The organism is Dyella telluris (assembly GCF_014297575.1).
Lineage (GTDB): Bacteria > Pseudomonadota > Gammaproteobacteria > Xanthomonadales > Rhodanobacteraceae > Dyella > Dyella telluris.
On record NZ_CP060412.1, the window covers coordinates 2,340,579 to 2,455,921 of the forward strand.

General features: G+C 64.8%; 91 protein-coding genes, 2 tRNA genes and 3 rRNA genes (2 of these 96 cut by a window edge). 46 read left to right on the top strand and 50 right to left on the bottom strand.

The genetic code is table 11. From position 1 onward, the window contains the following. The 5 genes from speA to H8F01_RS10540 all read left to right on the top strand — a co-directional run. Nucleotides 1–962 carry the 3' portion of a biosynthetic arginine decarboxylase gene (gene speA, locus H8F01_RS10520; RefSeq protein ID WP_187058971.1) on the top strand. Its footprint begins 928 nt before the window's first position, so the window shows 962 of its 1,890 coding nt (coding positions 929–1,890); its start codon lies beyond the left edge, outside the window; it ends in the stop codon at nucleotides 960–962. A gap of 207 nt (nucleotides 963–1,169) precedes the next feature. Continuing rightward, nucleotides 1,170–1,955: a 3-hydroxybutyrate dehydrogenase gene (locus tag H8F01_RS10525; protein ID WP_187058972.1), complete on the top strand. Its 786-nt coding sequence runs from the start codon at nucleotides 1,170–1,172 to the stop codon at nucleotides 1,953–1,955. 12 nt (nucleotides 1,956–1,967) lie between these two features. Beyond that, nucleotides 1,968–3,146, top strand: a complete 1,179-nt coding sequence (locus H8F01_RS10530; RefSeq protein WP_238481215.1) for a patatin-like phospholipase family protein — start codon at nucleotides 1,968–1,970, stop codon at nucleotides 3,144–3,146. A 16-nt stretch (nucleotides 3,147–3,162) separates the two neighbouring features. Next, nucleotides 3,163–4,023: an NAD(P)-dependent oxidoreductase gene (locus H8F01_RS10535; protein ID WP_187058973.1), complete on the top strand. Its 861-nt coding sequence runs from the start codon at nucleotides 3,163–3,165 to the stop codon at nucleotides 4,021–4,023. A gap of 472 nt (nucleotides 4,024–4,495) precedes the next feature. Continuing rightward, nucleotides 4,496–5,746, top strand: coding sequence for an MFS transporter (locus H8F01_RS10540; RefSeq protein ID WP_187058974.1), 1,251 nt, complete (start codon nucleotides 4,496–4,498; stop codon nucleotides 5,744–5,746). A gap of 121 nt (nucleotides 5,747–5,867) precedes the next feature. Here H8F01_RS10540 and H8F01_RS10545 read toward each other — a convergent pair whose 3' ends face one another. The 4 genes from H8F01_RS10545 to H8F01_RS10560 form a co-directional block, all read right to left on the bottom strand. Then, entirely contained in the window at nucleotides 5,868–6,632 is a 765-nt protein-coding gene (locus H8F01_RS10545) for an SPOR domain-containing protein (protein WP_187058975.1), read from the bottom strand. Continuing rightward, entirely contained in the window at nucleotides 6,633–8,324 is a 1,692-nt protein-coding gene (gene argS / locus H8F01_RS10550) for an arginine--tRNA ligase (RefSeq protein ID WP_187058976.1), read from the bottom strand. A 485-nt stretch (nucleotides 8,325–8,809) separates the two neighbouring features. Then, nucleotides 8,810–9,481 carry a RadC family protein gene (gene radC, locus H8F01_RS10555; protein ID WP_187058977.1) on the bottom strand — a complete coding sequence of 224 codons (672 nt, stop codon included), beginning with the start codon at nucleotides 9,479–9,481 and terminating at the stop codon, nucleotides 8,810–8,812. An 81-nt stretch (nucleotides 9,482–9,562) separates the two neighbouring features. After that, nucleotides 9,563–10,465: a LysR family transcriptional regulator gene (locus H8F01_RS10560; RefSeq protein WP_187058978.1), complete on the bottom strand. Its 903-nt coding sequence runs from the start codon at nucleotides 10,463–10,465 to the stop codon at nucleotides 9,563–9,565. A 114-nt stretch (nucleotides 10,466–10,579) separates the two neighbouring features. On the opposite strand from H8F01_RS10560, the gene H8F01_RS10565 reads away from it, so the two are divergent. The 5 genes from H8F01_RS10565 (at nucleotide 10,580) to H8F01_RS21865 (ending at nucleotide 16,400) form a co-directional block, all read left to right on the top strand. Beyond that, nucleotides 10,580–11,320: an SDR family oxidoreductase gene (locus H8F01_RS10565; protein ID WP_187058979.1), complete on the top strand. Its 741-nt coding sequence runs from the start codon at nucleotides 10,580–10,582 to the stop codon at nucleotides 11,318–11,320. Between the two features lie 31 nt (nucleotides 11,321–11,351). Next, nucleotides 11,352–12,251 carry an SDR family oxidoreductase gene (locus tag H8F01_RS10570; RefSeq protein WP_187058980.1) on the top strand — a complete coding sequence of 300 codons (900 nt, stop codon included), beginning with the start codon at nucleotides 11,352–11,354 and terminating at the stop codon, nucleotides 12,249–12,251. Nucleotides 12,252–12,352: 101 nt separating this feature from the next. Continuing rightward, nucleotides 12,353–13,558, top strand: coding sequence for a bifunctional phosphopantothenoylcysteine decarboxylase/phosphopantothenate--cysteine ligase CoaBC (gene coaBC, locus H8F01_RS10575; RefSeq protein WP_187058981.1), 1,206 nt, complete (start codon nucleotides 12,353–12,355; stop codon nucleotides 13,556–13,558). Further along, nucleotides 13,555–14,010 (top strand): dUTP diphosphatase, encoded by a 456-nt coding sequence (dut, locus tag H8F01_RS10580; protein WP_187058982.1) that lies wholly within the window; start codon nucleotides 13,555–13,557, stop codon nucleotides 14,008–14,010. Before coaBC ends, dut begins: the two co-directional genes overlap by 4 nt. 68 nt (nucleotides 14,011–14,078) lie before the next feature. Continuing rightward, complete coding sequence (locus H8F01_RS21865; protein ID WP_187058983.1) at nucleotides 14,079–16,400, top strand: phosphomannomutase/phosphoglucomutase; 2,322 nt, start codon at nucleotides 14,079–14,081, stop codon at nucleotides 16,398–16,400. A gap of 67 nt (nucleotides 16,401–16,467) precedes the next feature. On the opposite strand, the gene H8F01_RS10590 is transcribed toward H8F01_RS21865, so the two are convergent. The 3 genes from H8F01_RS10590 to H8F01_RS10600 all read right to left on the bottom strand — a co-directional run bounded on the left by H8F01_RS10590 (nucleotide 16,468) and on the right by H8F01_RS10600 (nucleotide 18,364). Continuing rightward, nucleotides 16,468–17,118 (bottom strand): DUF4124 domain-containing protein, encoded by a 651-nt coding sequence (locus H8F01_RS10590; protein WP_187058984.1) that lies wholly within the window; start codon nucleotides 17,116–17,118, stop codon nucleotides 16,468–16,470. Between the two features lie 111 nt (nucleotides 17,119–17,229). After that, a complete protein-coding gene (pyrE, locus tag H8F01_RS10595; RefSeq protein WP_187058985.1) occupies nucleotides 17,230–17,877 on the bottom strand; it encodes an orotate phosphoribosyltransferase in 648 nt (215 codons plus the stop codon). Nucleotides 17,878–17,899: 22 nt separating this feature from the next. After that, nucleotides 17,900–18,364: a GNAT family N-acetyltransferase gene (locus tag H8F01_RS10600; RefSeq protein ID WP_187058986.1), complete on the bottom strand. Its 465-nt coding sequence runs from the start codon at nucleotides 18,362–18,364 to the stop codon at nucleotides 17,900–17,902. 87 nt (nucleotides 18,365–18,451) lie between these two features. On the opposite strand from H8F01_RS10600, the gene H8F01_RS10605 reads away from it, so the two are divergent. From H8F01_RS10605 to H8F01_RS10615, 3 genes are all read left to right on the top strand, one after another. Then, the gene (locus tag H8F01_RS10605) at nucleotides 18,452–19,222 is read left to right on the top strand and encodes an exodeoxyribonuclease III (RefSeq protein WP_187058987.1); all 771 of its coding nucleotides are present in this window, start codon (nucleotides 18,452–18,454) and stop codon (nucleotides 19,220–19,222) included. Beyond that, nucleotides 19,212–20,522 (top strand): AmpG family muropeptide MFS transporter, encoded by a 1,311-nt coding sequence (locus H8F01_RS10610; RefSeq protein ID WP_425490101.1) that lies wholly within the window; start codon nucleotides 19,212–19,214, stop codon nucleotides 20,520–20,522. Before H8F01_RS10605 ends, H8F01_RS10610 begins: the two co-directional genes overlap by 11 nt. A 98-nt stretch (nucleotides 20,523–20,620) precedes the next feature. Then, nucleotides 20,621–20,926: a hypothetical protein gene (locus H8F01_RS10615; protein WP_187058988.1), complete on the top strand. Its 306-nt coding sequence runs from the start codon at nucleotides 20,621–20,623 to the stop codon at nucleotides 20,924–20,926. Here H8F01_RS10615 and H8F01_RS10620 read toward each other — a convergent pair whose 3' ends face one another. Beyond that, entirely contained in the window at nucleotides 20,927–22,045 is a 1,119-nt protein-coding gene (locus H8F01_RS10620; protein ID WP_187058989.1) for an anhydro-N-acetylmuramic acid kinase, read from the bottom strand. 6 nt (nucleotides 22,046–22,051) lie between these two features. Continuing rightward, on the bottom strand, nucleotides 22,052–23,491 hold the full coding sequence (locus H8F01_RS10625) for an OapA family protein (RefSeq protein WP_187058990.1): 1,440 nt from the start codon (nucleotides 23,489–23,491) through the stop codon (nucleotides 22,052–22,054). 183 nt (nucleotides 23,492–23,674) lie between these two features. On the opposite strand from H8F01_RS10625, the gene tyrS reads away from it, so the two are divergent. The 8 genes from tyrS to H8F01_RS10665 all read left to right on the top strand — a co-directional run bounded on the left by tyrS (nucleotide 23,675) and on the right by H8F01_RS10665 (nucleotide 31,710). Then, nucleotides 23,675–24,886, top strand: coding sequence for a tyrosine--tRNA ligase (gene tyrS, locus H8F01_RS10630; protein ID WP_187058991.1), 1,212 nt, complete (start codon nucleotides 23,675–23,677; stop codon nucleotides 24,884–24,886). Between the two features lie 457 nt (nucleotides 24,887–25,343). After that, nucleotides 25,344–26,887: ribosomal RNA gene (locus H8F01_RS10635) — 16S ribosomal RNA — on the top strand. Between the two features lie 98 nt (nucleotides 26,888–26,985). Then, nucleotides 26,986–27,062 (top strand) — tRNA-Ile (locus tag H8F01_RS10640). Between the two features lie 45 nt (nucleotides 27,063–27,107). Continuing rightward, nucleotides 27,108–27,183, top strand: a tRNA-Ala gene (locus tag H8F01_RS10645). A 222-nt stretch (nucleotides 27,184–27,405) separates the two neighbouring features. Further along, a 23S ribosomal RNA gene (locus H8F01_RS10650) occupies nucleotides 27,406–30,277 on the top strand. A gap of 126 nt (nucleotides 30,278–30,403) precedes the next feature. After that, nucleotides 30,404–30,516: ribosomal RNA gene (gene rrf, locus H8F01_RS10655) — 5S ribosomal RNA — on the top strand. Together the 16S, 23S and 5S rRNA genes with 2 tRNA genes alongside form the textbook arrangement of a ribosomal RNA operon. Nucleotides 30,517–30,693: 177 nt before the next feature. After that, the gene (locus tag H8F01_RS10660) at nucleotides 30,694–31,377 is read left to right on the top strand and encodes a rhomboid family intramembrane serine protease (protein ID WP_187058992.1); all 684 of its coding nucleotides are present in this window, start codon (nucleotides 30,694–30,696) and stop codon (nucleotides 31,375–31,377) included. Between the two features lie 9 nt (nucleotides 31,378–31,386). Beyond that, the gene (locus H8F01_RS10665) at nucleotides 31,387–31,710 is read left to right on the top strand and encodes a DUF1820 family protein (RefSeq protein WP_187058993.1); all 324 of its coding nucleotides are present in this window, start codon (nucleotides 31,387–31,389) and stop codon (nucleotides 31,708–31,710) included. A gap of 5 nt (nucleotides 31,711–31,715) precedes the next feature. Here H8F01_RS10665 and H8F01_RS10670 read toward each other — a convergent pair whose 3' ends face one another. The 3 genes from H8F01_RS10670 to tfpB all read right to left on the bottom strand — a co-directional run bounded on the left by H8F01_RS10670 (nucleotide 31,716) and on the right by tfpB (nucleotide 35,468). After that, nucleotides 31,716–32,837: an RMD1 family protein gene (locus H8F01_RS10670; protein ID WP_238481216.1), complete on the bottom strand. Its 1,122-nt coding sequence runs from the start codon at nucleotides 32,835–32,837 to the stop codon at nucleotides 31,716–31,718. Nucleotides 32,838–32,898: 61 nt separating this feature from the next. Further along, entirely contained in the window at nucleotides 32,899–33,621 is a 723-nt protein-coding gene (locus H8F01_RS10675) for a glutamine amidotransferase (protein ID WP_187058994.1), read from the bottom strand. Nucleotides 33,622–33,659: 38 nt separating this feature from the next. Further along, nucleotides 33,660–35,468 carry a type IV pilus assembly ATPase TfpB gene (tfpB, locus tag H8F01_RS10680; RefSeq protein ID WP_187058995.1) on the bottom strand — a complete coding sequence of 603 codons (1,809 nt, stop codon included), beginning with the start codon at nucleotides 35,466–35,468 and terminating at the stop codon, nucleotides 33,660–33,662. Nucleotides 35,469–35,563: 95 nt separating this feature from the next. Between tfpB and glyQ the strand changes: the two genes are divergently transcribed. Together glyQ and glyS are read left to right on the top strand one after the other, a co-directional pair. Then, nucleotides 35,564–36,475, top strand: a complete 912-nt coding sequence (glyQ, locus tag H8F01_RS10685) for a glycine--tRNA ligase subunit alpha (protein WP_187058996.1) — start codon at nucleotides 35,564–35,566, stop codon at nucleotides 36,473–36,475. Then, nucleotides 36,472–38,622 (top strand): glycine--tRNA ligase subunit beta, encoded by a 2,151-nt coding sequence (gene glyS / locus H8F01_RS10690; RefSeq protein ID WP_187058997.1) that lies wholly within the window; start codon nucleotides 36,472–36,474, stop codon nucleotides 38,620–38,622. Before glyQ ends, glyS begins: the two co-directional genes overlap by 4 nt. Before the next feature lie 75 nt (nucleotides 38,623–38,697). On the opposite strand, the gene H8F01_RS10695 is transcribed toward glyS, so the two are convergent. Then, nucleotides 38,698–39,267 (bottom strand): helix-turn-helix domain-containing protein, encoded by a 570-nt coding sequence (locus H8F01_RS10695; protein WP_187058998.1) that lies wholly within the window; start codon nucleotides 39,265–39,267, stop codon nucleotides 38,698–38,700. A gap of 326 nt (nucleotides 39,268–39,593) precedes the next feature. On the opposite strand from H8F01_RS10695, the gene H8F01_RS10700 reads away from it, so the two are divergent. Together H8F01_RS10700 and H8F01_RS10705 are read left to right on the top strand one after the other, a co-directional pair. Beyond that, nucleotides 39,594–42,479: a TonB-dependent receptor plug domain-containing protein gene (locus H8F01_RS10700; protein ID WP_187058999.1), complete on the top strand. Its 2,886-nt coding sequence runs from the start codon at nucleotides 39,594–39,596 to the stop codon at nucleotides 42,477–42,479. Between the two features lie 221 nt (nucleotides 42,480–42,700). After that, nucleotides 42,701–43,546, top strand: a complete 846-nt coding sequence (locus H8F01_RS10705) for a DUF1481 domain-containing protein (protein ID WP_187059000.1) — start codon at nucleotides 42,701–42,703, stop codon at nucleotides 43,544–43,546. 540 nt (nucleotides 43,547–44,086) lie between these two features. On the opposite strand, the gene H8F01_RS10710 is transcribed toward H8F01_RS10705, so the two are convergent. The 6 genes from H8F01_RS10710 to mnmG form a co-directional block, all read right to left on the bottom strand. Beyond that, nucleotides 44,087–44,266, bottom strand: a complete 180-nt coding sequence (locus H8F01_RS10710) for a hypothetical protein (protein WP_187059001.1) — start codon at nucleotides 44,264–44,266, stop codon at nucleotides 44,087–44,089. A gap of 96 nt (nucleotides 44,267–44,362) precedes the next feature. Next, entirely contained in the window at nucleotides 44,363–46,390 is a 2,028-nt protein-coding gene (locus H8F01_RS10715) for an autotransporter outer membrane beta-barrel domain-containing protein (protein ID WP_187059002.1), read from the bottom strand. A 212-nt stretch (nucleotides 46,391–46,602) separates the two neighbouring features. Further along, the gene (locus H8F01_RS10720) at nucleotides 46,603–48,951 is read right to left on the bottom strand and encodes a Tex family protein (protein WP_187059003.1); all 2,349 of its coding nucleotides are present in this window, start codon (nucleotides 48,949–48,951) and stop codon (nucleotides 46,603–46,605) included. An 89-nt stretch (nucleotides 48,952–49,040) separates the two neighbouring features. Next, nucleotides 49,041–49,790 (bottom strand): winged helix-turn-helix domain-containing protein, encoded by a 750-nt coding sequence (locus H8F01_RS10725; RefSeq protein WP_187059004.1) that lies wholly within the window; start codon nucleotides 49,788–49,790, stop codon nucleotides 49,041–49,043. Nucleotides 49,791–50,024: 234 nt separating this feature from the next. After that, complete coding sequence (locus H8F01_RS10730) at nucleotides 50,025–50,813, bottom strand: RDD family protein (protein ID WP_187059005.1); 789 nt, start codon at nucleotides 50,811–50,813, stop codon at nucleotides 50,025–50,027. Between the two features lie 77 nt (nucleotides 50,814–50,890). Next, nucleotides 50,891–52,768 carry a tRNA uridine-5-carboxymethylaminomethyl(34) synthesis enzyme MnmG gene (gene mnmG, locus H8F01_RS10735; protein WP_187059006.1) on the bottom strand — a complete coding sequence of 626 codons (1,878 nt, stop codon included), beginning with the start codon at nucleotides 52,766–52,768 and terminating at the stop codon, nucleotides 50,891–50,893. A gap of 573 nt (nucleotides 52,769–53,341) precedes the next feature. Between mnmG and H8F01_RS10740 the strand changes: the two genes are divergently transcribed. Continuing rightward, on the top strand, nucleotides 53,342–53,515 hold the full coding sequence (locus H8F01_RS10740; RefSeq protein WP_238481217.1) for a hypothetical protein: 174 nt from the start codon (nucleotides 53,342–53,344) through the stop codon (nucleotides 53,513–53,515). A gap of 168 nt (nucleotides 53,516–53,683) precedes the next feature. On the opposite strand, the gene pepN is transcribed toward H8F01_RS10740, so the two are convergent. Beyond that, nucleotides 53,684–56,341, bottom strand: a complete 2,658-nt coding sequence (gene pepN / locus H8F01_RS10745; RefSeq protein ID WP_187059008.1) for an aminopeptidase N — start codon at nucleotides 56,339–56,341, stop codon at nucleotides 53,684–53,686. Nucleotides 56,342–56,410: 69 nt separating this feature from the next. Between pepN and H8F01_RS10750 the strand changes: the two genes are divergently transcribed. Both H8F01_RS10750 and H8F01_RS10755 read left to right on the top strand, forming a co-directional pair. Further along, nucleotides 56,411–57,415: an aldose 1-epimerase gene (locus H8F01_RS10750; protein ID WP_187059009.1), complete on the top strand. Its 1,005-nt coding sequence runs from the start codon at nucleotides 56,411–56,413 to the stop codon at nucleotides 57,413–57,415. Further along, nucleotides 57,412–58,377, top strand: coding sequence for a pyridoxal-phosphate dependent enzyme (locus tag H8F01_RS10755; protein ID WP_187059010.1), 966 nt, complete (start codon nucleotides 57,412–57,414; stop codon nucleotides 58,375–58,377). The genes H8F01_RS10750 and H8F01_RS10755 overlap by 4 nt, the downstream gene beginning before the upstream one ends. Nucleotides 58,378–59,676: 1,299 nt before the next feature. On the opposite strand, the gene H8F01_RS10760 is transcribed toward H8F01_RS10755, so the two are convergent. Beyond that, complete coding sequence (locus H8F01_RS10760) at nucleotides 59,677–60,573, bottom strand: DMT family transporter (protein WP_187059011.1); 897 nt, start codon at nucleotides 60,571–60,573, stop codon at nucleotides 59,677–59,679. Between the two features lie 170 nt (nucleotides 60,574–60,743). Here H8F01_RS10760 and H8F01_RS10765 point away from each other — a divergent pair, with 170 nt between their 5' ends. Continuing rightward, nucleotides 60,744–61,316, top strand: coding sequence for a DNA-3-methyladenine glycosylase I (locus H8F01_RS10765; RefSeq protein ID WP_187059012.1), 573 nt, complete (start codon nucleotides 60,744–60,746; stop codon nucleotides 61,314–61,316). A gap of 54 nt (nucleotides 61,317–61,370) precedes the next feature. Here the strand turns inward: H8F01_RS10765 and H8F01_RS10770 are convergent, their stop codons facing one another. The 6 genes from H8F01_RS10770 to bioB form a co-directional block, all read right to left on the bottom strand. After that, nucleotides 61,371–61,904 carry a hypothetical protein gene (locus H8F01_RS10770; RefSeq protein ID WP_187059013.1) on the bottom strand — a complete coding sequence of 178 codons (534 nt, stop codon included), beginning with the start codon at nucleotides 61,902–61,904 and terminating at the stop codon, nucleotides 61,371–61,373. Nucleotides 61,905–62,052: 148 nt separating this feature from the next. Next, the gene (gene bioC, locus H8F01_RS10775; protein ID WP_187059014.1) at nucleotides 62,053–62,934 is read right to left on the bottom strand and encodes a malonyl-ACP O-methyltransferase BioC; all 882 of its coding nucleotides are present in this window, start codon (nucleotides 62,932–62,934) and stop codon (nucleotides 62,053–62,055) included. Then, on the bottom strand, nucleotides 62,931–63,701 hold the full coding sequence (gene bioH / locus H8F01_RS10780; RefSeq protein WP_187059015.1) for a pimeloyl-ACP methyl ester esterase BioH: 771 nt from the start codon (nucleotides 63,699–63,701) through the stop codon (nucleotides 62,931–62,933). The genes bioC and bioH overlap by 4 nt, the downstream gene beginning before the upstream one ends. Beyond that, on the bottom strand, nucleotides 63,698–64,564 hold the full coding sequence (locus H8F01_RS10785; RefSeq protein WP_187059016.1) for a sulfurtransferase: 867 nt from the start codon (nucleotides 64,562–64,564) through the stop codon (nucleotides 63,698–63,700). Before H8F01_RS10785 ends, bioH begins: the two co-directional genes overlap by 4 nt. A gap of 29 nt (nucleotides 64,565–64,593) precedes the next feature. Then, nucleotides 64,594–65,772, bottom strand: a complete 1,179-nt coding sequence (bioF, locus tag H8F01_RS10790) for an 8-amino-7-oxononanoate synthase (RefSeq protein WP_187059017.1) — start codon at nucleotides 65,770–65,772, stop codon at nucleotides 64,594–64,596. Nucleotides 65,773–65,933: 161 nt separating this feature from the next. Beyond that, nucleotides 65,934–66,938: a biotin synthase BioB gene (bioB, locus tag H8F01_RS10795; RefSeq protein WP_187059018.1), complete on the bottom strand. Its 1,005-nt coding sequence runs from the start codon at nucleotides 66,936–66,938 to the stop codon at nucleotides 65,934–65,936. A gap of 145 nt (nucleotides 66,939–67,083) precedes the next feature. Here bioB and H8F01_RS10800 point away from each other — a divergent pair, with 145 nt between their 5' ends. The 3 genes from H8F01_RS10800 (at nucleotide 67,084) to H8F01_RS10810 (ending at nucleotide 68,513) form a co-directional block, all read left to right on the top strand. Then, nucleotides 67,084–67,290 (top strand): hypothetical protein, encoded by a 207-nt coding sequence (locus H8F01_RS10800; RefSeq protein WP_187059019.1) that lies wholly within the window; start codon nucleotides 67,084–67,086, stop codon nucleotides 67,288–67,290. Between the two features lie 12 nt (nucleotides 67,291–67,302). Beyond that, nucleotides 67,303–68,025 carry a ComF family protein gene (locus H8F01_RS10805; protein WP_187059020.1) on the top strand — a complete coding sequence of 241 codons (723 nt, stop codon included), beginning with the start codon at nucleotides 67,303–67,305 and terminating at the stop codon, nucleotides 68,023–68,025. 140 nt (nucleotides 68,026–68,165) lie between these two features. Continuing rightward, on the top strand, nucleotides 68,166–68,513 hold the full coding sequence (locus tag H8F01_RS10810; protein ID WP_187059021.1) for a carboxymuconolactone decarboxylase family protein: 348 nt from the start codon (nucleotides 68,166–68,168) through the stop codon (nucleotides 68,511–68,513). Here H8F01_RS10810 and H8F01_RS10815 read toward each other — a convergent pair. Then, nucleotides 68,492–69,337: a DoxX family protein gene (locus H8F01_RS10815; RefSeq protein ID WP_187059022.1), complete on the bottom strand. Its 846-nt coding sequence runs from the start codon at nucleotides 69,335–69,337 to the stop codon at nucleotides 68,492–68,494. The genes H8F01_RS10810 and H8F01_RS10815 overlap by 22 nt on opposite strands. Before the next feature lie 208 nt (nucleotides 69,338–69,545). On the opposite strand from H8F01_RS10815, the gene H8F01_RS10820 reads away from it, so the two are divergent. Beyond that, on the top strand, nucleotides 69,546–69,962 hold the full coding sequence (locus H8F01_RS10820; RefSeq protein WP_187059023.1) for a hypothetical protein: 417 nt from the start codon (nucleotides 69,546–69,548) through the stop codon (nucleotides 69,960–69,962). 1,005 nt (nucleotides 69,963–70,967) lie between these two features. On the opposite strand, the gene H8F01_RS10825 is transcribed toward H8F01_RS10820, so the two are convergent. From H8F01_RS10825 to ubiA, 4 genes are all read right to left on the bottom strand, one after another. Next, nucleotides 70,968–72,233: an RNA polymerase sigma factor gene (locus tag H8F01_RS10825; RefSeq protein WP_187059024.1), complete on the bottom strand. Its 1,266-nt coding sequence runs from the start codon at nucleotides 72,231–72,233 to the stop codon at nucleotides 70,968–70,970. Nucleotides 72,234–72,285: 52 nt separating this feature from the next. Beyond that, nucleotides 72,286–72,708, bottom strand: coding sequence for a VOC family protein (locus H8F01_RS10830; protein ID WP_187059025.1), 423 nt, complete (start codon nucleotides 72,706–72,708; stop codon nucleotides 72,286–72,288). 18 nt (nucleotides 72,709–72,726) lie between these two features. Then, nucleotides 72,727–73,155, bottom strand: a complete 429-nt coding sequence (locus tag H8F01_RS10835) for a YciI family protein (RefSeq protein WP_187059026.1) — start codon at nucleotides 73,153–73,155, stop codon at nucleotides 72,727–72,729. Nucleotides 73,156–73,379: 224 nt separating this feature from the next. Next, nucleotides 73,380–74,405 (bottom strand): 4-hydroxybenzoate octaprenyltransferase, encoded by a 1,026-nt coding sequence (gene ubiA, locus H8F01_RS10840; RefSeq protein WP_238481218.1) that lies wholly within the window; start codon nucleotides 74,403–74,405, stop codon nucleotides 73,380–73,382. A gap of 125 nt (nucleotides 74,406–74,530) precedes the next feature. Between ubiA and H8F01_RS10845 the strand changes: the two genes are divergently transcribed. After that, nucleotides 74,531–74,893: a VOC family protein gene (locus H8F01_RS10845; protein WP_187059027.1), complete on the top strand. Its 363-nt coding sequence runs from the start codon at nucleotides 74,531–74,533 to the stop codon at nucleotides 74,891–74,893. A 489-nt stretch (nucleotides 74,894–75,382) separates the two neighbouring features. Here H8F01_RS10845 and ilvA read toward each other — a convergent pair whose 3' ends face one another. From ilvA to H8F01_RS10900, 11 genes are all read right to left on the bottom strand, one after another. Then, the gene (ilvA, locus tag H8F01_RS10850) at nucleotides 75,383–76,945 is read right to left on the bottom strand and encodes a threonine ammonia-lyase, biosynthetic (protein WP_187059028.1); all 1,563 of its coding nucleotides are present in this window, start codon (nucleotides 76,943–76,945) and stop codon (nucleotides 75,383–75,385) included. Beyond that, nucleotides 76,942–77,184 (bottom strand): acetolactate synthase small subunit, encoded by a 243-nt coding sequence (ilvN, locus tag H8F01_RS10855; protein WP_187059029.1) that lies wholly within the window; start codon nucleotides 77,182–77,184, stop codon nucleotides 76,942–76,944. The genes ilvA and ilvN overlap by 4 nt, the downstream gene beginning before the upstream one ends. Nucleotides 77,185–77,331: 147 nt before the next feature. Next, nucleotides 77,332–79,212, bottom strand: coding sequence for a biosynthetic-type acetolactate synthase large subunit (ilvB, locus tag H8F01_RS10860; protein ID WP_238481251.1), 1,881 nt, complete (start codon nucleotides 79,210–79,212; stop codon nucleotides 77,332–77,334). A gap of 276 nt (nucleotides 79,213–79,488) precedes the next feature. Then, nucleotides 79,489–80,508, bottom strand: a complete 1,020-nt coding sequence (gene ilvC / locus H8F01_RS10865; RefSeq protein WP_187059030.1) for a ketol-acid reductoisomerase — start codon at nucleotides 80,506–80,508, stop codon at nucleotides 79,489–79,491. Beyond that, on the bottom strand, nucleotides 80,505–82,229 hold the full coding sequence (gene ilvD / locus H8F01_RS10870) for a dihydroxy-acid dehydratase (protein ID WP_187059031.1): 1,725 nt from the start codon (nucleotides 82,227–82,229) through the stop codon (nucleotides 80,505–80,507). The genes ilvC and ilvD overlap by 4 nt, the downstream gene beginning before the upstream one ends. A 30-nt stretch (nucleotides 82,230–82,259) precedes the next feature. After that, complete coding sequence (leuB, locus tag H8F01_RS10875) at nucleotides 82,260–83,357, bottom strand: 3-isopropylmalate dehydrogenase (RefSeq protein ID WP_187059032.1); 1,098 nt, start codon at nucleotides 83,355–83,357, stop codon at nucleotides 82,260–82,262. Then, a complete protein-coding gene (gene leuD / locus H8F01_RS10880) occupies nucleotides 83,354–83,938 on the bottom strand; it encodes a 3-isopropylmalate dehydratase small subunit (RefSeq protein ID WP_187059033.1) in 585 nt (194 codons plus the stop codon). Before leuD ends, leuB begins: the two co-directional genes overlap by 4 nt. Next, nucleotides 83,935–85,344 (bottom strand): 3-isopropylmalate dehydratase large subunit, encoded by a 1,410-nt coding sequence (gene leuC, locus H8F01_RS10885; protein ID WP_187059034.1) that lies wholly within the window; start codon nucleotides 85,342–85,344, stop codon nucleotides 83,935–83,937. Before leuC ends, leuD begins: the two co-directional genes overlap by 4 nt. Beyond that, nucleotides 85,344–86,282, bottom strand: a complete 939-nt coding sequence (locus tag H8F01_RS10890) for a branched-chain amino acid transaminase (RefSeq protein ID WP_187059035.1) — start codon at nucleotides 86,280–86,282, stop codon at nucleotides 85,344–85,346. Before H8F01_RS10890 ends, leuC begins: the two co-directional genes overlap by 1 nt. 17 nt (nucleotides 86,283–86,299) lie before the next feature. Beyond that, nucleotides 86,300–87,889, bottom strand: coding sequence for a 2-isopropylmalate synthase (locus tag H8F01_RS10895; RefSeq protein WP_187059245.1), 1,590 nt, complete (start codon nucleotides 87,887–87,889; stop codon nucleotides 86,300–86,302). A gap of 395 nt (nucleotides 87,890–88,284) precedes the next feature. Further along, nucleotides 88,285–88,911 carry a TetR/AcrR family transcriptional regulator gene (locus H8F01_RS10900; protein WP_338017297.1) on the bottom strand — a complete coding sequence of 209 codons (627 nt, stop codon included), beginning with the start codon at nucleotides 88,909–88,911 and terminating at the stop codon, nucleotides 88,285–88,287. A gap of 122 nt (nucleotides 88,912–89,033) precedes the next feature. Between H8F01_RS10900 and H8F01_RS10905 the strand changes: the two genes are divergently transcribed. The 10 genes from H8F01_RS10905 (at nucleotide 89,034) to H8F01_RS10950 (ending at nucleotide 103,838) form a co-directional block, all read left to right on the top strand. Then, a complete protein-coding gene (locus H8F01_RS10905) occupies nucleotides 89,034–89,603 on the top strand; it encodes a hydrolase (RefSeq protein WP_187059037.1) in 570 nt (189 codons plus the stop codon). Between the two features lie 56 nt (nucleotides 89,604–89,659). Beyond that, nucleotides 89,660–90,448: a carboxylesterase family protein gene (locus H8F01_RS10910; protein WP_238481220.1), complete on the top strand. Its 789-nt coding sequence runs from the start codon at nucleotides 89,660–89,662 to the stop codon at nucleotides 90,446–90,448. 247 nt (nucleotides 90,449–90,695) lie between these two features. After that, entirely contained in the window at nucleotides 90,696–91,697 is a 1,002-nt protein-coding gene (locus tag H8F01_RS10915) for a LacI family DNA-binding transcriptional regulator (RefSeq protein ID WP_187059038.1), read from the top strand. Nucleotides 91,698–91,787: 90 nt separating this feature from the next. Further along, nucleotides 91,788–94,814 (top strand): TonB-dependent receptor, encoded by a 3,027-nt coding sequence (locus H8F01_RS10920; RefSeq protein WP_484489043.1) that lies wholly within the window; start codon nucleotides 91,788–91,790, stop codon nucleotides 94,812–94,814. A gap of 299 nt (nucleotides 94,815–95,113) precedes the next feature. Continuing rightward, nucleotides 95,114–96,208, top strand: a complete 1,095-nt coding sequence (locus H8F01_RS10925; RefSeq protein WP_187059040.1) for a LacI family DNA-binding transcriptional regulator — start codon at nucleotides 95,114–95,116, stop codon at nucleotides 96,206–96,208. A 30-nt stretch (nucleotides 96,209–96,238) separates the two neighbouring features. Further along, on the top strand, nucleotides 96,239–99,262 hold the full coding sequence (locus H8F01_RS10930; protein WP_238481222.1) for a TonB-dependent receptor: 3,024 nt from the start codon (nucleotides 96,239–96,241) through the stop codon (nucleotides 99,260–99,262). A gap of 120 nt (nucleotides 99,263–99,382) precedes the next feature. Further along, nucleotides 99,383–100,843, top strand: a complete 1,461-nt coding sequence (locus tag H8F01_RS10935) for a glucoamylase family protein (RefSeq protein ID WP_187059041.1) — start codon at nucleotides 99,383–99,385, stop codon at nucleotides 100,841–100,843. Nucleotides 100,844–100,846: 3 nt separating this feature from the next. Continuing rightward, nucleotides 100,847–102,145, top strand: coding sequence for a sugar ABC transporter substrate-binding protein (locus H8F01_RS10940; protein ID WP_187059042.1), 1,299 nt, complete (start codon nucleotides 100,847–100,849; stop codon nucleotides 102,143–102,145). After that, nucleotides 102,142–103,020, top strand: coding sequence for a carbohydrate ABC transporter permease (locus H8F01_RS10945; RefSeq protein WP_187059043.1), 879 nt, complete (start codon nucleotides 102,142–102,144; stop codon nucleotides 103,018–103,020). The genes H8F01_RS10940 and H8F01_RS10945 overlap by 4 nt, the downstream gene beginning before the upstream one ends. Then, nucleotides 103,017–103,838 (top strand): carbohydrate ABC transporter permease, encoded by an 822-nt coding sequence (locus H8F01_RS10950; RefSeq protein ID WP_187059044.1) that lies wholly within the window; start codon nucleotides 103,017–103,019, stop codon nucleotides 103,836–103,838. The genes H8F01_RS10945 and H8F01_RS10950 overlap by 4 nt, the downstream gene beginning before the upstream one ends. An 8-nt stretch (nucleotides 103,839–103,846) precedes the next feature. On the opposite strand, the gene H8F01_RS10955 is transcribed toward H8F01_RS10950, so the two are convergent. Beyond that, a complete protein-coding gene (locus H8F01_RS10955; RefSeq protein ID WP_187059045.1) occupies nucleotides 103,847–104,938 on the bottom strand; it encodes an ABC transporter ATP-binding protein in 1,092 nt (363 codons plus the stop codon). Nucleotides 104,939–105,084: 146 nt separating this feature from the next. On the opposite strand from H8F01_RS10955, the gene H8F01_RS10960 reads away from it, so the two are divergent. Next, nucleotides 105,085–106,437 carry a GH1 family beta-glucosidase gene (locus H8F01_RS10960; protein WP_187059046.1) on the top strand — a complete coding sequence of 451 codons (1,353 nt, stop codon included), beginning with the start codon at nucleotides 105,085–105,087 and terminating at the stop codon, nucleotides 106,435–106,437. 229 nt (nucleotides 106,438–106,666) lie between these two features. On the opposite strand, the gene thrC is transcribed toward H8F01_RS10960, so the two are convergent. The 5 genes from thrC to H8F01_RS10985 all read right to left on the bottom strand — a co-directional run bounded on the left by thrC (nucleotide 106,667) and on the right by H8F01_RS10985 (nucleotide 112,571). Beyond that, nucleotides 106,667–108,001, bottom strand: a complete 1,335-nt coding sequence (gene thrC, locus H8F01_RS10965; protein ID WP_187059047.1) for a threonine synthase — start codon at nucleotides 107,999–108,001, stop codon at nucleotides 106,667–106,669. Next, nucleotides 107,998–108,975, bottom strand: a complete 978-nt coding sequence (locus H8F01_RS10970) for a homoserine kinase (protein WP_187059048.1) — start codon at nucleotides 108,973–108,975, stop codon at nucleotides 107,998–108,000. Before H8F01_RS10970 ends, thrC begins: the two co-directional genes overlap by 4 nt. Further along, nucleotides 108,975–110,069: a homoserine dehydrogenase family protein gene (locus tag H8F01_RS10975; RefSeq protein ID WP_187059248.1), complete on the bottom strand. Its 1,095-nt coding sequence runs from the start codon at nucleotides 110,067–110,069 to the stop codon at nucleotides 108,975–108,977. Before H8F01_RS10975 ends, H8F01_RS10970 begins: the two co-directional genes overlap by 1 nt. A gap of 149 nt (nucleotides 110,070–110,218) precedes the next feature. Beyond that, nucleotides 110,219–110,368: a hypothetical protein gene (locus H8F01_RS10980; protein ID WP_187059049.1), complete on the bottom strand. Its 150-nt coding sequence runs from the start codon at nucleotides 110,366–110,368 to the stop codon at nucleotides 110,219–110,221. A gap of 211 nt (nucleotides 110,369–110,579) precedes the next feature. Further along, the gene (locus H8F01_RS10985; protein WP_187059050.1) at nucleotides 110,580–112,571 is read right to left on the bottom strand and encodes a bifunctional 2',3'-cyclic-nucleotide 2'-phosphodiesterase/3'-nucleotidase; all 1,992 of its coding nucleotides are present in this window, start codon (nucleotides 112,569–112,571) and stop codon (nucleotides 110,580–110,582) included. A gap of 278 nt (nucleotides 112,572–112,849) precedes the next feature. Between H8F01_RS10985 and H8F01_RS10990 the strand changes: the two genes are divergently transcribed. After that, entirely contained in the window at nucleotides 112,850–114,493 is a 1,644-nt protein-coding gene (locus H8F01_RS10990; protein WP_338017298.1) for an LTA synthase family protein, read from the top strand. A 242-nt stretch (nucleotides 114,494–114,735) separates the two neighbouring features. Here the strand turns inward: H8F01_RS10990 and nagA are convergent, their stop codons facing one another. Then, on the bottom strand, nucleotides 114,736–115,343 hold the 3' portion of the coding sequence (gene nagA / locus H8F01_RS10995; protein ID WP_187059052.1) for an N-acetylglucosamine-6-phosphate deacetylase. The gene runs 547 nt beyond the window's last position; 608 of the gene's 1,155 nt are visible here — the last part of the coding sequence; the start codon falls outside the window, past its right edge — the gene reads right to left on this strand; it ends in the stop codon at nucleotides 114,736–114,738.

Sequence of the window (115,343 nt, forward strand, 5' to 3'; positions counted from 1 at the left end):
CCGCCACCATCGTGCAGTCGCTGGCCGAAGCCGTGGCCGAGGCGAACCTGCCCGCGCCGCACATCATCACCGAAGCCGGCCGCGCCATGACCGCCCACCACGCCGTGATGGTGGTGAACGTGACGGAAGTGGAAGAAGTGCCCGAGGGCAATATCCCGTCCGCGCACGAGCACGAGCCCGCCGTGCTGCGCCGCCTGCGCGAGACGTGGGCAGAGCTCGACGCGCGCCCGGCGCTGGAGCTGTTCCACGAAGCGCAGCATCACCTTGCCGAAGGCCAGGCGCTGTACGCATTGGGCCAGCTGAGCCTGGAAGACCGCGCGCGGCTGGACGACATGTACTACGCCATCGCCAACGCGGTGCGCATGCGCCTGCTGCCGGCCGAGCGCTCGCATCGCCAGGCCATGGACGAGCTGGACGAGAAGCTGGTCGACAAGTACTTCGTCAACTTCTCCGTGTTTGAATCCGTGCCGGATATCTGGGCTATCGACCAGATCTTCCCGATTGCGCCGATTGCACGCCTCAACGAGGAGCCGACGCGCCGCGGCGTTATCGTGGACCTCACCTGCGATTCCGACGGCCGCATCGACGACTACGTGGATGCTGAAGGCGTGGACGTGAGCCTGCCGCTGCATGCCCTGAAAGAAGACGAGAGCTACCGCCTCGGCATCTTCATGGTGGGCGCATACCAGGAGACGTTGGGCGACATCCACAACCTGTTCGGCGACACCGACGCGGTGAATGTGCGTGTGCAGGGCGATTCGTATGTTTTCGCGCACAAGCGCCGCGGCGACACCACCGACCTGATGCTCGACTATGTGGGCTACGACCTCGACGCCCTGCGCCGCAGCTACCGCGAGCGCATCGCGGCGGCCGGCGTGGAAGGCGAAGCGGCGGAGCAGCTGTTCGTCACGTTGAATGATGGGTTGACGGGCTATACCTATCTTTCGGAAGGCGCGCACTGAGCCACACGCCAACGGTGCCTTTCCTACCGTCATCCCTGCGAAAGCAGGAATGACGATGTAGGAGAGGCCGTGCTCGAGTTGTCCATTCGTCGCATGGATGCGCGCCCACGAGCTGTGCCAGCCTGTGCCTTCCCCAGCGGGCAGGTGGTGCAGCCCACAACCTGATTCCGTTTCTGCTTTCCCCGTTCCCCATCGACAGGAGTGGTTATGGCAAGTCTCGACGGCAAGGTGGCACTCATCACTGGCGCAGCCAGCGGCCTGGGCAAGGCAATCGCCGAGCTTTATGCGAAGAACGGCGCGGCAGTCGCCATCGCCGACATCAACCAGCAGGCCGCCGACGCGGCCGCGGCCGAGATCAATGCGGCAGGCGGCAAGGCCATCGGCATCGCCATGGACGTGACGGATGAAAACGCCGTCAACGCGGGCACTGACAAGGTGGTCGCCCAGTTTGGCCACCTGGACATCCTGATCTCCAACGCCGGCATCCAGATCATTAACCCGATCGACCAGTTCTCGTATGCGGACTGGAAGAAGATGCTGGCCATCCATCTCGACGGTGGCTTCCTCACCACCCGCGCCGCGCTCAAGCACATGTACAAGGATGATCGCGGCGGCATCGTCATCTACATGGGTTCGGTGCATTCGCACGAGGCGTCCAAACTCAAGTCGGCTTATGTCGCCGCCAAGCACGGCCTGCTGGGCCTGGCGCGCACGCTGGCGAAGGAAGGTGCGGCCCACAACGTGCGCTCGCACGTGATCTGCCCGGGCTTCGTGCGCACGCCGCTGGTGGAAAAGCAGATTCCCGAGCAGGCCAAGGAGCTGGGCATCAGCGAGGCCGAGGTGATCAAGAACGTGATGCTGAAGGACACGGTGGATGGTGTATTCACCACGGTCGACGACATCGCGCAGACCGCGCTGTATCTCGCCGGCTTCCCGTCGGCGGCGCTTACCGGCCAGTCGATCGTGGTCAGCCACGGCTGGTACATGCAGTAAGGGCGGCCTGTGATGGATGCTGCCAAACAGATGCCGTCCGCCGAGGAACTGGCCAGGGCGGTAAAGCGTGACTACAAAACCGTCGCCCTGGTCCTCCAGGGCGGTGGTGCGCTGGGTGCGTACCAGGCCGGCGTGTTCGAGGCGCTGAACAACGCCGGTATCCACCCGCACTGGATCGCCGGCATTTCCATCGGTGCGCTCAACGCCGCCGTCATCGCCGGCAACCCGCCCAAACACCGCGTGGAACGCCTGCGCGAATTCTGGCAGACCATCACGCGGGAACCGCTGTTTCCCGTGTGGCCCACCCCGCCGCTCGATCCGGGGGCGTGGGAGCTGCCGTGGCAGAACGGCCTCAGCGGGTGGGCCGCGTGGCGTGCTCTGGTCGAAGGCCAGCCCGGCTTCTTCACGCCGCGGCCGTTTCCGCTGTGGCCATGGCGTGCATCGCCGACATCCGCCAGCTGGTACGACACCTCGCCGCTGAAGACCACGCTGGAACGCCTGGTCGATTTTGACCGCATCAACCACAAGACCGCGATGCGCGTGTCCGTGGGTGCGGTGAACATCCGCACCGGCAATTTCGCCTACTTCGACAACACCGAGGGCGAGCTGCGGGTGGAGCACTTCATGGCATCGGGTGCGTTGCCGCCGGGATTCCCGGCGGTCGAGATCGACGGCGAGTTCTACTGGGATGGCGGCATGGTTTCCAACACGCCGCTGTACCAGGTGCTCACCGATGCGTCATGCCGCGATTCGCTGATCTTCCAGGTGGACCTGTGGAGCGCCCGTGGCGAGGTGCCGCGCGACCTGGCGGAGGTGACGTCGCGCGCCAAGGACATCCAGTACTCCAGCCGCACGCGCCTGATTACCGAATACATGGCGCAACGCCAGCGCCGGCAGCGCATACTCCACGACCTGATGGCGCTGGTGCCGGAAGACCAGCGCAAGCAGCGCGCGTATCGGCAGGCCGAAGTGTTTGCCAACAGCGCACTGGTGAACCTCTTCCACCTGATTTACCGCAACAAGCCGTACGAAGGGCACTACAAGGACTACGAGTTCAGCGTCGACAGCATGCGCCAGCACTGGAGCAGCGGCATGGAGGACATGCTGTGCACGCTTCGGGAACCGCAGTGGTTTGCCAAGCCGACGCCGGAACACCCCTTCGTGACGCACGACGTCCATTGTGAAGATTGACCCTCCAGGAAACTCCATGACCATCAAGGCAGCATTTATCGGACTCGGCGCCATGGGCACGCCCATGGCCGGCCACCTCAAGACCCATGGCCTTCTCCACGCCGTTGCCAGCCGCACGCAGTCCAATGCGGATGCCGTGGCGAAGGAACTCGGCGTCGCTGCACCGTCGCTGGCGGACATCGCATCGCAGTGCGACGTGATCGCGCTATGCGTCACCGCCGATGCCGACGTGCTCAGCACGGTCGATGCGCTGGCACCGCACCTGAAGAAGGGTGCCATCGTGGTCGATCACTCCACCGTTGCGCCCGATACCGCCAAGCAGGCGGCAGCGAAGCTGGCGACGGTCGGCGCGCAGTTCCTCGACGCGCCGGTGTCCGGCGGCGTGGAAGGTGCGAAGAACGGCAAGTTGTCGGTGATGGTCGGTGGTGACGCCGAGGTACTCGAACGCGCGCGCCCGCTGCTCGAAGCCTATGCGCTGCGCGTCACCCACCTGGGCGGCGTGGGCTCCGGCCAGGCCACCAAGGCGGTGAACCAGGTGCTGGTGGCCGGCATTGCGCAGGGCGTGTGCGAAGGCCTGGCTCTCGCCGAAGCACTGGGCCTGGACCCGGAACGCCTGCTGCCCACGCTGGGCGCGGGTGCGGCCGGCAACTGGTTCCTCGAAAAGCGCGGCGCCACCATGCTGCGCAACGAGTTCAGCGTCGGCTTCAAACTCGGCCTGCTGCACAAGGACCTAGGCATCGTGCGCCGCATCGCCGAAAGCGCCGGCACCAACCGCAGCGTGATCGAGCGTTCGCTCGCCGACTATGCAGAGCTGATGAGCCAGGGCTACGGCGACGACGATATCTCGGGCCTGATCCGGCTGAAGCGGAAGGGCTGACCGGAGCGTTGCGATGCATGCATGGCAACGCGTGTTGCGCCATGCATGTGGGTAAAGGATGCGGCAAACGAAGGATAGGAGGCCAATGAAGGGAAAGTCGATCTGCGACCCATTGAACCAGTCCGCCGAATGTAACGCTGGCCTTCAGTCACCGCCGGGGCTAGATGCAGACCAGGCGGCGATGAAGTGTTCAAGCAGGCGATGATGTCTTGCCTCCGAAAGTCATCCGGCAGGTGAAATGAGTTGTCGCCGCCATTGAAGTGGAAAAGAAGAGCCGCGCATTGCGCGGCTTTTTTGTTTCCGAACAGGTTGATTGATCATGTTGGGCTGATTCCTATAGCTCGTGAGAAAACACCGGCACGTATTTTCGCTGAGGCTGACTGGGACATCGGCTGCAATCCAATCAACATCTCGCTGATCCTTCGGTATCTTCGGAAACGCCGTATTCAGCGAACGACATGGCCGTCGGTAGATGGCGAGCTATGGCTCCTGTCTGATGCAGGACGTAGGAGAGACTTTGAACTTTCAGCGAATGGAAGCGGCGTCCGCCTTCTATCTGTTTCTTGGTACGACGTTCACAGCGGCGGGATATGGGGCGACATTCCTTTTCTCGCTCTATTTTCGTCTGCATGGCGCCGGCGACCTGGATACGAGCCACGCGCTTCTCGCCGCATTGCTGGGGACCTTCGTTGGCGTTCCTGTCGTGGGATGGTGGTCTGGAAGAATTGATGCACCGCGATTGGTGGCGGCCGCCGCTTTCATTATGGCGAGCGGTTACGCCATATTTTCGGTCACTCCGATTGATATGTTTCCAAGTACTCGCTTCGGAGGCTTCCTTATCGGTTTGGGTTGGGGGATGTTCTATGTCGGGGCACCGATCGCCTTGTCCGAGCGCGTCCAGGACGTTGACCGTGGCGCGTGGTTCACAAAGTTCAGCGCCTTTCAGATGGCCGGGATCTGCGGTGGCCCTGCAGTTTTGGGAGCACTGGTTGATTCCGGGGTGGTTGATACGAATGTGGCGTTCGTTGGCGTGATCGTGGCGGTACTGATTGCGTCTGTGTTCTTTTGCCTGTTTTCGGCGCGCAATCCGATTCCCAGGGATCAGCCTAGGACAAGTCGCTGGGTCAGAGAAATTGCTTATCTCAGGACGAGCGAAGCGATCAGGCCGATTGTCATGTGCGGCCTTGGTGGATGTGTCTTCTCAGGAATCATGGCGTTTCAGGTCGCTATGACCAGCGGTACTGAAGCGAGACCTAGTCTGTTTTTTCTGATTTTTGCAGCGACGGCCATACTTGCGCGCATCACGCTGGTGGTGCCGCTGACGAGGGCACCTCAGGTGCCCATTGTCACGGCGTTGCTCGGCATCATGACTACCGGAGTGCTCTTCCTCTTTGGCGTTCCCTACTCCGCAGCCTTCCATGTACTGGCAGCCATCCTGACTGGCTTTGGGTATGGACTCGCCTATCCCGTGATACAGACCTGGGCGGTCAATAAGTCAGAGCCACGTCATCGTCACGCCGCGTTGTGTTGGTTTGTTTTGGCGTACTTCGTGGGGATCTTCGGGTTTCCAGTGATTGGCGGCTGGATTCTCAGCCGGTTCGGGCTAACTAGTCTGCTGCTTAGCATCGCGATCATTGCCGCTACTGAGTGTGCAGTTTCCGCGTCCGCGTTGGGGCCGGGCGCGGCATCTGACAAGCTCGCTGGACGACGAACCGAAGGCTGAAGTCCTTCCGTCCGCCGGCGCCCAGATTTGGTGAGACCACCAAGGGAATTTTGTGATGGGAGCAAAGAAAAAGGCCGTGTCTTTCGACACGGCCTTTTTCATGCAACGTTGGAAAGGCGCCTTAGCGGCCTTCCTTCAGCGCAATGGCATTGATGCCGGCAGACGACAGGCGCTGCTTGGCCGATTCCAGTTCGGTGGCCGAGTGGAACGGGCCCAGGCGCACGCGGTTGTAGGTCTGGCCGTTGACGTTCACGGGCGATACGTTGGCCACGAAACCCTGCATGGCGAGCTTTGCCTTCAGCGTTTCGGCATCGGACGGGCTGGGGAAGGCGCCCACCTGCAGCAGGTAACCGTTGCCCGCGGGAGCTGCAGCGGTGGCGTTGGCGGGAGCCGGCGTGGGCGCGGCGTGCACGGCCGATTCGGGCGCGGGCGTGATGGCTTCGGACACGGCTGCCGGCGCCTGCTTCTGCGCTGCCGCCTGGGCCTGCTGCTGGGCAGCGGCCTGCGCAGCCTGCTGGGACGCCTGCTGCTTCTGCTGCTGCTCGGCCTTGGCCTGCGCACTGATCACGGCGTCGGGAATGCGCACTTCCTTCTCCGACAGCACGGAGTAGAAGTCGTACTGCGGCTTCTTCGCTGCAGGCGTGCCGTTGTCGGTGCCGGAGGTCGATTCATTGCCGGCGGCGCCTGCGTCGCTGCCGCGCTGCGCGGTGGCCTGCGCGTTGGGCTGCGGGCCTTCGTTGGGCTGCGGCGCCATCGGCAAGTGTCCGCGCATGGCAAACATCAGCACCGCGCCGATCAGAATGCCGATGACGGCCCAGCCCCAGCCCGGCATGCCGCCGCTGGAGTTGCGGACGGCCTGTCGACCTTTGCCCTTGCGTGCTGCCATTTACATCTTCTCCGGGGCACTGAGTCCCAGCAAATCCAGACCGTTGCGGATGACCTGACGCGTGGCGAGCACCAGCGTGATGCGCGCGTTGCGCAGCTCGGCGTCGTCCACGATCCACTTGTGCTCGTGATAGTAGCTGTGAAGGGCGCCCGCGAGTTCGCGCAGATATTGCGCGATCAGGTGAGGTTCCAGATTGGCCGCGGCGGCTTCCAGCACTTCGGGGTAGCGCGACAGCTCGGTGAACAGGGCCTGTTCATGCTCGGTGTCCAGGCGTGCGAGCTGGGCGACGCCGGCCTTCGTATCCACCGCCGGCAGGCCGCGCTCGGCCAGTTCGTCCAGCACGCGGCACACGCGGGCGTGGGCGTACTGGATGTAATAGACCGGGTTGTCGTTGCTCTGCGAGCGCGCCAGGTCGATGTCGAACACCAGCTGGGAATCGGCCTTGCGGGCGATCAGGAAGTAGCGGGTCGCGTCGCGGCCGGCTTCTTCGATCAGGTCGCGCAGGGTGAGGTAGCTGCCGGCGCGCTTGGAGAGCTTCACCTCTTCGCCGCCACGCATCACCGTCACCATCTGGTACAGCACGTAGTTCGGGTAACCCTTCGGAATGCCTTCGTCCAGCGCCTGCAGGCCGGCCTTCACGCGGGCCAGCGAGCCGTGGTGATCGGAGCCGAGCACGGTCACCGCGTTGACGTAGCCGCGCTGCCACTTGGTCATGTGGTAGGCCACGTCGGGCACGAAATAGGTGTAGGTGCCGTCGGACTTGCGCATCACGCGGTCCTTGTCGTCACCGTAGTCGGTGCTGCGCAGCCACAGCGCGCCGCCTTCCTCGTAGGTGTGGCCGTGGGCAACCAGTTTGCCGACGGTTTCTTCCACCTTGCCCTGGGTGTAGAGCGAGGACTCGAGGTAATACACGTCGAAACCGACGCCGAAGGCGGCCAGGTCCAGGTTCTGCTCGCGGCGCAGGTAGGCCACGGCGAAATGGCGGATGGCGTCCAGGTCGTCGACGTTCTTCGCGCCGGTGACCACGTGGCCTTCCACGTCGACGCTGTCGCCGTTGAGGTAAGCCTGTGCCACGTCGGCGATGTAGTCGCCGCGGTAGCCGTCTTCCGGCCAGCCGGCGTCGTTGGGCGTGATGCCGCGCGCACGGGCCTGGGTGGAGATGGCCAGGTTGTGGATCTGCACGCCGGCGTCGTTGTAGTAGAACTCGCGCTTCACGGCCCAGCCGGCAGCGTCGAGCACGCGGGCGATGCAGTCGCCCAGCACGGCATTGCGGCCGTGCCCCACGTGCAGCGGGCCGGTGGGGTTGGCGGAGACGAACTCCACGCCAGCTACCACGCCCTTGCCGCTGGTGCTGCGGCCGTAGGCGTTGCCGTTGGCCAGCACCTGGCCCACTTCCGCGTGGTAGGCGGCCGGGGCGAGGAAGAAGTTGATGAAACCCGGACCCGCGATCTCGACCTTGCCCACCAGTGCGTTGGCGGGCAGGGCGGCGACCAGCTTCTCGGCCAGTTCGCGCGGTTTGGCGCGGGCCGGCTTGGCCAGCAGCATCGCGGCATTGGCGGCAAAGTCACCGTGCTCACGGCTGCGCGTTCGCTCGATGACGAAGTTGGGCACTTCGAGGTCGGCAGGCAGGGTGGCGTCATTCTGCAGGGTACGAATGGCCTGCAGCAGCAGTTCGCGCAGCTGTTCTTTCACGGTAAGGGTCTGACGGATATGGAACCCTTGATCTTATCAGACGAAGGCCCGTCCGGCCGGGCGACTTACGGTGCGGGCGCGTGCTGCGATGCGGTGGGGAAGTCTGTGGATAACTCTGTGGGGAATATCACCGGCCTCACCGATAGTCGTATGAAATTCCCGGTGGAAATCACAGTGTCATGAAAAATATCAAATTGAATCAATCGATTGCATGGCACACATGAGGGCGGCAAGAGATTGTGAACGGAAATGGCCGTCTCAGGCCGAATGTGCATAAGTTGCGGAACGGTACGCGGCTTGGGTGTCCGGCGGTTTTGACGCGGTGCTCGTCATGCCCTTGTCATGCGGCACCGCCACACTGAGCTCCGTCCCCCAGGCACCTCCCCGCCGACGGGGACAGGAGAACGCCGTAACTCTCCTCTCTCCCCACAAGACGGCCATACGGCGCGGACTCTCCCCCCGCGCCGTTGTTTTTTTTGGGGGGTCTAGACCAGCCCCAGCGCCGCCATCGAGACCGGGTCGCCCCGGCCGATCACCAGGTGGTCCAGCACCCGCACCCCGATCAGTTGCAGCGCATCCTTCAGTTCCCGCGTGATGGCGTGATCGGCGGCGCTGGGTTCGGCCACGCCGGACGGGTGGTTATGGGCCAGGATCACGGCAGAGGCGTTGTGGCGCAGGCAGGCCCGGACCACTTCGCGGGGATGGACGCTGGCGCTGTCGATCGTGCCGCGGAAAAGTTCCTCAAAAGCCAGCACCCGGTGGCGATTGTCCAGGAACAGGCAGCCAAAAACTTCATAGGGAAGGTGTCGGAGCTGCGCCCGCAGGTAGTGGCCGCTGTCGCGGGGATTGCCCAGCGTGGGTGATTCCTTGAGCTGCTCGCCCAGCGTCCGCCTCGCCAGCTCCAGCGCTGCGACAAGGCGGGCGCGCTTGGCCGGGCCAATACCACGCAGCCGCACGGTGCCGCCGGGGTCGGCCAGCAGGTTGCCCAGGCCGCCGCTTTTGCCGAGCAGCTCTCGGCCCAGCGCGATGGCGTCCTTGCCGGCGACGCCGCTACCCAGCAGGACGGCGATGAGTTCGGCATCGGACAGCGCGGCGCAGCCACGGGCCAGCAGTTTTTCACGGGGTCGCTCGCCCTCGGGCCATTCACGGATGCTCATGCCAGCGAGCGTGCCGGCCACGTCGCCGGGCGGCCAGCGGTGCGCGTCCGCCCCTGCGTCGGCCTTTGAGCCGATGAGGCGTCAGGCCATCGCCGGCACCCGGGCGGCGAACTCGGCGCTGAGCCAATCAATGAACACCCGCACGCGCGGTGACAGCTGCCGGTTCTGCGGATACAGCACGTAGACCGGTGACGGCGTGGGCGGAAAGCGGGCCAGCACCGGCACCAGCGTGCCGCGGGCAAGGTCCTCCTGCACGCGGTAGCTGGGAACCTGGATCAGCCCGAGACCGAGGCGCGCGGTGGCGATGTACATCTCCGCGCCCGCCACGCTGACCGCATGCGGCAGCAACACTTCGCGCAGCGCGCCGTCCTGCTGGAATTCCAGCGGCAACGCGCTGCCGGTGGCCGATGAGACGAAGGCCACCATGCGGTGCCCGTCCAGGTCGTCGGGTGACGCAGGGTTGCCGTGTCGCTCCAGATAGGCAGGACTGGCATAGGTGCCTTCCTCCAGCAGGGCAATCTGCCGTCCGATCATGCTGCTGTCGGTGGGTTTGCCCACGCGCAGCACGCAGTCCACGCCTTCGCGGACCAGGTCAACGTAACGGTCGCCTTCGCCGATGCGCAGCTGGATCCCGGGGTGGCGGGCCAGGAAGTCCGGCAACCCCGGCAACATGAAGTGCCGCGCCAGCACACTGTGCACATCCACCCGCAGCAGGCCGCTGGGGTGGGCACCCGTGAAGGCGGCTTCGGCTTCCTCGATCTCGGCCAGGATGCTCAGGCAACGCTGGTAATAGGCCTCGCCATCCAGGGTGGGCCGCACCTGCCGGGTGGTGCGTTCGAGCAGCCGCACGCCGAGCCGGGCTTCGAGGCGTTTGACCACTTCGGTGACGGTAGAGCGGGGCAGGTCCAGATCCTGCGCGGCCATCGTGAAGCTGCGCCGCTCCACGATGCGGGCGAACAGGTGCATGGCGTCGACCTTGTCCATTTGTTCGCTTTATCCGAATGATGATGGCGGATTTGAGCAGATTATCCGTCAAGGCGAAAAGAACATCCTAGCTCCACGCCGACACCCGGTCGGCCCTTCCCGAGGATGCTCCCCATGTCTGCTCACGCTTCCCAAGTCGCCATCGTCACTGGCGCTTCCCGTGGCATCGGCGCCGCCGTGGCCGAACGCCTGGCCCGCGATGGCTTCACCGTGGTGATCAACTACGCCGGTGATGCCGCCTCCGCCGAGGCGCTGGCCCGCAAGATCGAAAGCGAGGGCGGCCGCGCCCTGACCGCCCAGGCCGACGTGGCCGACCCGGCCGCCGTTCGCCGCATGTTCGACGCGGCGGAAACCGCGTTCGGCGGTGTCGACGTACTGGTCAACAACGCCGGCATCATGCAGCTGGCGCCGATCAGCGACACCGATGACGACCTGTTCGATCGCACCATCGCGATCAACCTCAAAGGCACCTTCAACACCTTGCGCGAAGCGGGCAAGCGCCTGCGCAACGGGGGCCGCATCGTCAATTTCTCCACCAGCGTGGTGGGGCTGAACTTCCCGACCTACGGCGTCTACGTGGCCACCAAGGCCGCGGTGGAATCGATGACGCACATCCTCTCCAAGGAACTGCGCGGCCGCGCCATCACGGTGAACGCCGTGGCACCGGGCCCGACCGCCACCGACCTGTTCCTCAAGGGCAAGACGCCTGAGCAGGTCGAGCAGCTCGGCAAGCTGGCGCCGCTGGAACGCCTGGGCACGCCTGCGGATATCGCCAGCGTCGTGGCCTTCCTGGTGGGCCCGGACGGCGGTTGGGTGAACGGCCAGGTGCTGCGCGCCAACGGCGGCGTGATCTGAGTTTCCTTCCTCATTGCCTGGAGAACGCATCATGAAGAACGTCATCGTCATCACCGGCGCATCCAGTGGCTTCGGCCTGATGAGCGCCCGTGCCCTGGCCCATGCCGGCCACATCGTCTATGCCGGCATGCGCGAAACCCACGGCCGTAACGCATCGCGCGTGGCGGAGTTGCAGCAGTACGCGAAGGAGTTCGACGTGGACCTGCGCGCCATCGAGATGGATGTGGCCTCGCAGTCCTCGGTGGATGCCGCCATCGCGCAGATCGTCCAGGCACACCAGCGCCTCGACGTGGTGATCCACAACGCCGGTCACATGGCCTACGGCCCGGCCGAAGCGTTCACGCCGGAGCAGTTTGCCCAGCTCTACGACACCAACGTGCTGAGCACGCAACGGGTGAACCGGGCGGCGCTGCCGCACCTGCGCAGGCAGGGCAAAGGCCTGGTGGTGTGGGTGTCCTCCAGCAGCGTGCGCGGCGGTACGCCGCCCTATCTCGCACCGTATTTCGCCGCCAAGGCCGGCATGGATTCGCTGGCGGTGAGCTACGCGGGCGAGCTGGCACGCTGGGGTATCGAAACCTCCATCGTCGTGCCGGGCGCATTCACCCAGGGCACCAATCATTTCGCCCATGCCGGCGCGCCAGCTGACGAGGCCGTGGGCAAGGCTTATGCGGATGGCCCCACCGGCGATTTCGGTGAGGTGGCGTTCAAGGGGCTCGCCTCACTGGAGCCCGCCGACGCGGATCCCGAGTCGGTAGCCCGGGCCATTGTGGAGGTGGTGGCCAAGCCGTTCGGCCAGCGCCCGTTCCGCGTGCACGTGGACCCGTCAGAAGACGGCGCGGAAATCGTCAACGGCGTGGCTGACCGCGTGCGCGCGGAACTGCTGCGGCGCATCGGTCTGGGGGACATCCTGCACCCCCGCTCGATCGGCTGATCACGGGGCGGGCGGCCGTGTGCCGCCCGCTTCCGTTTCACCGAGTGGACCGAATGATTCCGGTAAGCTACCGGGCCAAACGGTAGTCAGGCCCAAACACCATGAGTCTTGCCCAACGCCGCATCCTGCTGGGCGTGTCCGGCGGCATCGCTGCCTACAAATCCTGCGAGCTGGTTCGTCGCCTGCGCGACCTCGGTGCCGAGGTGCGCGTGGTGATGACCGAGAACGCCGCGCATTTCGTCAGCGCGACCACGTTCCAGGCCTTGTCCGGCCAGCCCGTGCGAAGCAGCCTGTGGGACGCCGAGGCCGAGGCGGCCATGGGTCACATCGAGCTGGCGCGCTGGGCCGAGCGCATCCTCATTGCACCGGCCAGTGCCGACCTCATCGCCCGCCTTGCCCACGGCATGGCCAACGACCTGCTCACCACCGTCTGCCTGGCCAGCGCCGCGCCGCTCTACGTGGCGCCGGCCATGAACCAGCAGATGTGGGCGCATCCGGCGGTGCAGGCCAATGTGGAGTTGCTGCGCCAGCGCGGCGTGCACCTGCTGGGCCCGGCGTCGGGCGACCAGGCCTGTCGCGACATCGGCTCGGGCCGCATGCTCGAACCGCTGGAGCTGCGCGAAGCCATCGTGGCCTCGTTCGGAGCGCAGGTACTACGCGGACTCAAAGTCGTCGTCAGTGCGGGACCGACCTATGAAGACATCGACCCGGTGCGTTTCATCGGCAACCGCAGCTCGGGCCGCATGGGCTTTGCCGTGGCCGAAGCTGCTGCGCAGGTGGGCGCCGAGGTGACGCTGGTGGCCGGCCCGGTCAGCATGGCCACGCCGCCGGGCATTGCGCGCCGCGTCGACGTGCGCAGCGCCGCGCAGATGCGCGACGCGGTGATGGCTGCGTCCAACGGTGCGGACATCTATATCGCCGCCGCTGCCGTGGGCGATTACCGCCCCGCGGAAGTGGCCGGCCACAAGCTCAAGAAGCAGGACGGCGCGCCGCTGGAGCTGCGCCTCACCGAGAATCCGGACATCCTGGCCACGCTGGCTGCGCAAACCGTGCGCCCCTTCTTGGTCGGCTTCGCCGCGGAAACGCATGATGTGGAGCGCTATGCGCAGGACAAACTCAAGCGCAAGGGACTGGACATGATTGCCGCCAACCAGGTGGGCGGTGGCCTCGGCTTCGAGGCTGCCGACAACGCGCTCACCCTGTATGGCCCCGAGGGGGCCATCGATCTGCCGCGCGCGTCGAAGACGGAACTGGCGCGCCAGCTGGTGGCCAGGGTGGCGGAGCGTTATCGGGCGGTGCGCGGATGATTGATGTTGAACTGAAGATTCTCGATCCCCGCCTGGGTGATTCGATTCCCCTACCGCAAGCAGCCACCGTCGGCAGTGCCGGCATGGATCTGCGCGCGGCGATTGATGCGCCGCTGACCCTGCAGCCGGGCGAGAGCGTGCTGGTGCCCAGTGGCATGGCCATCCATATTGGCGATCCGGGCTGGTGCGCGTTGATCGTGCCGCGCTCGGGCCTGGGCCATAAGCATGGCCTGGTGATGGGCAACCTGGTGGGTGTGATCGATGCCGATTACCAGGGGCCGCTGATGATTTCGTGCTGGAACCGCGGTACGCAGCCTTACACCATCGCCGTGGGTGATCGCATCGCCCAGCTGCTGCTGGTGCCGGTGGCGCAGGCGCGGTTGAAGGTCGTGCAGGAGTTCGCGCCGTCGCAGAGGGGCGAGGGTGGGTTCGGTTCGACCGGCGTCAACTGAGTGATCATGAGCAGCGGGCAGGACTGTCCGCACGTATAACGACCAGACAGCCTGCGTGGGGACAGGGCATGGCGAAGATCTTCAACATGGGCAGCCGGGGCGAGGCCTCGTTCGATCGGCAGGCACTGCTGTGGTTTGCGGCAGGCACCCTGCTGGTGCTCGTCGGCCTGTTCTGCCTCTGGCAGACCTGGCAGATCGCGGACGAGCGCAATGCCATCGAGCGCGTGCACCTGGCGCAAAGGCAGGCCGCCGAGGCCATTGCGGCGGAGATCGCCAGCGAACGTGGCCACGTGGAGGCGGCGGTGCACTCGCTGAGTGCCGAGAGCGTCGTTGCCGATCCCGCCGCCGCTGCCAACGAACTGCGACCGCTTATTCCCGCCGCGCTGATGGTGGAGGTTTACAGCGGCAGCCTGGATGAAGTGCTGCATGCCAATTACCGCGTCTTTGGTTATGGCAAGGCGGCACAGCTGCTGGCCGCGCAGTCGGCTGATGGCAAGCCACTTGCCCAGACCGTGCCGGACGGCAAGGGCGCGCGCGTGCTCTCGATCGTCGTGCCCGTGGGGCCTGCCGCGCATCCGCAGGCGTGGGTATGGACGACGCTGCCGTTCTCCCCGGTGCAGGAGCGTTTTGAGTCCGTCTCGGCGTCCGGCGGCAGGCTGGAACTTCGGCAGGGTGATGATCGCGGTGATCTGCGCCTGCTTGCATCGGGCAACACGTCCGCCGAACGCGAATCCAATGGTTTGGCCGTTGGCGGCAGCACATTCAGCATTCTTGCGGCACTACCGCCGGCGTTCATCGTGCTGCCACGCGTATGGCCACTGACGGCCCTGATCGGTTTGCTGGCGCTGGGGGCCGGCGTGTACCTGATCTGGACGCGTCGTCGCCTGGGTAGCGCGGGCAGCGTTCCGGATGTCGACGAACCTGTCTTTTCCGAACTGCTCGAGGCACCGCCCGAACCCGTGGCGTCGCCGGCGCCCGCGCGCATGGCGCCACCCAAGCCCGCGCCTGCCACGATCGATCCCACGATCTTCCGCGCTTACGACGTGCGCGGCGTGGTGGGCAAATCGCTGACCCGCGAGGTGGCGCAGCAACTGGGGCAGGCCATCGGCTCAGTCATGCGCGAACAGGGGTTGCGCGAAATCGTGGTCGGCCGCGATGGCCGCCTGTCCGGCCCGGAGCTGGCGGGTGCGTTGTCCGATGGTTTGCGCGAGGCCGGCGTGGACGTGATCGATCTCGGCGCCGTGCCCACCCCGGTCGTCTATTACGCGGCCTACCGCTTCAATACCGGTTGCGGCGTGGCGGTGACCGGCAGCCACAATCCGCCCGATTACAACGGCTTCAAGATCGTGGTGGGAGGCGAAACCCTCGCCGAAGGGGCCATCCAGGATCTCTACCAGCGCATCGTCACCGATCGCCTGGAGAAGGGCGGCCGGGGCAACCTTCGCCATATCGATGTGCTGCCGGACTATATCGAGCGCATCACCTCGGATGTGCAGGCCGAACGCCGCCTCAAGGTGGTGGTCGACTGCGGCAACGGCATCCCGGGCGTGGTCGCGCCGCAGGTGCTGGAAGGCATCGGTTGCGAAGTCATTCCGCTTTATTGCGATGTCGACGGCACGTTCCCGAACCATCATCCTGATCCGTCCGATCCGCATAACCTGGAAGACCTGATCTTCGCGGTGAGGCAGACCGGCGCCGATCTGGGCGTGGCTTTTGATGGTGACGGCGATCGCCTGGGCGTGGTGACCAAAGAAGGCGAGATCATCTTCCCGGACCGCACGCTGATGCTGTTCGCGCGCGACGTGCTGTCGCGCCAGCCAGGTGCCACCATTCTTTTCGACGTGAAATGCACCGGCCACCTGAAGGGCGAAATCCTCGATGCCGGCGGCAGCCCGCTGATGTGGCGCACGGGGCACTCGCTGATGAAGGCGAAGATGCGCGAGACGGGCGCAGAGCTTGCCGGCGAGATGAGCGGCCACTTCTTCTTCAAGGAGCGCTGGTACGGCTTCGACGACGGCATCTATGCCGGCGCGCGCCTGATGGAAATTCTTGCCGGCGACCTGGAAGAGCGCACGCCCGAAGAGATCTTCGCCACCTGCCCCAAGGGTGTTTCCACGCCCGAGCTCAAGGTGGAGATGGCCGAGGGCGCGCACTACCGCTTCATGGACGCATTCCGCCAGAAGGCGAGCTTTGGCGACGCCACGCTCACCACCATCGATGGCGTGCGCGCGGACTGGTCGGACGGCTGGGGCCTCGTGCGTGCTTCCAACACCACGCCCGTGCTGGTGTTGCGTTTCGATGCCGACAACGACGCGGCGCTGGCGCGCATCAAGAAGGTGTTTCGCGAGCAGCTGCTGGCGGTGGATCCGTCGCTCAAGCTGCCGTTCTAAGCAGCACGCGTTCGCACAAAAAAGCCCCGGTCCAGCCGGGGCTTTTTTCTTGCAGTGGCCGTTGGGCTTACTGGCCCTGGCGCTCCTTGTCCTGCGCCACCTTCAGTGCGCGGTAGTGCTCCAGATCCCGTGCGTTCTTCTGCACCATGCCGTCGCGTGTGGTTTGCTGGTGTTCCAGGGTATCGCGCTGGTGAGCCACCACGTCGCGCTGCTGGGCGATGCTGTCATTCAGGAACTTCGGGATCGGTTGCTTGGCGCGTTCCAGATCGCCGGCGCGTGTAAGCAGGTCGGTCAGGGCCTTTTCCTGGATACGCAGGTTGTTGCGCGTCGTGGCGATCTGCTGATCCTGGTTGTCCAGGCTCTCCTGCTGCGATTTCTTGTAATCGGCTTCGGTCGGGTAGGCACTCATCATCTGCCTGTCCTCACGCGCGCGCTGCTCGGCCTGCCGGTCGTTGGTGGCCTTCTCTGTCGCGGCCTTCTCCGCGGCAGCCCGTTCTTCCGGAGTCAGCTGGCGGTCCACGTGCTGAACCACGATGCCGCGGTCGCTCACCACGTCGTAGCCGTATTTGAGCGCATCGGACGTCAGGCTGTCGCTGTAATGCGGCAGGCCCGCGGCATCCTTCCAGCGGTAGCGGTAGTGTGAAACGCCGTCCTTCGACTGGGCGTGCAGGCCGGCTGTCAACGCAAGCATTGCGATGACGAAAAGACTTCTACGCATGAACATTCCCCCTTGTGGGCGGAAAGTATAGCCGGCGACACCGTGACACCCGCCACGTCGGCACGGTGTCACGGTCGGGGTGGCGGGCGGCTTCGCCAACACCATCACGAATCAGGCGTTGACGCCGTAGCGTTCGCGGTAGGCCAGCAGTCGGGCATGTTCGGTGGCCAGCTCCGGCCGCTCGCCCGCATAGGCCAGCACGTCGTTCAGGCCGGTGATGGCAATCACCGGGATACCAAACTCGGCAGTGACTTCCTGCGCGGCGGAAAGCTCACCCTGGCCGCGCTCTTGCCGGTCCAGCGCGATCAGCACGCCGGCCGGCGTGGCGCCCTGGGCGCGGATCAGTGCCAGCGACTCGCGCACGGCGGTGCCGGCGGTCATCACGTCGTCCACGATCAGCACGCGGCCCTTCAGTGGGGCGCCTACCAGCACGCCGCCTTCGCCGTGATCCTTGGCTTCCTTCCGGTTGTAGGCCCAGGGCAGGTCGCGATCGTGCTGGTCGGCCAGCGAGATGGCCGTGGCGGCGGCCAGGGCGATGCCTTTGTAGGCCGGGCCGAACAGCATGTCGACTTCGATGCCCGAGTTCACCACGGACGCGGCATAGGACCGGCCCAGCTGGGCCAGTGCCGCGCCGGAGTCGATGCGGCCCATGTTGAAGAAATACGGGCTCTGGCGGCCGGACTTCAGCGTGAAGTCGCCAAAACGCAGCACGTCGCGCTGCAGGGTGAGTTCGATGAAATCGCGCTGGTAATCGTGCACGGCAGGCTTCTCTTGATCGGATTCAGGCGGGAAGGGCGCACACCATGACGTGCTGCGGCCCGGACCGGCCGCCATGGTACAGCCCACCGGTCTCCCGGAAGCCGGCGCGACGATAAAGCGCCTGGGCCGCCGTGTTGCGGACGTTCACGGTAAGGACCATGGCCTGCACGGCCGGCCGCCGCTGCGCGACGTCGCGCATGAGGGCAATCAGGGCCAGTGTGCCCAGGCCCTGGCCTTGCCAGCGCGAGTCGATGAAGAACGAGCGCAATCCGACCGTGGTGTGGTCGAAGGGCATGTCCGCGATGGTGCGGGCGTGTTGTTCCAGCCGATAGAAGCCAATCGGTTCGCCATCCCGCAGGATGGCCATGGCCTCGCTGCCTTCGCATGCCTCGGCATCAGCCAGTGACGCGTCGATACGGCCCACGAAGGCGTATTGCTCGTCGCTCACGCCCAGCGCGAGCAGGGCAGGGCGAAGCAGTGCATTCACGGGCACGACCTGAACATCGGGTGCGGGAGAGCCGGTCCTCATGGTTGCTATGATGGCCCATTCTTCGAAAGCCAGGGCCTCCCTGACATGCGCATCATCAGTCTCAATGCCAACGGCATTCGCTCGGCCGGCACCAAGGGTGTGTTCGAGTGGCTGCGTCACCAGAAGGCCGACGTGGTCTGCCTGCAGGAAACCAAGGCACAGGAAGATCAGCTCACCGACGCCATGTTCCGCCCCGATGGCCACCACTGCTTTTACCGCGACGCGACCAGCAAGAAGGGGTACAGCGGCGTGGCCATCTATGCCAAGCGCGAGCCCGACGAGGTGCGGACTGAACTGGGCTGGGATGCGTTTGACAATGAGGGGCGCTATATCGAGGCGCGCTTCGGCAACCTCAGCGTGGTGTCGCTGTACGTACCCTCCGGTTCCTCCGGCGAGGAGCGCCAGCAGTTCAAGTTCGAGGTGATGGACTGGATCGCGCCGATCTTCGCCAAGTGGATGAAGAGCGGCCGCGATTACGTGCTGTGCGGTGACTGGAACATCGTGCGCAGCGAGCTGGACATCAAGAACTGGAAGTCCAACCAGAAGAACTCCGGCTGCCTGCCCGAAGAACGCAGCTGGCTCAATGACCTGGTCGACAAGCATGGCTGGGTCGACAGCTACCGCACGCTGCACCCCAAGGGCCAGGACTACACCTGGTGGTCCAACCGCGGCAATGCCCGCGCCAACGACGTGGGTTGGCGTATTGACTACCAGATCGTCACGCCTGCGCTGGGTGAGCGCCTGAAGCGTTGCGCCGTCTATCGCGACGAGCGCTTCTCAGACCACGCGCCGTTTACGGTCGACTATGCCGACTGAGCGGGGCGCAGCGGCGACGCGTAAGCCCTCTGTCTGGCGTTCGTTTACCGAGCCGGCAGCGTGGACGTTGTGCCTGCTGGGGTTTTCCTCCGGACTGCCCTTCCTGCTGGTGTCCGTCACGCTGTCGCTGTGGCTCAAGGAAAACGGCATCGCGCTGAAAAGCGTCACGATGATCGCCAGCGCGGGCATGACCTACGCGCTCAAGTTCCTGTGGGCGCCGCTGCTTGATCATTGGCGGTTGCCGCTGTTCACACGGCTGGGACTGCGGCGTGGCTGGTTATTGTTTGCGCAGCTGGGCGTGCTTTGCGGCCTGCTGCTGATGGCGTCGTTCACCCCGCATCAACTGCAGCCGTTTGTGCTGGCCACGTTGCTGGTGGCGTTCATGGGGGCCACGCAGGACATCGCCATCGACGCTTATCGCATCGAAATCGCGCCACCTTCCGCCCAGGGCGCCCTGGTGGCGACCTACGCACTCGGCTATCGCCTGGGCCTGCTGGTCGCCGGTGCCGTGGCGCTGATTCTGGCCGACCACATTCCCTGGTCCTGGATTTATGTCGCGATGGCGGCGGCGATGGTGGTGCCGATCATCACGACCTTCCTGATGGACGAGCCGGCGATTGCCCGGTCCGCGCCGCCGGGCTGGCTGATGACCATGCGCGAAGGCGTGATCGATCCGTTCACGGATTTCTTCCGCCGTTACGGCTGGACCATCGCGGGGCTGACGCTGCTGTTCATTCTGTTGTTCAAGCTGCCTGAGCAGTCCATCGGCACCATCTTCAACCCCTTCATGCGCGACATGGGTTTCAGCAAGACCGAGATCGGCGCCGTGACGAAGATCTACGGCGTCTGGATCGGCATTGCCGGCGCGTTTGTCGGTGGTGCGGCGGTGGCGCGGTGGGGGGCATGGCGAACGCTCGGATGCGCCATCGTGCTGGGGGCCTGCAGCAATCTGCTCTATGTGCTCTTGCTGGGCCATCCGGGCGATCTGGCCATGCTGACGTTGGCCATTTCGGGCCAGAACTTCGCCGAAGGCTTGCTGGGACCGCCGACCGTGGCTTTCCTTTCGCTGCTGGTGAATCGCCAGCACACGGCCACGCAGTACGCCCTGCTGAGCTCCATGGTGAACCTGCCGGGCAAGGTGCTGGGATTCTTCGCCGGTGGCCTGGTTGCCGTGATCGGTTATGGCGGTTACTTCGCCGTGACCGTGCTCTCGATGATTCCTTCGATGCTTCTGTTCGCGATCCTGTGGCCGCGATTCAGCCGTGAGCGGCCGGAAGCCAACGCCGTCCCGGCGGACTGAAGGGCCGCGTAAATCAGCCAAGCGGTCGATACACTCGCCCATGGCCCTGTGACAAGATGTGTACCACAGGGGGCTTATGACCATGGGAGGGAGTGTCCGTGCCGGACCTCGTCATACGCCATATCGACAATCTCATGGCCGAACGCATCAAGGCGTTGGCCAAGGATCGGCAGTGGTCGATCAATGACGTGGTGCTGCACGCGTTGCGCCACGGCCTTGGCATGGCCTCGTCGAACGTCTTTGCCGAAACCATGCTCGACCCGGGTGACCTGACCACCTTGGGTGGCCAGTGGGACGCCAAAGAGAAAGCCGCATTCCAGGAAGCCGTGCAGGCGCTTTCCCGGGCACCGGCCGCGGCGCTGGCCCTGGGCAGCAACGTGCTGCTGGGTGACGAAGGCCCCTGATCAGCGCGGCGCGGGGTAGAGCGCACCCAACACGCGCGGCCCGCGCGCGCCGGTAACCGCCGGCAGGTTGCCGGGCAGCCCCAACAGCCGCTGGCGTGCCAGCCACGCAAACGCCACGGCCTCCAGATAATCCGGATCCACGCCATGCGCCGCGGTGCTCGCCAGCGCGCGAGTGCCCAGCCGTTCGCCGAGTCGTGCCATCAACACGGCGTTGTGCACGCCACCGCCACAGGCCAGCACGTCGACAGCGGACGGTGCATGGCGGTCGATGGCATCGGCAATGCTGCGCGCGGAAAGCTCCAGCAAGGTGGCCTGCACGTCGGCGGGCGATAGTCCCGCGACACCGGGATGGTGCTCGAGCCAGGCGAGGTGAAAATGCTCGCGGCCGGTGCTCTTGGGCGGCGGCAGTTCGAAATACGGGTCGGCCAGCAGCGCGTCGAGCAGCGTCTCGTCCACGCGGCCCGAGGCGGCGAACGCGCCGTTGGCATCGTAGGCCGCGCCGCGATGGCGCAGGTGCCACGCATCCATCAGCCCGTTGGCCGGGCCAGTGTCGAAACCGAACACCTTGCCCGCCGGATCCAGCACCGTGATGTTGGCGATGCCGCCCAGGTTGAGCACCACGCGCACGGCGTCCCCGCGACCCAGCAGCATGGCGTGCACGGCAGGCAGCAGCGGCGCGCCCTGGCCGCCGGCGGCCACATCGGCGCGGCGGAAGTCGGCCACCACGTCGATGCCGCAACGCTCGGCGATCACCGAGGGGTCGCCCACCTGCAGGGTGAATGGAAACTCGCCCGACGGGCGGTGGCGCAGGGTTTGTCCGTGCGAGCCAATGGCGCGCACCGATGCAGCCAGGGCCGGGTTGCGCGCGAGCAGCTGTTGCGAGGCGTCCGCGAAACATTGGCCGATGGCCACGTCCAGGCGTCCGTAGGCATCCAGATCCAGTCGCGTCTCGTCCTGCGCCACGGCAAGAATGCGTGCGCGCAGGTCATCCGGCCAGGGATGCGTAAGGGCATCGACCAGTTGCGGCGTGTTGTTTTCAAAGCGGACCAGCGCGGCATCGATGCCGTCGGCGCTGGTGCCCGAGATCAGGCCAAGGTAAAGCGCCGAAGCGTCGTCCACGGGGAATCAGTCGTCGTTGCGTTTGGTGCCGCTGGCCTTGGCCAGCTTGATGTTGGCGTCCAGCGCCTTCAACCGGGCCAGCTGCGGCTGCACCACCTGGGCCTTGAACTTGGCCAGCTGGACGCCGGGCAGGGGTTCGGGCTTGGGCAGGGTGACCTTCTGCGGATCGCGCTGCACGTTGTTGACGCGGAATTCGTAGTGAAGATGCGGGCCGGTGGCCAGGCCCGTCATGCCGACGTAGCCGATCACGCTGCCCTGGCTCACGTGCTGGCCGACCTTTTCCGGGCCGAACTTCGACATGTGGCCGTAGGCCGTGCTGATGCTGCCGTTGTGCTGGATGATCACGAAGTTGCCGTAGCCGTTCATCCAGCCTTTGAACTTGATCGTGCCATCACCCGCCGCGTGGATCGGCGTGCCGGTCGGCGCGGCGTAGTCCACGCCCTGGTGGGCGCGCATCAGGCCGAGGATGGGGTGCATGCGTGCCGCGCTGAACTGCGAGGAGATGCGGGTGAAGTCCACCGGAATGCGCAGGAACGACTTCTGGATCGGGCGGCCGTCCTCGCTGAACCAGCCGTAGCTGCCGTCGTCCTTCTTGAAGCGGTACGCGGTATAGCGCTCGCCGTCGTTGACGAACTCCGCCGCCACGATGTCGCCCTCGTGCAGATAGGCGCCGTCGCGGTACACGTCGTCGTAGACCACGGTGAAGCTGTCGCCCTCGCGCAGGTCCTGCACGAAGTCGATGTCGTATTTGAAGAGGTCGGCCAGCTTGAGCACCATCTGGGTGCTCATGCCCGCCTTGGAGCCGGCGGCGAACAGCGAGCTGTCGATGGTGCCGTGGGCCACGTGTTCGCGGCGTTCCACTTCGCGCGCATCCGCGGTGACCGTGGCCTTGTCGCCGTCGAAGCGCATGGTGGTGCGGTTGGACTCGTCCTTGTCGAAGCGGATGCCCTTGAGGCTGCCGTCGCTGTCCAGCAGGAAATCAAACTCCTGGCCGGGACTGATATGGTGCAGTGCCTTGGCATCGCCGGACTGATCCACCACATGCTGTACGTCGGTCAGGCTGAGGCCCTGGCTCTGGAACAGGTCCGACAGGGTCTGGCCCGGCTGCACCTGCACGATGTGCCAGTCTTCGACGGTCGGGCCCTGCGCGACTTCCGGGGCGACCTTGGGCAATTCCAGCGGCAGCACGGCGTGGGCGGTGGACACGGAGTCCGGTCGCATCGCGCTCGCCCAGGCGGGAATCAGGAAGCCGGAAACGGCCGTAATAAGGAGAGCGGTGCCGGCGAGGATCCAGCGCTCGCGGTGCCAGCGGATAGGCTCGGCCTCTCCATGACAACCGAAGGACCAGTGGGCACAGCGCTCATAAAAGTGAGAGTGGCGTTGCTGCGCCTTGCGACGCATAGCCAGTTTTCGCGCAGAACGCGCGGCCTCGTTTCTCTCACCCATGCCCGGTGTACCCCAGGTACCAAAATTCTAATTGCCGCGTACCATAGCGGCCCTGTGTAAAGGGCGTCAACGCCTTTTCCATCAATGGGTTGCGATAATTTTTTGGTTAACGCACACTTAACGGAACCGGGCCGGAAACCGTGATTTCCGGCGCAGTCCAGACAACGAAAATTTGAGGAATCCATGAACGAGCTTGAGCAGGCGCTGGCCACCATCGCGCGCGGCGCCGACGAAATCATCAAGCAGGAAGAGCTGGCGGCACGCCTCAAGCTCGGTCGTCCGCTGCGCATCAAGGCCGGTTTCGACCCGACCGCGCCGGACCTGCACCTGGGCCACACGGTGCTGCTCAACAAGATGCGCCAGTTCCAGGATCTGGGGCACCAGGTGATTTTCCTCATTGGCGACTTCACCGGCATGATCGGCGACCCGACCGGCAAGAACGTCACGCGCAAGCCGCTTTCCCGGGAAGACGTGCTGGCCAATGCCGAGACCTACGCCGAGCAGGTCTATAAGGTGCTGGACAAGGAGCGCACCGAGCTGCGCTTCAATTCCGAGTGGTTCGGCCAGATGACAGCCGCCGACATGATCAAGCTGGCGGCCCAGCACACCGTGGCCCGCATGCTGGAGCGCGACGACTTCTCCAAGCGCTTCGCCGGGCAGCAGCCCATCGCCATCCACGAATTCCTCTATCCGCTGGTGCAGGGCTACGACTCCGTCGCGCTCAAGTGCGACGTGGAGCTCGGCGGCACCGACCAGAAGTTCAACCTGCTGATGGGCCGCGCCCTGCAGGAGCACCACGGCCAGCCGCCGCAGATCGTGCTGACCATGCCCCTGCTCGAGGGCCTGGATGGCGTCAACAAGATGTCCAAGTCACTGGGCAACTACATTGGTATCAATGAGCCGGCCATCGACATCGTCACCAAGACGTTGAAGATCGGCGACGACCTCATGTGGCGCTGGTTTGAGCTGCTCAGCTTCGAAACCTCGATGGCCGACATCGCACATATGAAAGAAGAGGTGGCCAGCGGCGTGCTCAACCCGCGCGACGCCAAGCTCAAGCTGGCCCGCGAACTGGCCACGCGTTTCCATGATGCGGCAGCGGCAGAGCAGGCGATCGCCGGTTGGCACGCCGTCGTGCGTGGCGAAGGCGACACCAGCCTGTTGCCGCTTACTGAAATTGCAGTGCCCGCCGAAGGCCTGCGTCTGCCTGCACTTCTTACTGCAGCAGGACTCACACCTAGTAATGGCGAAGCGAACCGCAAGCTCAAGGAACGCGCAGTGCGCATCGATGCTGAAGTCGTCGAAGACGCACAACGCGTGTTTACCCCGGGTTTTGAGGGGGTTTTGCAGATCGGCAAGCGCAACTTCGCACGCGTGTTGTTGACGCTCGCATGAGTTGATCGCGATGACGCAACGTCATCGCGATGCATCGAACAACTAAGTTTCGCGTGAGAACAACGCTTTACGCGAAACATGAAAAATAATTTCAAAAAATGCTTGTCAAAGGTGGGGGGGCTACCTATTATTCGCCTCCCGCCGCTGGCATCGCCCTCCGGACGGCAACAACGACAGCAAAAAGATTTCGCTGAAGGTGTTGACGGACAGGAAAAACGATGTAAGATGAGCGGCTCACTCGGAACGAAATGTTCCAGCGCTGAAACGGAAACGGTCAGCAAGTGATTGAGATCTTTGACAGTGTGCGCAGGTGACTTGTGTGGGCGCCTTGCGGTGGATGACTGAATGTCAAACATATGCAAGCGCCTAACCAAGAGAATCAAGTTTAAACGCTTGACGTTTTACGGTTAGGGTTAACGCTTCAGAAAGATAGATCAGCTTCGGTTGATCGAAAACTTAAGTGAAGAGTTTGATCCTGGCTCAGATTGAACGCTGGCGGCATGCCTAACACATGCAAGTCGAACGGCAGCACAGTAGAGCTTGCTCTATGGGTGGCGAGTGGCGGACGGGTGAGTAATGCATCGGGATCTACCCAAACGTGGGGGATAACGTAGGGAAACTTACGCTAATACCGCATACGTCTTACGAGAGAAAGCAGGGGACCTTCGGGCCTTGCGCGGTTGGACGAACCGATGTGCGATTAGCTAGTTGGTAGGGTAATGGCCTACCAAGGCGACGATCGCTAGCTGGTCTGAGAGGATGATCAGCCACACTGGAACTGAGACACGGTCCAGACTCCTACGGGAGGCAGCAGTGGGAATATTGGACAATGGGCGCAAGCCTGATCCAGCAATGCCGCGTGTGTGAAGAAGGCCTTCGGGTTGTAAAGCACTTTTATCAGGAGCGAAATACTACCGGCTAATATCCGGTGGGGCTGACGGTACCTGAGGAATAAGCACCGGCTAACTTCGTGCCAGCAGCCGCGGTAATACGAAGGGTGCAAGCGTTAATCGGAATTACTGGGCGTAAAGCGTGCGTAGGCGGTGACTTAAGTCTGTTGTGAAATCCCCGGGCTCAACCTGGGAATGGCAATGGATACTGGGTCGCTAGAGTGTGATAGAGGATGGTGGAATTCCCGGTGTAGCGGTGAAATGCGTAGAGATCGGGAGGAACATCAGTGGCGAAGGCGGCCATCTGGATCAACACTGACGCTGAGGCACGAAAGCGTGGGGAGCAAACAGGATTAGATACCCTGGTAGTCCACGCCCTAAACGATGCGAACTGGATGTTGGTCTCAACTCGGAGATCAGTGTCGAAGCTAACGCGTTAAGTTCGCCGCCTGGGGAGTACGGTCGCAAGACTGAAACTCAAAGGAATTGACGGGGGCCCGCACAAGCGGTGGAGTATGTGGTTTAATTCGATGCAACGCGAAGAACCTTACCTGGCCTTGACATGTCTGGAATCCTGCAGAGATGCGGGAGTGCCTTCGGGAATCAGAACACAGGTGCTGCATGGCTGTCGTCAGCTCGTGTCGTGAGATGTTGGGTTAAGTCCCGCAACGAGCGCAACCCTTGTCCTTAGTTGCCAGCACGTAATGGTGGGAACTCTAAGGAGACTGCCGGTGACAAACCGGAGGAAGGTGGGGATGACGTCAAGTCATCATGGCCCTTACGGCCAGGGCTACACACGTACTACAATGGTCGGTACAGAGGGTTGCAATACCGCGAGGTGGAGCCAATCCCAGAAAGCCGATCCCAGTCCGGATTGGAGTCTGCAACTCGACTCCATGAAGTCGGAATCGCTAGTAATCGCAGATCAGCTATGCTGCGGTGAATACGTTCCCGGGCCTTGTACACACCGCCCGTCACACCATGGGAGTGAGTTGCTCCAGAAGCCGTTAGTCTAACCGCAAGGGGGACGACGACCACGGAGTGGTTCATGACTGGGGTGAAGTCGTAACAAGGTAGCCGTATCGGAAGGTGCGGCTGGATCACCTCCTTTCGAGAACGACATCTTCATTCCCGCAAGACGTCCACACAAGACACCTGCACATCCTACGCATGCCACAGGGCATGCTGGCCGAAAAGGCCGAGCTTTATGGGTCTGTAGCTCAGGTGGTTAGAGCGCACCCCTGATAAGGGTGAGGCCGGTGGTTCGAGTCCTCCCAGACCCACCACTTAGGCAACGCCTCATTGAACGGTGACGTTTGATGGAAGCACCTGGGGCCATAGCTCAGCTGGGAGAGCACCTGCTTTGCAAGCAGGGGGTCGTCAGTTCGATCCTGACTGGCTCCACCACTTTACGGATGTGTAGCGCACACATAGATTATTTTGAAACAACCCGGCATTGTGGCCGACGTTGTGTTCTTTGAAAAAATGTAAACGAGTGACAAGCGTTTTGGTTCGAAACCGAACCGAGATGTGTCGTTGAGGCAATTAAGCGAACGCGTTGTTTGGACATCGATTCGTATCACCTCGTAAGTGATGCGGTATCGGCCCCGAGGCGACTTGGGGTTATATGGTCAAGCGACCAAGCGTATACGGTGGATGCCTTGGCAGTCAGAGGCGATGAAGGACGTGGCAGCCTGCGAAAAGTGTCGGGGAGCTGGCAACAAGCTTTGATCCGGCAATGTCCGAATGGAAACCCACTCCGCAAGGAGTACTGCAAGATGAATACATAGTCTTGCAGGGCGAACCCGGGGAACTGAAATATCTAAGTACCCGGAGGAAAAGAAATCAACCGAGATTCCGTCAGTAGCGACGAGCGAACGCGGACTAGCCCAAAAGTCTCTAGTGTTTTAGCCGAACGGTTTGGAAAGGCCGGCCATAGCGGGTGATAGCCCCGTAGGCGAAAGGGCATTAGAGATGAAATTGAGTAAGGCGGGGCACGAGAAACCCTGTCTGAACATGGGGGGACCATCCTCCAAGGCTAAATACTCCTGACTGACCGATAGCGAACAAGTACCGTGAGGGAAAGGCGAAAAGAACCCCGGAGAGGGGTGAAATAGACCCTGAAACCGTATACGTACAAGCAGTGGAAGCCCGCAAGGGTGACTGCGTACCTTTGTATAATGGGTCAGCGACTTACTGTCAGTGGCAAGCTTAACCGTATAGGGGAGGCGAAGGGAAACCGAGTCTGAATAGGGCGCATAGTCTCTGGCAGTAGACCCGAAACCGAGTGATCTATCCTTGGCCAGGTTGAAGGTGCGGTAACACGCACTGGAGGACCGAACCCACATCTGTTGCAATAGATGGGGATGAGCTGAGGATAGGAGTGAAAGGCTAAACAAACTCGGAGATAGCTGGTTCTCCTCGAAAGCTATTTAGGTAGCGCCTCGTATGAATCTTCCTGGGGGTAGAGCACTGTTATGGCTAGCGGGCCATCGCGGCTTAGTAAACCATGGCAAACTCCGAATACCAGGACAGAATGTACGGGAGACACACGGCGGTGCTAACGTCCGTCGTGAAAAGGGAAACAACCCAGACCCGCAGCTAAGGTCCCAAAGTTATAGCTAAGTGGAAAACGATGTGGAAAGGCATAGACAGCCAGGAGGTTGGCTTAGAAGCAGCCACCCTTTAAAGAAAGCGTAATAGCTCACTGGTCGAGTCGGTCTGCGCGGAAGATTTAACGGGGCTAAGCTATACACCGAAGCTCGGGGTGCACACTTTGTGTGCGCGGTAGAGGAGCGTTCCGTAAGCCTGTGAAGGTGAGTTGAGAAGCTTGCTGGAGGTATCGGAAGTGCGAATGCTGACATGAGTAACGATAATGGGGGTGAAAAGCCCCCACGCCGAAAGCCCAAGGTTTCCTCGCGCAACGTTCATCGGCGCAGGGTGAGTCGGCCCCTAAGGCGAGGCAGAAATGCGTAGTCGATGGGAAGCTGGTTAATATTCCAGCACTTGTCTGTAGTGCGATGTGGGGACGGAGAAAGTTAGGTCTACCGGGCGTTGGTTGTCCCGGGGAAAGGCGGTAGGCATGAGGGTTAGGCAAATCCGGCCCTCTTTATGCCGAGCACCGAGACGAGTCCTATTGGACGAAGTGACTGATACTACGCTTCCAGGAAAAGCCACTAAGCTTCAGCTACAGAGAAACCGTACCGTAAACCGACACTGGTAGGCAGGGTGAGAATCCCAAGGCGCTTGAGAGAACTCGGGTGAAGGAACTAGGCAAAATGGCACCGTAACTTCGGGAGAAGGTGCGCCCTCCGGCGTGGTCACGTGCGTGACTGAGCGCTAGAGGGTCGCAGTAACCTGGCCGCTGCGACTGTTTATCAAAAACACAGCACTCTGCAAACACGAAAGTGGACGTATAGGGTGTGACGCCTGCCCGGTGCTGGAAGGTTAATTGATGGGGTCAGCCGCAAGGCGAAGCTCTTGATCGAAGCCCCAGTAAACGGCGGCCGTAACTATAACGGTCCTAAGGTAGCGAAATTCCTTGTCGGGTAAGTTCCGACCTGCACGAATGGCGTAACGACAGCGGCGCTGTCTCCACCCGAGACTCAGTGAAATTGAAATCGCTGTGAAGATGCAGCGTTCCCGCGGCAAGACGGAAAGACCCGTGAACCTTTACTACAGCTTCACACTGAACGTTGAGTTCTTCTGTGTAGGATAGGTGGGAGGCTATGAAACCGAGACGCTAGTTTCGGTGGAGCCATCCTTGAAATACCACCCTGAAGTGCTTGACGTTCTAACCTAGGTCCGTTATCCGGATCAGGGACCGTGTGTGGTGGGTAGTTTGACTGGGGCGGTCTCCTCCCAAAGAGTAACGGAGGAGCACGAAGGTACGCTCAGCGCGGTCGGACATCGCGCACTGTGTGCAAAGGCATAAGCGTGCTTGACTGCGAGATCGACGGATCAAGCAGGTACGAAAGTAGGTCTTAGTGATCCGGTGGTTCTGTATGGAAGGGCCATCGCTCAACGGATAAAAGGTACTCCGGGGATAACAGGCTGATACCGCCCAAGAGTTCATATCGACGGCGGTGTTTGGCACCTCGATGTCGGCTCATCACATCCTGGGGCTGTAGCCGGTCCCAAGGGTATGGCTGTTCGCCATTTAAAGTGGTACGCGAGCTGGGTTCAGAACGTCGTGAGACAGTTCGGTCCCTATCTGTCGTGGGCGTTGGAGATTTGAGAGGGGCTGCTCCTAGTACGAGAGGACCGGAGTGGACGTTCCGCTGGTGTTCGGGTTGTCATGCCCATGGCATTGCCCGGTAGCTACGAACGGAAGCGATAACCGCTGAAAGCATCTAAGCGGGAAGCGCGCCTCAAGATGAGATCTCCCGAGACTTCGAGTCTCCTTAAGGCACCATCAAGACTAGGTGGTTGATAGGCACGGTGTGGAAGTGCAGCAATGCATTGAGCTTACGTGTACTAATGAGCCGTGAGGCTTGACCATATAACCCCAAGACGCTTCGTGAGCATTGCTCAACGAACCATCTCGGACGAATTCGCCCAAATCGCTTGTCACTCGTTTACACCCTCTGCGGAACTGGCGCATCAACTGCGCTGTTCCCACCCTTTCCCTGGCGGCTATAGCGCTGTGGTCCCACCCGATCCCATCCCGAACTCGGAAGTGAAACGCAGCTGCGCCGATGGTAGTGTGAATCCTCATGCAAGAGTAGGTCACCGCCAGGGGCTTTATCCCTCAAACGCCTTCCCATCCGGGAAGGCGTTTGTCTTTGCGCGAAAGGAAAGTTGGCGTGATTCCGCGCACGCGGTTGCGCTGCAAAAGGGAATTCTCCGCGCTGTTCCGGCCGGCCTTATCGCCTATCATGCTCAGTCCATCCTGCCTGCATGTCGCGGAGCGCTGCTGTGTTTGTCCATGTCGAAACTCACCGTCGCCGACACGTGCAGTGGGCCACCGTGCTCCTGGTGGTGTTGTGCGTGATCAGTTTCGTCGGCCTGGCGTTGATGCCTGGCCCGCAGCGCATGTCCATGTGGCTCGAATGGGGCACGGTGCCGGCGAATATCTTCGATCCGAAGGCGCCGCTGCTGCCGCAATTGCATGATCCTTCGCTGCTCAGGCTGTTCACCGCGCTGTTCATCCACCTGGCGTGGCTGCATTTGCTTGGCAACCTGCTCTTCCTGGTGATTTTCGGGCTACCCGCGGAACGGGCGCTGGGTTCGTTGCGGTTCCTGCTGCTTTTCGTCATTGGCGGCATGGTCGCCAATCTGGTCGGCGCGTTGTCGCTGGCCGGCGTCCGGTCGCCGATCATCGGCTGCAGTGGCGCTGTTTCCGCGGTACTTGGCACTTATATCGCGCTGTTTCCTCGCGCCCGACTGGGCCTGGTGCTACCGCTGGGGTTCTATCTGGAATTCGTTCGCGTGCCGGCGTTCCTGCTGATCGGCATCTGGGTGCTGCTGCAACTGCTCTTCAGCTACGTCGGCCCGAGTTACGGTGCGGTGGTCTGGTGGACGCACATTGCCGGCTTCCTGTTTGGCGTGGCGTTTGCCCTGTTTTCCCGGGATGCCATTGCCCGGCGCCTGCGCGGCTAAAATGGCGCCATGCGCACCAAGAAACTCTACAAAGTGACCTTTCTGCACCTGGGCAAGTGCTACGAGCTCTATGCCCGGCACGTTGCGTCCAGCAGTCTCTGGGGCTTTACCGAAGTCGGTGAACTGGTCTTCGAGCCGGTGGGTGAGGGTTTGCTGGTCGACCCCACCGAAGAGAAGCTGCGCGACGAGTTCAAGGACACGCGGGTGCTTCATCTGCCCATGCAGTCGGTCGTGCGTATCGAAGAAGTGGAGAACAAGGGCGCCCTGGTGATTCGCGATGCAAGCGATGGCCAGAAGATCACGCCCTTCCCCATGCCGCCGCGTGGCCGCTGAGCCGCCTAAACGTGGCGGAATATCGCGATCACGATCTCCAGCACGATCAGTACGATGATCGCCAGCTCCAGCAGTTCGCCGCGCTTGCCTGACGCTTCCTCGTAGAGCGCCGCGTAGCTGTCCCGGATGATGGCCAGTTTGCGATCCACCGCCTTGCTGACGTGCGGCACGCGAAACAGCTCCAGCGCCGCGGCGTACACGCGCGCCAGGTACACGTCTTCGGTCACCTGCAGTGCGTTGTCCACCTTCTCGGTGATCTCGGTGACCTCGGCCACCAAGGTATACAGATGGCGGGCGAGGTCCGCGTAGCGTCGCGCCGCCAGCGGGTTGGCGACATGGTGTGTTGCCTCCACCAGGTCGTACATGCGCGGCAGCTCGGCATCGAGCAGTTCGTCGTAGTAGCGCAGCTCAAGCAGCTGGGCATTGGCGACTTCCAGCACGTCGACCACATCCGAGTCGTCGCGCGGCTCAACGATGAATGCGCGATCCCAGGTAAGCACGGCAAGATCGTCGGTGTAGTAGGAAAAGCGTTGCCGAAGGAGTTCCTGCCGGGCCTGTTCCGACAGTGGACGCGATTCGCCGGCCAGCATGGGCACCAGGTCGAGATCATCGTGCAGCGTTGCCGTGCTGGTGACGCCATCGAGTGAGTGCACCAGCCCCAGCAGGTAGTCCTCATGCAACGGTGCCTGGCTGGGACGCAGCAACGCAGGACGCATGATGCCGGTGATCTGCACCACCATCCGGTTCCAGACGTCCGTGCCTGAGGCAATACCAAGTGCGGCATCCACGGCATTCACGCGGGCACTGAAATCCATCCACGTCAGGTCATTGGCCGGCACGCTGATGGAAAAGGCCGCCACGCCAAATTCGTACAGCCTGGCTAGCGCCGTAGCCTGCAAGGTCTGCCCGGCGATTTCCACGTCCAGGGGACCCAGCGTGAGTTCCACCGGCGGCACGCCAAACGTCATCGCCTTCGGTGATGCCGTCATCAATCGGCTGCGCGCCGCGGCCGTGCGTGCCTGTCGTGCCCACAGGGATTCCGCGGCGGTCAGGTCGATGGCATCGGCAATATCGACCAGCCGCATCGCGATGACCGATGCCCGGTGTACATGCGGTTGGCTCGCCATGGTGTCTGCCTTTGCCCTCATGCCCATGAGGTGATTCTAGACAGCCGCCGTGACAGCCGTGTCAGCCGGCGGCGAGTCCGTGATGGCGGGAGAACTGCCGGAACAGCCGTCGCGCCAGCGGGGTCGGTGCCACCTGCCGGAAGGCGTGGTGGGGATCGAACCCTTCGCGTTTCATGTCGTTCTGCTTGCGATGGATGTACGCGCGCATCACGTCGGCATTGAATTCAGGATGGAACTGCGCACTCATCGCATTCTTGCCGTAACGCACCAGATGGTTCGGGTCGCGATCGGAGCTCACCAGCACCGTGGTGCCTTTGGGCAGCTCAAGCACGCTCTGCTCGTGCGTGGCGTGGGCACGGAACGTGGCAGGCAAGGCGCCGGCCACGGCGTCGCCCTTGGCCGCATCGAGCACGTTCAGCGTCACCGTGCCGATCTCACGGCCACCGGGCAGATAGTCCACGCGACCACCCAGGGCGTGGGCCATCAGCTGATGGCCGTAGCACACGCCGAACATGGGCAATTCCAGATCCATCGCATCGCGGATCCATCCCGCAGTGCGCTCGCTCCACGGTGCACGCTCGGTGACCATGGCCGCGGAACCGGTGATCAGCGCGCCGGCCACGTCGTTCGGCGACGGAAGCGTTTCGCCTCTTTCTACGTCAACGACGCGAATGCGCTCGGGCGAGAGCTGGGCACCAAGACGGAACCAATGAGGAAAATCACCATGCCGCGCGCGAATGGGATCGGGGGCGCGACCGGTGCGGATGATCAGGACAGGCTTCATGCGTGACGATGAATGATGGGATGGACAATCAGACACCGTCAGACGGCGCCATGTTCAATCGGAGGAATAACAGTGAGCACTTCCTTCACCGTGGTGACGCCGCGCGCCACCTGCGCCGCCGCGGAAATGCGCAGCGGCTGCATACCTTCGGCAAGCGCGGCGTGACCGAAATGGCCAAGGTCCAGCTGCGCCGAGATCAGGCTGCGCAGGCGCGACGTAAGAGGCAGCATTTCATAGATGCCAGTGCGTCCCATGAAGCCGGTATTGCGGCATTCAAGGCAGCCTACCGGCCTGAATACCTTGGCGGGCACCGCCACCGACCAGCCGTGCGTCAGCGCCGTCCATTCGTGCGGCTCCTGATCGGTTTCTTCCTTGCAGTGCGGGCATAGCGTGCGTACCAGTCGTTGCGCGACCACGCCGGTCAGCGTGGACTGGATCAGGTAATGCGGCACGCCAAGATCGAGCAGTCGGGTGATGGCGCTGGGTGCATCGTTGGTATGCAGCGTGGACAGCACCAGATGGCCGGTCAGCGACGCCTGCACGGCCATCTGCGCCGTTTCCAGGTCGCGGATTTCGCCCACCATGATGATGTCCGGATCCTGGCGCAGCAGCGTGCGCACGCCCATGGCGAAATCCAGGTCGATGGCGGGCTGCACCTGCATCTGGTTGAACTCGGGGCTGACCATTTCGATCGGGTCTTCCACCGTGCATACGTTGAGCTCGGGCGTCGCCAGGTGCTTCAGCGTCGAGTAAAGCGTGGTGGTCTTGCCCGAACCGGTGGGGCCCGTCACCAGCACGATGCCGTGCGGGCGCTCCACCATCGTGCGCCAGATGGTGTCTTCGTCGGCCGAGAAGCCCAGCTGCGAAAAATCCTTGGCGACGATGTCCGGATCGAAGATACGCATCACCACCTTCTCGCCGAACGCCGTGGGCATGGTGGAGATACGCAGTTCCACCTCTCGCCCGGCAGAAGAACGCGTCTTGATGCGGCCATCCTGCGGGCGACGCTTCTCGGCCACGTCCATGCGCGAAAGAATCTTGATGCGCGCGGTAACGGCCGTCATCACCGGCGGCGGCAGCTCGAACACCTTGTGCATCACGCCGTCGATGCGAAAGCGCATCAGGCCCGCGTCGCGACGCGGCTCCAGGTGGATGTCCGAGGCGCGCTGTTCGAAGGCGTACTGCAGCAGCCAGTCCACGATGTGCACGACGTGGCGGTCGTCCGCACCGACTTCGCCGCTCTTGCCCAGTTCCAGCAACTGCTCGAAATTGAGGATGCCCGAAGGCGTGCCCTGGCCCTTGGCGTCCTGCGCCAGCTGGATCGAACGCTGCACGCCATAGAACTCGGCCAGGTACCGGTTGATGTCGATCGGGTTGGACACCACCCGCTTCACATCGCGGCGGATCATGTGCGACAGATCCGCGGCCCAGCTGCTGTCGAAGGGCTCGCAGGAGGCAAAGGTCACTTCGCCCGGCGCTACCGCCACCGGCAGGATGCGATGGCGCTCGGCGTAGGCGCGGCTGACCACCTGGGTCACCGCGGCCACGTTGATCTTCATCGGGTCGATCTTCAGGTACGGCAACTGGGCATGGCGGGCCAGCCACTCGGTCAGCGCCTCCAGGCTCAGCGGCCGGCCGGGTTCACGCTGGTTGGGCAGCTTGGCATTGGCCACCAGCACCAATGGGTGCAGCTCCACCGTGCTGCGCCCGCTGCGCGAGCCCATGCGGACCTGCTTGGCGTCCTCGGCCAGCAGGTAGCCGTCGACCACCAGCGTGGCCAGCATGTCATCCAGCACCAGTCGGTTGTGCCGCCCGAGCAGGGACACGGATTGCGGTGATGCGGCCATGCGGTGATCTCTCCGGTAGGCTTTCTTCGCCGGAATCCAGCGAAGAAAGCGGTCCGGGCTATACTAACGCGCTTTATCCAAGCCCACGGGAAGCCATGTCCGCGCGCACCTTCCAGGATGTGATCCAGACCCTCAACCGCTACTGGGCGGCCCAGGGTTGTGTCTTGCTGCAGCCCCTCGATACCGAGGTTGGCGCCGGCACCTTCCACCCCGCCACTTTCCTGCGTTCGCTCGGTCCCGAGCCGTGGGCTGCGGCCTATGTGCAGCCCTCGCGCCGTCCCACCGACGGCCGCTACGGCGAAAACCCCAACCGCCTGCAGCATTACTACCAGTACCAGGTGGTGATGAAGCCCAACCCGGACAACATCCTGGACCTGTACATCGGTTCGCTGAAGGAACTGGGCCTGGACCCGCTGGTGCACGACCTGCGCTTTGTCGAGGACAACTGGGAATCGCCCACGCTGGGCGCCTGGGGCCTGGGCTGGGAAGTCTGGCTCAACGGCATGGAGGTGACGCAGTTCACCTACTTCCAGCAGGCCGGCGGCCTGGAATGCCGTCCCGTGACCGGTGAGATCACCTATGGCCTGGAACGCCTGGCCATGTACCTGCAGAACGTGGACAACGTCTACGACCTGGTGTGGACCGAAGGCCCGCACGGCAAGGTCACCTACGGCGACGTCTTCCACCAGAACGAAGTGGAACAGAGCACCTACAACTTCGAGCACGCCAACGTGCCCGAATTGCTGCGCTGGTTCGACGTATGCGAAGGCGAAGCCAACAAGCTGATCGCCGCCAACCTGCCGCTGCCTGCTTACGAACAGGTCATGAAGGCCAGCCACACCTTCAACCTGCTCGACGCGCGCCGCGCCATCAGCGTGACCGAACGCCAGCGCTACATCCTGCGCGTGCGCACGCTGGCCCGCGCGGTGGCCGAAACCTATGTCGCGCAACGCGAGAAGCTCGGTTTTCCGGGCCTGAAGAAGAACGTGAAGGAGCAGGCCGCATGAGCGCCGCCACCAAGCCGCTGTTGATCGAGCTGGGCACCGAAGAACTGCCGCCCAAGGCGCTGGACGAACTGGCCGCTGCGTTCCTGCGTGGCATCTGCGACGGACTGGCCAAGCGCGGCGTCGATGCCGCCCTGGATGAAGCGAAGCAGTACGCCTCGCCGCGTCGTTTGGCCGTCCATATCCCGTCGGTGGCAGTGAACCAGCCGGAGCAGAGTGTGGAGCGTCGCGGCCCCGCGGTGAATGCCGCGCTGGACGCGAATGGCCAGCCGGGCAAGGCCCTGCAAGGCTTTGCGCAGTCCTGTGGCGTGACGGTGGAGCAGCTGGAAAAGCTCGAAACCGACAAGGGGTCGTGGTTCGTGTTCCGCGCCGTGAAGCCGGGTCAGCCGGTGGCCGCGCTGCTGCCGGAGATCATCGACGAAGCGCTCAAGGGCCTGCCGATTCCCAAGCCGATGCGCTGGGGTGATCACGATTACACCTTCGTGCGCCCGGCCCACTGGCTGGTGATCCTGCATGGTTCGGACATCATCGACGGCTCCGTGCTTGGCCTGACCAGCGGCCGCAAGTCGCGCGGTCATCGCTTCATGCACACGCAGCCGGTGCACGTGTCCGACGCCGATATCTGGCTCGACTCCATGCGCGCCGCCAAGGTGCTGGCCGACCCGGCCGAACGTCGCCAGAAGATCCGTGACGAAGTGGCCCGCGCCGCCAAGGAAACCGGCGGCGTGCCGCAGCTGGATGACGCGCTGCTGGATGAAATCGCCAACCTCACCGAATGGCCGGTGGCCATTGCCTGCACGTTCGAACGCGAGTTCCTCGCGGTGCCGCCGGAAGCGCTGGTCACCACCATGGAGACCAACCAGAAATTCGTGCCGGTGTTCGACGCCGAAGGCAAACTCACCGAGCACTTCATCGGCATTGCCAACATCGAGAGCAAGCAGCCCTCGGAGATCCGCAAGGGCTACGAGCGCGTGATCCGTCCGCGTTTCGCCGACGCCAAGTTCTTCTGGGACGAAGACCTCAAGACGCCGCTGGCCGGTTACCAGGACCAGCTGAAGAACGTCACCTACCAGCAGGCGCTGGGCAGCCTGTGGGACAAGACGGTGCGTGCGGCCGAGCTGGCGCGCATCATCGCCGGTCGCGTCGGTGTGGACGCCGGCGCCGCCACGCGCGCGGCCGCACTCAGCAAGTGCGACCTGCTCACCCGCATGGTCGGCGAGTTCCCGGAACTGCAGGGCGTGATGGGCCGTTACTACGCCTCGCACCATGGCGAAGCGAAGGACGTGGCCGACGCGCTGGACAGCTACTACCAGCCGCGCTTTGCCGGTGATGCGATCGCTGCTGGCCCGGTGGGCCAGGTGCTTGCCGTGGCCGACCGCTTCGACACGTTGGCCGGCATCTTTGCCGTCGGCATGAAGCCCAGCGGCAACAAGGATCCGTTCGCGCTGCGTCGCGCCGCCCTCGGCCTGGCCCGCACGCTGGTCGAAGGTGGCCTGGAGCTGGACCTGCGTGGCAGCTTCGTCGAAGCGCTGGAACTGCTGCCGGAAGCCGCGCTTGCTGCCGGCCTCAAGCCGGGCAAGGACGGCAAGGCGCCGGTGCTGGATGCCGGTAAGCGTCGCGCCGCGCTGGCCGACGAACTGGTCGATTTCGTGCTGGATCGCCTGCGCGGCTACTACGCCGAAAAGGGCTTTGGCACCGAGCAGTTCGAAGCCGTGCTGGCCGTGTCGCCGGACAGCCTGGTCGATTTCGACCGTCGTCTGCGCGCGGTGAGCGAGTTCGGCCGTCGTCCGGAAGCCCTCAGCCTGGCCGCCGCCAACAAGCGCGTGGCCAACATCCTGCGCAAGCAGGCCGAAGAGGAAGGTGCGGCCCCGCTGGGTACCACGGTGGATCCGACCCACTTCGAGGCCGATGCGGAACGTGCCCTGCACGCCGCGCTGGATGCGGCACGCGCCGATACGCAGGCGCCGCTGCAGGCCGGCGATTATGCGGCGGTGCTGACGCGCCTCGCACAGCTGCAGGCACCGGTCGATGCCTTCTTCGACGGCGTGCTGGTGAATGCCGAAAACCCTGCCGTGCGCGCCAACCGCCTGGCCCTGCTGGGACAGCTGAAGGCTCAGTTCGGCGCCATTGCCGATATCGCCCGCCTCTAAGGCAGGCCATCGCCCAACAAAAAACGGCAGCCAGTTGGCTGCCGTTTTTTTATGCCGGTTATCCGATCAGGCGACTCAGGCCACGACCTGGCGGCCGCGCTTCACGCGTTCGTGCAGGCGCTGGTTGAACGAGACCATGGCCGTGGCGTCCACGTCGGTGCCGCCCGGACCCAGGATTTCGTACAGGTCCGCCAGCATGTCGGCGTTGTCGGCCAGGGTCAGGCGGCTCTCGGCCAGGTCGAGTTCCGACTGCAGGATGCGCAGCGCCGTGTTCAGGCGGTTCGGATCCATCGCCATGCCGCTGGCATGCAAGGTATCCGCCGCGGTGCGCAGCTTGGAGCGATGACGGTTGGCCGAGGCTTCCGCGTTCGGCAGATCTTCGCCCGAGGCCATGGCGTCGGTGACCTGGATCTGGCCTTCGCCCGCCACCAGCCACACCAGCGAAATGCCCAGGGTCTTGGCCAGCGTGACGCAACGCGCACGCGAGGGGTCGGTGTTGCCATCGCGCCAGCTGCGCACGACGCCTTCGGAGAACCCGCACATACGTGCGATCTCGGTGACGCTGCCCACCCGCTGGATCAGCACCTTGATGCGATCGGCAAAGGTAGAAGCGGTCTCGTTGGTCGAAATTTTCTGCATGTTCATCGCATTTCCCTGGCGGATGGCGACTTGTGAGTGGGAGCGTGGCCCGAAAAACCGAATGTCAGCGTGAAGCAAGCGTTATGAAAACGTTGACACTCGTAAGAATCTTCCCATAAGGTCGTAAGTTCTTGGTAGTCGTAGCCCTCGAACAGCAACTTCTACCGAGACCAAGAACGCAACGGTTGCGAATTGGTAATCACGAATCCGCCGGCTTGTTCAGCTGGCAGACAGCAAGTTCCGGGGTGCAACGCCTTTGGAACCTGCCACTTGCAAGGCAAGGCGGTTTTTTTGCGTCGGCGGGGGCCGGCGTTTTTACTGGGGAGAAAAACATGCAGTACCGCAAGAAAGTTGACAACAAACTTACGGTCGCCGTGCGTCTGGCGTTGGCCGTAGGTACCTTCGCGGCGATGTCGCCGGCTTTTGCCCAGGACGCGTCCTCGGCCAGCCAGAACGACGCCAAGAAGCTCGAGGCCGTCACCGTGACCGGCTCGCGTATCCCGCGCGTGGATGTGGAAACCGCCCAGCCGGTGGTCACCATCGACCGCAAGCAGATCGAAAACCAGGGTTTCACCTCGGTTGCCGACATCCTGCAGAACCTCACCGAAGTGGGCACCCCGCCGATCAGCCGCGCCAACGCGCTGTCCTCGGGTGAAGACGTGGGTGGCTACTACGTCGACCTGCGCAACCTCGGTGCCAACCGCACCCTGATCCTGATCAACGGCAAGCGCCTGGGCGCCAACACCTCCGGCCTGCAGGACCTTGGCCAGATCCCGGTGTCCGTGATCGACCGCATCGAAGTGCTGAAGGACGGCGGTTCGTCCATCTACGGTTCGGACGCCATCGCCGGCGTGGTCAACGTGATCACCCGCAGCAACTTCACCGGCGCCGAAGCCAACGCCTATGTGGGCGAGTACGACCAGGGCGACGGCAAGAACCAGAGCTACGACTTCACCATCGGTACCGCCAATGACCGCGGTTCGATCATGGCCAGCGCGCAGTACCAGAAGGACGATCCGGTCTGGGCGAAGGACCGCGATTTCAGCGCGTATCCCTCGGGCCCGTATCACCAGACCGCCAGCTGGAGCGCCGTCACCCAGAACGGTTCGTTCAGCGGCCCCTGCGGCCCGGGCGGCGCCAAGGCCACCTGTACGCTCACGCCGGGCACCGACCCGCGCAACATCGCCAACTACCAGCCGCTCACCTCGGATCGCTATGCAAACGCGAACCAGGAGATGACGCTGCAGACCGGCACCGAGCGCACCTCGCTGTTCGTGGCCGGCAAGTACAACCTTGAAGAGAACATCGCCTTCAAGACGGACTTCCTCTACAACAAGCGCTCGACGTTCCAGCAGATCGCCGGTTATCCGTACCAGTCGGCCAACTGGAATCCGAAGACCCCGCTCTCCGGTCAGAGCTATTTCAACCCGCTGGGCACGGACCTGCAGTTCGCCCGTCGCGGCTGGGAAGTTCCGCGCACCACCACCAGTGACCTGGAAACCTATCGCTGGACGGCCGGTTTTGAGGGCTACTTCGAGGTTGGCGGTCACACCTGGAACTGGGACGTTGGCGCGATGACCAATCGCAACAATATGCTCAAGACCGGACACGGTGACTTCAACCTGGTCAACGCTGCCAAGGCGTTGGGCCCGTCGTACATGGGCTCGGATGGCAAGGTGCACTGCGGTACCGCCGCCAACCCGACCAGCGGCACCTGCGTGCCGTGGAACCCGCTGCTGCCGTACGGCCAGGCCGGCGCCGGCTCGCTGTCCGATCCGGACCTGCAGTCGTTCCTGTTCCCCGAATTCCATGACACCGGCAAGACCACGACCGTCGACTACACCGCCAACATCGCGGGTACGGTGCCGGGCCTGCCGGCCGGTGAAATCGGCATTGCCGCCGGTGTGGAGCATCGCCAGGAAGACGGCCGTTTCGTGCCGGACGCCTTCAACCAGGCGGGCCTGAGCTCCGGCCTGGCGGCCACCACCACCAAGGGCAAGTACTCGGTGAACGAGGCTTACCTTGAGTTTGACGTGCCGCTGCTGAAGGACATGACGATGGCGCGCGAGCTGTCGATCGACGTGGCCACGCGCTACTCCGATTACGACAACTTCGGCAACACCACCAACAGCAAGGCCAGCCTGAAGTGGAAGCCGATCGACGACCTGCTCGTCCGCGGCAGCTGGGCGCAGGGCTTCCGCGCGCCGACCATCTCCGACCTCTACGGCGGCATCGGCAGCAGCTTCGAGTCGTACACCGATCCTTGCGATGCCGGTCATGGCGCCTCGCACGGCAACCCGGCCGTGGCTGCCCGTTGTACCGGCGGCTTCGGTGGCCAGCCGGCTGTGGCGGCGAACTACCAGCAGCTCGGCCAGGCACTGGTGCCCTGCAAGACCTATCCCTGCCAGACCAACTACCAGTTCATCACGGGCTCCAACCCGAACCTGACGCCTGAAACCGCCACCACCCGTACGCTGGGCCTGATCTACAGCCCGCACTACCTGGAAGGCTTCGACGTCTCGCTCGACTGGTACAAGATCGACATCAAGAACGTGATTGCGTCGGACGCCGTGCAGGACATCCTGGACGACTGCTATGTGGGTGGCATTGCTTCGCGCTGCGCCAACTTCACGCGTGATCCGGCCACCGGTGTGATCACCAACATGAACTACGGCCTGACCAACAAGGGCTGGCAGAAGACCGCCGGTTACGACTTCGGCGTGAACTACCGCTTCACCGTGGCCTCGATCGGCCAGTTCGCCGCGCGCTGGAATACGACCTACGTCGACTACCTGAACGTCAAGGCTGACGACAACCCGTCGACCATCGTGCAGCCGCTCACCGGCTACGGTGGCAACTTCCGCACGCGCTCGAACCTGTCGCTGGACTTCACGCGCGGCCTGTTCGGCATGACCTGGACGATGCGTTACTACTCCGGCATGACCGAGCGCTGCTCGTGGGCCGATGAGTGCAACGATCCGAACCACATCGATCCGTTCAACGGCGCGCAGGCGCAGCGTCACACCGGTTCCACCACGTTCAACGACGTGCAGTTCCGCTGGACGCTGCCGTGGAAGGGCATCATCTCGGTGGGCGCCAACAACGTGTTCGACAAGCAGGGCCCCATCATGTACTCGAAGCCGAACAGCTCCTTCGTGTACTACGGCGGCTTCGACATCGGCCGCTTCTACTACCTGAAGTACTCGCAGCGCTTCTAAGCAACACCGCTGCAAAACGCGAAGGGCGGCCCTCCTGGGCCGCCCTTTTTGTTCACGGGCCGTTTAGGCGGCTATTCGCTGCGGCATACGCAAGCGCATGGAGCCAACTTTTACAAGGCCTTACCTTTGGGCTATGCTGATAACTTCCCCCGTGTAGAGTCGAGGCGTGTTGGGCGCCTGTTGGTTCTCGCGCTAGCCCTGACAATCGATAGAGGTTTCCCATGCGCCGTCTTGTTTGGTCGCTGATGTCAGTCGCTGCTCTGGCTCTCGCCGGCTGTGGCAATTCTTCCCAGTCGCCCGAGGGTGGCAACGCCGCCCAGGCACCGGCTGCGGCCAACCAGGTCACCGGTCAGGTCACCCTGCCCGAGGGCAGCAGCGTGTCCGCTACGGCCAAGCTGGACCTCACCCTGATCGACGTGAGCCAGGCGGACAGCAAGCCGCTGGCGACCAAGACCGTCGAGCCGGCCAACACCCTGCCGGTCTCCTTCGAGCTCCCGTTCAACGCCAGCGACGTCAATCCGCAGGGCATGTACGTGCTGCAGGCGACGCTGACCGATGGTGATCGCGCCTATAAGCCGCACCTGCAGACCCCCGTGCTCAACGGCAAGCCCTCCACCGGCCTGACCGTGCAGCTGTTCCCGGAACAGACCCCGGGCGAGAAGGAGCTGGCTGCCTTCACCTCCGTGCAGAAGCAGATCGGCGGCATGAAGATCAGCAACGGCACCAAGCTGGAAGACAAGGTCTCCCGCGGCTGGCAGGTGTTCCGCGAAGCCGGTGAAGTGAAGTTCATCCGCGAAGACGTCGACTACGGCGACAAGGGCTTCACCAGCACCGATTACGCCTACAAGGACGGCAAGCCGTGGGTGGTCGTGCAGCAGAAGAAGGCCAGCCGTGAAGGCAAGGCGTCCTCGACCGAGCGCGCTGCCTGGACGGCGGATGGCAACCTGGTGCTGAAGACCAACGAGCAGGGCGGCAAGAGCTCGCCGCTGGCCGATGACGAAGCAGCCAGCCTGCAGAAGCAGGCACAGAGCATCCTGAACCTGGCAACGGGCGGCAAGGGCAAGTAAGCCCTCGCGGTTTCAAGGTTCCGAGAAAGCCGTCCATGAAAGTGGGCGGCTTTTTTCTTGCCTGTGATTTGGGCGTATGGACGTCCAAACGCCAGGCTTGGCGACGGCCTGCTCCCTCTCCCCGTCGGGGAGAGGGTTGGGGTGAGGGGCCAATCTAGCCTCAACTTCCGCCCTCCCTCACCGTCCTTCCTGCGAACCCCGAAAAGGGGGCAAGGGCAGGAGGCGCTCTTCAACCGCCGAAGGGCGGGTCATCCGGTGACTTTGCTTTCGGCCTCAAGCGTCCCCGCGACCTGGCCGCCTGCGCGGCGGGCGTTTCGACCTCCTGCCGGAGGCCGGGTCACTTTTCTTTGCTTGCCCAAAGAAAAGTAACCCAAAGAAAGGGCACCCCCGTCGCATCGCCGGCCGATAAAGCCGGCCGGTTCGTGAGGGGCGGCCGGGCTTTTCGACAGGACATCCATGTCCTGTCGAAAAGGGATCGGCCTCCTTGCCGATCCCCCTGCGGGCCTGATCGTCCGCCCCTCACCGACGCTCTAGGGGGCTTCAAAAGCCAAAGCCGAAGCCAAAGCCGAAGCCAAAGCCAAAGCCAAAGCCAAAGCCAAAGCCAAAGCCAAAGCCAAAGCCGAAGCCGAAGCCGAAGCCGAAGCCGAAGCGCGGAGTGCGGAGTGCGGAGTGCGGAGTGCGGAGTGCGGAGCCGACGGCACTGGCCGTTGTATCGCGCATCGCGTGGCGTGATTGGCGAGCGGGTCCAAGGAATGTCACCCAACAAAAAAGCCGCCCGCTTGCGCGGACGGCTTTTCTGCGAAACCAGCGCAACCCTTAGAAGGCGTACTTCATGCCCAGGTTGAGGCTGTTGTACTTCTGGCTGCTGTCGCCGAAGCGGCCGCTGTAGCCGAACCAGCCGCTCAGGGCCTGGGTGAACTGGGCGCTCACGCCCACGTCACCGGTGCCCCAGCTCTTGTCAGGCGAGAAGCCGGTGAGGGCGAAGGAGCCCTGCATGCCGTTGAGGCCGGCGGTGACTTCGCGGGCATCGGCCTTGCTGTCGTAGTTCCAGGCCAGTTCGGCGTACGGCGACAGCATGGTGTTGCCGGCCTGCCAGTGACCTTCCAGGCGCCAGCCGAGGGTGGAGATCTGCGCGTCGCGCTGCTGGCTGCCGAACCACATGGCGGTGCTGTCGCTGCTGCTTTCGCTGTAGCTGTTGACCTTGATGCTCTGCCACTCGACCGTGGCGAACGGGCCGGTGCGCAGGGCGCTCATGTCGAACCAGTAACCGCCGGTGATGCCGCCGCCCACGTGGTTGCCGTCCGCCTTGGCGTTCTCGGTGCGCAGCAAGCTGCCGAGCTGGATCTTGCGCTCGATGTCCGAGAAGTTGTCCTGGCCGAAGTCGACGTAGCCGCCAACGTAGCCGCCTCCCTGGTGCCACATCAGGTAACCCAGGCCCGACACGTCCTGCAGCTTGTAGCCGCCGCCGCCGGAGAAGTCGGCGTTGTGCTGGCCCACGTTCATGGCCACGCCGCCCGACCAGCTCTCGTTGAAGCGCACGTCGGCACCGAAGGTCAGGTTGACGTTGTCGCTGGTGGTGCGCGGCGAGCTGGCGCTGCTGTCGAAGCGCTGGTCGCCGTAGTCCACGTTTGCCCACACGCGCGTGTCGCTACCCTGGCCGTCGGCCAGCATCTGGTTGCGCACGGCGCGGTTCTGGGCCTGGATCGAAGCCAGCGGGGCTTCGGCGAGCAGCGAGGCGTAGCCCGGTGCGTTGAGGATAGAGACCACGTACTGGCCCAGCATCACGTCAGCCGCGGTGGTCGGGTGCACGCCATCGGCGAACAGGTAGGTCTGGTTGGTGCCAGCCGCGTAGGTGTAAGGCGCGCCCGAGCCTGCGGGGCCGCACTGCACCGAGCTGGAGCCCACGCCGCAGGCTTCGTTCGTGACGTTGGTGAAGCCAAAGGCGCCCGGATTGGCGATGGCTTCATTGAGCAGGCTGTAGGTGTCGACCGGGATGATGCCCTTGCCGAGCGTGCCCAGGCCGGCATTGAGCGTGCCGTTGAATGCCAGGCTCAGGCTGGTCAGTGCGGCCGCAGCGGTGGCGCCCTGCTCGGTGGCCGAGGGGGTCAGGCCGATGTTGGGCAGGTTGAACACCAGAATGTTCTTGACGCCTGCCGCCTGCAGCTGGCCGACCAGCTTCACTTCCTGCTGGGCGGCGGCAACGATGGATGCAGCCGCCTGGTCGGCCGTCATGAAGCCGGACACGCCGGCCGCCGCCAGCACAGCCTGGCTCACCTGCGCCGTCACCTGCTGGGTGATGGCCGGGGTCATCGCGGCGATCTGGGCCGGGGTATACAGGCCCGACGCCGAGAGCTGGGCCACCGTGCTGGCCACGTTCTGCTGGATCAGCTGCTGGGCTGTGGCGCCCGCGCCCGCCGCAGTAGCGGCGTAGAAGATGTCATTGGCACCACCCCACATGGAGTAAAGCGCCTTGCTGTCGAACCTGCCGCCGGCGAGGTAGGCATTCACCTGGGTGGTGATGGTCGGCACGGCCGACGGCGTACCCGGCGAATTGGTGAGCACACCGGCGCCGCCCCAGGCGTAGTCGGTGCCGCCCGCCAGCGAGGCGGACAGGTTGTAGCCGTAGTACTTGGCCACGTTCTGCACGGTCACCGCGCCCGGGTTGGTGGTGAATTCCCACGGCGGCTGGATGGCCGGGTTGGTGGCCAGGGAGATGTTGCCGGCATCGCTGAGGCTGTCGCCGAACACGACGACGCTGTCGAACTTGGAGCTGGCGGCGAACGCCGGGGAGCTGATCAGCAGTGCGGCGGCGATGGCGCCTGCGATGGTGCGGGTACGGAACATGTCGGTAACACTCCTTGAACCGGGCGGGTCTTTGTTATCACAACGTTACGGTAATGCATGCCCATACGTCAGCGCATGCTGCGCTGCACAGGAAAATGCTTATGGGGCACCCCAATGAATGGTGGGAGCGCACCCTGTGCGCGACCGGCCTGCCGGGTGATCCGGGCAGGGCGGTCGCGCACAGGGTGCGCTCCCACTGGTAAGGCGCTGGCTTAGCGCTTCAGCGCCTTGGAGAAGGCGTCGGCAAACGCGCTATTGGACGGTGCCGGTGCCTGCTTGGGCGCACCGCCACCCGGACGCGGGCCACGGTTGTCCCGCTGGCCGCCACGGGCATCGTTGCCGCCGGCGGCCGGTCGCGCACCGCGGGCCTGCTGCTGGCCCGGTTCGTCATCCAGGCGCATGGACAGGCCGATGCGCTGGCGCGGCAGGTCGACCTCCATCACCTTCACCTTGACGATATCGCCCGCCTTCACCGCGTCGCGCGGATCCTTCACGAAGGTGTGCGAGAGCGCCGAGACGTGCACCAGGCCGTCCTGGTGCACGCCGATATCCACGAACGCACCGAAGGCCGCCACGTTGGTCACGCGGCCTTCCAGCACCATGCCGGGGCGCAGGTCCTTCACGTCTTCCACGCCTTCGGCAAAGCTCGGTGCGGTGAACTCCGGACGCGGATCGCGGCCGGGCTTCTCCAGCTCCTTGAGGATGTCGCGCACGGTCGGCACACCGAAGGTCTCGTCGGTGTACTGCTCGGCCTTGAGGCCGCGCAGAAAGCTGATGTCGCCGATGATGGAACGCACCTCGCGACCGCACTGGGCAATGATGCGCTCGACCACCGGATAGGCTTCCGGATGCACCGCGCTCATGTCGAGCGGATTGTCGCCGTTGGGCACGCGCAAGAAGCCCGCGCACTGCTCGAATGCCTTGTCACCCAGGCGCGGCACCTTCAGCAGTGCCTTGCGATTGGCGAACGGACCATTGGCATCGCGGTGCTTCACCACGTTTTCGGCCACGCTGGCGGAAAGACCTGCCACGCGCGTGAGCAGTGCGGCGGAAGCCGTGTTCACGTCCACGCCCACGGCGTTCACGCAGTCTTCGACCTTCGCATCCAGCGCGCGCGCCAGCTTCACCTGGTTCACGTCGTGCTGGTACTGGCCCACGCCGATCGCCTTGGGCTCGATCTTCACCAGCTCGGCGAGCGGATCCTGCAGGCGGCGCGCGATGGACACCGCGCCGCGCAGGCTCACGTCCAGATCCGGAAATTCCTTGGCCGCCGTTTCCGACGCCGAGTACACCGACGCGCCCGCTTCGCTCACCACGATCTTGGAGAGCTTGTGGTCCGGATGCGACTTGGCCAGGCCCTTGATCAGCTCGCCGGCCAGCTTGTCGGTTTCGCGCGACGCGGTGCCGTTGCCGATCGCGATCAGGTCCACGCCGTGCTTCTGGCACAGGCGTGCCAGCGCAGCCAGCGATTCGTTCCACTGGCGGCGCGGCTCATGCGGATAAACCGTGTCGGTGGCGAGCAGCTTGCCGGTGGCGTCGACCACGGCCACCTTCACGCCGGTGCGGATGCCCGGGTCCAGGCCCATCACGCTCTTGGCACCGGCAGGCGCGGCGAGCATGAGGTCCTTGAGGTTGTCGCCGAATACGCGGATCGCCTCGTCCTCGGCGCCTTCGCGCACGCGGCCGAACAGATCCAGCGTGAGATGCAGGTGCAGCTTCACGCGCCAGGTCAGGCGCACGGTTTCGCGCAGCCATGCGTCGGCGGCGCGGCCGCGATCGACGATGCCCGCATGCGCGGCCACGCGGCCCTCGCCTTCGATGTGGCCCTGTTCCATGTCCAGCGCAGGCGCCAGATCCAGCTCGATCACGCCTTCGTTGCGTGCGCGCATCAGCGCGAGCAGGCGATGCGACGGGATCTTGCCGATGGGTTCCACATGGTCGAAGTAGTCGCGGAACTTCGCGCCTTCGTTCTCCTTGCCCTCGACCACTTTGGCGCGAATCTGGCCCTTGTCCCATAGCCAATCGCGCAGCTCGCCGAGCAGGCCGGCATTTTCGGCGATGCTTTCCATCAGGATTGCGCGGGCGCCGTCAAGTGCGGCGCGCACATCGGCCACGCCCTTCTCGGCATCGACAAAGGATTCGGCCAGGGCTTCCGGCGACTGTGTGGGATCGTCGCGCAGGCTGGTGGCCAGCGGCTCCAGGCCGGCTTCACGCGCAATCTGCGCCTTGGTGCGACGCTTGGGCTTGTACGGCAGGTACAAGTCTTCCAGGCGCGCCTTGGTGTCGGCGGAGAGGATGTCGCCCTTCAGCGCATCGGTCATCTTGCCCTGCTCGTCGATGCTGGCGAGGATCGCGCTGCGGCGCTCTTCCAGCTCGCGCAGGTAGCGCAGGCGTTCTTCCAGCAGGCGCAGCTGCGTGTCGTCGAGACCGCCGGTGACTTCCTTGCGGTAGCGCGCGATGAACGGCACGGTGGCGCCGCCGTCGAGAAGGTCCACCGCGGAGCGGACCTGTTCGGGCTTGGCGGCGATGTCCTGGGCAATACGTTGTTCGATGCTGAGCATGAGGCTGAAACGATTCCTGAGCTTTCGACAAGACGACGGATCGCCGTGGACCCATCGGGCCGTCGATCATAGCAAGTCGGTGCGCGCGTCTACGCGCGCGCGACGGGGGCCTGTTCAGGGCGAAGCGTCAGGTAGCCGGCCGCGCGCGGTCCGGCGGGGGCATCGTCGTGATCGCCCGGCATGCCGGTGGCGAGCCGGTGCGTGCGCGCATGGCGGTGCAGATAAATCGGGCGCAAGTCCTGCTCGTGGGCCACCGGCATCACGGCCAGCGCTGGCTGGGGCGTCACATGCTGCTCGGAGGTGTGCCCGTTGGGTGTGTGCCAAAGGCTCACGGCGGCCAGCACCGCAACGATCACTGCCAGAGTGATGGCCGCGGCCACCCAGCGCCGCGGTGGCTCGCTGGATGGTGCCGGCGGCAGCATCGGCAGAGGCGGAGCCGGGGCGAGATCGTCGTTGCTGGCGATGTCGGGCAACGGCTCGTTGGCGGGTGCCGTCGCCGAAGGCGAGCGGTGTACATCACCAATGAAGCGATAGCCCAGGCTGTGCACCGTGGCGATGTACCGCGGCTGCGAGACGTTATCTCCCAACGCGTGCCGCAGTTGCGAGATCACACGAGTGAGCACACCGGGAGTGACGTGCCTGTGCCCCCATGCGGCATCAAGCAACGCATCCTTGCCAACGACCTCACCAGCTTGTTGCAGCAGGACTACCAGTACCGCGTAAGCCTTGGGTTCGACGGAAACCGTCTCGCCTGCACGCTCGAGGCGATGGGCACGCGGTTCGACGAGGATGTCGTCGCAGTGGTAGATCCAGCCGCAGTCGGGATGGGACTGGGCCATGACCTTGTCTGGTTCGCGGCCCCCTGTTCGACAAGCATGCGCTTCTTGCGCGCCTGCGAGCATCCGCCATAGGTCATAATTTGAGGGTTTTTTGCGCTGAAAAGCGCTGCACGCACCGTGCATGTCGACGAGATGCAACGCATGCGTGAACGCGGTGTGCGGGTGACGTCAGTGTCGCCGCCTGCTGGCGGCGGATCTCACCGTCGATGCATCGGAGTGATGCATCGATGAAACTCACGCGTTGAACGAACCGTTGTCGTGGCCCGTGCGCGGCGTGCGCGATGCAACGTCCTTGGCGCGACCGTTGAGCACCAGCGTCTGCGCCATCAGGTCGTGAAGACCTTGCTTGCGCCGCGTCCACGCCACCATCAGGAAACCGATGCACAGCGTGAAGGCGCTGACGATCTTGGCGAAGTAGCGACCGGTGGCGCGCATGAAGTTGATGCGCTTGCCGTCCATGTCGGTCACGCGGATGCCCAATGCGAGCTTGCCCACGGTGCCCTGCCATGCAGAACTCTCGCACAGTGCGAAATACAGCCACGACACCAGCGTCTGCGCGATAAGCGCGGGCCATAGCGCGTGGAGGTAGGCATCCATGGCCGCCAGCGCGAGTTGCGGATCCTCGCCCGCGGCAAGCTTCGCCTGCATGTAGGCTTCAGCGGCCTTGGTCGCGCCCAGCATGCTGCTCAGTATCGTGTTCGGAATCCACAGCACGAACGCATCGATGATGTAGGCCGCCACGCGCTTCCAGAAGCCGGCGTAGTCGTCCAGTGCAGCCACGGCGCTACCGTTGGTTGCGTCCGGCACATCGACGCTCGGAGGCACCGGCGGCGCCGCAGAGAATGCAGGCGGCTCGGCGGAACGTTCGTCGGGGAACATGGTGGAGAGCGGCGCCCAGTCCGCCATGCCTTCGTACCAGCCGAGATCGTCAGGACTGACCTGGCCGCTGCGCAGCCATTGGCGTACATCCACTTCCTTGTACGGGCCGTGCCGTTCGCCGTCCCTACCGATCCAGACTTCCATGGTGTACTCCGAGATCAATCGTCAGGCCCGCATGATGCCATGCGGGCGAGTTTCCTTGGTGTTGCGCGAGGCCTGGGTCAGGCGGCGTCGCGGCGCTTCAGGTGCACCAGCAGCAGCGAAATCGCCGCCGGCGTGACACCGCTGATGCGGGCCGCCTGGCCGATGGTTTCCGGCAACGTGCGCTTGAGCTTGAGCAACACTTCGGCCGAAAGGCCGCGCACCTTGTCGTAGTCGAAGCTGGTGGGAATGGCTGTCAGCTCGTGGCGACGCTGGCGCTCGATCTCCTCGCGCTGGCGCTCGAGGTAGCCGGCGTACTTGGTCTGCACTTCCACCTGGGCAGCCACGTCGACGTTGTCCACGGCCGGTCCGATGCCTTCCACCGCCGTCAGGGTGGCGTAATCGAGTTCGGGGCGACGAAGCAGGTCCAGCGCATTCGTCTCGCGACTCAGTGTGATGCCGAGCTGCTGCGCGATGGAGGCACCCAGCGCATTCGCCGGCGCGGCCCAGATGGTGCCCAGGCGCTGCGTTTCCAGCGCCACGGCATCGCGCTTGGTGCGCAGCGCGTCGTAGCGCGCCTGCGGCACCACGCCCAGGCGATGGCCGGTTTCGGTCAGGCGCAGGTCCGCATTGTCTTCGCGCAGATACAGGCGATATTCCGCGCGCGAAGTGAACATGCGGTAGGGCTCGATGGTGCCGTTGCTGGTGAGGTCATCGATCAGCACGCCGATGTAGGCTTCGTCGCGACGTGGATACCACGGCGATTCGCCCTTCACTGCCAGCGCAGCGTTGAGGCCGGCGACCAGGCCCTGTGCGCCGGCTTCTTCGTAGCCGGTGGTGCCGTTGATCTGCCCGGCGAAGTACAGGCCCGGGATGGTCTTCGTTTCCAGCCACGGATGCAGGCCGCGCGGATCGAAATAGTCGTACTCGATGGCGTAGCCCGGGCGCGTGATGTGCGCTTTCTCAAAGCCCTTGATTGAATGCACCAGCGCCAGCTGCACGTCGTAGGGCAGGGAAGTGGAAATGCCGTTCGGATAAACCTCGAACGTATCCAGACCTTCCGGCTCGATGAAGATCTGGTGCGAGTTCTTCTCGGCGAAGCGCACCACCTTGTCCTCGATGGACGGACAGTAGCGCGGGCCCACGCCTTCGATCTGGCCGCTGTACAAGGGCGAGCGGTCCAGCGAGCTGCGGATCAGCTCGTGCGTGTGCTCGCTGGTATGGGTGATCCAGCAGCTCACCTGGCGCGGATGCTCGCTGCGCGAGCCCAGGTAGGAGAACACCGGCGCCGGATCGTCGCCAGGCTGTTCTTCCAGGCCGGTGAAATCAATGCTGCGCAGGTCGATGCGCGGAGGCGTGCCGGTTTTCAGGCGATCGGCCGCCACCGGCAGTTCGCGCAGCTTCTGGGCGAGCGTGCTGGCGGGCGGGTCGCCCGCGCGGCCGCCGGCGTACTGGGCCGGGCCGATATGGATCTTGCCGGCCAGGAAGGTGCCGGCGGTCAGTACCACTGCCCGGGCGCGGAAGGACAGGCCCATCTGCGTCACCACGCCGGTCACGCGGCCGCCTTCCAGGATCAGGTCGTCCACCGCCTGCTGGAACAGCTCCAGGTTCGGCTGGGTTTCCACCATGCGACGGATGGCTGCCTTATAGAGCGAGCGGTCGGCCTGGCAGCGCGTGGCACGCACCGCCGGGCCCTTGGAGGCGTTCAGGGTGCGCCACTGGATGCCGGCGAGATCCGCCGCATGCGCCATGGCGCCGCCCAGGGCGTCGATTTCCTTGACCAGATGGCCCTTGCCGATGCCGCCGATGGCCGGGTTGCAGCTCATCTGGCCAATCGTCTCGATGTTGTGGCTCAGCAGCAGCGTGCGCGCACCCGTACGGGCCGCGGCGAGCGCAGCCTCGGTGCCGGCATGGCCGCCGCCGACCACGATGACGTCGTAGTTAACTGGATGAAACATGGAAGAAATTGACCCTGACGCGCAGGTTTGGACCTAACTGGACGCATATGGTACCGCCGTTACGGCGCCCCTGCCGTTGGCACGCTTCCTGCTTTAACCTGAGTGCACTTTCCACGGGCAGAAGCTGCGCTTAGTTGCGCGCCGAGATCGAACGACAGGGGTTCGATCGCGTGCCGGGGAGAGGAAGCAAGAAGGCGCCCCTCGGGGCGCCTTCGCCTTTTCTGAGCCTTGAACAGCTTTCAAGCGCTCTGGATAAGATCTGGCGCCCGGCGGTCTCAGGAACAGGGGGAATCCAGGATGACCGTGTTGCCGGGCGCCAGAAACCGAAAATGGATCACTGGCTGCAGCGTTGTGGCTGCGCGTTGACGTGGATATTCACGCCTGCAGCGTGAACGTGGAGTGACTAAAACGCCCGTTTGTGCCGTGACTTGGCACCTCGTGACGTACAGCGTCATTCTGTGATCCAGCGCCATTCTGAATGTGATGATCATCACATCGGTGGCATGCCCGTTGCATTGCCCTCCATGCCGAAAAGAGGCGATAGCTTTTGGGGTGAGGGTCATGGAACTGAGCATGGATTTGCAGCCGGTTTTTCCGCACCACGATCTGTTGATCGAGCTGGGCCGGGTCGAGATGGCCATCGATTATCTGGACGAACGCAGCGAGAACGAACGCCAGGCCTTGCGCCCGCGACTGCTCTCGCGAATGGATCGACTGCGCGACGAACTGGCGCGTCTGGTGGTTTAAGCGTCGCCGCCACGGCGACGGGCGTGAGCGGGTGTACGGAAGATCGTGCACCTGTGTTTTGGAAAGTACGGCCTCATCAAGGCGTCATCCTCTCGCTGAAACACATTACGCCCGGGTGCCCCGTCCAAGGACGGGCCGCACTCGGGCGTTTCTTTAGGCGTGTTTGCCTCAGCCGTGCCGCATGCTGCGCACGATCTCGCCGAGGTTGCGCGACAAATTCGGCTGCGCAACCAGCCAATCGATCACCGCGAGCGCAGCGGCGTGGCGGGTGGGTTCCAGTCGCTGCCAGCCATTGAATGCCGTGGCCAGTCGCGCAGCGATTTGCGGATTGATCGCATCGAGTTGCTGCAGGCATTGGCCAAGCAGGCGGTAGCCGCTGCCATCCACGCGATGGAAACCATCGGGATTGCCGCGCGCCCATGCGCCGAACAGTGCGTTGACGCGGTTAGGGTTCTTCAGCGTGAACGCGGCATCCTGCGCCAGCAACTGCACGCGCTCAAGCACGACATCGCCGGGCAGCTGCGTCTGCACCGAGAACCATTTGTCCATCGCCAGCGGGTTGTCGGCATAGCGCTCGCGGAAATGCAGCAGCGCGGCAGGTGCCTGCGGTGCGTTTCCGCGCACCAGCACGGACAGCGCGGCAAGCCGGTCGGTCATGCTGGGCGCGTTGTCGTACTGCAGCGTGGCCAGTACGTGCGCGCCCCACGGATCGATGGCCGCGATCAGGTCCAGCACGCGTCGCTTGAGCCGGCGACGCGCCTGGCTCACCGCATCCAGTTCCCGGTTGGTATGCGCGGCCAGTGCTTCGTAGCGTTGCTGCAGCGCTTCACGGCCGATGCGCAGCGCCAGATGCTCCTGCAGCTTCAGGCGCAGTGCGTGCACGTGCGAAGGGTCCACCATGCGTTCGCGTTCGGCCAGTTCGATCTCGCCAGGCGGCGTGAGCAGGTCGGCCAGCAGCGCATCGTCGATGCCGGTTTCGCCGAACAGGGCGGCCAGCGCGCCGCACCACGCATCGAGTGCCTGGGTGGCATTGCCGTCACGCAGATTGTCAAAGGCGCGCGCCGCCAGTTGCTGGCCGGCTTCCCAGCGATTGAAGCCGTCGACGTCGTGTCGCAGCAGCAAGGCCAGTTCATCGGGCGAATAATCGCATTCCAGGATCACCGGTGCGGAGAACCCGCGCAGCAGCGACGGCACCGGTGCGGACGGTACCTGCTGGAAAACGAATGTCTGTTCCGCGGCATCCAGCACCACCACGCGCTCGGTCGCGCCGGATGCCTCGGCATCGTCGCCCACCAGGTGCAGCGGCAGCATGTGGCCGTCGCGGTCGAACAGGGCCAGCTTCACCGGAATCGGCAGTGCCTGCTTGCCCGGCTGGTTGGGCGTGGCCGCCGTGTACTGCGACAACGTGAGCGTGTAGCTGCGCTGCGCCGCGTTGTACTGACCGCGCGCGCTCAGTCGCGGCGTGCCTGCCTGTGCATACCAGGCCAGGTACGGCATCAGGTTGATGCCGTTGGCTTCACCCAGCGCGCCAAGAAAATCTTCCAGCGTGGCCGCGTGTCCGTCGTTGCGCGAGAAGTACAAGTCCATGCCGCGACGGAAGCCTTCGCGACCCAGCCGTCCCGCCACCATGCGCACGAGCTCCGAGCCCTTCTCGTAAACGGTGGCGGTGTAGAAGTTGTTGATCTCGGCGTACTGAGCCGGACGCACCGGGTGCGCCAGCGGGCCGGCATCTTCCGGGAACTGCGCGCGGCGCAGCAGGGCCACGTCCTCGATGCGCTTGAGCGATGCAGAGTTCATGTCCGCCGAGAACTGCTGCTCACGGAATACGGTAAGGCCTTCCTTCAGGGACAGCTGGAACCAGTCGCGGCACGTCACGCGGTTGCCGCTCCAGTTGTGGAAGTACTCGTGTGCCACCACGGCTTCCACCGCGCGGTACTCGTCGTCGGTGCTCGAATCCGGATCGGCCAGCAGATACTTCGCGTTGAAGATGTTGAGGCCCTTGTTCTCCATCGCGCCCATGTTGAAGTCGTGGGTGGCGACGACATGGAACACGTCCAGGTCGTACTCGCGGCCGTAGGTTTGCTCATCCCAGCGCATGGAGCGTTCCAGCGCGTCCATGGCGTAGCCGCATTGACCGATCGCGTCGGGCTCGGCCCAGATCACCAGCGCCACCTTGCGGCCGCTGCCGGTGATGTAATCGTGCTCGATCTTCTGCAGCCGTCCTGCCACCAGCGCGAACAGATAACCCGGCTTGGGATGAGGATCGACAAAACGCGCCCAGTGACGCCCACCCTCCAGCTCGCCGCTGCCATCCGGATTGCCACCGGCCAGCAGCACCGGGAAGCGCTCGCGATCGGCGCGCAGCGTCACCGTATAGCTGGCCAGCACGTCCGGACGGTCCGGGAAAAAGGTGATGTGGCGGAAGCCTTCGGCCTCGCACTGCGTCAGCAGGAAGCCGGCCTCGCGTGAACCGGACAGGTACAGGCCTTCCAGCGCGGTATTCGCCGCCGGCAGCACGCGCACACGCGTCTCCAGCACGCTGTCGTCGCGCACGCCGTCCACTTCCAGCACGTTGTCCGCATAGCGCCAGGCACCCTCGGCCAACGGCTGGCCGTCCAGCGTGATCGAGAGCAGCTCCAGCCCCTCGCCATCCAGGCGCAGCGGCAACCGTTGTGCCGGGTCGCGCTGCAGCTGCAGGCGCGAGGTGACCTCGGTGCTGTCGATGCCCAGATCGAAAGCCAGCTCGATCGTCGTCACGCGCCAGGCCGGCGGACGGTAGTCGCTGAGCCGGATCAGGGGGGAAGAGGTGTCGTTGCGAAGGGTCATGGTCCGGCCGGAACTACGGAAACAGGTGAGTCAGGCTAACATGCGGGCCTTTCCCTGCAGGACAAGGCAATGGCAGAGTTTCTTGCGGAACGCGGACAGCTTGGCGAGCACGGCATTGTGGTGCTGACCGATACGGCGCGAGGCCGGTGCGTACGCATCGCGCGACGCGGTGCCACCCTGGTCAGCCTGGAAGTGCCCACCCCGCAAGGGGTCAGGGACGTCGCCGACGGCTATCGCGACGCCGGTGAGCTCGATACCCGCCCCAGCTCGCGCTTCGCCATCATGGTGCCCTTCGCCAACCGCATTGCCGACGCCCGCTATACCTTCGACAACGAACCGTACGACCTGCAGCCGGGCATCGAAGGCAGCTCGCGCGCCGCGCGCCACGGCTTCGTGCGCGGTGTCGAATTCGACGTGACGGAACTTGTCGCCGATGACCAGAGCGCACGCGTCACCTTCGCCACGAAGGCAATCCGGCCCGGCGCGCATGCCGGATATCCGTTTGCCATCGACCTGGACGTCACCTACGTTCTCGATGCCAGCGGCATCACGCTGGAAGCCGTCATGCGCAACGTGGGTGACCACGCTGCACCGTGCTTCTTTGGCTGGCACCCGTACTTCCGTCTATCGGACTCACCGATCGAGGGATGGGAGCTGCAGATTCCCGCCGACTCCGTGGTGCGCACCGACGAAGGCTTTATTCCCATTGCCGGCGAAGGCGCCCTTGCCCCGCTGGAGCTGGCGCCGGAGCTGGATTTCCGCCAGATGCAGCCGATCGGGCCGCGTGAACTCAATCATGCGTACGCCGACCTTCGCGTGGATACCGATGGGCGCGCCCGCACGCGCCTGCGCGATCCCGACTCCGGCCTGACCCTGGCCATGTGGCAAACCTCCGGCGTGATGCTCGCCTTCACCGCCGATACCGTGACGCGCGACGTGCGCCGCTCGGTGGCGCTGGAGCCGATGGAAAGCTGGGCTGATGCCTTCAATCGCCCCGATTGTGCGGATGCCATCCGTCTCGAGCCCGGTGCCGAGCGGCGATATACCTGTGGCGTGGAGATCGAAAGCCCATGAGCACCACCTTCAATCGCGCCGCATTGCCCACCTTTGCGCAGGTGCAGGAAGCTGCCGCACGCATCTCACCGTATGCCGTCGTCACGCCAGTACTTCGCAGTGCCGTGCTCAACGCGCTCACGGGCGCAGACCTCCATTTCAAGTGCGAGAACCTGCAGCGCGGCGGCGCGTTCAAGTTCCGCGGTGCCTGCAACGCCGTGTGGTCGATGGACGATGAGCAGGCCGCACGTGGCGTGGTCACGCATTCTTCCGGCAATCACGGCAACGCCCTGGCCATGGCCGCGGCGACGCGTGGCATTCCCGCCCACGTGATCGTGCCGGAGGGCGCCGTGCGCACCAAGCTGCTCGCCATCGAACGCGCCGGCGCCATCCTGCATCGCTGCGAGGCAACGCAGGCGGCACGCGAGGCCAAGGCCGATGAAGTCCAGCGCGCCACCGGCGCGGAGTTGGTGCACCCGTTCTCCGATACCCGCGTGATGGCCGGGCAGGGCACGGCAGCGCTGGAACTGCTGGAGCAGACCGGCGGCGTCGATATCGTGGTGACACCAATCGGCGGTGGCGGGTTGATCGCAGGCACCAGCATCGCCGTGCATGGCGTGGCACCGCAGCTGCTTATCCATGGCGCCGAACCGATCGGTGCGGACGATGCCGCGCGCTCGCTGGCGGCTGGCGCACGCGTGGGGCCGTTCGTGCCGGACACCATCTGTGATGGATTGCGCACCCTGATCGGCGAGACGAACTTTAATGCGTTGCGCTTGCATCGCGTCGAGGTGACCACGGTGAGCGATGAGGAAGTCATCGTGGCGATGAAGTTGCTGTGGAATGAGTTGAAGATCGTGGTGGAGACGTCGAGTGCCACGGTGCTGGCGGCGGTGTTGAAGCGGCCGGAGCGGTTTGCGGGGAAAAGGGTTGGGTTGGTGCTTAGTGGGGGGAATGTGGATATCGAGGCGTTGCCCTGGTGATTCGCGCTTTGCTCTCTCTGTCCAATAGGGAGAGGGTTGGAGACTTGCCTCACCGCTGCATGCTTTAGCCGTCATCCCGGCGCAGGCCGGGATCCATAGCCACGGTGGTCTGTTACTACCCCACCGCTTCATTCTTTTGACCGTCATTCCCGCGAATGCGGGAATCCAGTGCCTTTGCTCTCGGCCTTCGGTGCTCACGCAGGCGCCAGGTTGCCGCTTACGCCGCGGAGGCGTTTCGACCTCCTGCCGGAGGCCGAGTCACTTTTCTTTTGCTGGCCCAAAAGAAAAGTAACCCAAAGAAAATGGCCTTAAAAGCTGGCAGCATTCCGGTGAGATAAGCCCGAACGGCTGAGGAACGTTGTTGCTTGGCAACCTCCGCCTCTACACAGCGGATACCTCGATGCGCTTCGCAACGCGCCGAAGCGCAGAGGACTTAACGCGGAGCGTCGTGCCTCACGAGGCACATCCTTCCTTGCCACTCGGGTGTTCACGTTGAACATCCCCTGTCGCTCGTCCTCTCCCGTTCGGGAGAGGACTGGGGTGAGCACTGAGGCGAGAAAGAAACGGGCTTCACACGGTGCGAGACACCCCCTGTAGGAGCGCACCTTGTGCGCGACCGCAGCGTCATGTCGATACCGCTCCGTCAGGTGGTCGCGCACAGGGTGCGCTCCTACAGACAAGCCAAGCCGGCACGCGATATGCCATTGCAGCGCGATGCGATGTGCAGCACAGCTGCACGAGCCGTCGGTTCGATGCTTTTGATCTACCGACCCGTTGAGCGGCGGTGAGGGGCGGACGACAGGCCCGCAGGGGGATCGGCAAGGATGCCGATCCCTTTTCGACAGGACAGGGACGTCCTGTCGAAAAGCCCGGCCGACCCTCACGGACTGGCCGGCTCTATCGGCCAGCGCCGCGATGGGGTGCCCCTTTCTTTTGGTTACTTTTCTTTGGGCAAGCAAAGAAAAGTAACCCGGCCTCCGGCAGGAGGTCGGAAGCCCGCGGCAGGCGAGCCAGATCGCGATATCAATAGAACCCGAAGGCCCAAAGCAAAGTCACTGGACCCCTGCCTACGCAGGGGTGACGGCCAAAGAATGAAGCGGTGAGGCGAGCACCCGCACCCTTTGAGAGGGCTTTACAGGAGTGACGAGTGGAAGAGGCGGGAAGAGATTTGCGTACCGACATCACTTGGAAACACGCCTACCTTACCGAGTCCACCGTCGAGTCGCCGGCCATCCCGACCACATCAACAGACCAGCCCGAGCCGCCGGATTCACAACCCACAGCACCGGCGCGCGAACCTCAACCGGCCTTCGCCCGCCCAGCCCGCGATCCAATCCCACTCACCGCTACCAACCCCGCCAGGATAAACACGATACCCACCAGCTCCATCGCCGTGGGCTGCTCATGCAGGATCACCCACGCCAGCAGCACGCTCACCACGGGCACGCCAAGGCTGGCGACACTGGCCACGGCGGTGGGCAGGCGATGCAGCACGATCAGCCACAAGCCCCAGGCGATGCTGGAGGCCATGACCACGCTGTAGGCAAGGCCGCCGATGAATCCCCAGCTCCAGTCGATCTGGCGTTGCGGCACGCATAGGGCGATCACCACCAGCGCGAGGGCGCCGAACAACATCTGCCAGGCGGTCAGGTTGAGTGGCTTGGGGGCGTGGCGCAGGAATACCCGCTTGCTCAGCACGGTGCCCATGGCCCATGCGCCGCCGGCACCAATCGCAAGCAAAGTGCTGCCGACATTGCCCAGCCCGTGCCAGGGTTCGATGATGCACACCAGCCCGATGGCAGCCAGGCCCAGGCCAAGCCAGCGGCGAGGCGTCAGTCGCTCATCCAGGATCAGCCAGGCCAGCAACACGGCCCAGAAGGGCATGGTGTAGGCCAGTAGCGCCACGCGGCCGGCGCCGCCATTCACCAGTGCCCACTGGCCCAGCCCCTGGAACGCGGTGGTCTGGCACAGGCCAATGCCGATGGTGGGCAGGAGCGGCGGTGGGCGCAGCGGCTGGCGAAGCACCACCAGCGCGCCGAACAGCACGAGCGCACCGAGTACGTAACGGATCGCCGCGAAGTCGAACGGCCCCGCGTGCGTGAGTACCTGTTTCATCACCACCCAGCTGTAGGCCCAGATCAGGATGGTGATCAGCAGCGCTGCCGTGGCGTCGCGCGATGAGTGGGTCGTGTTCATGGGGCCCGGGCGTAGTGGATGGGATGCGTGCGGCGGCGCTGCCCTTGTTCCGCACCCATGGGTGGGATAGCGTCGTGGCCTTCCAGAAAACTTGCAAGACAATCCGGCGCGCGATCATCGCTTTGGCACCGCGATCGCCCTTGATTCCCATGCCCGAGAAGGACGTCGTGATGGCATCGAAGAACCCCAAGCAGCGTTGCCCCTGGGGCAACAGCGCTGACATGCACGACTACCACGACACCGAGTGGGGCACGCCGCTGCACGATGACCGGATGCTGTTCGAGTTCCTGTGTCTGGAAGGTGCCCAGGCCGGTTTGTCATGGCGCACCATCCTGCTCAAGCGCGAGCACTACCGGCGCGTGTTCCACGACTTCGACATTGCCCGCGTCGCCGCCATGAAAGATCGCGAGCTGGAGAAAGCCTTGCTCGATCCGGGCATCGTGCGCAATCGCCTCAAGGTCTACTCCACACGCGACAACGGCATCGCCGCGCTCAAGGTCATCGACGAGTTCGGCAGCCTGGATCGTTACCTGTGGTCCTTCGTCGACGGCAAGCCCATCCGCAATAAGTGGACGGGACAGGGCGACGTGCCGGCAAGCACGCCGGTGTCCGACCGTATGAGCAAGGACCTCAAGAAGCGCGGCTTCCGCTTCGTCGGCACCACCATCTGCTACGCCTTCATGCAGGCAACCGGCATGGTCAATGACCACACGGTGAGCTGCTTCCGCTACAAACAGGTCTGACGTTTCGACGGGGAGGCCAGAGGCTTCCCCGTCGATATGCGCCAGCGGCGCCGCTCAGTTCATCAGTTCCTTGAAGCGCGGATCGGACACAGCCTTCTTGATCAGGTCCTGCACGGCGGGGCCAAGTGCCTGGGCCGTCTGGTTGCATGCGGTGATGGCGTCGAAGCCGCTCTTGAAGTCGTACTTGTTCTCCACGGAAAGCGACTTGCCGTTGTTGGAGTTCAGCGTCAACGAAAGATCCCACCAGCCGCTGGTGAGGCCGGCGCTGGACGAAAAGGCGATCTTGTCCATGCGACCGGTAAGCACGGCATTGCTCTCGCCGTAGACGCCGGCGAGCTTGAACTCATCGTTGAAGGCTTTCTGTACGAACTGCGGAATGGTCGCGCCGTCGGAGGCCTTGATCGGTCCCATCAGGCGGCAGTTGGCGTCGTACGTGGCCGGTGCTTCCAGCGAGGCCACCTGCAGGGTCTTGCCCTGGTAATTCTTGAGAATCATGTCGTTGTCGACGGACACCGAATAGCGCGCGGGCGTCATCGTCGAGCAGCCGGACACGACAAGCATCATGCCCAGAAGGGCAAGCCGATTCATCTTCACGTTTTTCCCCTGTTTCAGTGTGATGCCGTGATGCGGCCCCCCCAGGGTCCGCCACGGCATGGCCGCGGAACGTATCCGCGGCGCGGGACACTTTAGCCAAGGGGCATCCGGAAGCGAATGTCCCTTTTGGCAGATACCGGCGTCAGCGCCGGCGCGATCCGCGCAGGCTGTCGATGGAAAAGCTCGCCATCTCGCCGCCACCCGCCAAGCGGCGCGACTGTCCCGGCGGCGGACCCCAGGCATGCGCCGTCACCACTTCCCATGTCGCGGGAATGCGGCCGTCCACGCGCATCGCGTCGTAGGCTGCGAGCATGCGGCGATAGTGCTGCTTACCCAGCAGATGCCGTTCGCGTTCGCGATCCGCATTGGTCGCTCCCAGCCCCTGCAGTTCCTTGAGCAGCATGCGCGGTTCGCTGTAGGTGAGCGTGTAGCGATCCACGTCCAGCACGGGGTCGCGCAGGCCGGCGCTGATCATCGCGTCGCCCAGATCATGCATGTCCAGGAAGCGGCTCACGTGCGGCTGCTGGTCGGCTTCGGCCCAGGCGGCGCGCAGTTCCTTCAGCGTGTCGGGGCCGAAGGTGGAGTACACCAGCAGGCCGCCGGGCTTGAGCACGCGCACGCATTCACCGAACAGGGCCGGCAAGTCGTCGATCCACTGGAAGCAGAGGTTCGAGTGCAGAACGTCCACGCTATGGTCGGGCAGGGGCAGCGAGGTGGCTTCGGCGCACACGCGCTGGAACGGCTTCAGCCAGCTGATGTTCTTCTTGGCGGTGCGCAGCATGGGCAAGGCCATGTCCATCGCGATCACCTGTGCCTTGGGATAACGCTTGCGCAGCAACGCCGTGCCGCGCCCAGTACCCGCGCCCACGTCGACCACGCGCTCGGGAGTTTCCAGATAGAAGCCAAGGCGATCGAGCAGCAGGGTCTGCACTTCGCGCTGAAGCGCATCGTGCTGTTCATAGGTATGCGCGGCGCGGCCGAAGTTGCGGCGCACCTGCTGGCGGTCGAAATGCGAGTCGGTCATCGGAAGCTGTCCAGCACGGGTGCCAGCGCGTTAGCGACATCACCCGCGTAACCAAAGAACGGCGCGTGGCCGGCGTGCGCGATTTCCGCGTAGCTGCCGCGCGACTGTTCGGCCGACCATGCCATGGCGGCCGGCGGCACGATGCGGTCGCGATGGCCCACGATCCACGCGCTGGGCACGGCGAGGTTGGCGAGCCCGGCGCGGCGGTCGGCGGTTTCGAGGATGCGGATGCCTTCCTGCAGCACGCGCAGGTTTGGCTCGCCACGCTGGAAGATCAGGTTGCGCAGATGGCGTACCTCGGCCATCGGGTCGCGGCTGCCCATGGCTTCCAGCGCAATGAAGCGCTCCAGCGTGCCGTGGTAGTCGGTTTCCAGGTCGGTGGCGAGCTGGCGTACCAGCTTGGGATCGCTGCCATGCGGCCAGTCCTCGCCGCGAGAGAATTTCGGCGTGCCGTCGATGACGCCCAGGCCACGCACGTGATGCGGAAGTTCCATCGCGCCGGTCATGGCGATCAGGCCGCCCAGTGACCACCCGATCCAGATCGCTGCCGGTGTCATGCGCGCAATGGCTTCGGCGCAGGCGGAAGGCTCCAGCGGCAGCGTGCTGTCACGCGAGTAGCCGTGGCCAGGCAGATCCACCACGTGCAGGGTGCAGCGGTCGGCCAGCACCTCGCACAGCGGTTCCATCATGCCGCCGTGCATGGCCCAGCCGTGGAGGATCACCACGGGTATCTCGCCGTGGCCGTGCGTTTCGATGTGGAGATTCATTCGCTTTTTGCTCCCTCTCCCCTTTGGGGAGAGGGTTGGGGTGAGGGGTGGGTACTCGCGATGGCGTTACCACGTGTCGGCTCTTCGCAAGACGGTGCCCTCACCCCGGCCCTCTCCCCAGCGGGGAGAGGGAGAAGTGAAGGCGCCAGGCCCTTGTCCACTGCGCCACGTTCATCGAACACGAAACAATCGCCGTTCCAATGCGTGCCGTCGGTTTCCTCGAAGTACTTCAGGATGCCGCCTTCCAGCTGGTACACGTGATCCATGCCGATGTCTTGCATATGCAGCACGGCTTTCTCGCAGCGGATACCGCCGGTGCAGTACGACACCACGGTCTTGTTCTCGTAGCGCGCGCGGTCGGCGGCGATGGCGGCAGGGAACTCGGTGAAGCTGGCGATGCGGTAGTCCACCGCGTTGTGGAACAGCCCCACGTCGGTTTCGTAGTCGTTGCGCGTATCCAGCAGCACCACGTCGCGACCGTCATCGTCGTGGCCCTGCGCCAGCCAGCGCTGCAGCGTCACCGGTGCCACCGACGGCGCGCGGCCGCCTTCGGGCCGCACGGTCGGCATGCGCATGGTGATGATCTCTTTCTTCAGGCGCACGCGCATCCGGCCGAACGGCACGGCGTCGGAGATCGACTCCTTCGGCTCCAGTCCGGCGAAACGGTGGTCCGTGCGCAGCCAGTCCATGAACGCATCGATGGGCTCGCGCGGACCGGCCAGGAACAGGTTGATGCCTTCGGGCGCCAGCAGGATGGTGCCCTTGAGCGCCAGCGCCTCGCAGCGTTCGAGGATGCGCTCACGCAGCTCGGGAAGGTCGTCCAGGCTGACGAAGCGATAGGCGGAGAGATTGAGGATCGGCATGAGGGGGATGGGGTACGGCAGAGCGGCCATTATACGTGGGGGCCCAGGGGCGCCCGGGAAAGGGCGTCCAGCAGGCGGTCCACGTCCCCTTCCTCGTGGGCGGCGGACAGGGTGATGCGAAGGCGTGCCTTGCCCTGTGGCACGGTGGGAGGGCGGATGGCGGTGACCAGAAAGCCTTCGCCCTCCAGCGCCTCGGCCGCCGCCAGCGCTGCCCGTGCGTCGCCCAGCAGCAGGGGCTGGATGGCGGTAGGCGAGGGCATCAAGGGCAGGCCGAGCTGGGCAGCACCGGCGCGGAACCGGCTGATCAGCGCATGGAGCTTCTCGCGGCGCCAGTTTTCGGTGCGGGCCAGCCGTACGGCAGCCAGCGTGGCGGCAGCGAGGGCCGGCGGCATGGCCGTCGTATAGATATAGGTGCGGGCCGACTGCACCAGCCCGTCGATCAGGGCGGCCGAGCCGGCCACGAAGGCACCGCTGCAGCCCAGCGCCTTACCCAGCGTGGCCATCAGCACGGGCACGTCGCCCTGCGAAAGGCCGGCATCGATCACGCTGCCTTCGCCCTGCGGACCGAGCACGCCCAGGCCGTGCGCATCATCGACCATCAGAGTCGCCGCCTCGCGCAGGCACAGCGCGGCCAGTTCGCGCAGCGGCGCGATATCGCCATCCATGCTGAATACGCCGTCGGTGGCCAGCAACGCGGCGGCGTCGGGACGCGCGGTGAGCTGGCGCGCGGCGCCCGCCACGTCCGCGTGCGGATAGCGCTTCAGTTCGGCGCCGGCCAGTTGCGCGCCATCGATCAGGCAGGCGTGGTTGAGCTTGTCCTGCACGCACACGTCATCGCGTTGCAGCAGTGCCTGCAGGGTGCCGAGGTTGGCCATGTAACCCGTGGAAAACAGCAGGGCACGCTCGCGACCGGTCCATTCGGCCAGCGCTTCTTCCAGCGCCGCATGCGCGGAACGATGCCCGCAGATCAGGTGGGCGGAACCGCTGCCGACCCCGTCGCTGTCGGCGGCGCGCTTGAGTGCATCGACCAGATCCGGATGCTGCGCAAGGCCGAGGTAGTCATTGCTGCAGAAAGAAAGCAGGCGGCGACGGCCGCGCTCCACCCACATGCCGTTGGCGTTCGTCACCGTCTGCAGGCGGCGGCGCAGGCCGTCCTGTTCGCGCTGTTGCGCGTGCGCGGCGAGGCGGGTGAGGAGGTCAGTGCGCATGGTGTGCGATCACCTTCTTTTCCTGCGGGAGCGCACCCTGTGTGCGACGGGTACGGAGCGATCGGCTATGTCTGCAACGATCGCCGACGGAGGAACGATGCGACTGCGCGATCGCGCACAGGGTGCGCTCCCACAAGGTATGGGCGGCGCGTTGGCAGCCCTCAGGCCGCGCAATGCTCCACGATGTCCGCATGCACCGTGCCCGACGTTTCCACCACTTCCAGCGCATGCAGGTTGAGGCGCTTGAACAGCTGGCGGTCGTGTTCCACGTCCGGGTTGCCCGTGGTCAGCAGCTTTTCGCCGTAGAAGATGGAGTTGGCGCCGGCGAAGAAGCACAGCGCCTGCACGGCGTCGTCCATCTGCTGGCGGCCGGCGGAGAGGCGCACCATGGAGGCCGGCATCAGGATGCGCGCCACGGCAATGGTGCGCACGAAGTCGAACGGGTCGATGGCCTCGGTACCGTTGAGCGGCGTGCCTTCCACCTGCACCAGCTGGTTGATCGGCACCGACTCGGGGTGTTCCGGCAGGTTGGCCAGGGTCTGCAGCAGGCCGGCGCGCTGGTCGCGCGTTTCGCCCATGCCCACGATGCCGCCGCAGCAGGTCTTCAGGCCCGCTTCGCGCACGTGTTCCAGCGTGTCCAGGCGGTCCTGGTACTGGCGCGTGTGGATGATCTCGCCGTAGAACTCCGGCGCGGTATCCAGGTTGTGGTTGTAGTAGTCCAGGCCCGCGCTCTTCAGGGTCAGTGCCTGTTCGCCGCTGAGCATGCCCAGCGTGGCGCAGGTTTCCAGGCCCAGGCCCTTCACTGCACTGACGATCTCGGCGACCTTGGCCACGTCGCGATCCTTGGGGCTGCGCCAGGCGGCACCCATGCAGAATCGGCTGGCGCCGGCATCCTTGGCCGCCTTGGCGCGGGCCAGCACGGCTTCCACGCTCATCAGCTTCTGCGCCTGCACGCCGGTGTCATAGCGCGCCGCTTGCGGGCAGTAGGCGCAGTCTTCCGGGCAGCCGCCGGTCTTGATGGAGAGCAGGGTCGACACCTGCACCGCGTTCGGATCGTGGTGTTCGCGATGCACCGAATGGGCACGGTGCAGCAGCTCGTTGAACGGCAGCGCGAACAGCGCGGTGACTTCGGCGCGCGTCCAGTCGTGGCGGATGGGATGGGCCATGGCGTCAGCTCTGGGGAGGGGGAATGGTCGACAGTGTGGCAGCGCGGTCTTTCTTGTCAACTTTGAATGAATTGATGAGGTTGACGATGCGCCGACGTATGGCTGCCGCTACCATCGGGTCATTCTTCGGGAGGGAGTGGTCGGCATGAGTGCAGGACAAGGCAGCGGGGGCAATGTGCTGGCCGCCATCTGTAGCTTCTTCATCCCTGGCCTGGGCCAGCTGGTGCAGGGCCGGTTCTGGATCGCGCTGGTGATGTTCGTGCTGGCGGCCATCCTGTGGATCGTCTGGCTGGGCTGGATCATCCACCTGTGGTCCATCCTGGACGCGGCGTTGTTCAAGCCCAAGGCCTGACCCGCGCCACGCATGGAAGCGCTCGCCTTAGGGCGCTCCCTTGCGGGCGCGCTGCAACGCTTCGTCCTTCCCTATCGCTGCCTGCTGTGCGGGGCGGCGGGCGACAACGGCCTGGACCTGTGCGGGGAGTGCGCGCGGGAGTTGCCGCGCAATCGCCTCTGCTGCGCCCGTTGCGCCTTGCCCCTGCCGGAACCGGCGGCGCTGTGTGGCCAGTGCCAGCGGCGGCCACCACCGTGGGATGCCGCCTGGGTGCCGTTCCGTTACGCCTGGCCGCTGGACCGGCTCGAATCCCGCTTCAAGTTCAGTGCGAATCTGGCGGCAGGTCGCGTGCTCACCGCGTTGTGGCTGCGTGAGCCATCGCCCGTGGCGTTGCCGGATTGGATCCTGCCGGTGCCGCTGCACGTGGGGCGCCTGCGCCAGCGCGGCTACAACCAGGCGCTGGAGCTGGCCCGCCCGCTGGCGAGGCAGCTGGGGCCTGGTCTGCGACTCGACGGGCTGGCTCGCCAGCGCGCCACCGCGGCTCAGACCGAGCTGGGCGCACTGCAGCGGCGTCGCAATGTACGGGGTTGCTTCGTGGCGAATGAACGCGTGGCCTGGCCTGCCCACGTCGCCCTGCTCGATGACGTGATGACCACCGGCGCCACGCTGGCCGAATGTGCCCGCGTGCTCAAGCGTGCAGGCGTGCAGCGCGTGGATGTCTGGGCGCTGGCCCGCGCACCGGCCAGCAAGGCCTGAGTCGGTTAGGCCCCTGCAAGACGCGGGCCGGCGGGCATCAAACCATCGTGGTATTCCCGGGGCCGGCCGCGAAGCGCAGCATCCGCGCTATCGCGCCTGTGGCAGGGGAGGCGTGACCGCACCTTCCCAGGAGACGCCCCATGTTGAACTGGCCCGACTACCGCAAAGAACTGCTTGGCCGCATCGGCGAGATGGCCAAGCTCAGCCCCGATACCGTCGCGGGTTACCAGACGCTATCCAATGCCAACAGCAAGAACGGTCATCTGGATGCGAAGACGCGCGAGCTCATCTCACTAGCGGTAGCCGTTACCACGCGCTGCGATGGCTGCATCACCGTGCATACGGCCGAAGCCCTCAAGCAGGGTGCGTCACATGACGAAATTGCCGAAGCACTCGGCGTGGCCGTGGCGATGAACGCGGGCGCGGCCCTGGTCTACTCCGCGCGCGTGCTCGATGCGGTGCACGGTTACGAGGCAGGCGGCAAGTAATCGGTTCCCCGATACGAATCGGCCACCACCCACGCACCACACGCGATGGCGGCGGAGATCGTCAGTGCCGTGATCGGCAGGCGGTCTCCGCTCGTCGAGATGATGGCAGGCGCCCACACCAGTAGCGTGATGATCCACAGCATCAGCGCCTCAAGTCGACACGCCAGCCGCGGAACGATGCCGAACAGCACCGCCACGCACGTGGCGATGCTGCCCGCGCCGGTGAGATACGCCCAGGCGCTGGGGAAGGGCAGCCATGACGGCACCAGTTCCACCGTCTGTTTCGTATAGAAGAAATGCGAGAGGCCGATCATCGGCAGCGACAGTGCGAAAAGCACGCGTGCTGCGCGTACGCCGCGCTGTCCGGTCACGTGGCCCAGCCAGTCGCCGCGCTCGCCCATCTGGCTGGCGAACAGCACCCAGGCGCCCGCCAGGATCACCGTGATCTCGCCCAGGCCCAGCCACGTCGCCTCCATCGACGGCACGGCAATCACCGCCGGCAACTTGAGCAACACAGCCCACGCCAGCAGGAACACGGTGAGCAGTGCTGCTGCCGCCTTCGCCCATGGGCGCAACAGCAGGCCGATGCCGGCGATCAGCTCGATCAGGGCGAACCCATAGGCAATCGCCCTCGCTCCCGGCATGTGTTCGATGGGCAGGTGCTGCCACACCATGGCGACGTCGCCATACACCAGGCCGAGCACACCCAGCGTCATCATGCTGATCGCCAGAAACTGCTGCGATACAAAGGTCGGCGCCGATGGCCGGGCCACGGCGGTGTCATCGGCAAGCACGCTGCTCGATGCGTGATACGAACGCTCCATGCCTTGCTCCTTCACGACGGACGGATAGGGGAACAGCGGTTCGATGCGAAAGCGATGATCGATGCGGCTGCCCGAGTGGCTTGCGTTGGGCCCGGCGGGCCGTCGGGACGGGCCATTTAAACGGCTGACCGCCTGTGGTGCAATCCAAAACCGTGACGCGCCGCCGCACCGCATGACCCACGTCTGCGCTGGAAAGGAAGACCCGCCCATGTACCGACCCCGCCACATCGAGAGCCTTCCCGCGGATACCGACGCCGACGGCATCAAGGTCTACACCATCTCCGCCGATGGCAAAGCCGTGGATATCGCGCGCTTCCGGCCGCGCCTGCAGGCCATGAAGCAGGCGCGTCGCATGGCATGGGGCGACACTCCCGCCTTTGCCATCTGCCACGAAGCGGCCAGGGCGCGCTATCTGGTGCTTGGCTGGTGGGGCAACGACAACGAGATGTTCATCGCGGTGGCGGCGGAAGATGCCTCAGGCTGGGTCGAAGACATGTCCCGCTATTCGTTCTGCCTGTGGGACATGGAAGTGATGTGGCATGAGCGCAATGCCTTCGTCGAAGACATGTATGGCGCAGTGCCCAGCCTGGATGCTTATCGCGACAATCGGTTACGCAAGAGGTGACACGTGCTGTAGCCCGGATGAAGCCAAAGGCGGAATCCGGGGTCAGGTTGCGGCGGCGCCAGGGCTGGCCCGATGTTGCCTCTCGATCGGTTTGATCGCTATCGCACGGTTGTCCCGGATTCCCGCTGCGCTTCATCCGGGCTACGTTCTGCGATGGCCCAGGCAGCGAGCAGCGCCCGTAGCCCGGATGAAGCCGAAGGCGAAATCCGGGATCAGGTTGCGGCGGCGGGGCTGGCCCGATGTTGCCTCTCGATCGGGCTGATCGGTATCGCACGGTTGTCCCGGATTCTCGCTGCGCTTCATCCGGGCTACGTTCTGCGATGGCCCAGGCAGCGAGCAGCGCGCGTAGCCCGGATGGAGCCGAAGGCGGAATCCGGGATCAGGTTGCGGCGGCGGCAGGGTTGGCCCGATGTTGCCTCTCGATCGGCTTGATCGGTATCGCACGGTTGTCCCGGATTCCCGCTGTGCTTCATCCGGGCTACGTTCTGCGATGGTCCAGGCAGCGAGCAGCGCCCGTAGCCCGGATGGAGCCGAAGGCGGAATCCGGGGTCAGGTTGCGGCGGCGCCAGGGCTGGCCCGATGTTGCCTCTCGATCGGCTTGATCGGTATCGCACGGTTGTCCCGGATTCCCGCTGTGCTTCATCCGGGCTACGTTCTGCGATGGTCCAGGCAGCGAGCAGCGCCCGTAGCCCGGATGGAGCCGAAGGCGGAATCCGGGGTCAGGTTGCGGCGGCGCCAGGGCTGGCCCGATGTTGCCTCTCGATCGGGTTGATCGGTATCGCACGGTTGTCCCGGATTCCCGCTGTGCTTCATCCGGGCTACGTTCTGCGATGGCCCAGGCAGAGAGCAGCGCGCGTAGCCCGGATGAAGCCAAAGGCGAAATCCGGGATCAGGTTGCGGCGGCGGCAGGGCTGGCCCGATGTTGCCTCTCGATCGGGTTGATCGGTATCGCACGGTGGTCCCGGATTCCCGCTGCGCTTCATCCGGGCTACGTTCGGCGATGGCTCAGGCGGCGCCGCTGGCGGCGGCGCGTTGCAACAGCAGTTCGCGCTCGCGCTCGTTGCGTGTGAGCGACGCGGCCCGCTCGAACTCCTCACGTGCTTCACCGTGTCGTCCCAGGCGGCGCAGCAGGTCACCTCGCACGCTGGGCAACAGGTGGTAGTGGCGCAGCAGCGGTTCGTCGCGCAGCGCGTCCACCAGCGAAAGCCCCACTTCCGGGCCAAACGCCTGTGCGTGCGCCACCGCGCGGTTGAGCGCGACCACCGGCGATGGCATGCAGCGCGCCAGCGTGTCGTACAGCGCGGCAATCTGCGCCCAGTCGGTTTCATCCGGTGCGCGGGCGCGCGCATGGCAGGCTGCGATGGATGCCTGAAGCGTGTACGGTCGTTCGCTGCCGCCCAGTGCTTGCGCACGTTGCAGTGCGGCCAGGCCGCGGCGTATCAGCAACTGATCCCAGCGGGCGCGGTTCTGGTCGTTGAGCAGGATGGGTTCGCCGTTCGGGCCCTGCCGGGCAGCCATGCGCGAGGCCTGGATCTCCATCAACGCCACCAGGCCGTGCACCTCCGCCTCCATCGGCGCGAGTCCGGCCAGCACGCGACCCAGGCGCAGGGCTTCCTCGCAAAGCTGTGGTCGCATCCAGTCGCTGCCCGAGGTGGCGGCGTACCCTTCGTTGAAGATCAGGTAAACCACTTCCAGTACGGACGCGAGCCGTACGGCGAGTTCGTCGCCACGTGGCATCTCGAACGGCACGTTGGCTTCGCTGAGGGTGCGCTTGGCACGCACGATGCGCTGCGCCACCGTGGGTTCGGGTACCAAAAAGGCGCGCGCGATTTCCGTGGTGGTCAGTCCGCCGAGCAGGCGCAGGGTCAGCGCCACGCGCGCTTCGGTGGACAGCAGCGGATGGCACGCCGTGAATATCAGGCTGAGCAGATCGTCACCGACCGGATTGTCGAGCATGGCATCCGGATCTCCCACGGATTGTCCGAGCTGATCCTCGATCTCGCGCGTCAGTTCGCCTTCCTTGCGGCGATGCAGCGCGTGGCGTCGCATCTGGTCGATGGCGCGGTGCTTGGCCGTGGTCATCAGCCAGGCCCCGGGGTTGCGCGGCACGCCGGTACTCGGCCATTGCTCCAGCGCCGTCACCAGCGCGTCCTGCGCGAGCTCCTCGGCCACGCCCACGTCGCGGACGATGCGGGCAAGCCCGGCGATGAGCCGTGGCGCTTCGATGCGCCAGACGGCGTCGATGGTGCGGTGGATGTCGGTGGCCGTCATGGCCGCCGATCACAGCACCATGCCGGTGCGGGTGCAAGTTCACGCGCCCCGGTCAGGGCGGTGACATCACCATCCATTGCACCCCGTAGCGATCGGCAAGCATGCCGAAGCTGGAGGCGAAGAACGTTTTGGACAGCGGCATGCTGGCGTGCCCGCCATCTTCCAGCAGCGCGTTGAAGCGCAGCGTGGCTTCGGCGTCGTCCTTCACGCAGAGCACCAGCGAAAACCCGCGGAACTCGGCGTGACCGCCGCACTCGCCGTCCGAAGCGTTTACCAGTGTCTCGCCCACCTTGAACGAGGCATGCATGATCTTGTCGCCCTGCGGCGGGCGCGGGCCTGCGGCCTGATCACCCGGTTGCTCGGGGTTGTCCCTGAAGCGCACCAGGTGCTGCACCTGGGCGCCCACGGCCTTGCCGTAGAAGGCCAGTGCTTCTTCACAACGGCCATCGAAGAACAGATAGGGCTGAACCATCATGGCGGTGTCTCCGTGGGGTTAGCGGCCATCGGCCAGCTGCGCGCGCATACGGTCTTCCTGTGCGCGCAGTTCGGGCGTGAATGCCTCGCCGAAATCCTCCGCTTCGAACACCCGACGGATCTCGACTTCCGAGGCACCTTCCTCAAACGGGTTGGGGCAGCGTTTCATCCATTCGACGGCTTCCTCCAGCGAGGCGACCTGCAGCAGCCAGAAGCCGGCGATCAGCTCCTTGGTTTCCGCGAAGGGACCGTCGATGACGCTGCGCTTGTCGCCCTCGTAGCGTACCCGTGCGCCATGTGTGCTGGGGTGCAGGCCCTCGCCGGCCAGCAACACGCCTGCCTTCACCAGTTCCTCATTGAACCGGGCCATGTCGGTCAGCAGTTTTTCGCTCGGCATCTCGCCGGCTTCAGAGGCCCGGGTGGCCCGGACCATGGCTACGAATCGCATTGTCGTCACTCCCTCGGGTGGCATGAAGGGACCGCCCCTGGGCGGCTCTCATGCAGTCGACGAACGACCCGGGCGGGATTCGACAAGGTAACGGAGGACATTTTCAGAAAGCGTCGCTAACGCGTGCAGGAGCGCACTTGTGCGCGACCGCAGCGTTGTGACGTTACTGGTGCGTGAAACCTGCGATTGCGCACAAGTGCGCCCCTACAAGGGCGGGCCGGTTCTTACCGGAACGCCAGCGCCATCACGATGCCGATCCACAGCGCCATGCCCAGCCAGTTGTTGTTGCGGAAGGCCCACAGGCAGGCCGCGCGATCGTGCGTGCGGATGCGCCACAGCTGCCAGCCGAACAGGCCGGCAGAGGCCAGCAGGCTCAGCCAGTATGGCCAGCCCAGCGTGGCGCGCTGGCCCACGAACAGCATGGCCAGCAGGAAGGTGGCCATCAGGATGGCCAGGATCGGCAGGTCCGCATCGCCAAACAGGATCGCCGTGGACTTGGCCCCGGCCTTGATGTCGTCCTCACGGTCCACCATGGCGTATTCGGTGTCATACACCACCGACCAGATGATGTTGGCGATGAACAGCAGCCAGCCGATGGGGGGTACCGTGTTCATCACCGCGGCGAAAGCCATCGGGATCGACCAGCCAAACGCCGCGCCCAGCACCACCTGCGGCAGATGCGTGTAGCGCTTGGTGAACGGGTACACCGCGGCCAGCGCAGCGCCGGCAAACGACAGCTGCACGGTGAACTTGTTGGTGAACAGCACCAGGATGAACGAGAACACCAGCAGGCTGGCGAACACGACCAGCGCCTTGCGCGGCGTCACCCGGCCTGCCGCGATGGGCCGGCCGGCCGTGCGTTCCACCTGTGGGTCCAGCTTGCGGTCAGCGAAGTCGTTGATGGCGCAGCCGGCGGCGCGCATGGAGAACACGCCCAGGGTGAAGATCACCAGCAGCTTTACCGGCGGGAAATCCGCGGCGGCCAGCCACAGCGCCCACCACGTAGGCCAGAGCAGGAGCAGGGCGCCGATGGGGCGGTCCATGCGGGTCAGCACCAGGTAGTCGCGCGCCTTGGTGCGATACGGCGCCGGCAACCTCTGCAGCAGCCAGTCCAGTACGCGCGTGGCGCGGCTGGAGCTGTCCGCTGGCTGCGCCTGGCGCCCGGTACCGGGCGACGCGCCGGGGCGCGGGCGCGGTGTATTCGTGGTCGGCAGATTGCGCTTCTGGCGCTTGCGTGATGTGGGAGCCATTTCCCAAGTTTAGCCTGCCCCACCTGTGGCAGTGGCGTGACGGGGTGCCGGTTTGCATGGCCCACGCTGTCGCAAGGGCGTCATGAAGCGGCCTACACTCCGGTCTTCCGCGCCGGACCACGCCCATGCCCAAAGCCCTGAGCCACCTCGCCCTGATCGTCAGCCATCCCACCCGCACCGCGCGCCTGCTCACCGACGTGTTCAGCGATGCGCGTGTCCTGAGCGGGGAAAACCCGGATGACGCCCATCCGGAGGTCATCCTTGCGCTGGCCGGGATCGAGTTCGCGCTGATCCGCGGTCATGGACCCGCTTCGCGCAACGGCGATCACATCGCGTTCGCGGTGACGAAGGACGAGCAGCTCGAATGCGCGCGTCGCATGGACGAACTGGCGCTGGATTACCAGATGGCCCGCGACGATACGGCGCTGTACTTCAGTGATTACGACAACCACGTGTTCGAGCTGGAAGTGGTGGGCGAAGCGGCCTGAACGTTCTGGTATCCCGGATGAAGCCAAAGGCGGAATCCGGGATCAGGTTGCCTCGGTATTCGGGCCGGCCTGATGTTGCTACTCGATTAGCTTGATCGGTATCGCACGGTTGCCCCGGATTCTCGCTGCGCTTCATCCGGGCTACGTCCTGCGATGGCTCAGGCGGCGAGCAGTACCGTAGCCCGGATGAAGCCAAAGGCGGAATCCGGGATCAGGTTGCGGCGGCGGCAGGGCTGGCCCGATGTTGCCTCTCGATCGGGTTGATCGGTATCGCACGGTTGCCCCGGATTCTCGCTGCGCTTCATCCGGGCTACGTCCTGCGATGGCTCAGGTGGCGAGCAGTGCCGTAGCCCGGATGAAGCCAAAGGCGGAATCCGGGATCAGGTTGCCTCGGCATCCGGGCTGGCCTGATGTTGCTAGTCGATCGGGTTGATCGGTATCGCACGATTGCCCCGGATTCTCGCGGCGCTTCATCCGGGCTACGAAGAGCTATCGCAAGAGCAGGCGGTACGCCGGATTCTCGCTTTCGTCGCGGAACGGATAGCCAAGTGAGTCCAGGAAGGCCTGGAACAACGCACGCTCGTCCTGCGGCACCTGGATGCCCACCAGGATGCGCCCGTAGTCGGCGCCCTGGTTGCGGTAATGGAACAGGCTGATGTTCCAGTCCGGATGCATGTGGCTCAGGAAACGCGTGAGTGCGCCCGGCCGCTCCGGGAATTCGAAGCGATAGAGCAGTTCGTCACGGGCCAGCGGTGAACTACCGCCGATCATGTGGCGCAGGTGCAACTTGGCCAGTTCGTCGTCGGTCAGGTCGAGCACGCCGAAGCCGTGCGCGCGGAACGCATCGATCAGCGTCTGGCGCTCCTCGCGATGCGTGGTCTGTACGCCCACGAAGATGTGCGCCTCGCTGGCATTGCCGATGCGGTAGTTGAACTCGGTGATGCTGCGCTGGTCGAGCGCGGCGCAGAAGCGGCGGAAGCTGCCGCGTTCTTCAGGAATGGTGACGGCGAACACCGCTTCGCGTTGTTCGCCCACTTCCGCACGTTCGGCGACGAAGCGCAGACGATCAAAGTTGAGGTTGGCGCCCGACACGATGGCCACCATCGGGTGCTCGGAGACACCGTGCGTTGCCACATACTGCTTCAGGCCCGCCAGCGCCAGCGCGCCGGCCGGCTCGGGCACGCTGCGCGTGTCCTGGAATACATCGCGGATCGCCGCGCAGATGGCGTCGGTATCCACCCGCACCATGTCGTCCACATAGCGCTGGCACAGTTCGAAGGTCAGGTCGCCCACACGCTTCACTGCGGTGCCGTCGGCAAACAGCCCCACTTCCGGCAGCGTGACCGGCGCACCGGCCTGCAGCGATTGCACCATCGCATCGGAATCGCAGGTCTGCACGCCAATCACTTTCACGTCGGGACGCAGCGCCTTCACGTAGCCGGCCACGCCGGCAAGCAACCCACCGCCGCCGACCGGCACGAAGATGGCGTGCAGCGGCCCCGGATGCTGTCGCAGCACTTCCATGCCGACGGTTGCCTGGCCGGCGATCACGGCGGCGTCGTCGAAGGGATGCACGAAGGTGTAACCGTGTTCGGCCTGCAGGCGCGCCGCCGCGGCCTGGGCGTCGCTGTAGGAGTCGCCCGCAAGCACCACCTCGACCAGGGCGCCGCCGAAGCGTCGCACCGCGTCCACCTTCACTTGCGGGGCGGTCACCGGCATCACGATCACGGCGCGTATGCCCAGTCGTGCCGCAGCCAATGCCACGCCCTGCGCATGGTTGCCGGCGGAGGCGGCAATGACACCGCGCGCGCGCTGTGCTTCATCCAGCTGCGACATGCGGTTGTAGGCGCCGCGCAGCTTGAACGAGAACACCGGTTGCTGGTCTTCGCGCTTCAGCAGAACGCGCTGGCCCAGTCGCGCGGACAACAGCGCTGAAGGCTCCAGCGCCGTTTCGCGTGCTACGTCATAGACGCGTGCGCCCACGGTCTGCCGCAGCAGTTCGTGCTCGCTCAGCCCGGGTATGGTGTCGACGGGAGCAGCCAGCGCATTCATGGGGTGGCGACGGGGTGGCTGACCTCGATCACGTCCACCAGCTTGCGGGTCTGCTTGATGATCTGCTCCACCGTGTCGTCCGCGCCGTGCATCACCAGCGTGAGCTGCGACACGGCAGGGTCTTGCGTGGTGGCGACGGTGAGCGAGTCGATGTTGCAGTGGCGCGCGGCAAACAGCCCGGCCACGCGCATCAGTGCGCCCGATTCATTCTGCAGCAGGATGGAAAGCGTGTGTTTCATGGCAGCTCCGTAACCCTTCCTATCCGTCATTCCCGCGCAGGCGGGAATCCAGTGCCTTTGCGGGTCTGCGCAAAGGCCTGAAGACGCTGGATTCCCGCCTTCGCGGGAATGACGATCTCTTTGTCGTTCCCGGTCAGGGGCACGGTTCTAGAACATGTCGCTCTTGGAATCCTCAGTCACCGCCGGCGCCACGCGCGAGGGAATGAAGTCGCCCGTGATCATCTGCGCATACGTCGCACCGGGCCCGACCATCGGGTATACGCCGGCATCCGGGTCGATCATCACTTCCAGGAAGGCGGGGCCATCGAAGGCGAGGAAATCGGCAATGGTGTCCGCCAGCTCTGCCTTGTCCTCGAGCCGCTTTGCCCACTCGAACCCGTCAGCCTGTGCGGCCTTGATGAAGTCTTTCTTGTGCAGGCTCTTGTCCGACGAGGCAAAGCGGCCGCGGAAGAACAGCTTCTGCCACTGGCGCACCATGCCGTCGCCGATGTTGTTGAGCACCACCACCTTCACCGGCAGGCCGTAGGTGGTGACGGTTTCCAGCTCGCCCAGGTTCATGCGGATGCTGGCGTCACCGTCGATATCGATGACCACGGCGTCGCGCCGCGCGAACTGCGCGCCGATGGCGGCAGGCAGGCCAAAGCCCATCGTGCCCATCGAGCCAGAGGTGAGCCAGTGGCGCGGTTCGCGGAAATCGAAATACTGCGCGGACCACATCTGGTGCTGGCCCACGCCGGTGCTGATGATGGCGCGACCCTGCGTATGCTGGTTGATCGCCTGAATCACCGCCTGCGGCTGGATCAGCGCGCTGTCGCGATCGTAGTTCAGCGCATGGATCTGCTTGAGCTGGGCGATATGCGCGTGCCAGTTCGCGTAGCGACCTTCCGCGGCAAACTCCAGGCCATGGCGCACGCCATACTGGTGCAGGCGCGACAGCGTGGCGTCGAGGTCGCCGTGGTGATGCCAGTCCACCGACTTCACCTTGCCGATTTCGGCTGGGTCGATGTCGATCTGCGCGATGTAGCGCGCATTGGGCGCGAAGCGATCCGGCACGCTGGCCACGCGGTCGTCGAAGCGCGCACCCAGTGCCAGCAGGAAATCGCAGTCTTCCACGGCGTAGTTGGCATACGCCGTGCCGTGCATGCCCAGCATGTGCAGCGCCAGCGGATCGGTGGTGTCCATCGCGCCGATGCCCATGAGCGTGGTGGTCACCGGCAGGCCGAACTGGCGGACAAAGGCACGCAGCGTGGCCGATGCCTCGCCGGCAATGATGCCGCCACCGGCGTAGATCAGCGGACGCTTCGCCTTGGCCAGCGCCGCGAAGAAGGCCTCGCATTGCGCGTCGTCCACGCGTGCATTCTGGATGGCGTGCTGGCGTGCGCGATAGCCGGGAATCGGCAGGGTACCTTCGCCGGCGAAAGTGAGCGGCGTGTTCTGCACATCCTTGGGGATATCCACCACCACCGGGCCGGGACGGCCGCTGCGGGCGATCTCGAAGGCCGTGCGCAGCGTTTCCTCCAGCCGCGATGCATCGGTCAGCAGGAACACATGCTTGGCGCAGGGGCTCATGATGTTGCTGACCGGCGCTTCCTGGAAGGCATCGCTGCCCAGCGCGCCCGTGGGCACCTGGCCGCAGATCACCACCATCGGCACCGAGTCGGACATCGCATCGCGCACCGGCGTCACCATGTTGGTGGCACCCGGGCCAGAGGTGACGATGGCCACGCCCACCTTGCCCGAGGCGCGCGCATAGCCGGCCGCCATGAAACCTGCGCCCTGTTCGTTCGCGGGCACGATCAGTGGCATGGGTTCGCCGCCCAGCGGCGAGAGGTGCGTGGCGTTGTATCGGAACACGGCGTCGTACACCGGCAGGATCGCGCCGCCCGAATAGCCGAACAGCACGTCCACGCCTTCATCGGCCAATACCTGTACCACCACTTCCGCACCGCTCATGTTCTGGCCGGCAAGCGGATGGCTCGCCATCGGCGCGGATATCTCGTGCTCTGCGAAGGGGCGTTGCAGTGGCATGTTCACGGTGGTCGGGGTTCCCAGCTCGCCGACGGGTCGGCGGTTCGAATTCGGTTGGAAAAACTCCCTCCCCTGCATGTCAGGGGAGGGACAGGGAGGGGGAATGCGTGCGGGATAGGCACCCCTCATAAGTCGAACAAAAAGCATTTGGTATTGCGAAAATCTCTCCGTGTCGTCATCCCCGCGCAGGCGGGGATCCAGTGCCCTTGTGTTCTTGCATCAACCCATAAGTCACTGGATTCCCGCCTACGCGGGAATGACGAGCAAAAAGGCGAATCAGCCCACCTTCTTGAGCGGCTCGGCCGCCGGCTTGGGCGCATTGGCCTGCAGCCACGGCATGCGCGCGCGCAACTGCGCACCGACCTTCTCGATCGGATGCTCAAGGTCAGCCTGCTTGAACTTCTGGTAGTTCGGCAGGCCAGCCTTGTGCTCGGCGATCCAGTTCTTGGCAAAAGTGCCGTCCTGGATATCCTTCAGCACGTCCTTCATGCGCGCCTTGGTGCCGGCGTCGATCACGCGCGGACCGCTGACGTAGTCGCCGTACTGCGCGGTTTCGGAGACGAACTCCAGCATGCGGCTGATGCCGCCTTCGTAGAACAGGTCCACGATCAGCTTCAGTTCGTGCAGCACTTCGTAATAGGCGATTTCCGGCTGGTAGCCGGCTTCCACCAGCGTCTCGAAACCGGCCTGCACCAGCGAGCTGGCGCCGCCGCACAGCACGGCCTGTTCGCCGAACAGATCCGTTTCGGTCTCTTCCTTGAAGTCGGTCTTGATCAGCAGGGCGCGACCGCCGCCAATGCCATCGGCATAGGCCTTGGCCTTGGCTTCGGCGTTGCCGCTGACGTCCTGGTGGATCGCCCAGATGCTGGGCACGCCACGGCCAATTTCGTACTCGCGACGCACCAGCGCGCCCGGACCCTTCGGGGCCACCAGGATCACGTCGATGTCCTTGCGCGGGTCGATCTGCTTGAAGTGCACGTTGAAGCCGTGCGCGAACAACAGCGCGGCACCCGGCTTGATGTTCGGCTCGATGCTTTCCTTGTACAGCGCCGGCTGCACCATGTCCGGGGTCAGCACGGCGACCAGGTCGGCGTCTTTCACCGCGTCACCCGGCTCGGCCACGTTGAAGCCTTCGGCACGGGCCTTTTCCCACGAGGGTCCGTTCTTGCGCAGGCCGACCACGACGTCGAGACCGGAGTCGCGCAGGTTGAGGGCGTGGGCGCGGCCCTGGCTGCCGTAGCCGAGGACGGCGATGCGGGCCTTGGCCAGCGTGTCGTTGGTATTGCTGCTGCTCATGCGGTGACTCCTGCGGTCGTGTCTTCGTTGACGTGTGTGTTGGAAGCGGAAGAAGCGGATGGACTGCGTGCTGCAATGGGTTGCGTGGTGGCGCCATCGGAGGCGGAACCCACCAGCGAGACGTACTTGGCCAGCGCGCCGCGCGTGACCTTGGGTGCCGGCGGCTGCCAGCTGGCGCGACGCGAGGCGAGGTCGGCGGTGGTGCTGATCTCGCGCGTGTCGGCGTCGATGCGGATGCGGTCGCCTTCGCGCAGCAGCGCGATAGGGCCGCCACGCGCGGCTTCCGGTGCGATATGGCCCACCATGTAGCCGTGGGTGGCGCCGGAGAAACGGCCGTCGGTGATCAGGGCAACGTCGTCGCCCAGCCCGCGGCCGATCAGGGCGGCCGTCACGCCGAGCATTTCGCGCATGCCCGGGCCGCCGGCCGGACCTTCGTTACGGATGACGATGACGTCACCCTTCTCGATGGTGCCGCCCTGCACGGCGGCAAAGGCCTGCTCCTCGCTCTCGAAGACGCGTGCGCGGCCTTCGAAGTGATTCGCGCCCTTGCCGGCGAGCTTGAGGATGCAGCCTTCCGGTGCGAGGTTGCCGTACAGGATGGAATAGCCTCCACGCGGCTTCAGCGGCTGGGTGACCGGATGCACCACGTCCTGCGTTTCGGCGTGCGGTGCGGCGGCGGCTTCCTCGAACAGGCTGCGGCCGGTAACGGTGGGTGCATCCACCAGCATGCCGGCGCCGATCAACTCCTGCGCCACGCGTGCGGCGCCGCCGGCGCCGAACATCTCCACGGCGGTGTAGCGGCCGCCCGGCAGCAGGTCGGCGATCACCGGCGTGTGCTTGGAGGCGGGTTCGAAGTCTTCCAGCGTCCAGCGCGTACCGGCTTCGCGAGCGATGGCCAGCAGGTGCAGCACGGCATTGGTGGAACCGGCGGTGGCGGCGACCATGCGCGTGGCGTTGCGGAACGCGTCTTCGGTGAGGAATTCGCGCGGCGTGCGGTTCTCGCGCAGGCAATCCATCACCAGCTCGCCGCAGCGACGCGCGGCGGCCGTCTTGGCCGGATGCGTGGCGGGAATGTCGTTGAAGCCCATCGGCGACAGGCCCAGCGTGGTCAGCACCATCGCCATGGTGTTGGCGGTGAACTGGCCACCGCAGGCGCCGGCGCCCGGGCAGGCGTCACGCTCCACCGACGTCAGCTCGGCATCGTCGATCTTGCCCGCGCCATGCGCGCCGACCGCTTCGAACACCTGCTGGATGGTGATGGGGTGGTTATCGTGCGTGCCGTGGGCGATGGTGCCGCCGTACAGCGCAACGCTGGGGATGTTCAGGCGGGCCATCGCCATCGCCGCGGCAGGGATGGTCTTGTCGCAGCCGCACAGCACCACCATGGCATCCAGGCAATGGCCGTCGACGGCCAGCTCAATGGAGTCGGTGATCACCTCGCGGCTGATCAGCGAAGCGCGCATGCCGGGCGTACCCATGGCGATGCCGTCGGTCACCGCGATGGTGTTGAACTCGATGGGCGTGCCGCCGGCGGCACGGATGCCTTCGGCGACGTGCTCGGCCAGCTCACGCAGGTTGAGGTTGCACGGGCTCACGTTGGACCACGTGTGCACCACCGCCACCAGCGGCTTGGCGATGGCGGCATCGTCCAGGCCGGTGGCGCGCAGCATGGCGCGCGCCGGGGCACGGTCGGGGCCGGTCTTGATCAGGTCACTGCGCATGCACGTTCCTCGGGAAAGTCGGAGAAGAGATCAGCCGCATGCGCGCCCCCAGCGGAGGAAGGCCGCGGCATTGCATGCGTGTTCGTCGATGGCGGCCAGCACGGCTTCCAGCACGGCCTGCGTGCCGGCGCTGCCGCCGATGTCGCGCGTGTGCGGGCCGTGCTCCAGCACGTCCGCCACGGCGGCTTCCACCGTGGCCGCTTCCTGCTCCAGGCCCAGCGAGTGACGCAGCAGCATCGCGGCGGAGAGGATGGCGCCCGTGGGGTTGGCCACGCCCTGGCCGGCGATGTCCGGTGCGGAACCGTGGATCGGCTCGTACAAGCCAGCCTTGGCCTCGCCCAGCGAGGCCGACGGCAGCAGGCCCAGCGAACCAGCCAGTGCGGCGGCTTCGTCGGTGAGGATGTCGCCGAACAGGTTCTCGGTAACCACCACGTCGTACTTGCCCGGCTGCGTCAGCAGCAGCATGGCCATGGAGTCGACCAGCTGGTGTTCCAGCTTCACGTCCGGGAATTCAGCGGCAACGCGCTGCACCGTGCTGCGCCACAGGCGGGAGGTTTCCAGCACGTTGGCCTTGTCCACCGAGGTGACGTGCTTGCGGCGCTCGCGGGCCAGCTGGAACGCACGTCGCGTCACGCGTTCCACTTCAGCGACGGTGTACTTGCATTCGTCGGTGGCGGTGTCGATGGTGCGCGTCTTGGCGCCGAAGTAGGCGCCGCCGGTCAGTTCGCGCACGAACAGCACGTCAACGTTGTGCAGCTTCTCGTTCTTCAGCGGTGACAACGCGGCCAGTGCCGGGTGCACCTGCAGCGGGCGCAGGTTGGCGTAGACGCCCAGGGCCGCACGCAGCGCAAGCAGGCCTTGCTCCGGACGCACCGGTGCACTCGGGTCGGACCACTTCGGGCCACCCACCGCGCCCAGCAGCACGGCATCGGCCGCCTTGCACGCGTCCAGCGAGGCGGCCGGCAACGGTTCGCCCGTGGCATCGATGGCGCAGCCGCCGATCAGGTGCTCTTCGAAATGGAAGTGATGGTCGTAGTGCGCGGCGACTGCGTCGAGCACGGCCACGGCCGCTGCAGTGACTTCAGGACCGACGCCGTCGCCGGGCAAAGTGACGATGTTCGCTCTCATGCAGCTTTCTCCACGCGTTGTTCGTAGGCGGTGATGGCGTCGGCGTGCTGCTGGAGATAGCCCAGCTGGTCCACGCCGTTGAGCAGGCAGTGACGTGCAAACGGTTCGAGCTGGAAGCGGATGTGGCCGCCGTCCGGCAGGGCGATGACCTGTTCCTTCACGTCAATGGTCAGTTCGATGCCGGGGTTGGCGAGCAACCAGCGGTGCTCGGCTTCGTCCAGCACGATGGCGAGCAGGCCGTTCTTCAGCGCGTTGTTGCGGAAGATGTCGGCGATCTCGCTGCACAGCACGGCATGGATGCCGTAATCCAGCAGGGCCCACGGCGCGTGTTCGCGCGAGGAGCCGCAACCGAAGTTGCGACCGGCGACCAGGATGGAGCAGCCCCTGGCCTTCGGCTGGTTCAGCGGGAACGCCGGGTTGTCGCTGCCGTCGGCCTGGTAGCGCCAGTCGTTGAAGCACAGCTTGCCCAGGCCCGCGCGCTCGGTGGTCGTCAGGAAGCGCGCGGGGATGATGCGGTCGGTGTCGATGTTCTCGTCCGGCAGCACGGCCGTGCGGGAGTGGAGGCGGGTGATCGGCTTCATGCGGCAGCCTCCGTCATGTATTCGCGTGGATCGGCGATGCGGCCAGCCACCGCAGAAGCGGCGGCGGTGGCGGGGCTCGCCAGCACGGTGCGCGCACCCTTGCCCTGGCGACCTTCGAAGTTGCGGTTGGAGGTGCTCACCACCAGCTGTCCCGGCTGTGCGAAGTCACCGTTCATGGCGATGCACATGGAACAGCCCGGCTCTCGCCACTCGGCGCCGGCCGCGGTGAACACGTGATGCAGGCCTTCGCTTTCGGCATCGCGGCGGACGGCTTCGGAGCCCGGCACCACCAGCATGCGCACGCCGTCGGCAACATGGCGGCCGCGCAGCACGTGGGCGGCCTCGCGCAGGTCTGACAGGCGCGAGTTGGTACAGCTGCCCACGAACACCACGTCCACCGGCGTGCCCTGCATCGGCTTGCCAGCTTCGGCCTGCATGTAGTCGAGGGCGCGCTTTTCTTGCGGATTGCGTGCGGCAGGCACCGGCTTGTCCATGGCGATCGCCATGCCCGGGTGCGTGCCGTAGGTAACGGTGGGGCGGATCTTCGCCGCATCGATGCGCACTTCGCGGTCGTACTGGGCACCATCGTCGGTACGCAGCGCCTTCCAGCGCGACACGGCGGCATCCCACGCAGCGCCCTGCGGTGCGCGCGGACGACCCTTCAGCCAGGCGAAGGTGGTGTCATCCGGCGCGATCAGGCCGGCGCGTGCGCCCGCTTCGATCGACATGTTGCACACCGTCATGCGCTCTTCCATCGACAGCTTCTCGATGGCCTTGCCGCGGTATTCGATGACGTAGCCGGTGCCGCCGTCCACGCCGATCTCGCCGATGATGTGCAGGATCAGATCCTTCGCGCCTACGCCGGCCGGCAGGTCGCCGTCGACGTGAATCGCCAGCGTCTTGGCCTTGCGCTGCAGCAGGCACTGCGTGGCCATCACATGGCCCACTTCGGTGGTGCCGATGCCGAACGCCAGTGCACCGAACGCACCGTGCGTGGAGGTGTGGCTGTCGCCACATACGATGGTCATGCCCGGCTGCGTTGCGCCCAGCTCAGGGCCGAACACGTGGACGATGCCACGGTCGTTGCTGTCCCAGCCGTGCAGTTCCACGCCGAACTCGCGGCAGTTCTTTTCCAGCTGCGACACCTGCGCCTTGGCTTCGGCATTCGCGTACGGACGCTCGCCATCCGCGCCAGCGGGCAGGGTGGGCGTGGAGTGATCCAGCGTGGCCAGCATGCGATCGGGACGACGCAGCTTCAGGCCGCGCTCGCGCAGTTCGCTGAAGGCCTGCGGCGAGGTGACTTCGTGCACCAGGTGCAGGTCGATGTAGAGGATGGCCGGCGTGTCATTGCTTTCAGCAGCAACGACGTGGGCGTCCCAAACCTTTTCGAACAGGGTCTTTGCCATTACGCAGCCTCCTGCGCGGCTTCGACCTGCACGGGGGTCAACCATCCCCACTTGTCTTCGGTGGTGCCGTCAAACAGGCCGAAGAACGCCTTCTGCAGCGCGCGCGTGATGTCGCCGGGACGGCCCGCGCCGACCTGCTTGCGATCCACCGACCGCACCGGGGTGATTTCGGCGGCGGTGCCGGTCATGAAGATCTCGTCGGCGGTGTACAGCGCTTCGCGTGGCAGGTCGCGTTCTTCCACGGCAATGCCCAGCTCGCCGGCCAGGGTCATCACCGACTCGCGCGTGATGCCGGCCAGGATGCCCGCGCTGGTCGGCGGGGTGAGCAGCTTGCCGTTCTTCACCAGGAACAGGTTCTCGCCCGCGCCTTCGCTCAGCAGGCCGTTGTGGCCCAGCGCGATGCCTTCGGCGTAGCCGCCGCGACGCGCTTCCAGCGCGATCAGCTGGCTGCTCAGGTAATTGCCGCCGGCCTTGGCCCAGCTCGGGAAGGTGTTGGGCGCCGGGCGGTTCCACGAAGAGACGCACACATCCGCACCGTGCTCGATGGCGTCGCCCAGGTAGGCGCCCCATTCCAGCGCCATGATGGCCACGTCCACCGGCGAATCCGCCTTGGGCAGCACGCCCAGGCCACCTGCACCGCGGAACACGATGGGGCGCACATAGGCCGACTTCATGTGGTTCGCGCGGATCACTTCGTGACAGGCCGCGTTGATCTCTTCTTCGCTGTAGCCGATCTCGATCTCGTACACCTTGGCCGACTCGAACAGGCGGCGGGTGTGGTCGGCCAGGCGGAAATAGGCAGGGCCCTGGGGCGTGGCGTAGACGCGTTCGCCTTCGAATACCGAGGAACCGTAGTGCAGGGCGTGGGTGCTGACGTGGACCGTCGCCTCGGTCCAGGGTTTGATCTGGCCGTTGTGCCAGAGAAAGGGCGTTGTCATCTCGGGACTCCTCGGTATTACAGGCTGGCGACTGCAGCCCGTTGCGATGCGGGTTGTTGTCGTTCGATGCGGTTGACGATGGCGAGCGCGGCGTGCGCGGTCGCTTCGATGATGTCGGTGCTCACGCCGGAGCCGCGCCAGTCGCGCTCGCCATGGCGTGCGGTGAGCTTGGCCTGGCCCTGCGCGTCACCACCCTCGCTGACGGCGCGCACCTGGAACTGGGTGACGTCCAGCGTGGTGCCGGTGGCGCGTTCGATGGCGCGCAGCACGGCGTCCACCGGGCCGTCGCCGATGGCGGCTTCACCCACTTCGTCGCCGTTGTCGTGCGTCAGCTTCACCGACGCCGAGGCGCTGCCGCCCAGGTGCGAGTTGGTGTTGAGCTGCACGATGTGCCACGGGCCGGTTGCTTCCGGGTCCATGCCCAGCGCGATGGCTTCCAGGTCTTCGTCGTGCACTTCGCGCTTCTTGTCGGCCAGCGCCTTGAAGCGCGCGAAGATGCTGTCCATCGCGGCCTCGTCCACTTCATGGCCCAGGGTCTGCAGGCGCTGGCGCAGCGCGTGGCGACCAGAGTGCTTGCCCAGCACCAGCTTGGTCTCGCCCATGCCTACGTCCTGCGGACGCATGATTTCGTAGGTGCCGCGATGCTTGAGCATGCCGTGCTGATGGATGCCCGACTCGTGCGCGAAGGCGTTGTCGCCGACGATGGCCTTGTTGCGCGGCACGGCCTGGCCAGTCAGCTGGGTCAGCAGGCGCGAGGTGGGAACCAGCTTGCGCGTGTCGATGCCGGTTTCCACGCCGTAGTAACCGGGGCGCACGCGCAGCGCCATCACGATCTCTTCCAGCGAGGCATTGCCGGCGCGCTCGCCGATGCCGTTGATGGTGCACTCCACCTGGCGCGCGCCCGCCGACACGGCGGCCAGGCTGTTGGCCACGGCCATGCCCAGGTCGTCGTGGCAGTGGCTGGAGAACACCACCTTGTCGGCACCGCGCACGTGCTTGCGCAGATAGGCGAAGCGCTCGGCGATTTCAGCGGGCGTGGTGTAGCCGACGGTGTCGGGTGCATTCACTGTGGTGGCGCCGGCGGCGATGGCCGCGCTGAACACCTCGACCAGATATTCCGGTTCGGTGCGCATGGCGTCTTCGGCGGAGAACTCCACCTCGTGGCAGAGCTTCCTGGCGCGCTCGATGGCGGCGCAGGCCGTATCGATCACCTGCTGCTTGCTCATGTTGAGCTTGTGCTCGCGATGCAGCGGGCTGGTCGACAGGAACAGATGGATGCGCGAGTGGCGGGCGGCTTCCAGCGCGCGGCCGCAGGCGTCGATGTCGCCGTCCACGCAACGCGCCAGGCCGCACACGGTGGGGCCACGCAGCACGCGGGCGATTTCTGCGACGGAGCCGAAGTCATCGGGCGATGCGCTGGGAAAGCCCGCCTCGATGATGTCCACGCCAAGAGCTTCAAGCGCGTGCGCCATGCGGAGTTTGGCGCGCCGGTCCATGGAAAAACCGGGCGCCTGCTCGCCGTCGCGCAGGGTGGTGTCGAAAATGCGCACGCGTTCGGCGGCTACATCGCCCACGTCGCTGCTCTCGTTGCTGGTATTGGGGGTCATCATCTGGCTCCGCTGGTACGTGCCGTTGGGCAACAAAAAACCCCGCATCCGTTACCGGGTGCGGGGTTTGTTGGTGGTATCTAGGTCAGTTTTGCTTTACCTGGACACACGCCCTCAGCCCGCACCTCCGTTGGTAATAAGGAGTACGAGTACAAGGGCAAGAAGGAGGTTGTTGCGAAGGCGCAGCACGCCGTCGAAGGTCGGTGGACCAATCGGTTCGGCTATGCGTTCGTGGCTGTTGCGCTGCGACATGCAACCGACCCTAACGGCCGGTGCGAGGGGTTGTCAACAGTTTCTTTTGAAAATTTCACATCCGCGTGTCGCGCCGCACATTCGGACGTCCAGATGGCCGAACGACTCGCGCGTGCACGTCGCACGCGCGAGGAGCCGTGAAATCAGCGGCGCGTGGCCAGCTCGCGCAGATACAGCGAAAGGGCTTGCTGCAGCTGGTTTTGCGCTGATTTCCGCAGGGCGATGGGTTGTTCGTTGTCGAGGGCCACGGCGGCCTTCATCAGCTGCTGCACCACCATGGCGGCGGGGCGAAGTTCGCCCGCGGGAATGCCGGGGGCATGGATCGCAAGGATCTGGCTGAGGTAATCGCGCATGCGCTGGCGAATGGTGCGAGCCAACATGGAGGGCAGGGTGCCGGCGACCTCCACCAACGCAACAAAGGCCGGATGTTGCTTGCGGTAATCGGCAAAGGCGCGCAGCAGGTGAGACGCAAGTTCTTCCGTGGTCCAGCCGGCGGTCTGGGCGACCAGCTGCTCCATGTGCGCGTTCAGACCGTTGGCGTGGGTGGTGATCAGGGCCTCGGCTACCGACTCCTTGGTAGGGAAGAACTGATACAGCGAACCGATGGAGGCACCGGCGCGGGCAGCGATCTCGGTCATCGTGGTGCCATCGAAACCTTTTTCGACGAAGCAGTCCGAGGCGGCCGAAAGCAGCGCGGCCACCCGTTCGTGGCCGCGGCGGCGGCTGGGCGCGCGCCCTCCCTGGCTTGTGTTTTGTGAGGACATCCTCATAAACTCCAATGTGAGGCTACCCTCACATATTAGTCTTCCCCGCAGACGCCGTGACGCTGCATGAACCGGGCCGATTCTACGCTGATGCCTGCCCGATCACGGCATATCCCCTGGAGTTACCGATGGAAAAGCTTGATCCCCGTACCACCGCGCTGGTCCTGATCGACCTGCAGAAGGGCATTGCCGCGTTCGCCGGTGGCCCGCATACCAGTGCGGAAGTAAACGCCCGCGCCGGTCGCCTGGCGGCCCGTTTCCGTGAACTGGGCGCACCTGTGGTGCTGGTGCGCGTGGGCTGGTCCGCCGATGGCGGCGACATGCTGCGCCCGCTGACCGATGAGGCCCCGCGCCAAGTGACGCTGCCGGACAACTGGCTGGAATACGCCGACGAGCTCAACGTGGCCGATGGCGATATCCACGTGCTCAAGCACCAGTGGGGCGCCTTCTACGGCACCCAGCTGGAACTGCAGCTGCGTCGCCGCGGTATCACGCAGATCGTGCTGGGCGGCGTGTCCACCAACATCGGCGTGGAATCCACCGCGCGCCAGGCGTTCGAACTCGGCTTCCATCAGGTGCTGGTCGAGGACGCCATGAGCTCCTCCAACGCTGACATGCATCAGTTCGCCGTGCAGAACATTTTCCCGCGCCTGGGCCGGGTGCGTTCCACCGAGCAGGTGCTCGCCGCGCTGGCCTGATTTGCCCGACCGTCTGTACTCTCCCCCAGGCCTGAGCGTCAGGCGGGAGAGCAGACATGATGTTGAAACACGTGGGGTGGATGGCGGCGTTGTTGTTGGGCGTGGCGTGTTCGGCGCGTGCCGACGAAGCGCATTTCACCGCTAGCGAGGTGACGGTGAATGGCCATCGCCACGCCTACCAGGTGTTCGTGCCCCATGGCTGGTCCGCCGATCGCGCGTGGCCGGTGGTGCTGTTCCTGCACGGCAGCGGCGAGCGCGGCAGCGACAACGAGGCCCAGCTCAACGCGGGCCTGCCGCCGTGGCTGAAAGCGCACGGCGCCGATTTCCCCGCCGTGGTGGTCGTGCCCCAGGCACCCGACGACACCGTGTGGAGCGGCGAGGTGGAGCGCGCGGCCATGGCCGCGCTGGAACAGAGCATCAAGACCTGGCACGGCGACCGCTCGCGCCTTTACCTCACCGGCTTGTCGATGGGCGGTTATGGCGCCTGGCAGCTGGCGGTGGATCACCCGGGCATGTTTGCCGCCGCCGTGGTGATCTGTGGCGGCGTGCAGTCACTGGACGACATGCCGGAGCTGAAGGTTTACGGCGCGCCCGCCGGCGCTGGCGCGTTCGACTGGGTGGCGCAACGCGTGCAGCCCATGCCGGTGTGGATTTTCCACGGCGCCGCTGACGACCAGGTGCCCACCGAAGAGTCGCGCGCCATGGACAAGGCCCTGCTCAAGGTAGGCGATCCGGTGCGTTACACCGAATATCCCGGCGTGGGCCATGGCTCCTGGCTGCGCGCTTACGACGAGCCCGAACTGTGGCCGTGGATGTTCAGCCAGCGGGTGAATGTCTTGCGCTGACCCGGCCTGGGTTGCGCCGAAGGCCGCAAGGTCTTCCCGTCATGAGACGCGTCATGTTGCGGTGCGGTATTTAGTTGCAGCGCAATCGCATCGCGCCGCCAAGCCATTTGCGCCGAGTTGGCCGACATCTCCGGCTAAAAACCTTCCGCACTGCACAGAAATAACCTTCGCAAGCTCGCTTTACTTCATTTCGTGAAAACGTTTACGCTCGTTTGAAATAAGAATTTTCTTACGGCGCGGTGAGGGAATGAAGAAGGCGACCATCAAGGACGTGGCTCGGGTGGCGCAGGTGTCAGTCGCGTCGGTATCCCGTGCCCTCAACAGGCAAGGTGGCGTGACCGCTGAGACGGTCGAACGCATCCGCGCGGCCGCCCGCCAGCTGCGCTACATCCCCGACAACGCCGCCCGCAGCCTGATCACCCGCCGCACGCATACCGTCGGGGCCCTGCTGCCCGACCTGTATGGCGAATTCTTCTCCGAGCTGATCCGCGGCATCGATCTGGCGGCTCGCGCCCGTGGACTGCAGCTGCTGGTATCGAGCTCGCACGACGGCCTGGAAGATGCCTCCGCCGCCATGCGCGCCATGCTCGGTCGCGTGGACGGCATGTTGATCCTCTCGCCCTGGGTCGACCAGGCGTTTCTCGAGGCCAACCTGCCCGGCGACCTGCCCACGGTGCTGATGAACAGCCCGGTCGAAGGCGGCGAGCACGACGTGATCAATATCGACAATCGCGGCGGCGCCCATGCCATGACGGAGCATCTGCTGCGCAAGGCCGGCCACCCGACCGTGACGTTCATTGCCGGTCCCGCCGGCAACTACGACTCCGTGCAGCGCGAACTGGGTTATCGCCAGGCCATGGCGGAGTTTGCGCCGAAGGCCGCGGTGGATGTGGTGGCCGGCAGCTTCACCGAGGAGTCGGGCTATCACGCCGGTCGCGAACTGCTGGCGCGCAAGCAACGTCCGCGCGCCGTGTTTGCCGCCAACGACATGATGGCGGTGGGTTGCCTTTACGCCTTCAAGGAAGCGGGCCTGCAAGTGCCCCAAGACATCGCACTTGCCGGCTTCGACGATATCCCGATCGCGCGTTACCTGACGCCGTCGCTCAGCACGGTAAGCGTACACATTGCCGAACTGGGCCGTAACGCGCTCGAACGACTGGCCGTGCAACTGGATGGGCACGAACGGTCGCACACCACGGACACGCTTGGTTGCGCGGTCGTGATCCGGCACACCTGCGGCGCCAGTTAAGAGCGTCGTCTAGACCAATAAACCAAACCAGGGCGCAAGCCCGTTCGATTTCAGATCGACTTTGGAGGGGAGTCAATGAACCTGTTGCACATGAAGAAGAAGCTGCTGGCCAGCCTGATCACCGGCACGGTCATCGCCACCGCTGCCGTGCCCACCGTGGCATGGTCGCAGACGGCCAACGCCACGTTGCGCGGCAAGGCGCCGGCGAACGCGGAAGTCACCGCGAAAAACGTCGCCACCGGTGCGGTGCGCCGCTCCAACGCCGACGCCCAGGGCAGCTATGCGCTGGTGGGCCTGCCGCCGGGCACCTATCAGGTGGACGCAGGCGCGGGCACCGAACGCACCGTGACGCTCACGGTGGCATCCACCGCGTCGCTTGACCTCACCGCCGCTGCCCCCGAAGCGGCCGCCACTGCCAACGCCAAGAACCTCGGCGGTGTCTCCGTGTCGGCAACCACCCTGCAGGAAGTGAAGACGCCGGAGGTGGGCGCCACCATTTCGCTGCGCCAGATCGACACGATTCCCCAGGTTTCGCGCAACTTCCTCGAGTTCGCCGACACCGTCCCGGGCATGGTCTTCACGGTAGATCCGTCGGGCCACACGTCCTTGCGTGGCGGTGCTATGAACGATAGTTCTGTAAACGTTTACATCGACGGCGTGGGCCAGAAGAGCTACGTGGTCGGCGGCGGCGTGGCCGGTCAGAACAACAGCCAGGGCAACCCGTTCCCGCAGCTCGCCATCGGCGAGTACAAGGTGATCACCTCCAACTACAAGGCGGAGTACGACCAGCTCTCCAGCGCGGCGGTGACGGCGCAGACCAAGTCGGGCACCAATGAATTCCACGGTGAGGCGTACTACCGCTACACCGACGATTCGTTCCGCGCGAAGACGCCGTCGGAAGACGCGCAGGGCACCAAGTCGTCGTCGGAAGAGAAGGAATACGGCTTTGCCGTGGGCGGTCCGATCATCCAGGACAAGATGCACTTCTTCATGGCGTACGAAGCCAAGCGCTTCGACACGCCGGTGACCGTGGCGCCGAGCGCCGATGGCGCACCGGGCGTGCCGTACCTGCCGACCAGCGTTTCCTCGCAGATGGGCCCGGCCAACCTGCCGTTCCAGGAGGACCTGTACTTCGGCAAGATCGACTGGGAACCCACCGATCGCGACCGCTTCGAAGTGAGCGCGCAGATCCGCAATGAAACACAGCTCGATGGCATCGGCGCCGACCAGCAGAACACCACCTCGGCCGCCTACAACATCAAGAACAACAGCGAGCGCTACGTGGCGCGCTGGCAGCACAGCGGCCAGGCGTACTTCAATGAGCTGATCGTCGGTTATGAAGACGCCAAGTACTCACCCACCGCAGTGAACATCGGCAACGGCTACGTGTACACGTGGGAGCGCCCGATCGACGACCCGACCATCATCGCCACCGGCGCGGCCAGCCCGCAGTCCACGCAGAACAAGAGCCAGCGTGGTCCGTCCATCCAGGACGACTTCACCTTCAATGACCTGGAATGGCACGGCGACCACGTCGTGAAGATGGGCATGAAGCTGAAGCTGGTGACGCTGGAAGCGTCCGACGCGTCGGACATCAACCCGCAGTACTACTACAACGTCACCACCGACGGCACCGCCGCCACGCCGTACAAGGCTTACTTCACCAAGCCGGTGAACGGCCTGGGCCTGACCCCGTCCGTGTCCACCAAGAGCCGCCAGTTCGGCACCTATATCCAGGACGACTGGGCGGTGAACGACAAGCTCACGTTGAACCTGGGCCTGCGTTGGGACTACGAGCGCACGCCGTCGTACACCGACTTCGTGACGCCGGCCAACGTGGTGGCCGCGCTTTACTCGCAGGACACCAACGCCGGCGCACCGGCAGGCCAGACCTATGCCGAAACGCTGGCCAAGGGCGGCATCAACATCAACGACTACATCAGCACCGGCAGCAACCGCTCCGCCTACAAGGGTGAGTGGCAGCCGCGCCTGGGCTTCTCGTACGACTGGTTCGGCGACGAGCAGCACGTGATCCACGGTGGCGCCGGTCGCGCCTACGACCGCGACCTGTACGACTACCTGCAGCTGGAAACCACCAAGTCGGCGCTGCCGCAGTACACGATCTTCTTCCAGGATCCGGCCACCGGCACCTGCCATCGCGAAAGCACGCCTTGCTACCAGTGGGATCCGAACCTGCTCAGCGGTCTGCCGGCCCTGCAGGCACTGCTCGGTGCGAGCAGCAACGCGGGCACCGAGGTGGATCTACTCAACAACAAGCTGAAGGCGCCGTACTCCGATCAGTTCAGCCTGGGCATGTCCAACCAGATCGGTGACTGGCAGACCGACGCCACCGTGGTGCGCGTGCTGAGCTATGACGGCTTTGCCTTCACGCTGGGCAACCGCTACCCCAACGGCGCGTTCTTCCAGCACTCCAACGACAACCAGCAGAACAGCCAGCCGTGGGGTAACGGCATCCCGGGCTTCGGCGCGCTGATCCTGGGTGACAACGGCATCTCCACGCGCAGCACGCAGGTGCTGCTGTCGGCCTCCAAGCCGTATGACAAGGCGTCGGGCTGGGGCGCGACGTTCGCGTACACGTTCACCCATGCCAAGCAGAACCGCGACATCAACGAGCACTACTCGTTCGACTACGGCACCATCCAGGAATACCCGTTCATCACCTCGAACTCGGCGGCCAAGCATCGCTTCGTGGCCACCGGCAACATGGACGGCCCGTGGGGCACGGTGCTGTCGGCCAAGCTCACCCTGGCCACGCCGCTGCCGTACAACGGTGCGGCCTGCTACGCCGGCGTGACGCTGCCGGACGGCTCCAGCTGCGTGCCGACCTCGGCCACGCCGGAAGGCTCGAAGTTCCTCGTGGGCGGCAAGATCTGGGGTTACCGCGACATCGACCTGCAGGCCACCAAGGACTTCGACATCGGGCATGGCATGACGCTGTACGGTCGCTTCGACGTGCTCAACGTCTTCAACTGGCACAACTACTCCGACTACGTCGCGACGTTCGTGCCGGGCAACACCATGGTGAGCTACAACCAGACCGGCAACATCACCTTCGTGCCGCGCACCATCAAGTTCGAGCTCGGCCTGAAGTTCTGAGGTCAGTCCACCGGTTCTGTCCCTCCCCGGGGACCGGTGGTCTTTCGCGGCGGGCGCCCCCACAGCGCCCGCCGCCTTTCTCGGGGCCCGTGAACTGCGACGGTTCCTTCACTTGGCTATCGGGTTCCTTACTGGCTGATGTGATCGATGTTGCGCTGCCGTACCCCGGCATGGGCCTGCGGTGGGCCGGCACCAAGCCTTCTCGCAAGTTCTCCCGGCAGGGAGTTTTGCGTTGCAGCGAAAAAAGCAGTCAATTCTGCCTTTACAAGTTTTGATGAAAACGTTTACGTTCCGCCGCAATGCGCGGAGGAACGCCTCTGTGCCGCGCCTTGGGAGACGACGTGAGCACCAAGAAGGCCACCATCAAAGATGTGGCGCGCGAGGCGAAGGTCTCGATCGCGTCGGTCTCGCGTGTGCTCAACGGCCTGGGCGGTGTCACCGCGGAAACGCAGGACGCCGTGCGCAAGGCGGTGGCCCGCTTGCACTATGTACCCGACAGCGCCGCGCGCAGCCTGATCACCGGCCGCACCCACACCATCGGCGCGGTGCTGCCGGATCTCTACGGTGAGTTCTTCTCGGAGCTGATCCGCGGCATCGACCTGGCGGCGCGCGCGCGCGGCCTGCATCTGCTGGTTTCCAGCTCCCACGATGGCGTGGAAGACGCTGCCGCTGCGGTGCGCACCATGCGTGGCCGCGTGGACGGCATGATCATCCTTTCGCAGTTCGTCGATGGCGACTTCCTCGAGCAGAACATGCCGGCCGACTTGCCGGCGGTGCTGCTGGACAGCCCGGTCGATGACCCGCGCTATCCGTCGATCAACCTCGACAACGTGGCGGGCGCACAGGCGATGGTGAAGCACCTGCTGGACATCGGCCATGCATCGGTGGCGTTCATCAATGGCCCGGCCGGTAACTTCGACGCGCAGGAACGCGAAAAGGGTTACCGCGCCGCCATGCGCCAGTTCGCACCCAAGGTGCCGCTCAACATCGTGGCTGGCGAATTCACCGAAGAATCGGGCTATCGCGCCGGCCGCGAACTGCTTGCGCAGCCGGTGCGTCCGCGTGCCGTGTTCGCCGCCAACGACATGATGGCGGTGGGTTGCCTCTACGCCTTCAAGGAAGCCGGCATCCGCGTGCCGGAAGACATCGCCCTGGCCGGCTTCGACGACATTCTCATCGCACGGTACGTCACGCCTTCGCTCAGTACCGTGAGCGTCAGCATCGCGGACCTGGGCAGGCGTGCTCTGCTCCTGCTCACCGAGCTCATGGAAGGCAAGGGCCCCATTGGCGGCCCGCATACCCGCACGCTCCCTTGCGACGTAGTCGCTCGCGAATCGTGTGGCGCCAAAGGCACCAACAACGTCGCATCAAAACATCCTCCGGCGCTCGTCTGAGCGGCGGCCTTTGTGGGAGGGGAGAACCCGATGATCATTCAAACCCAGAAACGTAAACGTTTACTTGCTGCCGCCATCGGCTTTGCCATGGCCTCTGCCATGCCCGCCATCAGCCTGGCGCAGTCCTCCGACGCGACCATTCGCGGCCAGGGTCCGGTCGACACGGATGTGGTCGCCAAGAACGCGGCGACGGGCGCCACGCGGCGCACGCATACCGACAAGGGCGGCAGCTACGCCCTGGTGGGCCTGCCGCCGGGCACCTACCAGGTGAGCGCCGGCCCGGGCACGGAGCGCACGGTCACCGTGACGGTGGCATCGGTCTTCACGCTCAACCTGAGCGCGCAGCAGGCCGCCGCCGCGGCACCCGCCGCAGCAGCCAACGCAAAGGACCTCGGCCCGATTTCCGTATCGGCCACCACCCTGCAGGAAGTGAAGACGTCCGAAGTGGGCACGCTGGTGTCGCTGCGCCAGATCGATACCACGCCCGCCGCATCGCGCAACTTCCTCGAGTTCGCCGACACCGTGCCGGGCATGGTGTTCACGCGTGACTCCAACGGCAACACCAGCCTGCGTTCCGGTGCCCAGGCAAGTTCGAACATCAACGTCTACATCGACGGCGTGGGCCAGAAGAACTACGTGATGCCCGGCGGCGTCACCGGCCAGAACAACAGCCAGGGCAACCCGTTCCCGCAGCTCGCCATTGCCGAATACAAGGTCATCACGTCCAACTACAAGGCTGAGTACGACCAGTTGTCGAGCGCGGCGGTGACGGCAGAAACCAAGTCGGGCACCAACGATTTCCATGGTGATGTGTTCGGCAGCTACACGAACACCAGGATGCGTGCGAGGACGCCCGCAGAGGATGCGTCCGGCGAAAAGGCCCAGTCGCACGAAAAGGATTATGGCTTCGACTTCGGTGGCCCCATCCTCAAGGATCAGGCGCACTTCTACATCGCGTACGAAGGCAAGGAGTTCAACAGCCCGATCACCGTGACACCGCAGGGCAACTCGACCTTGTGGCCGGAGTTGCCGGCGAGCGCACAGAAAGAGCTCGGCCCGACCAACCTGCCGTTCAAGGAGAACAACTGGTTCGGCAAGGTGGACTGGGAGCCGACCGACCGTGACCGTATCGAGGTCAGTGGCAAGTATCGCGACGAAAACGCGATCAGTGGTGTCGGAAGCAACAGCACAGAGAACGCCGCGCTGAACACGCGCAACACCGAAAAGCGTTTCGATATCCGTTGGGATCACAGTACCGACAGCTGGTTCAACCGCCTGCAGGCCACTTATGAGGATGCGGTCTATAACCCCAGCCCCATCGTGCTGGGCTACGGCGCGTCCTATACCGACTACAAGAACCAGAACTCCACGCTGCTGGTGGACGGCGCTTCGCCGTTGTCATTCCAGAACAAGGGCCAGAAGGGCCCGGCGATCTCCGACGACTTCACCTTGAATGACGTTCAGTGGCACGGCGACCACGTGATCAAGATGGGCGTGAAGTTCAAGTCCGTGAAGCTGACCGCGCAGGATGCCGGCGACACCAACGCGCTGTACACCTATGCGGTGGGTCCGGACGGCACCGAGTCGATTCCGTACAAGGTGCAGTTTGGTAATCCGATTCCGGGGCAGAACCCGGTCGCGACCAGTCGCGACAAGCAGTTCGGTACCTACATCCAGGATGACTGGCAGGTGGACGACCACTGGACCTTCAACCTCGGCGTGCGCTGGGACTACGAAGAAACGCCCTCGTACCTCAACTACGTGACGCCAGCCGGCGTGGTCGCCGCGATCAATTCGCAGGACCCGAATGCGCCCGCAGGGCAGACCTATGCGCAGACGCTGGCCAAGGGCGGCGTGAATATCAACGACTACATCAGCACAGGCAACAATCGCCACGCACAGAAGAACGAGATCCAGCCGCGCATCGGTTTCTCCAACGATCTGTTCGGTGACGAAGCGCATGTGATCTTCGGCGGCTGGGGTCGTTCGTACGACCGCAACCTGTATGAGTCGCTGCAGGTCGAGCAGACCAAGTCGGTGCTGTCGCAGCCCACGCTACTGTTCAACACCCCGCTGTCGCCGTGTGTGCCCAGCGCCACCTGCCTCACCTGGAACCCGGCTTATCTGGGCATTCCTGCCCTGCAGGCGCTGGTTGCCAACAGCACGGCGGGCAAGGAGGTGGACCTGATTAACAACAACCTGAAGTCGCCGTATTCAGATCAGCTAAGCATTGGCATGCGCAACCAGGTCGGCGAATGGAACACGAGCGTCGCCTTCGTGAACATCAAGAGCTTCAACGGCATCGTGTACACCCTGGGCAACCGCTATCCGAACGGTGCCTTCTGGCAGGGCGGCAGCCAGCCATGGAGCTACGGCATACCGGGCTACGGCAGCCTGATCATCGGCAACAACGGCCTGAAGACCAAGACCAACCAATTCCTGATTTCTGCCGAGAAGCCTTACACGGCCGACTCGCACTGGAGTGCATCGTTCGCGTACACCTACACGAATGCCGTGCAGAACAACGACAACCAGGATCCGACCGACCAGTACGCGTTCGACTTCTCGACCATTCACGCGTACCCGTTCACCGGTGCGGCCGTCGCCAAACATCGACTGGTATCCACCGGCTCGCTCGATGGCCCGTGGGGCTTTGTATTCGGCGCCAAGCTGACGCTCGCCACGCCGATTCCGGATCTTGGACTCGCCTGTTATCAGACGCCGACCAACCAGGAAGTGGGCAGCATGAACGGCGGCGGTTGCCAGTCGGTATCGATTCATCCGCCCGGCACCGGCAAGTTCCTTGTTGGCGGCAAGGTGTTCGGTTACCGCGACTTCGACATGCAGGCCACCAAGAACTTCAAGGTCTGGGGCAATCTCAACGGTTACGTGCGTATCGACCTTCTCAACGCATTCAACTGGAACAATTACAAGGAATATGTCGAAAACTGGAACGCGCTCAGTACTGGCCAGCGCGCCGTGATCTACAACTCGGTGGGTGACATCACCGGTTACCCCCGCACTCTCAAGGTCACCGCAGGCATCAACTTCTAAGTACACCCCGGCCATCTGGACGATGGCTTTTCACGAGGCCCGCGTGTTGCGGGCCTCATCTTTGAGAGCACGATCCGGCGCTGCGTGGCAGCACGGGTCAGGCCCTGAGGAAACCGTGACATGAGCAAGCGAACCATCCGTGCCGCACTGGTCGGCGCACTGACCCTCGCGGTGGGCATGGCAACGGCGGCACCGGCCGCCTCAGCCGGCGACACGGCGACCCTGAAGTACAACGCCTTGCCGGCCGGGCAGCGCGCCGCCATCGACGAGCTGGAGCAGCGCACGTTCCAGTGGTTCTGGGACAGCGCCGACCCGAAGACGGGGCTGGTGCCCGATCACTGGCCGGCGGAATCGTTCGCCAGCATCGCCTCGGTAGGCTTCGCGCTGACCGCCTATGGCGTGGGCGTGGAGCGCGGCTACGTGACGCGCGATCAGGCGGTGGAACGCACCCTGGCTACGTTGAAGTTCTTCAACGAGGCCACGCAGAACGACAGCGAAGACGACGCCACCGGCAATCACGGTTTCTTCTACCACTTCCTCGACATGAAGACCGGCAAGCGCTACTCGCGCTGGGTGGAACTGTCGAGCGTGGATACCACGCTGCTGCTGGGTGGCGTGCTGTTCTCGCAGACCTATTACGACGGCCACAACGCGAAGGAAAAGCAGATCCGCGAGCTGGCCGATGCCATCTATCGCCGCGTCGACTGGACCTGGATGCAGCCCAAGGCGCCCCTGATCAGCATGGGCTGGACGCCGGGCGGCAAATTCATCCCCGCCAACTGGAAGGGCTACGACGAAGGCATGCTGGTCTACGTGCTGGCGATGGGCTCGCCCACGCACCCGGTGAGCGACGATGCGTGGCAGGCCTGGGCCAGCACCTATCCCAAGCAATGGGGTGAATTCCAGGGGCGAACCTTCCTCAACTTCGCGCCGCTGTTCGGCCACCAGTACAGCCAGACCTGGGTTGATTTCCGCGGCATCCGCGATGCCTGGAGCCGTGATCACAACACCGACTACTTCCAGAACAGCCGCGAAGCCACCTATGCGCAGCGCGCCTATGCCATCGCCAATCCCAACCACTGGGAGGGCTATGGCGAGAACATCTGGGGCCTGACCGCGTGCAATGGCCCCGGCGATGCGGTGGTGAAGCGCGACGATGGCAGCACGCGCGCCTTCTATGGCTACACCGCGCGTGGTGCCGGTCTGGACTACATCTCCGATGACGGTACCATCGCTCCTACGGCGGCAGGTGGCTCCATTGCCTTTGCACCGGAGATCGCGGTGCCTGCGCTGCTGGAAATGAAGAACAAGTATGGTGACGCCATCTATGGCAAATACGGCTTCGTGGATGCCTTCAATCCGAGCTACGGCACCGGCATGGCACCCAAGGAAGGACGCATCGTGCCGGGCATGGGCTGGGCCGACGACAAGCAGATCGGTATCGATCAGGGGCCTATCGTCTTGATGATCGAGAACTGGCGCAGCGGCTTTGTCTGGAACGTGATGCGCAGGAATCCGTATATCCGCAAGGGCCTGGAACGCGCCGGCTTTACCGGCGGCTGGCTGGAGCACACGAAGTAACCCATGCGCTGGCTGATACGCCCACCCGTTGCAACGGCATGCCGCCTGCTGGCGGCTGCCGCGCTGTTGCTGGCGGGTTGTTCCTCGTCGCAGGACCCGCAGACGCTCACTTTCTGGACCTTCGGCCGCGAAGGCGAAGCCGTGGTGAAACTGCTGCCGGCGTTCGAGCGCGAACATCCCGGCATTCACGTGAACGTGCAGCAGCTACCGCTGTCCGCGGCACACCAGAAGCTGCTCACCGCGTTCGCCGGCAACTCCACGCCGGACCTGTGCCAGCTGGGCAACACCTGGTTGCCCGAGTTCGTGGCGATCAAGGCGCTGGAGCCGCTGCAGCAGCGCGTGGCGGCATCCACGGCGGTGCAGCCGGATGACTACTTCGCGCACATCTGGTCCACCAACCTGATCGACGGCACGCTGTATGGCGTGCCCTGGTACGTGGATACGCGCCTGCTTTTCTACCGGCGCGATCTGCTCAAGGCAGCAGGTTTCGACGCCCCGCCGCGTGACTGGGCAGAGTGGCGCCGGATGCTGGCCGCGCTCAGCCATCCCGATCGCGGTACCTACGGCATCCTGCTGCCCACCAACGAGTACGAGCAGCTGATGTCGCTGGCGCTGCAGCAATCTGAGCCGATGCTGCGCGATGGCGGGCGCTATGGCAATTTCCGCAGCCCCGGCTTCAAGCGCGCGCTCAGCTTCTATGTCGATACCTTCCGCCTGCGCCAGGCGCCGGCGATCACCGCCGTGGAAGCGGGTAATCCGTGGGAAGAGTTTGGCCGCGGCGTGTATGCCTTCTATTTCTCCGGTCCGTGGAACATCGGCGAGTTTCGCCAGCGCCTGCCGGCCAACCGCGAGAACGAATGGGCCACGGCACCGCTGCCCGGTCCTGACGGCGGCGTGGCCGGTGCGGCGGGTGGCGCGAGCCTGGTGGTGTTCCGTCGCTCCACGCACAAGGACCAGGCCTGGGCGCTGATCGAATACCTGTCCCGTCCCGACGTGCAGCAGCGTTTCTACGACCTGCTCGGCGACATGCCCGCACGACGCAGTGCATGGGATGGCGGCAGCCTGCGCACCGATCCGAAGGTGCAGGCGTTCCGCCAGCAACTGGAAAACGTCAAGGCGACGCCGCCCGTGCCGGAGTGGGAACAGATCGCCAACGAGATGCAGCTGGTGGCCGCGCAGGCGGTGGCCGGCGAACTGAGTGTGGATGAGGCCGCAGCGGAGATGGATCGCCGCGCGGACCGCATTCTGGAGAAGCGTCGCTGGGTGCTCGATCACTCGCGCGCCACGGAGGCAGCACCATGAAGCGACCATCCGCCGCGTGGTGGTTCCTCGCACCCGCCATGCTCGTGCTCGGCGTGTTTTTCCTCTTGCCGGTGGTGGCGGCGCTGGCGCTCAGCCTCACCGACTATGACCTCTACGCGCTGGCCGATATCCGCCACCTGCGCTTCGTCGCGCTGCACAACTACTGGGACCTGCTGCACCAGCCGGCATTCTGGTCGGCACTCGGGCATACGCTGACCTTCGTGGTGGTGGGCGTGCCGTTGTCCATCATGGTGTCGCTGGGCATGGCGCTGCTGCTCAACTCGCCGCTGGTGCGCTGCAAGAGCTTCTTCCGCACCGCACTGTTCGCGCCGGTGGTGACCACCGTGGTGGCCGTGGCGGTGGTGTGGCGCTACATCCTCAACACCAAGTACGGCTGGCTCAATTACGTGCTGGGCCTGGTAGGCATCCATCCGGTGGACTGGCTGGGCGATCCGCACTGGGCGATGCCATCGATCATCCTGTTCGCCGTGTGGAAGAACTTCGGCTACAACATGATCATCCTGCTGGCGGGCCTGCAGGCCATTCCGGCCGATCTCTACGAGGCGGCACGCATCGATGGCGCCTCGGCGCCGCAGCAGTTCCGCCACATCACCCTGCCCATGCTGGGTCCCACCCTGCTGATGGTGGCCATCCTCACCGTATCGGGTTATTTCCAGCTGTTTGCCGAGCCCTATGTGATGACCGAAGGCGGCCCGCTGCAGAGCACCACCAGCGTGCTCTACCTGATGTACAACGAAGGCTTCAAATGGTGGAACTTCGGCATGGCTTCGGCCGTGGCGTTCCTGTTGTTCGTGATCATGTTCGCCGTCACTGCGCTCATGCTGCGGCTGGGCCGGCGCGGAGCCACGGCATGAGCCCCCGCATTGCCAAGGCGCTCGTTCACGGCCTGCTGATCGGTGCCGTGCTGGTGGCCGTGTTTCCGCTGCTGTGGATGCTGTCGGTGTCTTTCATGCACCCCGGCGAAGCCGGCAGCCTGCCGCCGCCGCTGCTGCCGTCGCATCCCACGTGGAACAACTACCAGGCGTTGTTCGTGCGCGCGGGCGTGGGTCGCTACCTGTTCAACAGCCTGGCGATTTCCACCGCCATCACCGTGCTGTCGCTGGCCTTCAACCTGATGGCGGGCTATGCCTTCGCCAAGCTGCGCTTCGCCGGCCGCGAGCGCCTGTTCCGCGGGCTGCTCGGCATGCTGGTGATCCCCGCACAGGTGGCCATGCTGCCGCTGTTCCTCACGCTCAAGTACATGGGCCTGGTGAACAGCTATGCCGCCGTGGTGCTGCCGGCAGCGGCCACGGCGTTCGGCATCTTCCTGGTGCGCCAGTACGCGCGCGGCATTCCCGATGAACTGCTGGAAGCGGCGCGCATCGATGGCGCCAGCGAGTGGCGCATCTTCGGCCAGATCGTTTTGCCGCTGCTCAAGCCCATCATGGTGACGCTCGCCATCTTCACCTTCCTCACCGCATGGAACGACTTCATGTGGCCACTGATCGCACTGACCGGCCAGGAGCATTACACGCTGCCGCTCGGCCTGGCTTCGCTCGCACGCGAGCACGCGCAAGACAGCGAGCTGATGATGGCCGGCTCGGTGGTGACGGTGATTCCCGTGCTGGCGCTGTTTCTCGCCATGCAGCGCTACTACATCGAGGGGTTGTTGCTGGGTAGCGTGAAGGGTTGATGACCTGTTCAGGCCAGTCGCGTACCGGTAGCGGGATCGAACATATGCAGACGATCAAGCGCGAGCTCGAAATGCATGAGCTCGCCTGCCTTCGGTAGCGAACGTGGCGGCACCCGAGACACCAGCGTCTGCTCACCGTGTCGCAGGTTTAGAAAGATTTCGTTGCCCACGGGTTCGGTCACTTCGAGCGTGGCGTTGAGTGTCGCGTTCGCTTCGCCGGTGGGGCGCAGGTCTTCGGGGCGCACACCGAGCACGATCTCGCGGTCGATCCAGGGCAACAGTTCAGGTGACTGGCTTTCCAGCGCGCCAAGTCGCACGTCACCTTGCGCCGTCTCCAGGTACCAGCCATCGCCATGGCGCAGCGGGCCACGCAGCAGGTTCATGCCCGGCGAGCCGAGGAAGCCTGCCACGAACAGGTTGGCCGGCTTTTCGTACAGCGCCATCGGCGTGTCGATCTGCTGGATCTGTCCGCCGTTGAGCACCACGATGCGCTGGCCCAGCGTCATGGCTTCGACCTGGTCGTGGGTCACGTAGATCATGGTGGCGCCGAGCTGGCGGTGCAGTCGTGCGATCTCCACGCGCATCGACAGGCGCAGCTTGGCGTCAAGGTTGGAGAGGGGTTCGTCGAGCAGGAACACCTTGGGTTCGCGCACCAGGGCCCGGCCCAGGGCGACGCGCTGGCGCTGGCCGCCGGAGAGGGCGGCGGGCAGGGAATCCAGGCGATGCTCCAGCTCCAGCTGCTTTGCCGCTTCGGCAATGCGCTGGTCGATCTCGGCCTTCGACTTGCCGCGCAGGCGTAGCCCGAAGGCGAGGTTTTCCGCCACGGTCATGTGCGGGTAGAGCGCGTAGTTCTGGAACACCATGGCGATGTCGCGATCTTTCGGCGACACCTCGTTCACCACGCGGTCGCCGATGCTCAGCGTGCCGGAGGAGATGGTTTCCAGGCCGGCGATCATGCGCAGCAGGGTGGTCTTGCCGCAGCCGGACGGGCCGACCAGTACCAGCAGTTCGCCATCGGCGATCTCAAACGTGGCCTCCGCCACGCCGACGTGCCCGTTGGGATAGACCTTGCTGACGCGATCCAGACTTACCCTTGCCATCAACGCCTCTCGCTGTGTTGCGCCGATGGCTGACCGGGCCACCGTAACGGAATGTGGACGCCCCCGCTGCACATCCGGGTCGCGCTACGCTATTCTCAGCATGTAATCGTTTACATCAAGCTGCGTCAAGCCATAGGGACCCCGTAATGACCCAGAGCCTTCGCTTTCCCCCGGACTTTCACTGGGGCGCCGCGACCTCGGCCTACCAGATCGAAGGGTCTCCCCTGGCCGATGGCGCGGGCCCCAGCATCTGGGAGCGCTTTGCCCATACGCCGGGCATGATGGCCAACAACGACAACGGCGACATTGCCTGCGATCACTACCGTCGCTACAAGGACGATGTGCAGCTCATGCGCGCGCTCGGCCTGCAGGGCTATCGCTTCAGCATTGCCTGGTCGCGCGTGTTGCCCGAAGGCACCGGCCGCATCAACCAGAAGGGCGTGGATTTCTATTCGCGCCTGGTCGACGAGTTGCTGGAGAACGGCATCGCGCCGAACGCCACGCTGTTCCACTGGGATCTTCCGGCCGCGCTGGACGATCGCGGCGGCTGGCTCAACCGCGACAGTGCGCACTGGTTCGCCGAATACGCCGGTGTGATGTTCAAGGCGCTGGATGACCGCGTGAAGCTGTGGTCCACGCTCAACGAGCCGTGGGTGGTCACCGATGGCGGTTACCTGCATGGCACGCTCGCGCCGGGCCATCGCAGCAAGTACGAAGCGCCCATTGCCACCCACAACCTGATGCGCGCCAGCGGCGCCGGCATCCAGGCCTATCGCGCGCTGGGCAAGCACCAGATCGGCGTGGTGTTCAACATCGAGCCGAAGTACCCGGCGAGCAACAGCCCGGAAGACATCGCCGCGACCAAGCGCGCGCATGCCTACATGAACGAGCAGTTCGCCGATGCGGCGCTGCTGGGCAGCTATCCGCCGGAGCTGAAGGAAATCTTCGGACCGGCGTGGCCGGATTTTCCGGAAGACGATTTCAAGCTGACCAAGCAGCCGGTGGATTTCGTCGGCCTCAATTACTACACGCGCGCTGTGGTGAAGAACAATCCGGACGCCTATCCGCTGAAGGCCTCGCCGGTGCGCCAGCCCAACGTCACCCACACGGAGACGGGCTGGGAAGTGTTCGAGCAGGCCTTTACCGACATGCTCACCTGGTTCAAGGGGCGCTACGGCGACATCCCGCTCTATGTCACCGAGAACGGTTCGGCGTTCTATGACCCGCCGGTGGCCGAGGGCGACGTGGTGGAAGATCCGCTGCGCACCAGCTATCTGCGCAAGCACCTCAAGGCCATGCACCATGCCATCGAGCTGGGCGTGAACCTCAAGGGTTATTACGCCTGGTCGCTGCTGGACAACCTGGAATGGTCGCTGGGCTTCGCCAAGCGCTTTGGCCTGTATCACGTGGATTTCGCTACGCAGAAGCGCACGCCCAAGGCGACGGCGAAGCTGTACGCGCAGGTGATCGAGAGCAACGGCGCGGTGCTGGACGATTGATTGAGGGCGGTGGAGGTTTGCGTGCTCTAAACGCACCCTCAACGTACCCGTCCCCTCACCGTCATCCCGGCGAAGGCCGGGATCCAGCGACTTTGCTCTGGACCTCGGAAAAAACGAAAGTCACTGGATCCCGGCCTTCGCCGGGATGACGGTGAGGGTTGGTTGACGGTGAGGGTTGAACGACCGCGACGAGAGCGTCCTAGCTGAAGCCTTGGTCGGCGATTCGCCGTTATTCGGCAGCCACCGTACTCGTCACTTTCATCCGTTCACCCAGCCAATTCTTGAGATCTGCTTCGCGGGCTGCCATCGGCTCCGCATGCGCCGGACGCTGCAGCATGGCCGCCAGCGCCGGTGGCACCGCCAGATGCTCGCCGATCAACGGCTCGACCACGCTGTCGAACTTCGCGGGATGCGCCGTGGCCACCACCGCCCAGGGCAGGCCGGTTACGCCCATCTGGTCGAGCAGATGCACTGCCGTTGCGGTGTGCGGGCAGAACACCTCGCCATGGTCGCGGGCGTGGCGCACGATGGTCTCGCAGATGGTTTCGTCATCGACGCTATGGGCGTGCAGTTGCAGGCGCAGCTCGTGGTCGTGCGGGAAGGTCCAGCGCAGCCGCTCGAAGTTGCTCGGTGCACCCACGTCCATGGCGTTGGCCAGCGTGGCGATGGCCGGGCGCGGCGAGTAGGGCGAGCCATCGAAGTAATCGCTCAGCGTGGCGTTGGCGTTGCAGGCCAAGTGGATCTCGCCCACCGGCAGGCCCATTTCGCGCACCCATACACACGCCAGCGCATTGCCCAGGTTGCCGGTCGGCACGATGAAGTTGAGCGGTGAGCGCTGCTCGCGCCACCATGCCAGCGAAGCATGGGCGTAGTAGCTCATCTGCGGCAGCAAGCGGCCGAGGCTGATGCTGTTGGCGGACGAGAGCGGCACGCGCCGCTGCAGTTCGGCATCGTTCAACGCCGCCTTCACCATGCGCTGGCAGTCGTCGAAGCTGCCGTCTACGCGAAGCGCCTGCACGTTGTCGCCAAAGCAGCCGAGCTGATGCGCCTGGCGCGGCGACACGCGGCCATCCGGATAGAGAATCACCACGCGCACGCCGGGCTGCCGGTGGAACGCGGCGGCGACTGCTGCGCCGGTATCGCCCGAGGTGGCCACCAGAATGGTCAGCGGCACGTCGCTGTCACGGCGCAGGCGTCGGAAACAGGCCGCGAGAAAGCGCGCGCCGACATCCTTGAATGCCGCGCTGGGCCCATGGAACAGCTCCAGCACCGACGCGTCGTCGCGATACGACAAGGGGCGCAGCGGCACGTCGAAATCCAGCGCTTCGCGGCAGATGGCAGGGAGCTCGCCCGCCAGCGACGAGCTGCGGAAGAACGGTTCGAGCAGGGTCGTGGCGGTATCGGCCAGCGAGCCATTCGGGTCGAAGTCGGCGGCGTCCCGCTGCGGCAGCGCTTCGGGCACGTACAGGCCACCATCGGGCGCCAGGCCCGCGGCGATCACTTCCTCGATATGGGCCGCATGCTTCGCGCCTCGCGTACTACGGTAGTGCAACGGCTCGCTCATGCCGCTTCTTCCTCGTCGACCAGCGCCGCGGCGGGTCCGTTGATGGGTGACACCAGTACATCGCTGGCGAGGCCTTCTTCCGCGAATGCCGCGGCCATCGCTACCGCCGCGCGTTGCGCGTCCTCGCGTCGTTCGTACCAGCCGAACACACTGGGGCCGGCGCCGGAAATACTTGCGCCGAGCGCAGCGTGATCCAGCGCGGCCTGCTTCACGCGCGCAAAGGCTGGGACCAGCGGCGCGCGCCTTGGTTCCACCAGCACGTCCTTCAGGCCTTCGCGCACCAGTTCGGCGTCACCGCGCTGGCAGCCGGTCAGGAACAGCGCGAGGTTGGCGTGTTGTGCCACCACGTCGTGAAGATCGAAACCCTTGGACAGCACCGCACGCGCCTGACGCGTCTCCAGTACCACATGCGGATGCACCAGCGCGCAATGCCAGCTTTCCGGCACGGCAAGGCGAATCAAGCGATCCCGCGTGGACAGCACCAGGCCGCCCAGCAGCATCGGCCCCAGGTTGTCGCCATGGCGGCTGCCGCTGGCCACGGCCTCGCCGTCCAGCGCAAAACCGTAGAGCGCTTCGCGTGGCAGCGGGCGTTCCAGCAATGCATTGGCAGCCACCAGAGCGGCCACGCACGAGGCGGCAGAACCGCCCATGCCGGAACCCAGGGCGATGCCCTTGTGCAGTTCCACTTCAAAACCGTGGCGCAGGCCCAGTGCGCGGCGCAGCGACATCAGCGCCGCGCCCGCGGTGTTGCTGGCCGCATCCAGCGGCAGGTCGGTGACCACGCCGTGGATGGCGGCGATGCGCACCACCGGTTCATCGATACGCCGCACCACGGCGCGATCGCCGGCGCCGGCCACGCTGTGGCCAAGGATGTCGAAGCCCACGGCGACATTGCCGACGCTGGCATACGCCATGGCTTGCGCGCTCAGGGCGCGTTGGGGGGACACAACAGGATCCATCAGTCGGGCATTCATCAGCGCACCTCCAGCGATTCGGCGATGCGCAACAAGTCGGTGAACACGCCCGCCGCCGTCACTTCCGGACCGGCGCCGGGACCTTGCACCAGCATGGGGTTCTCGCGGTAACGGTGCGTGGTGAACTGTACGATGTTGTCGGTGAGACGTGTGTGCGCGAACGGGTGCGACACCGGCAACACGGCCAGCCGCACGCTGGCGTGGCCTTTCGCGTCGAGGCTGGCCACATGACGCAACACGCAGCCCTGCGTCTGTGCCTGCGCGACGTGGCGCGCCATCGAAGCATCGAGCAGGTGCAGGTGTTCCATCACCTCATCGGCGGGCAGCGCGGCCAGTTCGGGTGGCACCAGGCTCTGCACCTCGACATCGTCCAGCGACAGCGACCAGCCCGCTTCGCGCGCCAGGATCACCAGCTTGCGCGCCACGTCCAGGCCGGAAAGATCGTCGCGCGGATCGGGCTCGGTGTAGCCCAGTGCATGCGCCTCGCGCACCAGCGCGGAGAACGGGCGGTTGCCGTCGTGGCGATTGCACAGCCACGCCAGCGTGCCGGAGAACATGCCTTCCACCGCGAGCAGTTCATCGCCGGTGTCGAGCAGGTCGCGCAGTGTCTGCACCACGGGCAGGCCAGCGCATACCGTGGCTTCGTAGCGGAAGCGCGCGCCATGGCCACAGGCGGCCTGGATGGCCTGCAGCCGATCCAGCGGGCCGCTGCTGGCGAGCTTGTTGGGCGTCACCACGTGGATGCCGCTGGCCAGCCATTGGGCATAACGCGATGCCACGGCATCGCTGGCACTGCAGTCGATCAGCAGGGCGTGGCGGCCATCGTCGCCACGCAGGTGGGCGGTGAAATCATCGAGGTTGCTCGGACGCCAGGTCTGCGCGCTGTCGTGGCGACCATTGAGCTCGGGATCGTCGATATCCAGCCACATGCGCCGACTGGCCGCCACGCCGCACAGGCGCAGGTCCAGACCCGCCCGCGCCAGTCGCGGCTGCGCGGCGCGCAACTGGTCCAGCAAGGCGCTGCCGACACGGCCGGGGCCGACCAGGCCCACGGCGAGGGCGCGCTGGCGCGCGGTAGTCGTCGGCAGCGCCATGGCATGTGGCGGTAGCGACGGTTGTTCGAGCGAGGGCGATGCGACAGCGTTCACGGTGGCCTCCAAAGTGGTGGCCCGTGCTCGTCGAGGGGGAGTCGGTGTGTACGCCGGCCCGCCTCATCGAGGGCGGGGCCGTTTGCGTCAGGAACTTATTCGCGCACGGAGACCCACCCCGACCCGGTGGTAATAGTGGTCGTAGTGGTGGTCATGGTGGCGATGGACGTGGCGCCGGACAGCAGCACGCACCCGGTGGAAACCGGGTTCAGGAACAGGCGTGCGGGTGCGATGAGCGGCGACATGAGCCCGACCTTAGGTCGATTGCTGCACTGCAGTCAACAGGTACGTTTGAAACTTTTGGACGTCCAGGCGGGCCGTTCTCCGCCCCAAAGAGTGAATCTGTGGGAGCGCACCCTGTGCGCGACGGCGGAAACGGAGCGCCATGCCGTCGCGCACAGGGTGTGGTCTCACCGAGTGGGGGACGCGCGCCGGGCGCGACCTCCACCTATGCCTTCAATGCGACAGGTCGATGGCGTAAACCGCCGTGCCGTCGCCGTTGTCCTTCACCTGGCGGATGTTCTTCAACTCCGCTTCGCGCGCCACGTCCTGCTTGCCGGTGGCGGCCTTGAACACCACCTCGCCGCGGGTCTTCACCGGAGCGAAATGCCAGGAGGTGGCGGGCAGGTCGTTCGCCGTCAGGGTCTGCTTCTTCTGCAGCCATTTGGCCAGGATCTCGCGGGCGCCATCGGGTGCGGCCAGCACCACGTTGCTGCCGTCCAGGCCGGGGAAGCTGCCGCCGCCGCTGGCGCGGTAGTTGTTGGTGGCCACCACGAACACCTGATCCGGCTTCACCGGCTTGCCTTTGTAGGTGAGCTTGCCGATGCGTTGGCTGACGGGCTTGGTCACGTTGATCTGGTAGCTCAGGTCGCCCTGGATCTGGTCGAAGTTGTAGCCGGGCAGGCGGTCGCCAATCAGCGGCTGCTCGCCTTCCTTGGCCGGATCGATCTGGTTGAAGCGTTCGGCGGATTTCTCCAGCCATGCCTTGAGGCCGGCGCCGTCCACTTTCACCGCGGCGAGCGTGTTCGGGTAGAAGTAAAGGTCGGCGGCACTGCGCAGGGTGAGCGGGCCAGCGGCAACGTCGGTGTAGTCGTCCGGGCCGCCGAAGCCGGTACGGAATGCCGCGGCTGCCGACAGTACCGGCACCTTGGCCAGTTCCGGATGCGTCTTGGGCAGTTCGTTCTGCACGTAGTCGCGCATGGCCGCGTTGATCGGCGCCAGCGCGGTCATGTTGCCTTCGTCGGCGAAGTAGCTGCTCAGGTGCACGCGCGTTTGGCCGATGGGCGTGTTCACGTAGGCCACGGCGGCTTCATGCGCCTGCTGCACCAGCGGGGCGATGGCCGGGTCGGCGGGGACACAGTCGTTCTTCTTCGGACAGATGGGGCGCACTTCGCTGTGCGTCTGGCTGTCATCGATCACCCAGCGGCCGTCCTTGCGCTGCAGGGCCAGGTCGATCACGCCCAGGTCCTTGCCGAAGAATCCGCCCATGACCGCGGGCTTGCCACGCACGAAGCCGCGCTCGGCGTCCACGTCCTTCATGCCCTTGTAGTGCGGGCCGGGGAATTCGGTGTGCGAGTGGCCGAGCAGCAGCACGTCGATGCCCGGAATGCCGGCCAGATACCAGCCGCCGTTTTCCATGTCAGGCGTGTACGGCGCGGTGTTGAGGCCGCCGTGCAGCACGGCCACAACCACATCCGGGTGCTGTGCTTCAAGCTCCGGCAGGTACTTCTGTGCGGCTTCGACCACGCCGGTCACGGTGACCTTGCCGGCCAGGTTTTGCTTGTCCCAGTCCAGGATCGGCGGCGGCGTGAAGCCGATGATGCCCACCTTGAGCGGCAGCTTGCGGGTGCTGCCGTCCGGCGCGGTAACGGTGATGTCCTTCTGCACCACCGTCCACGGCTTGAAGATCGGCGCGCCGTCGCGGGTGCTGAACACGTTGGAGAGCACCAGCGGGAAGTGCGGGCCGGCACAGCGGTCGGCATGGCCGCCTTCCACGTTCATCGGCGTGCCGGTGACCTGGGAAAGAAAGCCCAGGCCGTAGTTGAACTCGTGGTTGCCGGCGGTGCCGCCGTCGTAGCCCATGGCGTCCATGGCCTGGTAGATGCCCAGCTCCTCGCCGCAGCCCACCGGCTTCACCAGCGACTGGTAATCGGCCAGCACGCTGCCCTGGATGGTGTCGCCGCTGTCGAACAGGAAGCTGTTCGGGTACTGGGCGCGGGCGCGGCGGATCAGGGTGGCGACCCGCTCGTAGCCCACCGAATCGTCCTCGCGCTGCTTGTAATAGTCGTAGCTGAGCACGTTGGAGTGGACGTCCGTGGTCTCCAGGATGGCCACCTGGGCGCGGCTGCCATCGGGCAGGGCGGTGGCGGAGTGGCTGGTCGACTGGCTGGCGCAGCCCGCCAGGACGGCGGCGGCCAGGGCGGCAAGGGGGAGCAAACGAGGGGTCATGGGCCGGTCCGTGGGGACAAAGGGAGGCAAAGGGGGCGCAAAGCTAGCAGATCGGCGTGACGATCCGCCCGCTCAACGGCTGCTGAACCGCATGGTGGCGCCGTTTGGCCGTTGCCGTCCATTGTGCATGTGACGGCGGCAAGACCGTAGAATTGCACCCAGATGACACCGGGCCAAATCAGGGGGCCTTGCCTTACATGCCGCAACAACCGCTTCGCTTCCTGCGAAAAAGTGGGCCTTGGCTGATCGCCGCAGCCTTCTTCTTGTTTTGCATCAACATGACCGCGCTGCGCGAGCCCGCCTTGCTGCAGCAGGGTTTTGTGATCGCGCTGATGGTGTGCGCGTTCGGCATGCTGCTGTCCGCGTTTGCCCGTCCGGCCACGGCACTGGTGGTGAGCGGCGGCCTGTTCCTCGGGCTGAACTTCCTGTCCGTGATGAAGCTGCGTTACCTCGATTCGCCGCTGATGCCGGCGGACTTCATCTATTACGCGCGCAGCAGCCTGCTCGAAACCCTGCGCCATTACCCGCACCTGTGGCTGCTCACGCTGGGCGTGTGCGTGGTGACACCGCTGGCGTTGTGGGCGGTATGGCGTTTCGATCGTCGCCTGCTGGCGCAGCAAAGCCCGCGTCGCGCGTGGACGATGCGCCTGGGTGGCGTGGCGGTGTGGGCGTTCGCATTCTGGATCTGCCTGCTGCCCAACGGCCCGTTCGCCGAGGTGCATGCGAAAAACGTGTGGGAGAAACTTTCCGACGACGCGCAGATCACCAACTTCTTCGTCAACTTCAGCGACTCGGACATCCGCCTGCCGGCACTGGGTGACGACGCGCAGGCCGAGCAGGACTGGGGCAGCACCGCTTCGGGCGAACCGGCCGCCGAGCCGCGCTCGCCGGAGTCGTACCCGGACATCGTGCAGGTGCTGGAAGAAAGCACCTTCAACCCGTCCAACTTCACCCAGTGCAACATCCCCGAATGCCGCGTGGCGATGTTCAAGCCTGACGTGCGCACGCGTGCCACCGGCCCGATGCGCGTGCATACCTTCGGCGGCGGTACCTGGGTGAGCGAGTTCGCCACGCTCACCGGCATGCCGCAGGACATCTTCGGCCCGGGCGGCATGTATGCGCCTTACGTGCTGGCGCCCCACGTGCAGGACAGCCTGCCGCGCCAGCTGCAGCGCCTGGGTTACCTCACCGTGGCGATCTATCCGACCAACGGTTCGTTCCTCAATGGTCGCAACGCCTATAAGGCGTATGGCTTCGACCAGTTCTACGACGCCGGCCAGCTGGGCCTGGAAGAGTGGGAGGAGACCGACAAGCAGATGTTCGACGCCGCCAAGCGCGTCTACGACAAGGTGAAGAAGCCCGGCCAGCCGGTGTTCGTGATGATCCTGACGCTGGCGCAGCACGGCCCGCACGATACCGATCCGTTGTCCGCGCTGCCGCCGCCGTTCAACAAGGGCGTGCTCAAGGGCCTGCCGACGCGCGAGTCGATCAACTTCAACACCTACCTGTCGAACCTGCACAACTCCGACGCGGCCATGCACGGGCTGGAGCACGACTTCCTCGACCGCCCGCAGCCCACGGTGCTGGTGCACTTCGGCGACCACCAGCCGTCGTTCAGTGGCCTGATCAAGGACATGCCGCGCACGTGGCCGGAGGGGCTGTCCTCGTATAAGGACTACCTCACCTATTACATGATCAAGAGCAACTTCCAGGGTGCCGCGCTGCCGAAGTACCCGATGCTCGACATCGCACTGCTGCCGAGCATGGTGCTGCAGGCCGCGGACTTGCCGACCGACCCGTACTTCTCCGCCGCCATCTCACTGCGCACGCGCTGCAACGGCCTCTACACCGATTGCGCGCAGCCCGGCCTGGTGAAGTCGTATCACGCCTGGATCTTCAACCGGCTGCACGTGTACGAGTAAGTGCAGCGTTGCCGTCACTGCGTCTCGGGGAGCGCACCTTGTGCGCAACGCCCTGATAGGGCGGTGAGATGGGAGCGCTGCGATCGCGCAAAGGGTGCGTTCCCACCATGGATACGCCGCGCTTCGGTTCTTTTGTTGGAGCGCACTTGTGCGCGACCGCGGTGTAACGGGCTCACCGCTCCGTCCGGTTGTCGCGCACAAGTGCGCTCCTACAAAGAAGGCCAGAACATCCGGGGCGTGGCTCAGGCGTCGTAACGCACGCCCGAGATCCAGGTTTCCTTCACCACCAGACCATCGTCCAGCACGGCGAAGTCCGCGCGCTGTCCGGCCACGAGGCGGCCGTGCGTGCGATCAAGCCCCAGCCACGCCGCGGGATAGGCACTGGCCATGCGCGATGCCTCGGCCAGCGGCAGGCCGACCATGTCCACCAGGTTGCGCACGCCGGTGGCCATGTCCAGCGCCGAGCCGGCAAGCACGCCCGCGTCGCTCTGGCAGATACCGTCGCGCGCGATGATGGTCTGGCCGTTGAGCACGTACTCCGGGCTGTCCGAGCCCACCGGCGGCATCGCGTCGGTGACCAGCACGCTCTTGCCCTTGGCCTTGGCCGCAATGGCCACGCGCAGCGCGACCGGGTGCACATGGTGGCCATCCACGATCAGGCCACACCAGCTGTGCGGATCGTCCAGCGCCGCGCCAACCACGCCGGGCTCGCGGCTGCCGAGCGGCGTCATGGCGTTGTACAGATGGGTGAAGCCGCACACGCCGGCATCCAGCGCAGCGCGCGTGCCGGCGTAGGTGGCAGCGGTGTGGCCGGCCACCACCAGCACGCCGGCTTCGCTGAGCTGGCGAA

Coding starts and splice junctions, on each gene's coding strand:
- H8F01_RS10525 (WP_187058972.1), top strand. CDS start 1,170: ATGGCAAGTCTCGACGGCAAGGTGGCACTCATCACTGGCGCAGCCAGC.
- H8F01_RS10530 (WP_238481215.1), top strand. CDS start 1,968: ATGGATGCTGCCAAACAGATGCCGTCCGCCGAGGAACTGGCCAGGGCG.
- H8F01_RS10535 (WP_187058973.1), top strand. CDS start 3,163: ATGACCATCAAGGCAGCATTTATCGGACTCGGCGCCATGGGCACGCCC.
- H8F01_RS10540 (WP_187058974.1), top strand. CDS start 4,496: ATGGCGAGCTATGGCTCCTGTCTGATGCAGGACGTAGGAGAGACTTTG.
- H8F01_RS10545 (WP_187058975.1), bottom strand. CDS start 6,632: ATGGCAGCACGCAAGGGCAAAGGTCGACAGGCCGTCCGCAACTCCAGC.
- radC (WP_187058977.1), bottom strand. CDS start 9,481: ATGAGCATCCGTGAATGGCCCGAGGGCGAGCGACCCCGTGAAAAACTG.
- H8F01_RS10560 (WP_187058978.1), bottom strand. CDS start 10,465: ATGGACAAGGTCGACGCCATGCACCTGTTCGCCCGCATCGTGGAGCGG.
- H8F01_RS10565 (WP_187058979.1), top strand. CDS start 10,580: ATGTCTGCTCACGCTTCCCAAGTCGCCATCGTCACTGGCGCTTCCCGT.
- H8F01_RS10570 (WP_187058980.1), top strand. CDS start 11,352: ATGAAGAACGTCATCGTCATCACCGGCGCATCCAGTGGCTTCGGCCTG.
- coaBC (WP_187058981.1), top strand. CDS start 12,353: ATGAGTCTTGCCCAACGCCGCATCCTGCTGGGCGTGTCCGGCGGCATC.
- dut (WP_187058982.1), top strand. CDS start 13,555: ATGATTGATGTTGAACTGAAGATTCTCGATCCCCGCCTGGGTGATTCG.
- H8F01_RS21865 (WP_187058983.1), top strand. CDS start 14,079: ATGGCGAAGATCTTCAACATGGGCAGCCGGGGCGAGGCCTCGTTCGAT.
- H8F01_RS10590 (WP_187058984.1), bottom strand. CDS start 17,118: ATGCGTAGAAGTCTTTTCGTCATCGCAATGCTTGCGTTGACAGCCGGC.
- H8F01_RS10605 (WP_187058987.1), top strand. CDS start 18,452: ATGCGCATCATCAGTCTCAATGCCAACGGCATTCGCTCGGCCGGCACC.
- H8F01_RS10610 (WP_425490101.1), top strand. CDS start 19,212: ATGCCGACTGAGCGGGGCGCAGCGGCGACGCGTAAGCCCTCTGTCTGG.
- H8F01_RS10625 (WP_187058990.1), bottom strand. CDS start 23,491: ATGGGTGAGAGAAACGAGGCCGCGCGTTCTGCGCGAAAACTGGCTATG.
- tyrS (WP_187058991.1), top strand. CDS start 23,675: ATGAACGAGCTTGAGCAGGCGCTGGCCACCATCGCGCGCGGCGCCGAC.
- H8F01_RS10665 (WP_187058993.1), top strand. CDS start 31,387: ATGCGCACCAAGAAACTCTACAAAGTGACCTTTCTGCACCTGGGCAAG.
- H8F01_RS10670 (WP_238481216.1), bottom strand. CDS start 32,837: ATGGCGAGCCAACCGCATGTACACCGGGCATCGGTCATCGCGATGCGG.
- H8F01_RS10675 (WP_187058994.1), bottom strand. CDS start 33,621: ATGAAGCCTGTCCTGATCATCCGCACCGGTCGCGCCCCCGATCCCATT.
- tfpB (WP_187058995.1), bottom strand. CDS start 35,468: ATGGCCGCATCACCGCAATCCGTGTCCCTGCTCGGGCGGCACAACCGA.
- glyQ (WP_187058996.1), top strand. CDS start 35,564: ATGTCCGCGCGCACCTTCCAGGATGTGATCCAGACCCTCAACCGCTAC.
- glyS (WP_187058997.1), top strand. CDS start 36,472: ATGAGCGCCGCCACCAAGCCGCTGTTGATCGAGCTGGGCACCGAAGAA.
- H8F01_RS10695 (WP_187058998.1), bottom strand. CDS start 39,267: ATGAACATGCAGAAAATTTCGACCAACGAGACCGCTTCTACCTTTGCC.
- H8F01_RS10700 (WP_187058999.1), top strand. CDS start 39,594: ATGCAGTACCGCAAGAAAGTTGACAACAAACTTACGGTCGCCGTGCGT.
- H8F01_RS10705 (WP_187059000.1), top strand. CDS start 42,701: ATGCGCCGTCTTGTTTGGTCGCTGATGTCAGTCGCTGCTCTGGCTCTC.
- H8F01_RS10710 (WP_187059001.1), bottom strand. CDS start 44,266: ATGCGCGATACAACGGCCAGTGCCGTCGGCTCCGCACTCCGCACTCCG.
- H8F01_RS10715 (WP_187059002.1), bottom strand. CDS start 46,390: ATGTTCCGTACCCGCACCATCGCAGGCGCCATCGCCGCCGCACTGCTG.
- H8F01_RS10720 (WP_187059003.1), bottom strand. CDS start 48,951: ATGCTCAGCATCGAACAACGTATTGCCCAGGACATCGCCGCCAAGCCC.
- H8F01_RS10725 (WP_187059004.1), bottom strand. CDS start 49,790: ATGGCCCAGTCCCATCCCGACTGCGGCTGGATCTACCACTGCGACGAC.
- H8F01_RS10730 (WP_187059005.1), bottom strand. CDS start 50,813: ATGGAAGTCTGGATCGGTAGGGACGGCGAACGGCACGGCCCGTACAAG.
- mnmG (WP_187059006.1), bottom strand. CDS start 52,768: ATGTTTCATCCAGTTAACTACGACGTCATCGTGGTCGGCGGCGGCCAT.
- H8F01_RS10740 (WP_238481217.1), top strand. CDS start 53,342: ATGGATTTGCAGCCGGTTTTTCCGCACCACGATCTGTTGATCGAGCTG.
- pepN (WP_187059008.1), bottom strand. CDS start 56,341: ATGACCCTTCGCAACGACACCTCTTCCCCCCTGATCCGGCTCAGCGAC.
- H8F01_RS10750 (WP_187059009.1), top strand. CDS start 56,411: ATGGCAGAGTTTCTTGCGGAACGCGGACAGCTTGGCGAGCACGGCATT.
- H8F01_RS10755 (WP_187059010.1), top strand. CDS start 57,412: ATGAGCACCACCTTCAATCGCGCCGCATTGCCCACCTTTGCGCAGGTG.
- H8F01_RS10760 (WP_187059011.1), bottom strand. CDS start 60,573: ATGAACACGACCCACTCATCGCGCGACGCCACGGCAGCGCTGCTGATC.
- H8F01_RS10765 (WP_187059012.1), top strand. CDS start 60,744: ATGGCATCGAAGAACCCCAAGCAGCGTTGCCCCTGGGGCAACAGCGCT.
- H8F01_RS10770 (WP_187059013.1), bottom strand. CDS start 61,904: ATGAATCGGCTTGCCCTTCTGGGCATGATGCTTGTCGTGTCCGGCTGC.
- bioC (WP_187059014.1), bottom strand. CDS start 62,934: ATGACCGACTCGCATTTCGACCGCCAGCAGGTGCGCCGCAACTTCGGC.
- bioH (WP_187059015.1), bottom strand. CDS start 63,701: ATGAATCTCCACATCGAAACGCACGGCCACGGCGAGATACCCGTGGTG.
- H8F01_RS10785 (WP_187059016.1), bottom strand. CDS start 64,564: ATGCCGATCCTCAATCTCTCCGCCTATCGCTTCGTCAGCCTGGACGAC.
- bioF (WP_187059017.1), bottom strand. CDS start 65,772: ATGCGCACTGACCTCCTCACCCGCCTCGCCGCGCACGCGCAACAGCGC.
- bioB (WP_187059018.1), bottom strand. CDS start 66,938: ATGGCCCATCCCATCCGCCACGACTGGACGCGCGCCGAAGTCACCGCG.
- H8F01_RS10800 (WP_187059019.1), top strand. CDS start 67,084: ATGAGTGCAGGACAAGGCAGCGGGGGCAATGTGCTGGCCGCCATCTGT.
- H8F01_RS10805 (WP_187059020.1), top strand. CDS start 67,303: ATGGAAGCGCTCGCCTTAGGGCGCTCCCTTGCGGGCGCGCTGCAACGC.
- H8F01_RS10810 (WP_187059021.1), top strand. CDS start 68,166: ATGTTGAACTGGCCCGACTACCGCAAAGAACTGCTTGGCCGCATCGGC.
- H8F01_RS10815 (WP_187059022.1), bottom strand. CDS start 69,337: ATGGAGCGTTCGTATCACGCATCGAGCAGCGTGCTTGCCGATGACACC.
- H8F01_RS10820 (WP_187059023.1), top strand. CDS start 69,546: ATGTACCGACCCCGCCACATCGAGAGCCTTCCCGCGGATACCGACGCC.
- H8F01_RS10825 (WP_187059024.1), bottom strand. CDS start 72,233: ATGACGGCCACCGACATCCACCGCACCATCGACGCCGTCTGGCGCATC.
- H8F01_RS10830 (WP_187059025.1), bottom strand. CDS start 72,708: ATGATGGTTCAGCCCTATCTGTTCTTCGATGGCCGTTGTGAAGAAGCA.
- H8F01_RS10835 (WP_187059026.1), bottom strand. CDS start 73,155: ATGCGATTCGTAGCCATGGTCCGGGCCACCCGGGCCTCTGAAGCCGGC.
- ubiA (WP_238481218.1), bottom strand. CDS start 74,405: ATGGCTCCCACATCACGCAAGCGCCAGAAGCGCAATCTGCCGACCACG.
- H8F01_RS10845 (WP_187059027.1), top strand. CDS start 74,531: ATGCCCAAAGCCCTGAGCCACCTCGCCCTGATCGTCAGCCATCCCACC.
- ilvA (WP_187059028.1), bottom strand. CDS start 76,945: ATGAATGCGCTGGCTGCTCCCGTCGACACCATACCCGGGCTGAGCGAG.
- ilvN (WP_187059029.1), bottom strand. CDS start 77,184: ATGAAACACACGCTTTCCATCCTGCTGCAGAATGAATCGGGCGCACTG.
- ilvB (WP_238481251.1), bottom strand. CDS start 79,212: ATGCCACTGCAACGCCCCTTCGCAGAGCACGAGATATCCGCGCCGATG.
- ilvC (WP_187059030.1), bottom strand. CDS start 80,508: ATGAGCAGCAGCAATACCAACGACACGCTGGCCAAGGCCCGCATCGCC.
- ilvD (WP_187059031.1), bottom strand. CDS start 82,229: ATGCGCAGTGACCTGATCAAGACCGGCCCCGACCGTGCCCCGGCGCGC.
- leuB (WP_187059032.1), bottom strand. CDS start 83,357: ATGAGAGCGAACATCGTCACTTTGCCCGGCGACGGCGTCGGTCCTGAA.
- leuD (WP_187059033.1), bottom strand. CDS start 83,938: ATGAAGCCGATCACCCGCCTCCACTCCCGCACGGCCGTGCTGCCGGAC.
- leuC (WP_187059034.1), bottom strand. CDS start 85,344: ATGGCAAAGACCCTGTTCGAAAAGGTTTGGGACGCCCACGTCGTTGCT.
- H8F01_RS10890 (WP_187059035.1), bottom strand. CDS start 86,282: ATGACAACGCCCTTTCTCTGGCACAACGGCCAGATCAAACCCTGGACC.
- H8F01_RS10895 (WP_187059245.1), bottom strand. CDS start 87,889: ATGACCCCCAATACCAGCAACGAGAGCAGCGACGTGGGCGATGTAGCC.
- H8F01_RS10900 (WP_338017297.1), bottom strand. CDS start 88,911: ATGAGGATGTCCTCACAAAACACAAGCCAGGGAGGGCGCGCGCCCAGC.
- H8F01_RS10905 (WP_187059037.1), top strand. CDS start 89,034: ATGGAAAAGCTTGATCCCCGTACCACCGCGCTGGTCCTGATCGACCTG.
- H8F01_RS10910 (WP_238481220.1), top strand. CDS start 89,660: ATGATGTTGAAACACGTGGGGTGGATGGCGGCGTTGTTGTTGGGCGTG.
- H8F01_RS10915 (WP_187059038.1), top strand. CDS start 90,696: ATGAAGAAGGCGACCATCAAGGACGTGGCTCGGGTGGCGCAGGTGTCA.
- H8F01_RS10920 (WP_484489043.1), top strand. CDS start 91,788: ATGAAGAAGAAGCTGCTGGCCAGCCTGATCACCGGCACGGTCATCGCC.
- H8F01_RS10925 (WP_187059040.1), top strand. CDS start 95,114: ATGCGCGGAGGAACGCCTCTGTGCCGCGCCTTGGGAGACGACGTGAGC.
- H8F01_RS10930 (WP_238481222.1), top strand. CDS start 96,239: ATGATCATTCAAACCCAGAAACGTAAACGTTTACTTGCTGCCGCCATC.
- H8F01_RS10935 (WP_187059041.1), top strand. CDS start 99,383: ATGAGCAAGCGAACCATCCGTGCCGCACTGGTCGGCGCACTGACCCTC.
- H8F01_RS10940 (WP_187059042.1), top strand. CDS start 100,847: ATGCGCTGGCTGATACGCCCACCCGTTGCAACGGCATGCCGCCTGCTG.
- H8F01_RS10945 (WP_187059043.1), top strand. CDS start 102,142: ATGAAGCGACCATCCGCCGCGTGGTGGTTCCTCGCACCCGCCATGCTC.
- H8F01_RS10950 (WP_187059044.1), top strand. CDS start 103,017: ATGAGCCCCCGCATTGCCAAGGCGCTCGTTCACGGCCTGCTGATCGGT.
- H8F01_RS10955 (WP_187059045.1), bottom strand. CDS start 104,938: ATGGCAAGGGTAAGTCTGGATCGCGTCAGCAAGGTCTATCCCAACGGG.
- H8F01_RS10960 (WP_187059046.1), top strand. CDS start 105,085: ATGACCCAGAGCCTTCGCTTTCCCCCGGACTTTCACTGGGGCGCCGCG.
- thrC (WP_187059047.1), bottom strand. CDS start 108,001: ATGAGCGAGCCGTTGCACTACCGTAGTACGCGAGGCGCGAAGCATGCG.
- H8F01_RS10970 (WP_187059048.1), bottom strand. CDS start 108,975: ATGAATGCCCGACTGATGGATCCTGTTGTGTCCCCCCAACGCGCCCTG.
- H8F01_RS10975 (WP_187059248.1), bottom strand. CDS start 110,069: ATGGCGCTGCCGACGACTACCGCGCGCCAGCGCGCCCTCGCCGTGGGC.
- H8F01_RS10980 (WP_187059049.1), bottom strand. CDS start 110,368: ATGTCGCCGCTCATCGCACCCGCACGCCTGTTCCTGAACCCGGTTTCC.
- H8F01_RS10985 (WP_187059050.1), bottom strand. CDS start 112,571: ATGACCCCTCGTTTGCTCCCCCTTGCCGCCCTGGCCGCCGCCGTCCTG.
- H8F01_RS10990 (WP_338017298.1), top strand. CDS start 112,850: ATGACCGCGCTGCGCGAGCCCGCCTTGCTGCAGCAGGGTTTTGTGATC.